The sequence below is a fragment of the Microbacterium trichothecenolyticum genome (genome assembly GCF_030818955.1).
Lineage (GTDB): Bacteria > Actinomycetota > Actinomycetes > Actinomycetales > Microbacteriaceae > Microbacterium > Microbacterium trichothecenolyticum_B.
Map to the genome: position 1 here is coordinate 3,197,735 of NZ_JAUTBF010000001.1, position 113,208 is coordinate 3,310,942.

The window sequence follows — 113,208 nt, forward strand, 5'->3', positions numbered from 1 at the left end:
ACCGGGGGAGAGGCGCTGACAACCTAGCTTCTCATCCGGAAACGACGATGTCCCGGGAGGGCGACGATGCAGTCAACAGCGCGAAAGCGGATCACCGGAGCGATCGTGGGTGTCGCCGCCGCCGCCCTGTTCGTGACAGCGAGCCTCAGCGCCGCCGCGACCGGAGGCGTGGCCAACCCCCGCACGAAGCTCACCATCGTGGCGCCCGCCGCCCCCGGCGGCGGATGGGACACCTTCGGCCGCGAGGCCCAGCAGGTCATGCGCGAGGAGGGCATCGCCGGGGCCGTGCAGGTGATGAACATCCCGGGGGCCGCAGGGACCATCGGCCTCGGCGCCGTCGCCGAGATGGGTGACCGTCACGACATCATGCTCGTCACCGGCGGCGTGATGGTGGGTGGGGTCATCGTCAACCGGTCGCCCGTGAGCCTCGAGGACGTGCGGCCCATCGTGCGTCTCGCCGACGACTTCAACGTGCTGGTCGTACCGGGCGACTCGCCCTTCCAGACGCTCGACGACTTCATGCAGGCATTCCTCGCCGACCCCGAGGGCACCGCGATCGCGGGCGGCTCGCTCGGCGGCATCGACCATCTGCTCGCCGGCATGCTCGCCCAGCAGGGCGGCATCGACCCGCAGCGCGTGAACTACCTCGCCTACCCGGGTGGCGGCGAGGTCGTCACCTCGCTCCTGTCCCACACCACGCAGGCCGGGCTCTCGGGCTACAACGACTTCCGCGACCAGATCGAGTCGGGCAACCTCCGCGCCCTCGCGCTCTCGGCCGAGGAACCCCTCGACGACGTCGACGTGCCGGCCTTCCGCGAGCAGGGCGTCGACGTCGCGATGTCGAACTGGCGCGGGCTGGTGGCGCCCCCGGGCATCGACGACGAGGTGCGCGCGGAGCTGGTGGCCATGGCATCCGAGATGCGGGAGACCGACGCCTGGCAGGAGGTGCTCGCCCGCAACAGCTGGGTCGACAGCTTCCTCGCCGGCGACGAGTTCGCCGCATACCTGTCGGAAGAGACCGAACGCACCACCGCGATCATGAAGGAGCTGGGTCTGTGACCGAACCGTCCACCCTCACCACGGGATCCCTGCGCGTGCAGCGCACCCCGCGCTGGTACACCGGCCGCAGCGAGCTGGTGGTCGTCGCGGGCGTCTTCGTGCTCGCCGCGTTCCTGACGTACGGCACCGCGACCATGCGGGTGCCCACCGACGTGGCCTTCCCCGGTCCGCAGTTCTTCCCGATGCTGGTGAGCGGCTTCCTCTGGCTCGCCGGGGTCGGTCTGCTCGTCGAGGTGCTGCGCACGTCGCGGCGCGCGCACGTGGCCGACGATCCCGTCGAGATCTCGAACGAGATGCTCGAGGACCTCGGCGCGATCGACGAGACGGGGGAGATCCGCATCGTCTCGCCCGAAGACGTCACGTCGAGCGCGAAGCCGGCCGCCGTCGACTGGCGCACGCTCGGCATCACCGTGGCGGGTCTCGCCGGCTTCATCGTGGTGCTGCCCGTGCTCGGCTGGATCCTCTCGGCCGCCGCGCTCTTCTGGGTCATCTCGTGGGCGTTCGGCAGCCGCCGACCCCTGCTCGACATCGGTGTCTCGGTGATCGTGTCGTCTCTCGTCCAGCTCGCGTTCGGCGCAGGGCTCGGCCTGTCGCTTCCCGCCGGCATCCTGGAAGGACTCTCGCCGTGGATCAGCTGATCAACCTCGCCGACGGGTTCGCGGTCGCGTTCACGCCGCAGAACCTCCTGTTCCTCGTCATCGGGGCGATCCTCGGCACTGCCGTGGGCGTGCTCCCGGGCCTCGGCTCGGCCATGGCGGTGGCGCTGCTGCTGCCCGTCACCTTCAGCCTCGACCCCACCGGCGCGTTCATCATGTTCGCGTCCATCTACTTCGGCGGTCTGTTCGGAGATTCCACCGCCGGCATCTTGCTGAACACCCCCGGCAATTCCTCGGCGATCGCCACGACGTTCGAGGGCCATCGCATGGCCAAGAGCGGCAGAGCGGCGAAGGCCCTCGGCACCTCGGCGATCGGGGCGTTCATCGGCGGCACCATCGCGTGCGTGCTGGTGGTGTTCTTCGCCCCCTACATCGTCGAACTGGCCAAGGTCTTCGGCCCGGCGGAGTACTTCGCGCTCGCCGTCTTCGCGTTCGTCGCCATCTCGGCCGTCGTCGCCGACTCGATCGTGCGGGGTCTGGTCGCGCTGGGCCTCGGCTTCGCCCTCGCCCTCGTCGGCATCGACGCGATGACGGGAGCCGAGCGCTTCACCGGCGGCAGCCCCGTGTTCTTCGACGGCATCTCGATCATCGTGATCACCGTCGGTCTGCTCGCGATCGGCGAGGTGCTGCACGTCTCGGGTCACATCCGCCGCGCCGGCGCACCGGGCAAGCTCGTCGCCCCCAGTGGCTCGCCGCTGCTGTCGAAGCGCGAGTGGCGTCAGGCCCTGCCCGCATTCCTGCGCGGCACCGCGTTCGGCGTGCCGTTCGGTGCGATCCCGGTGGGCGGCTCCGAGGTGCCGACGTTCCTCGCCTACGGCACCGAGAAGCGCCTCGCGCGCCGCCGCGGTGACACCGACTTCGGCTCACGCGGGGCGATTCAGGGCGTCGCCGCCCCCGAGGCCGCCGGCAACGCGACCGCGGGTTCGGCGATGGGCGCCCTCCTCGGCCTGGGCCTGCCGACCTCGGCGACGGCCGCGATGATGATCGCCGCGTTCCAGCAGTACGGGATGCAGCCCGGCCCCCTGCTCTTCGAGCGCTCGGGCGACCTGGTGTGGCCACTGCTGGCGAGCCTGTTCCTGGGCCTCATCATGCTGCTGATCATCAACCTGCCGTTCGCCGCCGTGTGGGCGAAGCTGCTGCTGATCCCGCGCCACTACCTGTACGCGGGCATCACGGTCGTCGCGATGCTCGGCGTGTACGCCATCGCCTCGCGCGTGGTCGACCTGTGGCTGGCGCTGGCGATCGGCGTCGTCGGGTTCGTCATGCGACGCTTCTCGATCCCGCTCGCTCCGGTGCTCATCGCCGCGATCCTCGGACCGATGGCCGAGACGCAGATGCGCCGCGCGCTCGCCGTGTCGGAGGGCGACCCGACGATCTTCGTCTCGTCGCCGCTGACGATCGTGCTGTACGCCCTGCTCGCGATCATCGTGACGGTCAGCGTCCTGCAGCACGCCCGCCACGCGCGCCGCGAGCCCGCCGCCCGCCGCGACGCCCCTCTCCCCACCGCCCGCCGCTGACGCGCCCCCCGCCCCGCCCCCCGCCCCGCCCCCCGCCCCCACCCCGTTGAGTGTCCGGAACACGCCGCGTCGGTCCTTCCGTTGCGGCGTGTTCTGGACGCTCAACGGGCTCGAACCCCCCGACGCCCCGCCCGTCGCGCGCCGCACCACCCTTGGCCTCCGGTACCGTCGAAGGGTGACCAGCGCCAGCAGCAAAGACGACGAGGTCGATCTCCTCATCGACGCGTGGTCGCAGTTGCTGCCCGACGTCGACCTCACCCCCCTCGACGTCATGTCGCGCCTGCGCCGCGCCGCCTTCCACCTGTCGAAGCTGCGCGCCAAGGCCTTCGCCAGTGCCGACATCGCCGTGTGGGAGTTCGACGTGCTCGCGGTCCTGCGTCGCGCCGGCACCGAGCTCAGCGCCACGCGCCTGATCACGGCCACGATGATCGGCAGCGCCGCGATGACCAACCGCCTCGACAAGCTCGCCGAGCGCGGTCTCGTGCACCGCCGCCCCAATCCCTCCGACGGGCGCGCCATCCTCGTCGCGATCACCCCCGAGGGCATCGAGCGCGTCGACGCCGCGATGACCGAGCTCGTCCGTCTCGAGGCCGACGCCCTGCGCGACGTCCCTCGCAACGATCAGGCCCTTCTCGCCAGCGCCCTGCGCGTGCTCGCGGCAGGCGAGACGCACGAGGCGTGACCGCCCTCTCCGCGGCGATCGCCGAACGGCCCGTCGTGCTCGACGGCGGACTCGGCACCCTGCTCGAGGTCCGCGGCCACGACGTGTCGTCGGCCCTGTGGTCGGCGCAGGTGCTGCGCGACGATCCCGACGAGATCCGCGCGGCGCACGCCGCCTTCGCCGCGGCGGGCGCCGAGGTGCTCATCACCTCGTCGTACCAGGTGGGCTTCGGTGGCCCGATTCCGGATGCCGAGATCGACACCCTGCTGCGCCGATCGGTCGCGCTCGCCCGTGACGCCGCCGACGCGTGGGTCGCGGCATCCGTGGGACCCATCGGGGCGCTCCGCGCCGACGGCAGCGAATACACCGGGGAGTACGGGCTGAGCGTCGCCCAGCTGCGTGCGGCCCACCGTCGCCGCCTGCACGTGCTCGCCGAGGCCGGCGCCGACCTGCTCGCGGTCGAGACGATCCCCTCTCCGGTCGAAGTCGAGGCCCTCGCCCTCGAGCTCGCCGAGCTCGGCCTGCCCGCCTTCGTGAGTCTCTCGGGCGACAGCACCGGTTTCGCGACCCCCGGCTCCCGCTCCGCGGCGCTGGCCGTCGCGGCATCCGTCCCCGGTGTGCTCGCCGTCGGCGTCAACTGCTGCGCGCCCGGCACGGTGCTGCCCGCGCTCGCCGAGGCTCCCGCGGCGCCGCTCGTGGCCTACCCCAATACAGGGGAGCGATGGGATGCCGAGACCCGCACCTGGCACGGCGGCGCCGCCCCGTTGGCCGAGGCCGCCCCCGCCTGGGTCGCCTCCGGCGCGCGCCTGGTCGGCGGCTGCTGCCGCTCGATGCCGGCCGACATCGCCGCCATCGCGGCCGCCCTGCGCTGAGTCGTCGCGGAGCTCCGCGCCGACGGGTAGACGATGCTGAGCCTGTCGGGATCTCCGCTCGCCCCGCACCACGACGAGGGTGGCGCAGCGCTTGCGGATGTCGCACCGGCCATCGATCGGGCGCTGCTGACCCCGTGTCGGAATTCCTCGAGAAATTTTTCCCGAGAGGTGAAAGACGCGGCGGGGTGGTGGCCATGTATGGGGTACAGGCCGCGATGATCGCTCGTTCACCCGGAACGGGCTGCGGCGTCGACTGAAAGGTGCAGCTCATGCGCATTCGTACCCTCTCCGCTGTGGCCGCTTCGATCCTCGCCGTGGGTCTGCTGACCGGGGGCGCCGCAGCGTTCGCTGCCTCGCACGAGACGCCCGCGACCGAACAGGACACGTTCATCGACGGCGTGCCCGCCCCCGACCAGGAGGAAGACGTGACCCCCGACAACGAGGAAGGCGTGTTCATCGACGGCATGCCGGCGCCGCTGTTCGTCACCCCGGCCGACCTCGCCAAGGGGCCGGTGACGCTGGTGGCGGGGCAGTCGCTGATCGTCGTGCTCGACGTCGAGAACGGCGGCATCTTCACCGGAACCGGTGGGACCGACGACGACGCCGTGGTGCACTTCGACGCCGCGACGGTGGGTGCCGACGACGACGAGGCGTCGTTCAACGCCGGTTTCTCGGCCGAGAAGGCCGGGACCACCAAGGGCTGGATCGCCGGTGCCGACGGCCAGCGCGTCACCTTCGACATCACGGTCGTCGCGTCCTGAGCGACGCGGTATCCCGGGGTCGGCGGAGCATTCCGCCGGCCCCGTTCGGCGTTCAGTCGAAGTCCGCCGCCACGGCGTTGCGGTGATACTCGAAGATGATGCTGGTGCGAGTGGATGCCACGCTGTGCCGCGCCGAGAGGTGATCGACGACGAAGCGGCGCACGGCCGAGGAGTCGTCGACCGCGATGTGCACGAGGAAGTCGTCGGCTCCGCCGAGGAAGAACAGCTGGATGACGTCGGGGTGCCGGCGCACCTCGTGCGCGAAGGCGCGGATGCTCTCCTGTCGCTGGCCGGGGCGCAGCGTCACCCCGACGATGGCCTGCAAGCCGCGGCCGAGCCGGCTCTGGTCGACCGCCGCGTGGAAGCCGGTGATGAGTCCGCGTTCGACGAGGGCGCGCAAGCGTGCGTGCGCGGTGGACGGGGCGACGCCCAGGTCTTCGGCGATCGCCGCGTTGGTCATGCGTGCATCGGCCGACAACAGTTCGATGATGCGGGCGTCGTGCGGGTGCAGATCGTCGTCGGCCATCGCAGATCCTTCGGTCATCGGTGTCGGTGAGGGCAGGAGTATCCGAGAATACGCCTCTACCGCGGCATCCGATCGAAGAATCTGCGGCGTAACGCCGTTGAAACACGCGGTTCTGCGATTCTTCCGGCAACGTCGCCCGCCCGAGGAGGAACCCATGCGCGTCTCCGTGCCCACCGAGATCAAGAACAACGAGAATCGTGTCGCCATGACGCCGGCCGGCGTCGACGCGCTGGTGCACCGCGGTCACGAGGTGCTCGTGCAGGCCGGGGCGGGCATCGGCAGCGGGTTCAGCGACGAGCAGTACGTTGCTGCGGGCGCCGAGATCGTCGCGACCGCCGCCGAGACGTGGGCGCGTGCCGAGCTGCTGGTCAAGGTCAAGGAGCCCATCGCCCCCGAGTACGGCTTCCTCCGCCCCGACCTGACCCTGTTCACGTACCTGCACCTGGCCGCCGACCGGCCGTTGACCGACGCGCTCATCGCCGCGGGGACCACCGCCGTCGCCTACGAGACCGTGCAGACCGCCGACCGCGCGCTGCCACTGCTCGCCCCGATGAGCGAGGTCGCCGGGCGTCTGTCGATCATCGAGGGCGCCCACCATCTGCTGCGCGCCTCGGGTGGTCGGGGCCTGCTGCCGGGCGGTGTCCCCGGTACCCCGCGGGCGAAGGTCGTCGTCATCGGTGGCGGTGTCGCGGGGGAGCACGCTGCGGCCAACGCCCTCGGTCTCGGTGCGCGCGTCACCGTCGTCGACATCTCGCTGCCCAAGCTCCGGCAGCTCGAGGAGCGCTTCGGCGGCGCGATCGAGACCCGGGCATCGACCCGTCTCGAGATCGCCGAGCAGCTCGCCGACGCCGACGTGGTGATCGGGTCGGTGCTCATTCCCGGAGCAGCCGCGCCCAAGCTCGTCACCGACGACATGGTCGCGGCGATGAAGCCGGGCTCGGTGCTGGTCGACATCGCCATCGACCAAGGTGGCTGCTTCGAGGGCTCACGCCCGACGACCCACGACGCCCCGACGTTCCGCGTGCACGACTCGCTGTACTACTGCGTCGCGAACATGCCCGGCGCCGTACCGCACACCTCGACCCGGGCGCTCTCGAACGCGACCCTGCCCTACATCACCCGTATCGCCGACGCCGGCTGGGAGGCCGCGGCATCCGCCGATCCCTCCCTCGCGAAGGGCCTGAACGTGCGCGCCGGCGTGGTCGTGAACGAGGCCGTCCGGGCGGCATTCGACCTCTGACCCGCGCCTCAAGCGGTTGAGCGTCCAAGACACGCCGAAGGCACGGCTCCGCGCGCGGCGTGTCTTGGACACTCAACGGGGGTGGGCCGGGCGCACCCAGGCGTAGGTGATCTCGGGGCGGCCCTGGCCGCCATAGCGGGGCTCGCGGCGCACGCGGCCGACGTCGGCGAGGTGCTCGAGGTAGCGCCGAGCCGTCACGCGCGACATGCCCTCGCTCTCGCCGACCTCGGTCGACGACACGGCCTCGGATGCCGTGCGCACCCGCTCCGCCACGGCGTGCAGCGTCTCATCGCTCAGGCCCTTCGGCAGAGCGGGTGCGGCGATGGTCCGCAGCGTCCCCAGCAGTGCGTCCACCTCCGACTGCGTCGCATCGCCGGCCGCGCGGTCGAGCCCGTCGACGTACGCGCGGTATGCCTCGAGGCGCTCGCGGAACGCGGCGAAAGCGAAGGGCTTGATCAGGTATTGCACGACGCCGATCGACACCGCGGCGCGGACGGTCGCGGCATCCCGTACCGCGGTGACGGCGATGATGTCGACGCGAGATCCCATGGCCCGTACCCGCCGGGCGACGTCGAGCCCGGTGCCGTCGGGCATGGTCATGTCGAGCAGCACGAGGTCGACGCGGCGCTCGGGATCGCTCAGGGCGGTCAGCGCCGCCCGGGCACCCGCGGCGTGCCCGGCGACCTCGAATCCCGGCACCCGTGCGACATATGCGGAGTGCAGCTCGAGCGCGAGCGCGTCGTCGTCGACGACCAGCACGCGGATCACGGCGCCACCGCCTCGGCGACGGCGGGCAAGAACACCCGTACCGTGGTGGGATCCGCGCTCAGCTGCAGGGTGCCGCCGCGTGCGGCGACGATGTCGCGGACCAGGGCGAGGCCGACACCGCGGCCGCCGGGCGCGTGCGCAGGCTTCGTGGACACGCCGAAGGCGAAGGGGTCTTCCAGGGCGGGGTCGAACCCGGCTCCGCTGTCGCTGACCTCGAGCACGACATCGCCACCGCTCTCGCGCAGCGTCGCACGCACCCATCGCGGCTCGGCGCCGGCCGCTGCGGCATCCAGGGCGTTGTCGACGAGATTGCCGACCACGGTCACGGCCTCGGCGGGTGCCAGCGGCAGCGCGGGAGTGGGCTCGGCGACGTCGAGGTCGAGGCGTACGCCGCGCTCGGCGGCCTCGTCGAGCTTGCCGAGCAGCAGGGCGACGACCACGGCGCCCTCGTCATCCGAGACGAGCCGGTCGGCGAGCTCCTGCCGTTCGCTCGTGGATGCCAGGATCAACCGCCGCGCGTCGTCGACGCGCCCGAGCTCGAGCAGTGCCAGCAGCGCGTGCAGCCGGTTGCCGTGCTCGTGCGTCTGCGAGCGCAGGGTGTCGCTGAGGGTACGCACGCCCTCGAGCTCGCCCAGCAGCGCCTGCAGCTCGGAGCGGTCGCGCAACGTCATGACGCGTCCACGCTCGGGGGCGCGCCGCCCGGTGAGGTCGCGCGCGTCTTCTTGATTGACCAACAGCACGCGATCGCCGTTGACCACGGTCTCCTCCACCATGCGGCGTCCGGTGGCGATGGCCTCGGCCAGGGCGGCATCCATCTCCACCTCCCGGGGGTCGAGCGATACTTGGCCGGTGGTCGCGGGAGGCAGCGCCAGCAGGTCGGCGGCCTCGTCGTTGTAGAGCACGATGCGACCGGTGCGGTCGGTCACCACGAGTCCCTCACGCAGCGAGTGCAGCACGGTCTCGTAGCTCTCGACGAGACGCGACAGTTCGCCGGGCGTGTACGAGCCGGTCACGCGCCGCGCGCTGCGGCGCACGTAGAGTGCGCCGAGCACGCCGAAGCCGACGATGGCGGCGGATGCCGCGACGATCAACGGCACGCGAGCGGCGAGGTCTTGCTGCACGGCGCCGAGGGTGACACCCACCGCGACGAGGCCGACGATGTCGCCGTCTTCGTCGCCGCCGTCGCGGATGGGCGCGATCGTGCGCACGGAGGGTCCGAGTGTGCCCTCGTAGACCTCGGTGAAGGTCGCACCGTCGAGGGCCTCCTGGCGCGATCCCTGGTACTCCTGCCCGATCTCCGACCTGTTGCGGTGGGTGAGGCGGATGCCGTCGGGCGTCATGATCGTGACGAACGACAGATCGGCGTCGGGGAGGATCTGCTCGACCATCGGTTGCAGCGCGTCGGAATCCCGGCGCGCGACGAGCGCGGCCACGTCTCGTTCGTGCGCGAGGGTCTCGGCCACCGACCGGGTCACCTGTTGTGCTTCGCGCTGACCCGAGTCGCTCAGCTGCACCGACAGCAGCGCCGCCAGCACGCCCGCGACGAGAACGACGACGCCGAGCGAAACGAGCGCGAGGCGCCCTCCCACACTCAGTCTCATGTCGTCGCCCTCCATCGCGCCTGCCGTGAACAATACGACCACAAATCGCCATCGCGGACGCTCTCGACGACAGTCGTGACATCCACCGGCGGCCCCGCCGGGAAAAACAATGACGTTAGGAAGAGGGGATAGGCGCTGATGGCTCTCTCACTCCGCACCACTCGCGACGGTCGGCCCCGCAAGAGGATCGACCGCAACCACTGGCTCTACATCGCCGTCATCGTCGCCGTCGTGGCCGGTGTCGTCGTCGGCCTCGTCGCGCCGGCCCTCGCCACGGCGCTCGAACCGCTCGGCAAGGGCTTCGTCAGCCTGATCAAGATGATGATCGCCCCGGTGATCTTCTGCACGATCGTCGTCGGCATCGGCTCGATCGCCAAGGCCTCGACGGTCGGCAAGATCGGCGGCCTGGCGATGATCTACTTCCTGGTCATGTCGTCGTTCGCCCTGATCATCGGCCTCCTCGTCGGCAACATCATCCACCCGGGTGAGGGCCTGAACATCGCGGGCGCCCAGTACGACGCGCCCTCGACCGAGGCGACGACGACCCAGGACTTCGTCCTGGGCATCATCCCGACCACGTTCTTCTCGGCCTTCACCGGCGGCAGCATCCTGCAGGTGCTGTTCATCGCCCTGCTCGTGGGCTTCGCCCTGCAGGGAATGGGCGAGCGCGGCGCTCGCATGGTCGAGGGCATTCGCAACTTCCAGGTGCTGGTCTTCCGCATCCTCGGCATGATCCTGTGGCTCGCCCCGATCGGTGCCTTCGGGGCGATCGCGGCCGTCGTCGGCAAGACCGGGTTCCAGGCCGTGATCAGCCTCGGCATCCTGATGGGCGCGTTCTACATCACGTGCTTCCTCTTCATCGCCGTGGTGCTCGGAACGCTGCTCTATGTCGTGACCCGCGTCAACATCTTCACGCTGATGAAGTACCTGGGGCGCGAGTACCTGCTCATCGTCGGCACCTCGTCGTCTGAGGCCGCTCTTCCCCGCCTCATCGCCAAGATGGAGCACCTCGGTGTCTCGAAGCCCGTCGTCGGCATCACGGTGCCGACCGGCTACTCGTTCAACCTCGACGGCACCGCGATCTACTTGACCATGGCCTCGCTGTTCATCGCCACCGCGATGGGCTCGCCGATGTCGATCGGTGAGCAGATCGGCCTGATGATCTTCATGATCATCGCCTCCAAGGGCGCCGCCGGCGTCACCGGCGCCGGTCTCGCCACCCTCGCGGGCGGCCTGTCGGCCTACCGCCCCGACCTGGTCGACGGCGTCGGCGTGATCGTCGGCATCGACCGCTTCATGTCCGAGGCTCGCGCCGTCACCAACTTCACCGGCAACGCGGTGGCCACGATGCTCATCGGTGTCTGGACCAAGGAGTACGACGGCCAGCGTGTCCGCGAGGTGCTCGCCGGCGACATCCCGTTCGACGAGTCGATGCTCACCGGCGACGGTCACGGCTCGGCGACCCCCGTGGCGGATGCCAAACAGCAGGCGTCCGCGGAGATCGGCACCGGTCCCGCGGTCGACACGCAGGCCCTCGACGCCTTCCGCGCCAAGGCTGAGGCGGATGCGGCGGCTCGGAGTCGCTCGTGACCATCGCGCACACCCCGGCGGGGGCGGCTTCGGCTGCCCCCGCCGGCACGCGGGTGGACCTCGCCCGCACGTGGATGCTGCGCTCTCCGCTGGCCGGTGATCTCGAGACCGCGGCCGACGTGCTGGTGCTCGACCTGGAGGACGGTCTGCCGGACGGCCGCAAGGCCGAGGGGCGCGACCGTGCGCGCCATGCGGCCGTCGAGGCTCCCGTGTGGCTGCGCATCAGTGCTGCCGGCACTCGCGACGGCGAGGCCGACCTCGCCCTGGGGCGCGAGCTCGACGAGCGTTTGGCCGGCGTGGTGCTGGCGATGTGTGCCGGCGCCGCCGATGTGGCTCATGTGGCGGCATCGCTCCCCGAGGCCACGCCGATCGTCGCGATGGTCGAGTCGGCCGCGGCGCTGCTGGCGGCTCCCGCGATCGCGGCGCACCCAGCCACCCGTCGCCTCGCGTTCGGCGCCGGCGACTTCCGCCGCGACACCGGCATGGCGGCTGACCGCTTGGCCCTGTCGTGGCCTCGCGCGCAATTGGTGGTGGCTTCGGCCGCTGCGGGCATCGCCGGTCCCATCGACGGGCCGTGCGGTGCCGTGGATCACGCTCGGGATGCCGCTCTGCACGCCGCCGCGATGGGTTTCACCGGCACCCTCGTGCTTCGGGATGCCGCGGTGGCCGGCGCCCACGCCGGGTTCACACCGTCATCGGCCGAGGTCGACGCCGCGCGCTCGCTGCTGTCGTCGACCCCCGACGGTCCGGTCGATGGTTCTTACGCTCCGACGCTCGCGCGGGCGCGGGCGCTGGTGGAGCGCGCCGAGGCCCTGGCTGCCCTCTGACGCGGCGACAGACATTTATGCCATGTAAACATGGTTTTACGTTACTCTGAGGGAGCGCCGAAAGTGATTCCCCATGACCGGCGTGCGTGCGCTGCGCCAGGCGTGCGCGACCCCCTGGTCTGTCGCGCCGCCCGACCGGCGCGCCAGACCAGGGGGTCATTTGCGCGTGGCGATCCCCCTCACCGCTTCCGCCCGAACCACCGCCGCCGCTGCGGGCGCTCGAGGGGAATCGCGGCGGTCTCCCGAGCGCGACGGCGCTCGCGCCACGCACGCAGTTCTGCTTCCGCATCGAGCGTCGGGGTCACGACCGGCGGCCCGCCGAGCAGCTGGCGCCGTGCGTCGATCACTCGGCGATTGAAATCTTCGAGTGCTTCGCGCACCTCGGCCTCGCGCACGATGGCATCCAGTCGATCCGCCATCTCGGCGTGTTCCACCCGCAGCGTGAGGGCCGGTGGGCCGAGACCGCTGAGCTTCTCGGTCTCGATCTTTCGGCGGATCCACCAGTCGGGGTCGTGCCCTCCACCCAGGTCGGGCAGGGGCTTTCCCGCCCCGGGCAGGTCGTCGAACTCGCCGCGTCGGATGGCCTGCTGGATCGCCGTCTCGACGTACGCGGCCCGATCGGCAGCGGTCGATCCTCGGGCGGGACCCCGTTCCTCGGCCTCGGGCTCGAGCCCCGCGGCACGCAGCTCTCGATCGAGCCGGTAGCGCTCGGCCGACTGGCGCGGATCGTCGCTCACGCCGCCTCCCGCTCCAGTCGTCGCAGGCGCGCGCGTGCCATGTCCTGCGCGCGCGGCCCCGATCCCAGCGCTCGTTCGGTTACGCGCAGCACGAGGCGCGCCAGCGTCAGCACCGGCAGCGGCCACCGGCGCACGCCCAGCATCTTGCGGTAGCGCCGAGGGATGGTCGCCACCGCCGCTGCGAACAGCACGCGGTAGGCCACGCCCATCGCGCCCGCGAACGGTGGTCGCCGCAGAAAGCGCACGACGTCGTCGACGCGTTCCCCGCCGCGTAGTTCGCCGCGGTCGGCGAACGCGTCGATCTCGGCGCGCAGCGCCGCGCGTGTCAGCGGCGGGTCGACCACCCGCATGAGGCGGCCGGCTGTCGCCCAGTCGGCGACGTAGGCATCTGCCCCGCCCGGGATGGGTTTGCGCGAGGCTTCATGGCCCGCGAGGAAGGCGTCGGTGAAGGCCAGGTGCACCCATCGCACGAGATCGGCCGCCTCGGCGGTGTACCTGCGGTCGGTGCCGTCGCCGGCACGGTATTCGCCTTGCACGCGTTGGTGGAAGCGTCCGACGCGCCGGGTCTCGGCATCCGCCTGCGTTCGGGAGCCGTAGGTCAGGGTGACGACCCAGCGCACCGTCCCGGTGAGACGGCCGATGGGGTCTTCGCGGTACCGTGACCAGTCGTGCACGCCTGCGAGGGCTCCCGGATGCAGCGCCTGCAGCAGCAGGGCGCGGATGCCGGCGACCAGAGTTCCTGTTCCGGCGTGCACCGTCCATGCGGGGCCGTTCTCGGCGAAGTACCCGGTGTCGACGCCCTCGGCGATCGCGCGCACGTAGGGCGCCATGCCGGTCGGGTCTCCGGCGAGGGCGATGAGGATCTTCCCACGCAGCGACCGGACCCAGTCGGGGGTGGGAGATTCTGTCACCGTTCCAGCGTGCCACCGTCTGAGGAGACGGGCGCGGGATTCTGACAGATCAGTGCCCTTCGTGCGTGATGACCGGCACGGTGCCGTCGTCGCGCAGCAGCACGGCGTTCTGTGTGGCGCCCAGGGCCGGGGTGACCACGACCGCGATGACGGCGGCGGCCACCAGCAGACCGACGACGCTCATCGGCTGAGCGCTGCGCTGCGCCGGGCTCAGCCGCTGTCGGCGCAGGTGCACCGCGGCCGTCGCGCCGACGACGACGAGAAGAAGGGATGCCGCGGCCACGGCGAGGATGCTGGTGTGCGCCGGCATGGCGAAGAGAAGAGCGGTGGTGGTGGCAAGCGCGACGAGGGCGCCGGCGAGAGCGGCGCGCGGTGTCACGATACGCCCGGCCGACAGCACGGCGGCGCCCCAGACCAGCGACGCCAATCCGAGGACCACCATCCCGATTCCGAGGCCGCTTGCGACGGCCCCGGAATCGGGGCGAGTGATCGCGCCCGCACCGAGGGCGGCGGTGATCAGCCCGGCCCCCCATGCGGACACGGAGGGCCACGACCGAACGAAGGTCGCGGCAGTCATCGTCAGACCCCCGCGGTACGCGGGACGTTGCGCTCGGTGCCGAGGCCGACACCCAGCAGCACCACGGCGCTGGCGAGGTGCAGGAAGTGGTCGGGCACGTTCAGCGCGAGGATGTTCGCGGAGGTTCCGGCGAGGAAGAAGCCGACGATACCGAGCAGCAGGTAGACGGCGCCGACGGTGGTGTTGACGCCCTTCGCGGCGCGGGCGTTGGCCAGACCGGCGACCAGGAGTGCGGCGCCGATGAGCAGGTGCGCGATGTTGTGCAGCGGGTTCACCTCGAAGATGCCGAGGAGCAGACCGCCCTCGGTCGCGATGAAGCCCACGCCGCCGGTGACGGCGAAGCCGAGCAGACCGACGAGCAGGTAGACGGCACCGAAGACGGTAGCCACGATGCGGTTGGGTGACGAGCTCATGATGAACCTCCCGGTGTATTGGCAGCGGCCGTCCGGCCGCCTCACCACATCTTCGGAGACATTGCTCAATTCGGATTGGGGCTTTCCCTGCCCGACCGCATTCGATAGAACCTGGAAACGACAGAAGGCCCCCGAGTACTCTCCGAGGCCCTCCGTAACGATTCGACCATAGGTCGGGTGTCGCACGTGTGTTCCGGGATTGCTTTTCGCGCGTTGTTCACATAACCGGCATCTGCGACGATCGCGTCATGCGTTTCGAGACGACCTTGCTCCAGACGGGCAACAACACCGGTATCGAGGTTCCGCTCGAGGTCGTGGAGGCCCTCGGCGGGGGCAAGCGCGCGGCTGTGGTCGTCCAGGTGAACGGATACGTGTTTCCGAGCACGCTGGCCGTCATGGGCGGCCGGCACCTCATTCCGTTCTCGGCCGACAAGCGTGCCGCCACCGGGCTGTCGGGCGGCGACTCGATCGTCGTCGAACTGCGGCTCGACACCGCCCCGCGCACCGTCGAGGTGCCCGACGACCTCGCGTCCGCCCTCGACGCGGCGGGGGTGCGGGCGCGCTTCGATGCCCTCGCCCCGAGCGCTCGAAAAGCACACGTCGCGAATGTCGAGGGAGCGAAGACCGCAGAGACCCGCGCGCGACGTATCGCGGTGATCGTCGGCTCCCTGGGCTGACCTCGGCCCCGGCTGTCGACCGATAGCCTGGAGCGGGAGGTCTCGTGGGGCGCACCAAGGATGCCATCGCCGAAGGGCTGTCGATCGCGACGGCCGCGGCGCGCCTTGCCGTGCGAAACCGCATCCTCGTCGAGACGATCGCCCGCGGGGGACTCTTCGATGGCGAGCTCTTCGCCGCGTTCGCCCGCGAGACACTGCGGTCGCTGGCCGACGAGCAGGACCAGGCCGCCGAGCGTGTCACGCATCAGCGCAAGCGCGCGTGGGGTCGCTTCTCGGATTCGTCGGGCACGCACGATTATCGTGACCGCGATACCCGCAACCTGCGTCGTCGTGCCCGCCAGTCGCGCGGCGTCGCGAAAGAGCTGCGGACCCTCGCCGACGACGATGAGAGGGTGAATACGCTCGTCGCCGACGCGCGGATCGCTGCGTGGGGCGACGTCGAGTCCAACCTCCGCAAGCGTCTCGACGTCGAGGGTATGACGGCGGATGCCGACCCCGACTACGCCACGATGCGTCGGGCCCGCATGGACGCCCTGCGGATGGTCGACCTGGCTCGTCTCGCCTCGCAGGCGAAGCGGAGGGCGAAAGAACGGGCCGAGGCGGCCGAGCAGGAACCCTCAGGCGACGAGAAGAGACCCTCGGGCGGCTCGGGCAAGGGCGGCAAGAAGAAGAATAAGTCCGCCGAGTCCTGACCCCGCGGGGTATGGATGCCGCGCCGGAGGCCGCACACGTACAACGAGAAGCCCCCGTCGACCGGAGTCGACGGGGGCTTCTCGTTGGAAGGAAGGCGTCAGGCCTTGGTCTCCTGGCGGTTGCGGCGCACCTTCGAGGCGACGACGACCGTGGCGCCGGCGAGCAGAAGGGCTCCGCCGCCGACCCAGATGCCCAGGAGCGAGTCGGCGTCCACACCGGTCACGGGAAGGGCGTTGCTGCTGCCGGCGTTGCTGCCGCTGCCGCCGCCCGTGCCACCACCGGTGCTGCTGCCGGCGCGAGCGCCGGTCGCAGCGAGGGTGTACGAACCGCTCGGGTTCGCCGGGAGCGTGACGACGGCCGTGGCCGCACCCGACCCGTCAGCGGTCTTGGTGACCGAGGCGGACGTTACCGGCAGGTTGGCCGTTGCGATGTTCGCTCCGGTCACACCGCGGCCGACGAGGGTGAAGGTGACCGACGCGCCGGGCTGGAAGCCCGTGATGGGAACCGGTCCGTTGGCGGTCACGGTCACCGTCACGGTGCTGGGGTCGGTGGGGACGTAGGCCTGGGCCGCGACCGGCGCGGCGACCAACAGCGCCGCGGCGACGGCGGCCGAGGCCGCGACCTTGGAGAACGTGTGCTTCATGATTGCCTGCTTTCGAACCGGATGACGGCTGTTTGTGGTCCGCTCGTTTCGTGCGTCCATTGAGCGTGTGTTGGGAACCAGGTCGATGTGGCTGTGATAGAGCCTGGTGTCTTCCTGAGTATTGCCTAAGGATTGTGATAAAAGCAAACTCATCTGATTTCCTACGCGTGAATATTTCGCTACAAGACACGTTTCGGGTAGCTACCCGCCGGCGTCGGCTGCGATGTCAACTCAGCCCTCCGCCCGGCGATGTGTGGGTGAGGTCGCACGACACTTCGACAACAGGGTCGATTGAACTGTTCGCCGTAGGGGTCACGAGAGCTTCAGCATCGACAGCGCTCGAGGTTCCGCGAACGGTCACGGTCACCTCGGTCGCTGCGGCGGGCTGCAGGTCGGAGCTGAAGGTCATCACGTCCCGTCCTTCCAGCACACTGCTGGTGAACGGACTTTCCGTTGGCGACGTGGAGGAGACGATCTCGAAGCCCTCGGGGAGCAACACGTTCGCGACAACCCGCGCTGTTCCCGGTGCGACCCTGTAGACGCCGCCTCCGGTGATGTACCAAGGCAGGGTCGTTCCGGCATCGATGGGAGCGGTGTTCGTCAACTTCACATGAAGTACGAGTTGACGCACCCCTTTCTGCCCCGTCGCCTGACAGGCCGCCCAGGCCAGAGACACCTCGGGCACCACGTAGTAGCTCATCTTGGAGCCGGTGCCGTCGTTCAGGTAGACGCCGAACCGGGCGTGGCGCTCATCGGTTACAGGGAGTAGGCCGGCAATAGTCGAGCCATCGAGGATGGCCTGTTCGTTGGGCTCTTTACTCCATATGTACAACCGGTGCTCGGCGCCTGCGCGTCCTAGTGCAGCAACTAGCTCCGGGGCGGATGCCTGGCTGTTCAGAAGCGCTTGGAAGACGGCGCCGGTGGCGGCCGTGAAGAACGCGTCCTGCTGCTCTGGCGACTCGTAGCGCAAATACACCTCGTTCAGGAGGAGAGCCGCCGCGTTCTCTGCGGTCAAGGTATCGCCCGACGCGATCGGCACTGGCCCGGTCGCTCGCAGGAGGTAAGAAAGCGCGACCGGATCGACCGCGAGAACTCCGTCTACGTCGACCCCGGTCGCCGACAAGTACATTTCGCGTGCGCTCGCTCCGACGACCGAGAAGTCGGGAACTTGGGTGAGATTGTGGAAGTACCGTGCGGGTTTTGTGCCGTAGAGATCGGTGATCTGCTTCGGAAGGTCGACGACAGGTCCGTCGAAACTCTGCGACAAAGAAGTGGCGGACTCGGTTCGCACGAGCGAGACCGCGCCGTCCACGGTCTTGAGGAGAATCGCCGTGCCCGAGATTCCCCCCAGCGAGCGCCATTCCGCGTTGTTCTGCACGAGCACGAGGTATTCCCGTTCGCCCTTCCCGCCCAGCATGGAGGGGAGCAGATGCGACGTGCGTGCGAGAGTGTCGATAGACCCCGCTGTTTGCTCGAAGACCTCGATGGCTCGATTAACCGCGGAATCAACGATTCCGACGAGAGGAGTGCGATTGATCGCGCGGACGGCGTCCGTCGCGGCGGAGGCACTACGCGAGGCTTCGTCGGCGGGTCCGGCGATGTTCGACAGCGCATTTGGGTCTATGCGTCCATTGACAGGTCTGAGCGAGTCCACTTTCACGCCCTGAGCAGCCGTGGCTAGCGGTAACAGGCTTCGACCGAGGAGTTGATCCATCGATGCGGCGAGCGTGCTGAAGGCTTCAAGCTGTGGCCCAACCCACGGGGTGAGCGAGGCAAGAGTCCACACCGGGTCTGACGTAAGTTCTCGTGCTTCCGCCGCTTCCGATGCGAGTCTGGCAATCGTCGGTGAGGCTGCGGACGGATCGGCTGCCACGTCCATAGCGCTGCGACTGGCCTCGCTTTGAACACGCGCGAGATGCTGGTAGGCGAGCGTACCGCGCACACCGACCCAGAGGGCTATTGAAACGGCAACCAGCATCAAAGTGGCGAGCGTCCACGCGAAAACTCGACCTGCGGTCTTCATCTGCGGGGAAAGAACGCTCATTTCAGCACCTCGCATCTCACCCAGCTCGGACGGTCGCGCGGGGTCCACACATGCCAACAATTCCGCTCTCGATCCGCGGGGCAGACAGAGTATGCAGACCAGTTCGCTGGTTCACTCACGGCGCTTTGAGCGAGTGCTGTCACGGCGACGAGACCGCGCGGAGCGGCTCCGGCCGTTGTCGATCGGAGAGAGGAGACCCTCAATGTGTTCGGCCGCGGTCGCAGTTTCCACCTCGTCGACCGTCTCGCGGTAGCCGTATCCGTAGCCATAGCCCGCGTAGTAGGCATCTGGCCCGCGCGTTGGGACCATCGTCATAACAAAACCGGCCAGCTTGGAACCGACCGTGTTCAGAGCCGCTGTCGCGAGGGTCAGCTGATGCCGAGTCGTTCGACCGGCCGAAACTACCATCAGAGCGCCACTCGTCGCGCGCGAGAGGATGGCGGCGTCGGTGACAGGCAGCAAAGGAGGGGCGTCACACAGAACGACGTCGAACTCTCTCTCAAGGCTTGAAAGAAGGCTGTTCATCTGGTCGGAACCCAGGAGTTCGCTGGGGTTCGGCGGAATCTTCCCAGCGGGCAGCACCCATAGAGTTCTACCGCCCCACGGCAGCATTACGTCGTCAAGGGACGCGCGACCTATGAGCACGTCGGTCAGCCCCGCCCCTCCTTCAATGCTCAGGTACTCCGCTACCTTTGGCTTTCTGAGGTCGGTGTCGATCAGCGCAACGCGCTTCCCGGCATCCGCGAGCGCGACTGCAAGATTGATGGTGGTGGTCGATTTGCCCTCGCTCGGCATCGAGCTGGTGACTACGAAGCTTGATCGGCCACCCATGTCGAGGAACTGCAGGTTTGTACGAAGCGCGCGAAATGACTCTGCCCGAGGGCTGAGAGGATCGGCGTGGACGATGAGAGGTCGGTCTTTCGCCTTCGCGTCGTATGCAATCGAACCCATTCCCGGGGCGCCGGTGATCTGCTCGGCTTCGCGCGGATTGCGAACGCGGTTATCTAGTCGCGTTCGTACAACTGCTGTGACAGCGCCAGCAGCTAAGCCGAAGATTGTGCCGAGCACAAGGTTGACAGTGACATTGGGGCTGGACGGAGTTGTTGACGGCTGAGCATCGCGCACCCGGCTGAGACGCACAGGGCTGACACCATTTGCTGTAGAAGGCTCCAGTTGCGGAACCGTCGCGGACAGGCTTGCCGCAACTGCGTTCGCGATGTTGGCGGCGGTCGACGGATCGGGGTCGGTAGCGGTGATCGTGATGAGAGTCGAGTTCAACGCTGCTGATGCGCTGACCACTTGTGCCAATCTGTCTGCCGTCGTGGCGAGACCCATCTCTGCGATGACGCGGTCGAGAACGGCCGGCGTCGTCGCGAGGCCGACGTACGTGTTGATGCGCGCCTGTGTGAAGCTCGATCCTTGCTGAAGTTCTGCTGCAGTGCTACCGCCCTGCGTCGACACGAAAACTGTGCTCGTTGACTCATAGAGTGGCGTGCGGGTGAGCGTGTACCCCGTGGCTACGCCGAGGCCAATGAGAGTCAACAGGACTATCACGAGCCAGTTTTTGCGAAGAACGCGGATGTAGTCGCTGGGCTCCATGGTGCCTCTCGAAGACGCGATGATGACCTGCTGCGTTAGGTCTCGGAATCGTGCTCAGTCTTACACACAGAATGTTTCGAGCTCGCGTTGAGCGCGTATTCCACCGTCTTCTTCGCCTCGCCCAGCGTGTGCCGATACATTGGCCGAGTGTCCGATTCCCTCAGCGATCCTGCTACCTCTCGCCGTGCAGATGGCGGCTCGGCATCTCCATGGGATTCCGTAAAGTCATCGGATGACCACGGCGCACGCAAGCGACGTAGGCAGCGTCTCGATTGGCGTGAAGGGGGTCGGTCGCTGCGTCCATGGGATGCGACGGTCCTTGCGATCGTGCTCGCGGGTGTAGGCGCTGGGCTCATCGGTGCCTATTTTGCGGCCCGTATCTCGGTGCCCTGGGCACCGTTCGCTTCGACGATTGCATTGTGGTTGGGCCTGCTCGCGGCAATCAGCTTCGCGTTAGCGCGCGCACAGCCCGCTGGACTGTTTCGATTCAGATCTATCGATCTGTTGTGGGGGATCGGTCTCGGGCTGGGCCTGCGACTCGTGCAGGGCTTGTTGAGCGGTTCTCACGCGACTGCCTTTCCCTCGATGACGCCATCGGAAGGGTTTCCAGAGCACGCCTGGTGGATCGCCACGGTGCTCTCCGCCGGTCTGTTCGCCCCCCTCATCGAGGAGACCATGTTCCGTGGCGTGCTTCTTGTCGCAGTGTACGGCCTCCTCTTTCGCGGCCTGGGCGGTTTCGCGGCGAGCGTGACGGCCGTGCTGTGCTCTGCGGGCTCGTTCGTGCTGCTTCACGCAGCGTTCACTGAGTTGGCGCTCGCGAGCGGCGTGCAGCTGTTCATCGTGGGAACTACATGCGCGCTCATCGTGATCTTTACCGGCCGTCTAGCGGGCGCGGTGCTCGCGCACATCGTTTACAACGTGACTTTCCTGGTACTGGCAGTGCTCGGAACGGCACTCGGGAGTGTCTCCTAGGAGCGAGTCGGCCGGCGGCCAATCGACTCTTGAAAGCGGACGAGGTACCCGTCGGGGTCGGTGACGAGGAACTGTTGGACGCCCGCCTCGGTGTCCTCGTCGATGAGGTACCACATCGTCTCGGGTTCCATGAAAAGCGGATGATTCGCTTCTCGCAGGGCGGCGATGATCGGCGCGATTCGCGGCACGTTGATCTGGAAGTTGATTCCCCGACCCAGAGGTGATTCCAGCGGCCCCGTCACCCAGTTCCGGCCAACGGGTCTGCTGTACGGATAGGTGACAGGGGTTAGTCAGGCCGCGAGGGCCAGGGTCTTGGTCATCATTGTCTCGAACTCGACCGGGGTCAAACGGCCGAGACGGTCTTGCCGACGGCGTCGGTGGTAGGTTCGCTCGATCCAGGTGACGATCGCGATGCGCAGCTGTTCGCGGGTGGTCCAGGAGCGTCGGTTGAGGACGTTCTTCTGCAGGAGCGAGAAGAACGACTCCATGGCGGCGTTGTCGCCCGCAGCTCCCACTCTGCCCATCGATCCGACCATGCGGTGACGGGCCAGGGCGCGGATTGCCTTCCGGGAGCGAAATTGACTGCCCCTGTCGGAATGTACGACGCAACCGGCGACGTTCCCGCGCAGAGCGGCGGCGTTGTCGATCGCGTTGACGACGAGACGGGACTTCATCCGGGAGTCGATCGAGTAGCCGACGATCTTGCCCGAGAAGACGTCCTTGATCGCGCAGAGGTAGAGCTTGCCCTCGCCGGTGTGATGCTCGGTGATGTCGGTCAGCCAGAGCCGGTTCGGCGCGTCCGCAATGAACTCGCGTTGGACGAGGTCGTCGTGAACAGGAGGGCCGGCCTTGCGGCCTTTCCCGCGGGCGCGTTTCTTGCCAAACGCCGACCACCAGCCGTTCTCCGACGTAATACGCCATGCGGTCCGGTCGGACATCGCCTCCCCGGCGTCGCGGGCCTCATCGGCGAGGAGGCGGTGTCCGAACTCGGGGTCGTCGCGGTGCGCGTCGAACAGCGCGTTCGCGCGAAATGCCTCCACCAGCTCCGCGTTGGTGATGGGGTTGGCGAGCCAGCGGTAGTAGGGCTGGCGGGCGAGCTTGAGGACCCGGCACGTCACCGTGACGGGGATCCCGTCACCGGCGAGCTCTTTCACGAGCGGGTAGAGCCTTTTCCCGGCAGATGCGCCTGCGACAGATACGCCGTCGCCCGTCGCAGCACCTCGACCTCCTGCTCCAGCAGCCGGTTGCGCGCCCGCAGTTCGCGGACCTCGGCGTCTCGGTTAGTTGGCGACGGAGCACCGGTATCGGCAGCGGTCTTCTCGGCGCGGGAGCGGGCGAGCCACTTCGTGAGGGTCATCGGGTGGACCCCGAAGTCGGCGGCGATTCGCTCGATCGTCACACCGGGCTCACGGTTCTCGGCGACACGCACCACGTCGTCGCGGAACTCCTTCGGATAAGGCTTGGGCACGATGGCATCCTTCCAGGCCCGTCCTGCGGGGCAAGCCAGATCAGATGTCACCTATCCGTGCAGCAGACCCAACACCGCGTTGCTCGAGCATGATGTGTGCGGACCCGAGGGAGATGTAGGCGAAGCCCTCCTCCTGGCGTTGGTAGGTGATCCAGAAACCGCAGAGCCCGCACCAGAACTCGATGCTCTTCGACACGTCGCCGACCAGAAGCTCAGGCACCAGTGCGGGGAGAGTTGGCGAGTCGCTCACTCACTCATCGTCGCAGACCATCAAGGTGACGTAGCCGGGGCGTCTTTGCGCGGAGCACGAGGCCGCCACGATAGGTCAAGGCGGGTGTCGGATCGGTCGGCGGGCTCGGGGATTACCGGAATGAGGCCCTGAGAGCGCAGCTGCTCACGAATCATCGCCCCATTCCGTCGCAGCCCCGAGGGAGGCTTGATGTAGCACCGGGTTCGGCCTGCCTGCGGAGGCTCGCGAGTGTTGATCGTCCTCGCCAACCTTCGGATTATCGCGCCCCAGCGACGTACTGGAGTCAGGGACCCCAAGACCAAAAAGGACGTCCGGGTTCTGAAACACCACTCTCTTGCCTCGAGGGCGGTACGAAACCCTGAGCCGATCTGTTTTCTCGCGGACAAACAGATCATCGTGTCCCCGTCGTACGCCTTACTGACTGCACGGCCGCAGATGCCCGCTATCTTTGGCGGATGCGACATCACCAGAAGCAGGACAGGGCGCAGACTCTAATGAGTCCCCCAGATGCCGTAGGGTGCCTGAACGGGGCGGGGGTAGGCTTCGATCAAGCATTAGGTCGGAGGGGAGCGGTGAGCGTTTACTCGGGTTCTACGGGCAGGACAGCCGCCGCGATGACGACGGTGTTCGTCCTCGGTCTCACCGTTCTTTCAGGTCGCATACGTGGGATCGCACTCGTTCGGGCGAAGCACAAATCGAGCTACGTCCTGCTCGCTGTAGTCGGAATGCGCCTTGGCTGCCCCCTCAGCCGCTCGTACAATTTTTCGGTCGCCACGTTTTGAGTCGATGGCATTCCTGGGCATTTGAGCCTCTTTGGGCCATCTCAACTCTCTTAGATTGCGAAGGTTTTTGATGACCGATTGGGTTGTTCAGTTTGCTGTCGTCTTGTACTTGGTGGGGCCACTCATATTAATATGGGTGTTGCGAGGTGCTTTCCAAATTGTTGCTTTGTCGCCTGTCATTATCGTGGTCTCGATCTTCGCCATAGTTGGCGTTTTGGGATTTTTGATATCCCCATACACGACATATGCTGGCGGTGTCAGCATTATCGTTCAGTTGACGGCGCGGCAGAATTTGGAAACCGGCCTGATTTTCGGCACGACATCGTGGCTAATTTTGATCGGTGCGCTCGCGAGTATATATATCCCAAATGTTCGTACGGTGAGAGTTCAGCCTCGCCCGTTGGATCTCTCCGGGTCGGCGCAGGTTGCTGCCCTTGCTCTAGCGGCGATCCCGATAGTCATGCTGGTTGCACCGATCGGGCTTGGTATCTTCTATCGGAGCAGCTACCTGACAGGAGAGGGTGGGGGCGCGTTTAGCGTGGCGCAGCAATTAGCGCTCGCTTCAGGCGCCGTGTTCGGCTTCGTGTCCATCTCCGGCACCAGGGCACTTCGAGTGACGGCACTGTGTCTAGCGGTCGTGTGCGGGGTGGCTCTATTTTCATTAGGCTCGCGGCGGCTCGCGATGCTGCCCGTGGCAGTTGCTTTCGGCGCAATCTTGGCGAGGCCAAGAAAGGGGGGTAAGTATCTCGCTACTGGTCTCGCTGTTGCCGGCGTCCTTCTCCCGCTGCCTCTGTACTTGAGGTCCTCGTCGTTGCATGGTCTTTTGCCATATGTCGCCCAACTGGGAACTTTCAACATCGCTCAGATTGACTGGTTAGCCACTCTGAATAATGTGATCGTGGCGTTTCCTATAACGGGTGCAACCGTGTTTCAGACTCCGCCTATTCCCATGGAATATTTCTGGATCAGCATCAATCCACTACCCGGGGAGGTTGCGGGATTTTACGGTATTACGCAGAATCTCGGCCTCAATCAAATAACCCCATACTCAACTATTGGTGAAGTCTGGAATCATGGAGCGGGTGTATCTATCCTCTTTTGGTTGGTCATCGGACTAACTCTGGGTATTCTTGAGCGCGCGGTAGGACAGTGGCTGCGAACGCGATACAGCTTTGTGGGGCTGGGGCTTGTGGTCTTGAGTGCCTTGTATGCTGTGACGTCTCTGCAGTACAACTTGCGATCCTCTACGCGGATGCTTGTATATGCAGGCGTCATTGCCTTGATTGTGCATCTAGTAAGTGATCGCGAGTCGCGACGCAGGGATGAAGGTCCTAAAGGGATCGCCGACGCTCGACTGACTTGAGGAACATTCTTCAGTCGTGAAGCTAGCAAACAAGCGCCGACTGTAGCGAGTACGACGCCTACGCAGCACTATCTCGCGCTAGATCATCGATGAAGGATGAGACGCGGACCTCATACGATTGCCAAGTGTACTTACTCGCTGTCCTAGTAGCGTGGTGCCCGACCCTCAGCGCTATTGATCGATCATCATAAATCCTGGATATCACCTGCGCTATCTCTACTGATGAGCCGGCTTGCACTATCCAGCCGTCTCGGTCGTGCGCGACTATGTCACTACCAAATGTTCTATCGGAGAGGATAACTGGGGTGCCCGACTGCATGGCTTCAATCGCAACCAGCCCAAACCCCTCGGCGAGACTTGGTAGGGCTAGAACATCCGCCGATGCCATCAGGCGTGCAAGTTTGTGACGTGGCATGGGGCCAAAGAACTCTGTATTTGAATACTTCTTCTCGATAAAAGTTCTCGTCTCGCTTGATATCGGCCCGGCAATGGTCAGGCCTGCAACCTTCGGGCCCAGTTCTCGAATCGCGTCGAGAAGGTAGAATATTCCTTTACGTTGATTCACCTGCCCTGCAAAGATCACGCGAATTGGGCCGGAGCGATTATTTTTCTTGGAAAAACTATCTCGCATCTCAGCCTCATCTAACAATCCTGGGTCCGCGCCAAGGCTCATCACCTCTACTCGAGCTGCGGAAACTCCACTTTCGATGAAAGTTCTCTTGGCGAATGAGCTAGGGACAATAATCTTGTCGGCCAGGGATATTTCCTCCTCGAGGACATCGCGGCGCTGAGCGGTCAAGTCATGTCCTTGTAAGAAGCGCGCCCATTCAGGGTTGAGAAGGGCTTCCTCGGATAAGAAATTCTTCATCCAATCATGATGAGCAATCGGATACAGGAGAACTCGATACGAGTCGTGTGCGGCACGGAATGCCCCCAAGGCGGACGTGTATTGTCCGACAACGACATCTGGCCGGTGTCGGGTGACCCACTTCTCGGATGCAGAACGAAAGCGCTGCATCCGCATCTCGATCTGATCCTCGGTTGCCCCTTGCGCTCCCAAAGGAAGATGCTCGCGAAGTGCCTGGACCCTGGCTTTCCCGATGACGCGGAATCGAGCGATATCAGTCGGAAGTTGGCGCCTGAGCAGGGTTTCGGAGGTGCTTCTGTGCAGGCTTCCAGCTGCCTTCGCGGCCCTCATGATGAGCGCGTCGGAATGCCAAGTGGTCGATGTGAGGTAGTCGCACCGGCCGCGTAGGCGCTGGATCGCCGACGCCCAATACACAGGTTCCGGGTGCGTACCAGAATTTAGAACGACTGATCTGCCGTTGCCCGCGATCGAGTCGAGCAGAGCTTCATTGTTAGCACTCATCCCAGTAGCCTTTTCTCTCTGCGTAGCGCGATGATGTAACCGAAGCCCCATCCGATAAGCCCAAGTGCGGACGAAGCGATCGCAACGGCTCCGATTGGGTCATCGAGAGGAACGGGCAATCCGATCGCAACGGCCCAGCTCACCGATAGGGAGAAGGCCACCACCGCGATTCGTATGTAAACGCCGATAATTTGATATCCCAAGGCGGATGATGCGGCCGCGATGGGGCTTGTCCACGCCCCGAAAAGCGCGGCAATTGAAAGTATTGCGACGACCCGAGCGGAAGAGGACCAGGGCAGTTCGGCGAGAAACATTATTGCGGCGAATGCGATGCCAACATAGATGACGGTAGCGAGCAGAAGGACACGAACTCCTCGCCTCACCTGCCCACGTAGGTTTTCTATTCCCTCAATCGAGGATAGTCTCCAACTGCCAAGGCTGAAGGAAGCAATAAGCGATGTGTTGACTATGTTGAGGGGGCCCAAGGCCGTCTGTAGAACACGATAGATCGCGGCGAGAGGGGTCGTCAAAGTCAGGGTGGCTATAGCCATTGGCACAAGATTTGCGATGACCGACATGAGATTATCGAGGCCGCTCCATCGGCCCAATTTTATGGTTCCTCTCAGCGGAACTTGCCTTGCGAACGATGGTGTTTTGCGCCTTAGTATCAACGCAGTCCCGGCAGCGGCGATGGATGCGCTTGTGGACCAGCCTATTGCAAACGCTATCCATGAGGGCTGAAATGCGATAAGGATACTTGTGGGCGCGAGGGTGAATATGAAAAATCCATCCATCACGACGGAGAATTGCGGGCTGTCTCGAGAAATATAGAAGTATCTTACGAAGTCCATTCCAAGGCTGGAGATGACGAAGAATGTGGTAATAAGCGCTACCGTCAGCCAGTTTTCGCTTGCCCCCATTACGAAAGGACAGGTAGCGATCACTGGAGCCGCGAAAGCGGGGATGGAGACCCAAGCCCATCTACCCGGCATTGAGGCGGGAACGCCCAGTTCTCGGCGGGCCGCTAAAGCGGGGGCGAGCAATGTCGCTCGTTGCACAAGGATGGCACTCGATGCGAATAGTTGAAGCATCGCGAGCGGCACGAGGCTGCTCGGTCCTAACAAGCGAGACCCGGCGATGAGGAGGGCTGAATTTGTCGCCGCGGTCAGCGAGCTATCAACTGCGATCCAGAAGCTCGGTCTTTTGGGTAATTCGGAGAGGCGGTGCCTCATACTCATGCACGCGACCTTTTCTGTGAAGAATTTCGGGATCGTGAAACCTTTGCTCTGAGGATCACTGGTGCCGATAGCGCTTTGAGGGGTAGCAGATATTACATTCGTTCAGTGCATTGTTTTTCGAAGAGTGTAAAGCTGGGTCTGTCTAACTTGTCTTCGGGGAACCCGAAGAACTTGGGCGTCGAAATGGAGACAATGTCGGTAAGTTGACGCAAACATCTACTCGCGGATCATACCATGGGAATCGCTCGCGCGGCTTGTGTGTGAAACGTGGTGCTCTCTGTCAAGTATTCTCGATGGGGTGTATGAACCGTGCGCCCGTGACATGGATAGGTGCTTTCGTACATACTCCCAAAGCTGCAGTTCGCGGCGATTGGCACCCGGATTACCTGCCATGCGCAGTACCTGTTGTGCGAGCGGGGTATACAGCCGACGGTTTGTGCTGAGGAGGCGCCAATTACGCGATAGCTCGAGCTGCGCGTGCGTGCATCTTTCGGTAGTTCTGTACCTCACGTAAACGCTATCGCAGAGAAGTACAAGGTTTTACGTTCGCGGGCTTCGCCCGCTGGGCGAACGTGGAACTGCTTACCCGTCACTTGATGCAGGTAGGCCTCTGAGGGGGCTGTGCGTGTGAGGGCAGTGGTGGACCGAACGGGCCCGTCGCCGATCACTGGTCGCTTATCAGCGGTTCTCTCATTGCGGATTCGCCTGGAGTGCGACGAGAAACGTTCCAGCAAATTTAGCAGGAGTGTGCTTCAGTATTTGTGGTGAAGAGATCGGTCCTCGCCACGCTTCTTTCGCCAGGGCGAGGCTTGTGGCCAGACTTGGCGCATCCGTTTTCGCTACGAACACGCCGGGCATGTCACGCACGCTGAGGGCGACGCCCGCGCGGTCGCTGACGACCACGTGCCGTCCTGCCGCGAGAGCCTCGTTGATCACGAGGCCCCATACTTCTTCGTGGGAGGGGAGGACGAGGGTGTGGTGGGCTGCCAGGAGCGATGGAAGGTCCTGGTATGCAACGTTGCCCGTGAAGCGGATCGATCCTGTCTGATCCTCTTTTCTGGCGAGTGACTCTAAGTCTGCGCGCCTGTCACCGGCGCCCACGACAGTCAGGCTATCTCCAGGTGCAGCGCATCGCGCGAAGGCACGGATGAGCCCGTCCACGTTCTTTCGTGTGATGAGTTGTCCAATGTAGATGAAGCGGTGGCCGCTGCCGAGGGGGGCGCGGCGGGCAACGGCCGCGAAGCGGTCGACATCTACCGCGTTGAACCCTTCAATGATTCTGTCGGGGCGGACTCCGAGAGTCCGCAGGGCATCTGCCGCCGCGACACCCGGCACGACGACCGCATCCATGCTCCGGAAGAAGCGACTTCGAGCGCGAGCGATTGCTCCGGACTGATGGTGCTGGGACATCCGCGTCGACTCATAGAAGCCGACACGACGGACGCCGTTGCGTTTCGCCGCTAGAGATACTTGCCAGCACGCTGGCGATTCCCACGCGCCGAGGAGTACAGCATCGGTCGATGCCACAAGATCGCGGGCCGACTCACGCAGCGCGTAGTACTGGCGCTCGCCGCGACCGACGGAACAGGTTCGAAGATGCCCGATGTCGAGACCGCTGGAACGAGCGCGCACCGCGGTCCACTCTGCGGAGCGTCGAGCTTCCGCAAGAAGGGTTTCGTCGGGCTGCAACAGCCTGATCTTGAGTTCGGCGCGCTCCGCGAGCGCTTCCCACACGGGAACGCGGTACGGAGCAGCGTTGTTTGTGATCCAGAGAATTCTAGTAGGCCTAGTCGTGGACGACGACATGTGCTCTCCTGCTCAACCCTGACGGGCGCGAGAGGGGCTCGGTCGCTCGAGCGGACATCGGGTGATGTCTCGCCAACGCACTAACCCGGAGTGCTGCTGGATTTTCGAGCCCACTACGTCAAGGACCTGACGAAAGTGTACTGCGATTTTTGTCTATGTCGTGCGCGCCGCGTCCATTAGGCGAACTGATCGATCGGCCGAGCGTCGTTGGTGATGTTTTCGAATGCTCGTGGCGGACGTATCGTCAAATCGCGGAGCACGTGTCTTTAAAGAGCAAGCATGTGTCGGACTCCCGTGCGGAAGTTGGTGACCATGCCATCGATACTCGGCGCGGGAGGCCAGCTGGTGTCGGGGTGCTCGAGAGCCCCCGCGGAGGCGGCGATCATGGCGTCGGCGAAGGCGAGTGGATCGTCGGCCGTGATCTGCACCTGTTCGCCCTCGATGAGGTATTCCAGCTCGGGAGCGTGCCAGGGCCAGTCGGTCGTGATGAGGGGAGTGCGCGCCGCGAGGCAGTCGACAGCGATGAGGCCGACTCGCCCGGGATTCACGACGGCCTCCGCACCGACCAGCACCGCGGCCTTGTCGGCGGCGGCGCCGTATCCGAGCATGCTCACCTGTCCCCGGGACGCAGCTCGATCGAGTACCCCGGCTTGGCCGCCGAGCCCCAGGACGACGACATGGACGTCTGAACCGCGCTCGCGCACGATGTCGAGCGCATGTGCGAGGAACGAGATTCTCTTGCTTTCGTCGAGCCCGCCCACGTACGCCAGGTAGGGGCCGTCAGGAACCCCCCGTTCACGAAGCTTTTGCCGGGCCGTGGTGCCTGTCAGGGCTGCAACCTCGCGTTCGAGTTCGGCGGAGTCGATGCTGTTCATCGTCGTCGTGATGCGATCGGGCGTGACGCCGGCTCTGCGGGCGAAGGCGGCACCGCTCGGCATGTACGCGAAGACGTGGTCGGCTCGGCGCAGTTGCCAGCGTTCGATGGCGCCGTCGAGAGCGTTGAGCGGGGAGGTGTACGACGCGATGTGGCCCCAGACGCCCACCTTGCGGTCGTTGCGTCGGAGGAGGGCCGACAACGCGTCGAGCGAGGTGCCCTGATAGGGCACGATGACGGCGTCGGACCCGCGCCACAGCTTGCGCGAGGAGGTGAGAGACAAGTGACGGCGTCCTACCGCGAGTACTCGGGATTCGACGGTTTCGAGCCACGGGGCGGACGCCGCGTCCTGGCGTTCAGCCTGAGCTCCGGTCGGCGAGCCGGCAATGACACGAAGCCTTACACCGTCGGCATGGAGCGCATCGGCGAGACCGTCGAAGAAGGGCACCCGGTAACGAGGAACGTAGGGCTGAACGATCGAGAGCTCATCCATCTTTCCCTCCTCGGGTGGCGAGGACGTATTCGTTCTCGAGGGTGGCTGCGACCGCTGCGATGTCGAGCTCGCTGCTCACGTAGCGCTCAGCACCCTCGCGAAGTTCCTGTGCGCGCATGGGCGACGAATAGATGAGGTGCACGGCGTCTGCCATCGCCGCCGCGGATCCGTCGGTGACGATCGCTGCGTCGTACCGCTCGCACGTCTCAGCAATCCCGAGTGATGCCGTGGTCACGACGGGGGTGCCCGCGTTGAAGGCTTCGAGGATAGACATCGGGAACACCTCGTTGACGGAGGGGAGGACGTATACCCGAGCTGCCGCCAGGGCCTGGGCCGTCTCGGCGGGCGGGAGTGCCCCTGCCCACGTCAGACGTTCGCCCATCCCCGACGCGGCGATGGCGGCGGTGACCTTCTCGCCCTCTCCCTCGTCGGGACCGAAGATGCGGAATGTCGTGGTGGGAAGCCGTTCCGACAGTGCTCGGGCCATCTCCACGAAGACGAGGGGTCGCTTGCGCTCGTGCAGTCGAGCGAGAAAAACCACCTCGTCGGGCCGTCCGTCATATGCCGGCATCGGTGCCGGTTCGACGCCGTTCGCGATGGCGACGACACGTTCACTGCGAGCGAGGGCGGAAAGATCGGACCGTTCATCGTCGGTGAGAACGAGCCACGCGCGAGCACGACGCAAGACCCGGCGCGTCGCGGCGAGGTCGAGGACCTTGGCCAGCAGGCGGTCGGACGCGTCGACCATGCCGTGCGTCTGGACGACGTAGGGAACGCCGCGTGCTCCCGCGAGAACGGCTGCGGGGAGCGTGGTCATGTCGCGAGCCAGGTGAATGTGGGCGACATCCGTCGAGGCGAGATCACGGGCGAGCACGCGGCGCATGCCATCGGGCCACAGCGTGGCGAAACCGCCGAAGGGGGCGAGGCGCCGCACGGGAAAAGTTCGCAGTCGATATCCGTCTTGCGCGGCGTCGACCACCTCGTCGCGAGGAGAGCCGGCGTAAACGGTGACGTCGTGCCCTTTGTCGGCCAGCGCTTTCGCCTGTGCAAAGGCGACCCGAGTCGGCCCCCCGAAGGCCCCGTCCGACGAGCTGTATGTGACGACGTGTGCGATCTTCACTCGTCCACCGCCTCCTGCGGGAAGCGCGGGCCGAGCGCGACGATGGGATTCCCGCCCCAGACCTCCCCGTCGGGCACGGTGCATCCGTCCACGAGGCTCAGCGGCCGGATGAGCGCACTACGGCCCACTCGGCTTCCGCCTAGCACGACGCATCTCGACGTCACCCACGCCCCCGCCTCGATGTGGATGGGGCGGGTGATGAGCGCCATGTCGCGACGATGCGCATGGCTGCCAGTCGTGAGGAACGTCTCTTGCGAGATCACGACGTCGTCGCCGACGTACACGTGGTCCTGGTTGTGGAACCAAACCCCTTCGCCGACCCAGGAGCGATCACCGATATGCAGTTTCCAGGGGAACTTGACGCGCGTACGCGGCCGAAAGACGACGCCACGGCCGATCTGTGCTCCGAATGCCCGCAAAACGCGCACCCGCAGACTCGAACTGATCTGCCACGGATTCGTCACGACGAGCAGTTCGCAGACAGCCCAGAGGTAGACCTGCCACGTGGGGCGACCCCATGCCGCTCGCTCTCCGGGCGCCCGAGATAAGTCAATAACCGGAATGTCGCTCACGATCTCCTCTTCCTCGTAACGATGGCTTAATGCGCGTTCCTCGTAACGGTGACGTAATCGCGCGGGGGTAGTCTCAGCAGTGTGCAGCAACCCCCACAAACATTAGTTTTCGGGCTGAACTACCCTCCGGAGACTACGGGAATTTCCCCGTACACCGGTGGCATGGCTGAAGGGCTCTCCCGCAGCGGGCATCGGGTGCGTGCGGTGACCGCGCATCCTCATTATCCTGACTGGAAGATCGCGCCGGGTTACGGGCGCTGGTCACACCGCGAACATCTCCGCGGTGTTGACGTCGAGCGCCTCCTGCACTTCGTTCCGGCGGATCCCTCCGCGCTCCCGCGAGCAGCCTCGGAAGCATCCTTCGGGGCTCGTCAGATGCTCACGCGGTGGGGCCGACCCACAGCGATCGTCGCCGTCTCGCCGGCGCTCATCTCGTCTGCTTTCGTGCGGCTTCGATCGCTGATCACGCATCGCAAGACTCCCTTCGTCGTCTGGGTGCAGGATCTCTACGGCGTGGGCATGACCGAGATGGGGCGTGGTGGTGGGGTCTCAGCGCGCGTCATTTGCTCGATCGAGCGGTGGTTGCTGCGCTCCGCGTCGATGGTCGTGGTGATTCACGACCGGTTCGCCGATCGCATCAACGTCGATTTCGAGGTGCCGCTGACGCGGATCGCCGTCATTCGTAACTGGACGCACTTGCCGCCCCTTCCTGCCATCGATGTTGCCGCTGTGCGCGAGTCGTACGGCTGGGCCGCCGACGAGACAGTGATCGTGCACACCGGCAACATGGGCGGAAAGCAGGGCCTTCACCACATCGTCGACGCGGGCCGCCTCGCCCATCGACGCGGTGAGCGCGTTCGTTTCGTGCTCGTCGGCAAAGGCTCACAGCGCGACTCGCTGAAGGAGCGCATCGCACAGGAGCCCACGACCACGGAAATGCTGCCGCCGCTCGACGACGCCGCGTTCGGTGCCATCCTTCAAGCCGCTGACGCACTTCTCGTGAACGAGCTGCCGGGCGTTGCCGAGATGTCCGTGCCCAGCAAGCTGACGTCATATTTCGCCTCGGGTCGCCCCGTGCTCGCGGCGACCGATGCCCTCGGTATCACGGCGCAAGAGGTGCGTAACGCCGACGCGGGGATCGTCGTCGCTGCGGGTGATCCCGAGGCCATTCTCGAAGGCGCCAGAGCTCTCGCTGCCGACCCCGAAGAAGGTGCACGGCTCGGCGAGAACGGCAAACGTTACAGAGAGACCGTGTTGAACGAAACATTCGCGATCGAACGATTCGATAGTCTGCTCGCGGAACTGACCGGTGTGGCCGCCGCCGTGAAGACTCCTGGGTGACCTTTCTTCTCATTTTCTGAACGGTAGAAACTACGTGACTAAACGCGCTCTCATTACGGGCATCACCGGACAAGACGGCTCCTACCTCGCCGAGCTTCTTCTCGCCAAGGGCTACGAGGTGCACGGCATCATCCGCCGCGCCTCGACCTTCAACACCCACCGCATCGACCACCTCTACGTCGACCCGCACGACCCCGAGGCGAAGCTCTTCCTGCACTACGCCGATCTCTCCGACGGCACGCGTCTGACCACCTTGGTGGCGGAGATCAACCCCGACGAGGTCTACAACCTCGCAGCGCAATCCCACGTGCGCGTGTCGTTCGACGAGCCCGAGCACACCGCCGACACCACCGGCACGGGCACCATCCGACTCCTCGAGGCGGTGCGCCTGTCGGGGATCGACACGAAGTACTACCAAGCCTCCACGTCGGAGCTCTACGGAGCGACGCCGCCGCCCCAGAACGAAGAGACGCCGTTCTACCCGCGCTCCCCGTACGCCGCGGCCAAGCTCTACAGCTACTGGATCACCAAGAACTACCGCGAGGCATACGACATGTTCGCGGTCAACGGCATCCTGTTCAACCACGAGTCCCCGCGCCGCGGTGAGACCTTCGTGACCCGCAAGATCACGCGCTCGGTGGCCCGCATCAAGGCCGGCCTCGAGAAGAACCTCTACCTCGGCAATCTCGACTCGATCCGCGACTGGGGCTACGCCGCCGAGTACGTCGAGGGCATGTGGCGCATGCTGCAGGCCGACACCCCCGAGGACTTCGTGCTGGCGACCGGTGTCGGCTACACGATCCGTGAGTTCCTCGAGACGTCGTTCGGTCACGCCGGACTCGACTGGCAGGAGTTCGTGAAATTCGACGAGCGCTACCTGCGCCCCACCGAGGTCGACGCCCTCATCGGAGACCCGAGCAAGGCCGCCGACAAGCTCGGATGGGTGCCCTCGGTCAACGGAGAGCAGCTCGCGAAGCTCATGGTCGACGCCGACATCACCGCCCTCGAGAAGGGCGCCGACTGGATCGATACGGTGCAGCTGCCGACGTGGACCAACGCCGACCTCGTTGGAGCCCGCGCGTGACGACCGCCGTCGACGGCGTCGAATACACGCCGCACGAGCTCGACCGCGACGCGACGTTCTACGTCGCCGGGCACCGCGGGCTCGTCGGCTCGGCCATCGTGCGCAAGCTCCAAGCGTCGGGCTTCGACAACATCGTCGGCAAGACGTCTGCCGAGCTCGACCTGAAAGATCGCGACGCCGTGTTCGCCTACGTGGGCGAGACCAAGCCCAAGTACGTGGTGCTGGCTGCGGCGAAGGTCGGTGGCATCCTGGCGAACTCGACCTACCCGGTCGACTTCCTCAGCGACAACATGCGCATCCAAGTCAACGTTCTGGATGCCGCTCTCGCCAACGACGTGGAACGCGTGCTGTTCCTCGGCTCGTCGTGCATCTACCCGAAGTTCGCCGAACAGCCCATCCGCGAGGACTCGCTGCTCACCGGTCACCTCGAGCCGACGAACGACGCATACGCGATCGCCAAGATCGCCGGCATCCTGCAGACCCAGGCCGTTCGTCGCCAGTACGGACTCCCGTGGATCAGCGCCATGCCGACCAACCTCTACGGCCCGAACGACAACTTCTCGCCGCAGGGCTCGCACGTGTTGCCGGCGTTGATCCGTCGTTACGACGAGGCGGCGGCGTCGGGAGCGCCGAGCGTCACGAACTGGGGCACGGGAACCCCGCGTCGCGAGTTCCTCCACGCCGACGACATGGCCGATGCGTGCCTGCACCTCATGGAGCACTACGACGGACCCGACCAGGTCAACGTCGGCACGGGCTCCGACGTGACCATTCGCGAGATCGCCGAGACCATCGCGCGCGTCACCGGGTTCGAGGGCGAGACCGAATGGGACACCTCGAAGCCCGACGGCACGCCGCAGAAGCTGCTCGACGTGTCGAAGCTGGCGGAGGCGGGCTGGACCGCGAAGATCTCCCTCGAAGAGGGCATGGAACGCACCGTGGCCTGGTACCGCGACCACGTCGGTTCACTGCGGCAGTAGATGTTCCGGCACGTGGTGCTGTTCCGGGTCCGTGACGAGGTCGCGGACCCGGAGATATCGGCGGCGCTGACGGCGCTCCGCGCGCTCGGGGGCCAGCCGGGCGTGCTCTCGTGGGACGTCGCGCTCTCGCTCGATACACGCAAAGGGCGGGTCATCGTCGAGGACGGGACGTTCGTCGACCGCGCGGCGTTCGCGCAGTGGCGCGAGAGCGACGAGCATGCTCGGGTCGCGGGGCGTATGGCGGGAATCAGCGACTGGTGGGTGGCGGACTGGGAACGGAGCTGACGCCGCCGCATCTCGGCATCCGTTCCTGAGCCGTCCCGCCCCGAGGCATCCGACAATCTTCCTCCCGCGTCGACGAGCGATCGCGCGACGCGGACGACGGCTTCCCTGTCGTCGCCGACAGGGCGCGTCTTTCATTCTCAGAGGCTCCGGCCGCATTCGTGCGGTCGGAGCCTCTTCGCGTTGTGCCGTCCCGGATTTCGGTGCCGTAAACAGCGTGTAAATGAGCCGCGAGCCCCTGGATCTCGTCGATGTGCGACCTCTACTCTCATCACAAAGCAAGAATCCTATTGCACATTATGAGAAAGAAGGCGGCAGATGGCATCGTCCGGTATCCGCGCGCAGGGCGTCGAGATGACGTTCCGTGCCCGGGGGCAGTCGACCACCGTGCTGGAGAGCCTCGACATCGACATCGCCCCCGGCAGCTTCGTCTCTCTGCTCGGCCCGTCGGGATGCGGCAAGAGCACGTTGCTGAAGATCCTCGGCGGCATCTTGGCGCCCACCGCCGGAACCGTGCAGATCGGGGGAGTGGATGCCGCTGACGCCGTGCGCCAGCGTGAGATCGGTCTCGTCCTTCAGCGGCCGGCGCTGCTGCCGTGGAAGACCGCGCGTCAGAACGCCGCCCACCTGCGCCAGATCGCTCGCGGAAACAAGAAGGCCAGTCTCGCGGCGGCCGACGAGGCCCTCGAGATGGTCGGACTCTCGGCCGCCGCCGATCGACTCCCGCACGAGCTGTCGGGCGGAATGGCCCAGCGCGTCTCGATCGCCCGCGCGCTCGCGATGGACCCCTCGATCCTTCTGATGGACGAGCCCTTCGGGGCCCTGGATGCCATCACCCGCGACCAGATGAATGAAACCCTGGCACGGATCTGGGCGGCGACGGGCAAGACGATCGTCTTCGTCACGCACTCCATCTCCGAGGCCGTCTTCCTCTCCGACGTCGTCCATGTCATGGCCGCCGGCCCGGGGAGAGTCGTCGAGTCGCTCGACATCGAGGTCGCCCGCCCACGCACGGACGCGTCGTTCGCGCTCCCCGTCTTCGGCGAGCACACCACCCACCTGCGCGAGTTGCTGCACCCGTCCGAGAAGAAGGAGGTCGCCTGAGATGACCGGAGTGATGGAACGCCCGCGGATGCGCTCGGCCGCGTCCGGACGTGCGTGGTCGCTGGCGTGGCCTCCGCTGCTGTTCGTCGCCTTTGCGCTCGTGCTCTGGGAGGCGGCGGTCATCGTCCTGAAGGTGCCGCCGTACGTGCTGGCCACCCCCTCGCAGATCGCCGGCGAGATGATCTCGGCGGCCCCTCTGCTGTTGCAGGCCGCCTGGATCACGACGCAGGAGGTGCTGTGGGGCTTTCTGATCAGCGTCGTCGTCGGCATGCTGATCGCTCTCGTCGTCGTCCGCTTCCGGTGGCTCGACCGGGCGGTCTACCCGCTCATCGTGCTGTTCCAGGTCGTGCCGAAGGTCGCGCTGGCCCCGATCTTCATCCTGTGGTTCGGGTACACCCTGACCCCGAAGCTCGTGCTCATCGTCGTCATGGCGTTCTTCCCCATCACCCTCAACATGGTGCTGGGTCTGCGACGCATCGACGAGGACCAACTGCTGCTCATGCGCTCGGTCGGCTCGACACGCAACCAGATCCTCTTCCAGGTGCAGGTGCCCACGTCGCTGCCCTACCTCTTCGCCGGTGCTCGCATCGCCATCACCCTCGCCGTCATCGGCGCCGTGGTCGCCGAGTTCGCCGGTGCGCAGAACGGCCTGGGGTATCTCATCCAGTTCTCGGCGACGCAGCTGGACACCCCGAGGATGTTCGCCGCGCTGATTCTCGTGTCGCTTCTCGGTCTCGCGTTCTACTACCTCATCGCCCTCGCGGAGTTCGTCGTCGCCCGACGTTTCCCCCACATCTCGCACACCGCGGACTGACACCGCCCGCGTGTCCCACCGTTCCGGCATCCATCCAATTCCACCGCCGTAACAGCAGTACCCGATAGCGCTCCACCACACCTACCCGCCGAGGCCACCTCGGCGTGTGATTCAAGGAGAGACATGCGTATTCAGACCCTGCACCGCACAGCCGTGGTCGCCCTGCTCGCCGGTTCGCTCGGCCTCGCCGGGTGCTCGGCGGGGGCTCCCGCCACCGACGGAGATGCCTCCGCCGCTCCGGCAGACCTCGACCACGTCAAGATCCAGCTCGATTTCCAAGTCCGCGGCCTGCACTCCGTGTTCTTCGTCGGCAAAGAGATGGGCTTCTTCGAAGACGCCGGCATCGCCGTCGACTCGATCACGCCCGGCAAGAGCTCCGGCGAGACGCTTCAGGTGGTGTCGAGCCTGACCGACACCATCGGCGTCGCCGACCTGCCCACCCTCGTGCTCAACCGCTCGAAGGGTGTACCGGTGAAGGCGGTCGCGGCCATCAACCAGTACTCGCCCATGGCGATGTGCTCGCTGAAGGACAAGCTGCAGCTGAAGAGCCCGCAAGACCTGAAGGGCCACTCGATCAGCGTCCAGGCAGCCGGCTCGACGTACCTGTTCACCAAGTCCCTGCTGGCCGTCAACGACATTCCCGAAGACGCGCTGACGTACCTCACGGTCAACCCGCCGTACGAGTCGTACCTGTTGACGGGTCAGGTCGACGTCGTCCCCTGCTACAAGGATGCCGAGCTGACCATCCTCGCCGAACACGCGGGAGGCGAAGACAAGCTCAGCGTGCTCGACGGCGCGAAGTGGGGCTACGAGGCCTACGGCACCGGCATCTTCGCCTCGGACGCCTTCATCTCGGAACACCCCGACACGATCGCGAAGTTCGCCAAGGGATTCGCGAAATCTCTTCAGTACGTGATCGACAACCCCGAGAAGGCGGCCGAGATCACGGCGGCCTCCTCTCCGGAGCTCTCCGGCAACGTCGCTCTCTACCAGGCACAGATCGCCGCCGACATCGCGGACTCGTTCACGAGCCCCACGACCGACGCTCACGGCCTGGGCGCGATGTCGGATGAGCAGTGGAAGGCCACCATCGATCTGCTCGCCGCCCAGGGGCAGATCACCACGACACCGTCGGTCGACGACGTGCGCGACGACACGTTCATCGCCGAGGCACACACCGACTGAGCCGGCCGGGGCGGCGCGCGGTCGTCGCGCCGCCCCGGACCATCGCACTCGCGGAGAAAGAGAGACACCCCATGACCACTCGTCATGCCGAAATCGCCGGCGCAGGCTTCGCCGGCCTGACCGCCGCCACCGCGCTCGCGCAGCGGGGATGGTCCGTGCGCGTTCACGAGAAGGCGCCCGAACTTCGGACCGAGGGCGCGGGAATCGTGCTCTGGAACAACAGCCTCCAGGTGCTCGACGCCATCGGGGCGACGCACGATCTCATGTCGAAGTCGATGACGCCGCCGGCGTACGAGACCCGCATGAACAACGTCATCCGCTCGCAAGAGACCCTCGACGGCATCAGTTGGCGCACCCTCACCCGACCGCACCTGTTCGCGACGCTGCTGTACGCCGCCCGGGAGGCGGGCGTCGAGATCGTCGCGGGCTCCACCGTGCGCTCGGCCACTGCCGACGGCGAGGTCACCCTCGCCAGCGGTGAGAAAGCGACGGCAGACGTCGTGATCGGCGCCGACGGCGTCGGGTCGGCTGTGCGCGACTCGCTCGCCATCCCGCTGGAACGGCAGCGATCGCGCGACGGGATCACCCGCTTTCTCGTGCCGCGCCGCAAGGAGCAGCTGCAGGCGCTCGAGCCCGACACCGAGTGGGACAACGTCATCGACTTCTGGAACCTCGAGCCGCGGGTTCTGCGTGTGCTCTACACGCCCGCGAACGACGACGAGCTCTACATCGCGCTGATGGCGCCGGCCGACGACGCCGCCGGATCGCGCGTGCCGATCGACCTCGAGCTTTGGACCTCGGTCTTCCCGCAACTCGCGCCCGTGCTCGAAGCGGCGGCCACCGTCCCCGGCAAGTACTACGGCTACCAGACCACGCGCGTCGAGTCGTGGACCCGCGGCAGGGTCGCGCTCATCGGCGACGCGGCGCATGCGATGTGCCCGGCACTGGCGCAGGGAGCCGGATGCGCGATGCAGAACGCGTGGACGCTCGCCGTCGCCGCCGACGAGACCTCGGACGCCGCCGCGCTTCCTGCCGCCCTCGAGCGCTGGGAGCAGCACGAGCGCCCCTTCACCGATCGCTGTCAGGACCGTTCCCAGCACTACGCCGACACGCGCGAGATGGCCAACGGCAATCAGTTCTCGGGCGACGTCGTCGAGACGGCGCTCTACAACCCCACCGACCCCCGACGCCACGAGGTGCAGCACGCATGACCGCCTTCTCCGCCTACGACGTCCGCGCCTGGCACTCCTTCGTACAGGAGAGCACCGCTCGCCGTGGACCCGACCCCGACCTTCCCCTCGTGAAAGCGGCCGTCGCCGTCGTCATCGCCAACCCGTTCGTCGGCCGGTGGGTGGAGGATCTCTCGCCCCTCACCGCACCCAGCGCCGACCTCGGCACCGAGCTCGGCCGCCGGGCCGTGGCCCTGCTGGGCGGACGACCCGTCGAGAGCTACGGCAAGGGCGGCCTCGCGGGCCTCGACGGTGAGCAGGAGCACGTGGTCGCGTGCGTGACCACGGTGTTCGGAAACGCCTTCCGCGACGCCGTCGGGGGAGGGCGCGCCTGGATCTCGTCGGTGACGAAGACGGCTTCGGCCGGAAGCCCGATCGACATCCCCCTGGCTTTCAAAGACGAGGTGTACGTGCGCTCGCACTACGACGCGATCACGATCGCCCTCCCCGACGCCCCGCGCCCCGACGAACTGGTCGTCATCGCCGCCGTCGCCACCGGGGGGCGGGTCAACGCCCGGGTCGGGGGCATGACCGTCCAGGAAGCGCTCGCCGCGGGCGACTGAGACCCCTACCCGAACAGGAGCACGACTCGTGACATACACCCATACCGCCTATCTGGAAGACGGCTCGATCGCGGCCACCCTGGCCGATCTCGCCCGCGCCCACCGCATCCTCGAGCTCGAGGGGCACGGCGACATGTCGATGGGACACCTGTCCTACCGCGACCCGTTCGGGCGGGGACTCTGGCTCAAGCGGGGCAACCTCGCGCTGAGCGAGGTCGAGCAGGACGATTTCATCCTCATCGACTTCGACGGCGCCGTGCTGGAGGGCACCGGGCTGCGCCATCTCGAGTGGCCGCTACACGCCGAGATCATGAAGGCGCGGCCCGACGTCAACTTCGTCGGGCACTCCCACGCGCACTTCTCCACGGTGCTGGGCGCCAGCGAGGAACCGCTGAAGCCCTACAACAACCACGGCGTGTGGTTCGCGTACGAGGGCGTTCCGCGCTTCACGCAGACCAGCCACATCATCACGACCGTGCCGCTGGGTGTGGCCGCCGCGCAGCACATCGGAGCGGCGCAAGCGCTCCTGCTCGCGAACCACGGCATCGCGTTCGTCGGGTCGACGGTCGCGGAGGTCACGCTGACGGGGATCTTCCTCGAGAAGGCCGCGCGTTTCCAGGTCGACCTGCGTGCCTCGGGCTTCGCCCCGATCGAGCCCGACCCGGAGGAGACGAAGGAGAAGTTCGATCGCATCTACCCCGCGAAGGCGCAGCACAACTTCTGGACTTACTTCAACCGTCGACTCGATCGTGTCGAGGCCCTGCAAGGGATCGGCATCTCGCAGATCAGCCTGCCCCCGGGCGTCTGACAACCAGAGAAAAGGAATGACCACATGAGCACTCTCCCCGCCATCGCCTCCGTCATCGGGTCGGGCACCATGGGACCCGGGATCGCCGCCACCCTCGCCCGCGCCGGCGTCGCCGTGCGCGTGTACGACATCTCCGATGAGGCGATCGCTCGCGCGACGGCCATGGTCGACGTCGTCCAGGGCGTTCTGGATGCCGTGGGGACACCGCCCACGGCCGGCGGATCGGTCTCTTTCGGTACCGATCTCGCGGAAGCCGTCGCCGACAGCGAGCTCATCATCGAGGCCATCCCCGAGCGCCTGGAGCTCAAGTACGCGTTGCTGGCCGACCTCGAGAACCTCGTGGGCGATGACGTCATCATCGCGTCCAACACCTCCGGCATCCCGATCTCCACCATGGCGGAGAAGATGCGCGTTCCGGGGCGCTTGATCGGCATGCACTGGTCGAACCCGCCGCACCTCATCCCCATGATCGAGGTGATTCCCGGACGACAGACCGACGAAGCGCTCGTGGGCGTCCTGGTGTCGATGGTGGAGGCCTTCGGGTACGTGCCGGTGGTCGAGAAGGAGATCCCCGGGTTCGTCGAGAACCGCGTGCTCTACGCGGTGCTGCGCGAGTGCCTGGCGCTTCTGGAAGAGGGCATCGTCACCCCCGAGGGCCTCGACGCGTGCGTCAAGTGGGGGATCGGATACAAGCTGTCGGTCGTCGGTCCCACGCGCCTGCTCGATATGGCCGGCCTCGACATCTACAAAGCCGTCTCGAGCTATCTGAACGAGGACCTCGCCACCACCTCGGGTACCCCCGCCCTCATCGAGGACAAGATCGCCGCGGGTCGGCTCGGGTTCAAGTCCGAGGGCGGCATGTACGACTACGGCCCGGGCGAGGTCGACGCCACGCGCAAGGACATCCTCACCGGCCTCATCGCGGCGCGAAAGACGCTGTCGAGCATCCCGGTCGTATGACCGGGGTCTCGCGGCGCACCGGGGGCACCGTCCCGATCGCGTACGACGTCGCGGGGACCGGCCCCGCGGTCGTGCTGCTGCATGGAACGTCGGCGAGCCACGCCGTGTGGGATCCCGTCGTCGATGTGCTCCGCACCAGCGCGACGGCGATCGCGCTGGATCAGCGCGGGCACGGTCGCAGCGCCAAGCCTCCGGTCGGATACGCGGCCGATGACTTCGCGGCCGACGTCGTCCACGTGCTCGACGACCTGAGCCTGGAGCGCGCCGTCGTGGTGGGGCACTCGCTCGGGGCGCGCAACGCGTGGGTCGCGGCGGCGCGGTACCCCGACCGCATCGCGGCCGCGGTGTGCGTCGACTACACGCCCTTCGTCGCCCCGGCGGTGCTGAACGACCTTCGCGACCGCGTCGCCGCGGGCCACCGTGCCTTCGCCGACATTGACGAGGTCGAGGAGTACCTCGCCGCGCGATATGTGCGCCTGCCTCCGGATGCCGTCGCGCGCCGCGCCCGTGCGGGGTACCGCCGTGACGCGGACGGGCGCTGGTGGCCGTTGGCCGACCCCTCTGCGATGTCGCACCTGATCGACGGATTCGGTCGGGAGTGGGCGGAGGAGTTCGAGGCCGCGGCCGTGCCGATGGTGCACGTGCGCGGCGTCGACAGTCGGATCGTGGATCACGACGCCTGGGATCGCGCGCGACGCCTCCGTCCGCGGGATCGATGGATCGTCGTCGACGGTGCAGACCACTACGTGCCCGAGGAATGTCCCGATCTGGTCGCCGCCGAAACGCTCGACCTTCTGAACGCTGTTCTCCCCTCATCCATCTGAAGGAACTCTCATGCCCCTGTTCATCGACAAGCTCGCCGTCTCGAGCCCGGATTTCACACCCCTCTCGCGCATCGACGACCGATTCACCGCCGAGGGCGGCCATGCCGTGCCCCGCCTGCGCTTCGAGGGCGCGCCCGAGGGCACGGTCGAACTGGCCCTCATCTGCCACGACCCCGACGCCCCTCTTCCCCACGGATTCACGCACTGGGTCGTCTACGGCATCCCCGCGGATGCCGAAGAAGTCGACCTCGATGCCGACGGGGTGCGCATGGCCCCCAACGGTGCGGGATACCCCGTCTGGTACGGGCCGGAGCCCCCGGTCGGACACGGTGAGCACCACTACTACTTCTGGCTGTACGCGTTGTCGCGTCCGGTCGAGGGGACACCGACCCGAGAGGAGTTCCTGAATACCGCCGGGGATACGATTATCGAGCAGGCGCGAACGGTTGCCACGTATTCGCGATGAGCGACGCCACCTTTCTCGCGGTGAGCGACGCCAGCTTTGTCGCCGGGGGCGAAGGGTGAAGATGGGAGACGACGTCAACGAGCACAGCGCGACGGCCACAGCCGTGCCCGTGGTCGAGGCTCGCACGAAAGGAGTCGACAGCGCTCGCCGCGCCCTGCAGATCCTTCTTCGATTCACCGAGGACACCCCCGAGCTGACGGTCGACGCCCTGCGCGAGACCTACGACATCTCGCAGGCCAGCGCCTACCGCTACGTCTCGCTCCTGCGCGAGATGAACCTGGTCGAAGAACGGGCGAAGGGCATCTTCGTGTTGACCCCTCGGGTCGCTCGGCTGGGTCGCGTCGCCGAAGGGTCCTTCGACTATCGCGCCGTGGCCCAGCCGGTGGTCGCGTGGATGCGTGACCGCACCGGCGAGACGGCGCAGTTCCAGCGTCGCGTCAACGACGCAGCCGTGTGCGTCGCCGTTGCCGAGTCCGACCATCCGGTGCGGCTGTCGTTTCAGCCCGGGCACCCGATGCCCCTGCACAGCGGTGCCGTGGCCAAAGTACTCCTGGCGTTCCAGCCGGTCTCGGTGCGCACGACCTACCTCGACCGTCTGCGACCGCACCTGGCCAAGGCCGCACGATCGCAGTTGGAGCGCGATCTGGAGACCATTCGAGAGACGGGTTACGCGCAGAGCGCGGGCGAGGTCGACGAGGGCGTCTGGGCGTTCGCCGCGCCGGTGCGTTCCAACGACGTGCTGCTCGGAGCCGTCACCGTGGCCGCACCCGACTACCGGGTCAGCGACGCACGCAAGAGCGACATCGCCGCCGTCGTTCACGAGGGCGCCGCGCGCCTGAGCCGCATTCTCGAGGCCGCCCTCTGACGGAGTGAGCGGGTCGGTATGTGCCGCGTCGCTGAGGCCTTGCCGCCCGTGAGCGCCGAGGTAGCTCGGTGTTCTCTCCCTCGTCGTCGATGAGTCCAACGACCGCGACGTCGCCGACGAGGCGTTGGACTCGCTCATTTGGTGACGGGTGCGGCCGAGAACTCAGGACGAGTTTCTTACGAGACCGCAGACCGGCAACGACGGGCGCTGCTTCCTGTTCAGTGAACATGGTCGACGTCGCGAAAATCATCCGATTGGGCGAGACGAGGCACGGTATTTCCCGCTTCGGACGATGATCTGGCTCGACCGCTCACCAGCATGGGCAGCGTGCAAGCAGGTCGCGCGGGACAAGCATTGGGCCCGCGGACCAGATCACGTTCCGCGGGCCCAATACGTCTGATTTGTTAGGACGTGGTGTAGACGAGGCTGTGAGTGGATTGAGCGGACGCCCACCGCGAGAGGGGGGCGAAGCCCACGTTTGCCGAGCATTTCCGCCCGCCCTCCGCAGTCGAACCGGGGTCGCCCGTGCAGGTTGCACTGCTTCCTCCCGGGATCATGGAGATCGCCCCGACCCCGTAGGCGCCGACCGTGTTGTCGGACTCCCGACGCGCGAGCTGGATCACCGGCCCGCCGCTGTCGCCGTTGCCTGCTGCTGGCGTCCCGGCGCTCTGGGTGCTCCAGCGCACCCAGTAGCACTGAAAGGCGGCCACGCAGTTAAACGTGTCCGCGGACTCAAGCACGTTCGAGCACACGAGGCCGGATCGGGAGCCGCTATAGCAAACATTATTTCCGCCGACGGGGGCGACGTACCCGCGGATCGGGAGAACGCTAGTCGCATCGTTGTAGCTGCCAGCGAAGACCCAGGCGGACAGCGAGCCCGGCTCGATGAACAGCTCGAGATCCGTATCTCCCGGAGCCTGGAAGGTGGAGCGCCCCACAGTGTGGGTTCCGGTGCCCCAGGTCCAGGATGCCCCCTGTAGGTCCGTGCAATGGTCGGCTGTGAGCATGTTGTATTGGTTGTCCTGGTTACGGAGCACGGGGAAGCCTGTCGAACAGGCCATTGTTCCCGCCGATGCGGGGCCCTGCATGTACCCGCCAGCGACCAAGGGGGCGGCGTTGCGGACGCGTGTGGTTGTGGTTGCCCGCTCCTTAGTGATGAAAGTGACCGGAACATCCAGGATCTCCTGCGGCAACAGGGTCGAGTGAAGTCGGGAGCTGGAGGTGCTCTGGACGCCGATGGTGATTGATGCACCGTCGGGCGCTGGAGTCCCCGAGACAAACGTCACGCCGGCGGGGAGCACGCTCGAGTCCGCAGCGATCTTCTCGATGATCGCCTCGACTTCTCCGATCGGGCGAACGGCCGGAACGATGTCCCAGTCCTGATCGGCGGGGATGCTGCTGTCGATCAGCGATCGTAGGTCCTCGTCAGCGCCATACGCGAAGAAGTGCAAGACATCGCGGTTCTGGTCCCAGGTCACCGTGTTGATCGAGCGGCCGGTGTCGGCTGCGAGGATGTCGGTGACAGCGAGGGTCGCTTCGAGATCCAACACACGAGCCTGATCGAGCTTGTCGACGGGCATCACCGCGAGCCCGTCGGGCAGCGGCTGGTCGACGGAGACACTGTTGAGATGCCCCATCAGCTGGCTCTCGGGCGCCTCGTCTGCGTGTGCGGGAGCGGTTGTGACGGATGTCAGGCCGAACACGGCTACGACCGCGATAAGAATAGAACGCCTGTGTTTCACGCTTCACCTCCGACTCGGGCCCGTCGGGGGACGGGCCTCTGGCGCCGAAGGTAGCAGGGCGGCTACACCGTGTGGATCACCGACTACTGTCCACCTCGTGACCGCTCGGTGACCTACCCCGCGGGAACGATGAGCGCCGCGAGCGCCGCGGTGACGCAGAGGGCGACGATGCACACGATGCCGATGACCACCCTGCGTATACGCCGGCGAACGTCGCGACTTGCTGCGGTACCGGCGAGAAGGCCAGTCAAGACCACAGCTCCGCATCCCGTGTACGCGATTGCCGCTTGCAACCCGTAGTCAGGCGTCGGCGGTGCCGGGTCAACCAAGGGAATCGGGAACCGCATCGCCGCGACGGCAACGAGCGCGATGACGGCAGCAAGCGTCGCGATCAAGATCGCAATCCATGCCTTCGGATTCGACATCAGTTCTCCGCTCGGTTTCGACCGCTCCAATATCACGCCAGCACAGGTGTAATCAGCGCAGACGATCCATTGGTGATGTCAGACGGTTTAAGCTCTCGCTGCTGCTCGCCCCGGGCACGACGCCGTCATCTTCCCGATCGCTTGATCTCTCGGCATAACCCCATCCTCGGTTCCAAGGACAGGAGCCTCCAACAAACCCAGGGCGCTTCAGGGTAGCTGACCACGTATTGAGCCGCCGTTACGCCAGGCCTGGGCGGGGTGAGGCGGGCTCCGCATGTAGGGTGGCGAGGTCCGCCCGGGCGAGGGAGCCGGGCATGGCGGCACGTTTGCGTCCTGCCCACTCCTCCAAGCGTCCCTCGAATGCCCAGATCTCGCGGAATGAGACAAGGCCTGGTCCGGATTGCTCCGATGACCAGGCCTTTTACTGTCTCAACACAGTGTGCGCCCGAAGGGACTCGAACCCCTAACCTTCTGATCCGTAGTCAGATGCTCTATCCATTGAGCTACGGGCGCAGGGCCTCCGCGCGAAACGGCGCGCAGGCCGTGGTCCAGCATAGCCGCGACCGGCGGCGACGTCTAATCGGCCCAGAACGGTGTGAATCCCGGGCGTGGCGTGAGGGTGTCCGTGCGGTGTCGGGGGCGAGACGTACGCTGGTCGTATGAGCGCGTACGTCTCGGCGTTCGAGCTGTTCTCCATCGGCATCGGACCCTCGAGCTCCCATACGGTCGGCCCCATGCGTGCCGCCGTCGACTTCGTGTCGCGGCTGCGCGCGCACGGCACGCTCGAGCGCGTGACATCCGTGTCCTGTGCGCTCTACGGCTCGCTCGGCGCGACGGGCATCGGTCACGGGACGCCCGATGCGGTGGTCGCGGGCCTGCAGGGGCTCGAGCCCGAGACCGTCGACCCGGATGCCGTGCGACGGGCGTGGTCGGATTGGCCCGACGCACGCCCGTTGCGCCTGGCGGGTGAGCGCGAGGTGGCGTTCACGAAGGACCACATCGCGCTCGAGCCGCGTACGCGGCTGCCCGGGCACCCCAATGCCATGACTCTCGTCGCGCGCGACGCCGACGGGGAGACCGTGGCAGACGAGACGTTCTACTCGATCGGCGGGGGCTTCATCCGCCGCGAGGGCGAGCCCGAGCGGGTCGCCGCGGCACCCCTGCCGCTCGACTTCGACGACGCCGCCACGCTCATCACGCTGTGCGACGAGCGGGGTATCACGATCGCCGAGGCCGCCCGGCTGAACGAGGCGTCGCTGCGCTCCGACGACGAGATCGCCGCCGGCCTCGACCGCATCTGGGATGCCATGGCGGCCTGTGTCGACGCCGGGCTCCACCACGACGGGGTGCTTCCCGGCATCCTGAAGGTCAAGCGACGGGCCTCTGTGATTCGCGAGCAATTGGATGCCATCGAAGCCGACGGGCATCGCGAGCTCCCGGGGGAGTGGCTCGGGGCGTTCGCGCTCGCCGTCAACGAAGAGAATGCCGCGGGTGGGCGCGTCGTGACGGCGCCGACGAACGGGGCGGCGGGGATCCTTCCGGCGGTGGCGATGTACTGGTGGCGGTTCCTCGCCGACTCCGGGCTCGGCGCGGGAAACGCGGTCACCCCCTACGGCGAGCTGGTCGGCAGCGCGCTGCTCGGCTACGGCGGCCACGCCGTCACCCGCGGCGAGGTCGCGGCATGGAATGACGGTGACGTCGCCGAGGCGAACCGTCGCCGCGGCATCCGCCGTTTCCTTTTGACGGCGACGGCCCTCGGTTCGCTCTTCAAGGCCAACGCCTCGATCTCGGGGGCCGAGGGCGGATGCCAAGCCGAGGTCGGTTCGGCCTGCGCCATGGCCGCGGGAGGTCTCACCGCCGTCATGGGCGGCACGAACCGGCAGATCGAGAATGCCGCCGAGATCGCCATGGAGCACCACCTGGGGCTGACGTGCGACCCGGTGGGCGGTCTCGTGCAGATCCCCTGCATCGAACGCAATGCGATCGCCGCGTCCACCGCGGTCACGGCCGCTCGACTCGCCCTGCGCGGCGACGGGTCGCACTACGTGTCGCTCGACGCCGTGGTCGAAACCATGCGGCAAACGGGTATCGACATGTCGACGAAGTACAAAGAGACCAGCGAAGGCGGCCTCGCGGTCAACGTCATCGAGTGCTGACCCGGGGTACCGTCGAGGCTCAGGAGCGACCGCGCAGCTTCGCGGTCAGGGCGCGCAGCTGAGCGAGTTCGTCGTTGTCGAGGCGCGCCATGCGCTCGGAGATCGAGCGGCCGTGCGTGGCCGCGATACGCCGGAAAATGACGGCTCCGGTCTCGGTCGCCGTGACGAGTGAACCGCGCCCGTCGTCGGGATCGGCGCACTTGGTGAGCAGGCCGCGCGTGACCATGCGCTCGACCAAGCGCGAGACGCTCGGCTGGCTGATGAGCATGTTGCTGGTCACGTCGCGCAGACGCGCGGTCGAGTTCGGCGACCGCGTCACGGTCAGCAGCACGTCGTACTCGGCCTGGGTGAGTTCGGTGCTCTCGAAATCCGACCGGATGTCTTCGAACACCTCATGCTGCGCACGGAAGAGGCTCTCCCAGGCTTGCACGGCGAGGCGACGATCGATCATGCATTCAGCGTAGAGGGGCCATCACCCGTCCGGACGCGTCCGGACGCACAGAGTAAGGGCCGGTCGGAGAGGCTTCCGACCGGCCCTTGTCCCTGCACCAAGAGTGTCCTGCAATCACATGTCGGCAGCTGCCACAGCAAAACAACTACCGCACTCACTATATAACGATGAGGTAACGGAGCGGAAGACTCGTCGGTGAGTTTCGCGTGGCGCGGATGTCGATGGGGGTGTGCGGGTGGTCACGGATGCCGAGTCGCTGCCCTAGCATATTGAGAATGGTTCTCAATAAAGAAGCGCGAGCACAGTCTGAGACGGTTCCGGTCACCGTTCTCTCGGGTTTTCTCGGCAGTGGCAAGACGACGCTGCTCAACCACGTCTTGAGCAACCGCGAAGGACGTCGCGTCGCCGTGATCGTCAACGACATGAGCGAGATCAACATCGATGCTCGCCTCGTCGACGGTCCTCTGCAGCTGGCTCGCGTGCCCGAGAAGCTGGTCGAGATGAGCAATGGCTGCATCTGCTGCACCCTGCGCGACGATCTGCTCGTCAACGTCGCGGAACTCGCCGCGGGCGGACGGTTCGACACGATCCTCATCGAGTCGACGGGCATCTCGGAGCCGATGCCGGTCGCCGCGACCTTCGACCTCGATTTCGAGGCGGGGCAGATGCTCTCGCGCGTCGCACGCCTCGACACGATGGTCAGCGTGGTCGACGTATCGACGTTCCTCGCCACGCTCGACGAGGCCAAGACCCTCGCCTCCGAGGGCATCGGTGTGAACGAGACCGACAATCGCACCATCGCCGACCTGCTGATCGACCAGGTCGAGTTCGCAGACGTGCTCGTTCTGAACAAGACCGATCTGGTGGATGCCGGCGACCTGGCGTCCGTGCGCGCGTTCCTCGGCAGGTTGAATCCGCGTGCTCGCCAGATCACGACCCAGTTCGGCCAGGTCGAGCTCGGCGATGTGCTCGACACGGGTCTGTTCGACCACGAACTGGCGGAAGAGGCGCCGGGGTGGCTCCAGGAGATCAACGGCGAGGCCCACGTGCCCGAGACGCTCGAGTACGGCATCGGCTCGACCGTCTTTCGCGCCGACCGGCCGTTTCATCCCGTGAGGCTTGCGAAGGCGATCTCGACTCCGTGGCCGGGTCTGCACCGCGCGAAGGGGTTCTTCTGGCTCGCGAGCCACCCGCACGTGGTCGGACTGTGGTCACAAGCGGGCGTCAACGTGCGCTTCGAGCCGATCGCCGACTGGGCCCGATTCGATGCCGCCCCCGGGCAGGAGATCGTGCTGATCGGCGTCGGGCTCGACGCGCGTGAGGCGACGGAGCGGTTGACCCGAGCGCTCCTCACCGACCGGGAGATGGCCGCCGGGCGATCGGTCTGGGCGAAGCTTCCCGATCCCTTCGCCGGGTGGGCTCGAACCGGTGTGACGTTCCACGTCAAGCGCCCGGGCGTGCCGCAGGGGGCTCAACGACACGTGCACGCGCCCGGACACGAGCACCACGCCACGCCGTGAGTGCACCGACCGCATCCGGGCGGTTCCGGCGAGACGGGTTCTGGGAAGACCAGCGGGCATGGCTCGACGGGGGCTTCCCGGGGCGGCGCGAACAGATCCGCGCGATGCAGCTGGGGGTGCTGGCGGGTGAGCACGTGTTCCTGCTCGGCCCGCCCGGCACCGGCAAGACCTCCCTCGTGCGTGCTTTCGCCAGCATGCTGTGCGGGCGCCTGTTCGAGCAGACGCTGTCACGCACCCGCCCCGATTCCGCCGTGCTCGGTCCTTTCGACATCCCGCTGCTGCGCGACCACGGTCGCTTTCAACGGGCGATCGAGGGCTATCTGCTCGACTGCGAGTGGGCTTTTCTCGACGAGATCGGCCACATCGCCCCCGACCTCGGTCACGACCTGCTCGCGGCGCTCAGCGACCGGCTTCGTCACGACGTCGACCGGGGGCGGAGCACGCACCCCATTCCCCTGCGCACGGCGTTCACCGCGGGCAACGCGATCCCCGGCGAGGACGGATCCGACGATGCTCGCGCGCTCTGGGATCGGTTGCTCGTGCGTGTGCCGGTCGACTATCTCGATCGCGCTGATGCGGCTCTCTTGCTCGCAGGCCCCGTCGAGCGGGCGTCGTCTCCCGCCTCGCGGAGCCTGGCCGATCTCGACCACGACCGCCGTGCCGTCGAGGCGGTACGGATCGCCCCGACGATCATCGAGGCGGTGCTCGAGCTGCGCGACCGACTGCGCGAGGGCGGTCACGTCTTCTCCGACCGACGGTGGTCGGCGGCGCTCGGACTGTGCCGAGCCGAAGCCTGGCTCGACGGCAGAGTCGAGGTGGAGCGTCGAGATCTCGCGACGCTGAGGTTCGTGCTGTGGGACTCGATCGAGCAACGCCGCAGCGCGATCCGCGAGGTGGCGCTGGCCGCCGACCCGTCTCTGGCTGCAGCGATGACGATCGTGGAACGCGCGCGGCTGCTCGCCGAGGTGTGCTGCAGCCACCGGGGTGACGACGCGCAGACGCGGAGCGCGTGGGTTCGGGAGGCGCGGCGCAAGCACCGCGCGCTTGCCGACGCCGCTCGTGAGCTCCCCGTCGCCGCCGCCTGGGGCGGCTTCGATGCCGATGCGGTGGGTGCGCTCGCCGAGGCGTCGCGGGCTATCGCCCAGCTCGAGCAGCCATCGGGGCAGAATCGCCCCTCGACGCACGGGACCGCGTCGTCCAGAGCATCGGGGAGGCGGGACGCGCCGCAGCGGGCGGGTATCGCATCGTGACCGTGCCTTCTTCCGTGTTGCGCGACGATTGGCTCGTCGACGAGTTGTGGGGCCGAGACGGTGGCGATCTCGTCGGCGCGGCACACGAGTGCGACCCCGCGCTCGTGCACGACGTGTTCGCCTACCTGTTGATCGCCGACCCGCAGGTGTGCCAGACGCGACGGCGTCGCCATCCGGATCGTGCCCGGGTGATCGAGCGTCTCGGGACGGATCCGCGGATCACCGCCGTCCGCTCGATGACCGTCGGCGACGAAGACGCCTGCGCACAGTGGACTCCCCGTGTCGTCCGAACGCTTCTGCAGACCGCCCCTGACGCCGCGGCCTCGGCCCCCTTGTCAGGCGCGCAGGACGCGGGTGATCCGGAGCCGGGAGAACAGGCTCTCGCGCTCGCCGCGGAAGACGGGGAGGGTGACGAACGCGCGGGAGGTGGGACGCGGGGGGAGGCCAGCGAGAGCCCGTTCGCGCAGAGCTCTCCCGACGAGCACCTGCTCGCCCAGTTGCTCGACGTCGACAGCCGTGACGGCCTCCGGCGCCTGGTACGAGCGTGTCGCCAAGGCCTGGTCGCGCACGCGGGGTTCGCCGACGTAATGCGCCCCCGCACTCCTCGACCGAGTCGTACGCGAGACCCCGGGCGCGTGGCATCCGATGTGTGGCTCGGGCTGATCGCACCCGAGAGCGAGACGCCGCTCTGGCGTGATTGGGCGCAGCGCGGCCTGCGTGGTCAGGTCTCGTCGCCCCGAGAGCCGCAGGGTCCCCTGGTGATCCTGGCCGATGAGTCGGGATCGATGCAGCTCCTTCTCGACGGCACGCACACGCGACGGACGTGGGCGTTGGCGACCGTCTTCGCGGCCGTCGACATGGCCATCGCCGGAGGGCGCGACGTGATCTACCTGGGATTCGCGGGGAACGACTGCTGTTGGCGCGAAGACATTCGCGCCCGTGCGCGCGACGGTGTCAGGGCTTCGCTCGGCCGGATATGCCGGCACTTCTACGGCGGGGGCACCGCTTTCGCCGCCCCGATCGACGCGGCACGCACGGTGCTCGGCACGACCGCCGCCCGCGGCGCAGGGATCCTCGTTCTCAGCGACGGTGAAGGAGCCTTCGGCGACCGGGAGCTCGCGGCGAAGTGGCGTGAGGCGCGGGCTGCGGCCGCGGCCCGATGCTGGGGCGTGCGCATCGGCGGCGAGGACGCGACCCCGCTCGACGACCTCTGCGACGCGGTGATGCCGCTCGAGGAGTTCGCCCGTGCAGACCTCGAGGCGCGCTATCCGCTCTCCACGCGAGTGCACTGAGGCGGCGACGGCGCGACCGGTACATCCGGAGGTGACGCGCGCCTGCATGCCGCGTGTGCGGCTCTCGGTCAGCGTCCGCGCACGTGGTTCCACTGCGTGATGACCTCGGAGCCGTGCTCGAACCCGAGCTCGCTGACGGCCGAGGTGCCGAGGACGAAGTAGCGACCGCCGGCCGCGGTCAGCCCCAGCCACACGCCGGCGAGAGCGCGCAGGAAGTGCGCGTGCGAGAACAGCAGCACCTGCTGTCCGGCGCGTACACGAGGGCGAAGCTCGTCGAGGAGGGATGCCGCGCGCGCCGTGACCTGCTCGAGGCTCTCGCCCGGGGTGTCGCCAGCGGGTGCGCCGTTCTGCCAGATGGTCCACGGATGGCCGAGCTCTGCGGTGATCTGCGGGGTGGTCAGTCCCTCGTAGGCGCCGTAGTCCCACTCGACCAGGCGCGGTTCGTGCTGAGCGTCGGGGTAGCCGGCCCGGCGAGCGGTCTCGACCGCGCGCTGAAGGGGACTCGTCAGCACCAGGTCGTATCGCCGGGTGGCGAGGAGCGTCCCGGCCAGCTCGGCTTTGTACGCGCCGGTCTCGGTGAGGGCGATGTCGGTGAGGCCGGTGTGGCGGCCGGTACGGCTCCACTCGGTCTCTCCGTGGCGCACCAGTACGAGGCGTCCGTCGGGTTCGGTCAGGTCGTCATCCTTCACGGCACCATCCTCGCGCGTTCGCGCGCGGGGGACGGGGCGGCTCGGCGGGGTGGACGTGAGAAGGGCCGGTCGGAGATCCCGACCGGCCCTTTCCTGCACCAGAGTGTCCTGCAATCACATGCCGGTAGCTGCCACAGCAAAACAACTACCGTGCGAGCACTCTATAACGGTGAGGTAACGGAAGGGAAGACCTCGTCGTGATCATTTCGTGATTTTTTCTCCGCGTCCGCGCGACGGCTCCGCCACCACGTGATCGACAGGATCGACGCGAGCGCGGCCCCGGCGGCGTTGACGAGCACGTCGTCCACCGAGGTCACCCGCCCGAGGGAGAGAGCGAACTGCAGGGTTTCGAGCAGGGTCGACAGCGCCGCCGCGACGAGCGCCACGATCGGCACGACGGATGCCGGGCGCCCCAGACGTAAACGTACGGGCAGAAAGAAGCCGAGCGCGGCGAAGACCAGTAGGTTTCCCACCATCTGCACCACGACATCGCCGCCCGAGAGAACGCGACCGAGGTCGCGGAAGGGCACGAGCTGCACGCCGCCGGAGCCACCGCTCGGCGTCATGATCATCCACACCCAGGGTGCGGTGCCCACGACCATGCCGACATCGGCCAACGCGGATCTCCGTGCCCAGCCCTTCGGCCAGCCCCGGCGGACGCGATGCCGCTCCATCCGCGAGGCGACGAACGCGCCCAGGGGAACGCCCACCAGGACCGTCACGGCGATGACCGCGCCGAAGCGTTCGGCGATCGATTGCACGACGCCCACGTGTGTCACCGCCACCGGATGATCATCGTCATTCGCTCATCCTGGCGGACGGGGCGTCGGGACAGGGCGAAGACCGAGGCAATGGGCGCGGCTGCGACGTGAACCGGCGAGGATGGAGGCGTGCCCCATGACATCCGCCTGATCGCCGTCGACATGGACGGCACGCTGCTCGACGGCGACGGGAACGTGCCGGAACCCCTGTGGGAGCTGTTGCCCCGTCTCGCGGAACGCGGAGTCGCCTTCGTGCCCGCGTCGGGCCGACAGCTCGCCACGCTGCGGGCCACGTTCGGCGACGACGCGCACACGATGAGCTTCATCGCCGAGAACGGGGCGTACGTCGTGCGCGACGGTGTCGAAGTGGCATCCGATCCGATCGACCCCGCCTTCGTCGAACGGGCCGTCCGGCGCCTTCGGACCCTGTCGCGCGAGGGGTACGACCTGGGCGTCGTCGTGTGCGGCAAGCGCTCGGCATACATCGAACGCACCGACCGGGCCTTCCGCGACCAGGCATCGGCCTACTACGCCGCACTCGAGCAGGTCGACGACGTGCTCGCCGTCGACGACGCCGTGCTCAAGCTCGCGATCTACGACTTCGCCCCCGCCGAAGAGAGTGTCGGCCGCGCTCTCGACGACCTCGCCGAGACCCACCGCGTGGTCGTGTCGGGAGAGCACTGGGTCGACATCATGAACATCGGTGTCGACAAGGGCGTCGCGCTGCGTCGCCTGCAGGCGACGGCGGGCGTCACACCGGGCCAGACCGTCGCCTTCGGCGACTACCTGAACGATCTCGAGATGCTGGATGCCGCCGACTGGTCGTTCGCCATGCAGAACGCCCATCCCGAGGTCGTCGCGCGTGCCCGCCACCGAGCCCCGTCCAATGTCGACCACGGGGTCATCTCGACGATCGAGCGCCTGCTCGCGGCCGAGTGACCGATTCGCGCCCGCCGGTGTCGTCGGCATCCACTACTGTGGCTGCGGTCACACGAGCGCGGTCCTCGCTCGGCTCGAGCACGAAGGCGAGAACGTCCATGGTCAGTCCCTCGGGCCCGTCTGCCGATCAGTCGTCCATGCCCGCGCCGGAGCGTCGGCTGCGCCGCGCGATGAGCGCCCGCCACCTGGTGATGATCGCCCTCGGCGGTGTCATCGGGTCGGGTCTGTTCCTCAGCTCGGGTTACACGATCCACCAGGCGGGGCCGCTCGGTGCGGTGCTGGCGTACCTGCTCGGGGCGTTCGTCGTCTGGCTCGTCATGCTGTGCTTGGGGGAACTGGCCGTGGTGTGGCCCGTCTCGGGGTCGATCCACATCTACGCGGCACGCACCATGGGGCCGGCGACCGGTTTCGCCACCGCGTGGCTGTACTGGCTGTGCTGGGTCGTGGCGCTCGGGTCGGAGTTCACGGCATCCGGCATCCTCATGCAGCGGTGGTTCCCGAACGTCGAGGTGTGGGTGTGGTGCGTCGTCTTCGCGGCGGTGCTGTTCACACTCAACGCCATCTCGGCGCGGGTGTTCGGCGAGACGGAGTTCTGGTTCGCCCTCATCAAGGTCGTCGCGATCCTGGGGCTCATCGTGCTCGGCACCATGGCGATCTTCGGGTTCACACCGCTGTCGACCACGCACCACGAGGCGGTCGGGCTGAGCAACTTCGTCACCCCCGACGGTCTTCTTCCCGCGGGTCTCGGCGGTGTGCTGATCACCTCGCTCGCGGTGTTCTACGCCTTCAGCGGCGCCGAGCTCGTCGGGGTCGCCGCCGGCGAGACCAAGGACCCGGCGCGCAACATCCCCCGCGCCCTCCGGTCGACGGTGCTGCGCCTGCTCGTGCTGTTCGTCGGCTCGATCGTCGTCATCGCCGCGCTTCTGCCGTACGAGAAGGCGGGTCTGAGCTCGAGCCCGTTCGTCGACGTGTTCGAGTACGTCGGCGTACCGTACGCGGCCGACATCATGAACTTCGTCGTCATCACGGCGCTGCTCTCGGTGGGCAACAGCGGGTTGTACTCGTGCGCGCGCATGCTGTTCTCGCTGTCGGAAGAGGGCTACGCGCCCCGCGTGTTCACGAAGCTGACGCGGCGCGGCATCCCCATGGTGGCCCTGTTGGTGAGCCTCGCGATCGGTCTGGTGTCGTTGATCTCCAGCGTCATCGCCGCCGAGACGGTGTACCTCGTGCTCGTCTCGATCGCGGGCTTCGCCGCTGTCGCGGTGTGGATGGCGATCGTCGCCGCGCAGTACTTCCACCGGCGGGCGTTCGTGCGCGAGGGCGGCGACGTGTCGACGCTCGCGTTTCGCACCCCGCTGTACCCGCTCGTGCCGATCCTGGCGTTCGTGCTGCTCACGGCCTCCATCGTCGCCATCGCCTTCGACCCGAACCAGGTCGCGGCGTTGTACTACGGCATCCCGTTCGTGGGCCTGTGCTACCTCTTCTTCTGGTGGCGCTACGGTCGCCGGGGCGTCGCGCCTTCTCGCCGTGATGAAGAGGCACCGGTCGGCTGAGCCGCACTGTACGCCGTGTCTAGCGCGACCGAGTGCTCTATCCGCAAGGGAGGATGCCGGCGAGGCCGACCGCCCAGTACCGTCGCGGCAACGCTGACCACTCGGGAGGACACATGGGCGACGCAGACACCATCGTCATCGGAGCAGGCGTCTCGGGCCTCGCCGCCGCGCGCCTGCTCGCCCGTGCGGGTCGGCGGGTGGTCGTGCTCGAAGCGCGTGAGCGCATCGGCGGCCGCGTCTTCAGCGATCGCGTCGACGGGCACGTCACCGACCGCGGCGCCTCGTGGATTCACGGCATCGATGACAGTCCGGTCGCCGCGGCGGCCCGCGCGTTCGACATGCCGATGATCGAGTTCACGGTGGGCGGCTATCAGCCCGACAGTCGCCCGCTGGCCTACTTCGACGCCGACGGAAGCCGTCTCGATGCCGACGCCGTGCGGCAGTACGCCGACGACATCCGTACGCTGAACGCCGCACTGGTCGACATCATCGCCGCGGCCCCCGCCGACGCCACCTACGCTGACGTCGTCGAGCACGCACTGTCGATGCAGGACTGGAACGCCGAACGGGCCGAGCGCGTGCGCGAGTACAACGACCGCCGCAGCCAAGAGCAGTACGGCGTCGGCATGGACGGCCTCGGTGCCCACGGCCTCGACGACGACACGGTCAACGGCGACGAGGTCGTCTTCCCACGCGGCTACGACGAGCTCGCCAAGCGTCTCGCGCAGGGACTCGACGTGCGCCTCGAGCACATCGTCTCGCGCGTACGGTGGTCGAGCGACGGCGTGTACGTCGAGACCGACCGCGGCGTCTTCACGGCCGCGACCGCCGTGATCACGGTGCCGGTGGGTGTGTTGCACGCCGGCGACGTCGTCATCGAACCGGACCTGCCCGAGACCCACCGCCGCGCGCTCTCGCTCGTGCGCATGAACGCGTTCGAGAAGGTCGTGCTGCGTTTCGCCGAGCGGTTCTGGGATGCCGGGGTCTACGGCATCCGTCAGCTCGGCGATGAGGGGGAGTGGTGGCACTCCTGGTACGACCTCGGTCGGATCCACGACGAGAACGCGCTGCTGACGTTCGCGGCCGGCCCCGCCGCCGTCGCGACGAGGCACTGGAGCGATGCCGACATCGTCGCGTCGACCCTGGCGCAGCTGCGTCGCCTGTACGGCGACACGGTGCCGGAGCCGACGAGCACCGTCGTCACGCGCTGGCAGGACGACCCGTTCTCGCACGGGTCGTACGCGTACATGCTGCCCGGATCGGTCGGTGCCGACCACGATGACCTCGCCGAGCCGGTCGGCGGTGTGTTGCACCTCGCCGGCGAGGCCACGTGGGGCGACGATCCCGCGACGGTTCCGGGGGCGATGCTGTCGGGACACCGCGCCGCGCAGAACGTGCTCGGTCGCGGCATCCCCGTGAGCGACCTGTGGGCGTGATCGCGTAGCGACGAGCCCGGAGCACCGGCTTCAGGAGCAGCGCGCAGGGCCGGCGACAGTTCCGCGGATCACTTGCCGTCGAGCGGCAGCAGGATGCCCTTCACCCTGTCGTCGGTCGCCAGGAACTCCTGGACCGCCGGGTCCTGGAAGGCTGCGACGAGGTCTTTGATGTTCTCGGTGTCCTTGTACTTCGATCCGATCGTCAACTGCCCGGCGAAATCGTCGGGCGCCTGCGGGGCGAAGATCTGCTTCTCGATCGGGATGCCGGCGGCGAGGTAGTACTCCGTGTAGCCGACCGCGGCGTCGAGGTCGGGAAGCGCTCGCGACTGGGCGGCGAAGTCGAGCAGGGTGAACTTCAGGTTCTTCGGGTTCGAGGCGATGTCGTCTTGGGTCGCCGTACCGGGCTGGGTGCCCTCCTTCAGCGTGATCAGACCGGCGCTCTGCAGGAGCCACAGGCCCTGCGCCTCGTTCGCCGGGTCGGAGTAGAGCGAGATCGTCCCGCCGTCGGGGATTTGACTGACGTCGCTGTACTTGTCGCTCCAGAGCCCGAAGCCCCAGCGGAAGACCGGGGTCGCGGCTTCCTCCGCGAAGTCGGGATTGGCCTCGAGCACCTGGCCGAGCCAGAGCTTGTGCTGGTAGACGGTCGCGGCGACCTCGCCCTCACTGACGGCACGGTTGATGGTGTTGCTGTCGGAGAGGCCCTTGAAAGCGACGGTGATGCCGTACTTCGGTGCCACGTTGTCCGCGACGAACTGCACGAGTGCCTGCTCGCTCGCGTTCCCCTCGGCGGTCGCGACATACAGCGTCGCCCCCTTCTGCTCGTTGGCCGAGACGGAAGGGGTGAGAAGGGGAACCGCGACGAGGGCCGCGACACCCAGCGCCGCGGCGCCCGCGCCTGCGATCCAGGGCCAGCGGCGCTTCTTCTTCAGTTCGAATCCGAGTTCGTCAGACATGACAGGACCTTTCGGGGTTGTTGCGCCGGGGCGCGAGGGTGTTCGCGCCGCCTGATCGGAGGCGCGATGATGATCGCCGTCGCGCAAGGCGCGATGGCGGGGTCGAGCGGAGTCATCCCGCGGTGACGGGCACGCGCAGCGTGCGGCGACCGGTAGCGCCGGGAGTGGTCGCTCGCGCCAGGGCGTCGCCGCCGAGCTGCACGAGGGCGACCGTGGCCACCAGGATGACGATCGTCACGAGCATCACCGTGTTGTCGAAGCGCTGATACCCGTAGGTCACCGCCACGTAGCCGATCCCGCCCGCGCCGATGGTGCCGGCGATCGCGGAGTACTCGATCATCGCGATGGTGTTGATGGTGAGGCCGCCGATGATCTGTGGCACCGCCTCTCCGAGCTGCGCTGTCCGGATCACCTGCAGACGCGATGCCCCGGACGCTCGTGCGACCCGGGTCAGCGATGGGGGCACGCTTCGTAGCGAGTTCTCGACGATGCGGGTGAAGAACGCGATACCGGCGATCGACATGGGCACGACGGCGGCGGCGATGCCGATGTTCGTCCCGGTCAGGAGCCGGGTGAACGGCATGATCGACGCCATCAGGATGAGGAACGGCAGCGAGCGTCCGACGCTGATGATCCAGCTGAGTGTCTGGTGCGCCGTCGGGTTCTCGAACAGCCCGCCGGGTGCCAGGTTGTGCACCGCGGCACCGAGCGGGACGCCGACGATCACCACGATCGCCATCACGATGCCCACCATGATGAGCGTCTCGCCGAGCGCGGGCAGGACGAGGGCCGGGATGTCGGCGAGCGGCACGTTGGTGGCCAGGCGCAGGCTCACGCGGCGACCTCCTCGACGGCGGCGACGGGCGAGACCGGCCGGACCCAGAGACCGAGGCCGGCGGCGGCGTCGCGCAGTCGCGACTCGTCCACGGCCCCGAGGCCGACAGTGGCGTGACCGACGGCCTGCCCGTCGATCGTCTCGATCGCCGCACCGAGCAGGGAGACGGGGCCGACGAGCTCTGCCAGGCGCGTCACCCAATCGGCGGGCACGTCGCTCGACGCGTACCTGACGATCCACTCGCGCAGGCCGGGCTCCGCCGCGGCGGAGGGGCGCACGGGGTTGAGGGCCAGGCCGAGCGCCGACGAGGGATCGCGAAGCAGATCCACCAGACGGCCCGATTCGACGATGTGACCGTGATCGATTCGTGCGACGGAGTCGGCCACCTGCCGCACGGTCTCCATCTCGTGGGTGATGAACAGGATCGACAGGCCCAGGTCGTCGCGCAGTTCTTTCAGCAGTGTCATGATCGCCGTCGTCGAAGCGGGGTCGAGTCCGGATGTCGCCTCGTCGGACAGGAGACACGCTCGGGCGCAGCGCGAGCGCGCGGGCTATGCCGATGCGCTGGCGCTGACCTCCCGAGAGTTGATGCGGGTAATGGCCGGCGCGTTCGGCCAGGCCCACCCGGTCGAGCAGCTCCGCGACGCGCCTGCGGACCTCGACCTTCGTCACGCCGAGGTACTCGAGGGGGAGCGCCACGTTCTGGGCGGCCGTGCGGCGGCTGAACAGCCCGTCCGACTGGAAGACCGTGCCGATGCGACGTCGCGCGGCTCGTAGCTCGACCTCCGAGAGCTGCGAGAGGGTGTCGCCGTTGACGATCACCGATCCCGACGTCGGGCGCTCCAGCAGGTTGACGCAGGCGGCGAGCGTGCTCTTGCCCGCACCGCTGGGGCCGACGACCGCGAAGATCTCGCCCGCGGCGATGCTGAAGTCGAGTCGATCGAGCACGGTCACCGCGCCCTCCCCGTGCCCGTACACCTTGGTGAGCTGTTCGAGGCGGATCATGACGTGACCCCCGCCGTGGCGTAGCGGAACCCTGCCCCGGGGTGCTCCTGCGGCAGCCGGTCGCCGCGCGCGTGCAGCTTGTGGCGGAGACTCCCCGCGACGTAGCCCTCCGGGTACGCGCCTCGGCGCCGTAGCTCCGGCACGATGAACTCCACGACGTCTTCGAACGTCCCCGGCGTGATCGCGTAGGCGAGGTTGAAGCCGTCGACGTCGGTGTCTTCGACCCACTCCTGCAGGTGGTCGGCCACCTCCGAGGGTGAGCCGACGACGAATGGGCCGAGGCCGCCGATGACGCCGAGTCGTGCGATGTCGCGCACCTTCCATTCGGATCCGTCTTCGTTCGCGGCCTGGAAGTTCGCCACGGCCGACTGGATCGCGTTGCTCTTGACGTTGCCGATCGGCTCGTCGAGGTCGTACTGCGACAGGTCGATGCCCATCCAGCCCGACATGAAGACGAGCGCGCCCTCCTCGCTCGTGTACGAGAGGAAGTCGCGGTGCTTGGCGTGAGCCGCCTCGCTGGTCTCGGCGGTGATGATCGTCAGCAGGGTGTAGATCTTCGCGGAGTATCGGTCGCGACCGGCTTCCTCCAGAGCATCGCGAATGCGCGAGACCGTCGCCTTCAGCCCGGCCTTGGTCGAGGAGGCGACGAAGATCGCCTCGGCGTTGCCGGCCGCGAAGCGGATCCCGCGGGGCGAGGCGCCCGCCTGGTAGATGACCGGTGTGCGTTGCACCGACGGTTCCGAGAGATGGATGCCGGGGACGGTGAAGTTCTTGCCGCGGTGCCCGATCTCGTGCACCTTCGCGGGATCGGTGAAGACGCCCGTCTCGCGGTCACGGACGACCGCGTCGTCTTCCCACGATCCCTCCCAGAGCTTGTAGAGCACCTCGAGGTACTCGTCCGCGACGTCGTAGCGGTCATCGTGCTCGAGCTGGTCCTCGTGGCCCATGTTGCGGGCGGCGCTCGGGAGGTAGCCGGTGACGACGTTCCACCCGATGCGGCCTCGCGTCAGATGATCGAGCGTCGACATCCGGCGTGCGAAGGGGTATGGATGCTCGTACGCGGTGCCGGCGGTGATCCCGAAGCCGAGATGCTCGGTTGCGGCCGCCATCGCCGAGACGAGAAGGATCGGGTCGTTGACGGGGACCTGTGCGCCGTTGCGGATGGCGGCCTCGTTGGAACCGCCGTACACGTCGTACGTGCCCAACACGTCGGCGATGAAGATGCCGTCGAAGGTGCCGCGTTCGAGCAGTTTCGCGAGGTCGGTCCAGTACGAGAGGTCTTTGTAGCGCCAGGACTGGTCGTCAGGGTGCCGCCACATTCCCGAAGACTGGTGGGCGACGCAATTCATGTCGAAGGCGTTGAAGCGGATCTGACGGACCATGCGTCGATTGTGGTGGTCTCGCGGCTCGACACGTTGCTGTCGTGACGCGTGACGTAACACTTGCTGGCCTCGATCCAAAAATGTCCCGGAAGTCGGCCGAAACGGGACCGCAAGGCGGGAGTGCCGCCGACGACGGCTACCGCGGCTGAGGACCGCTCGCCACCGGTAGCTCGGGATGGTTCGACCACTGACTCCACGACCCGGGAAACACGCGCGCCTCGAACCCGGCGAGCGTCAACGCCACCGCCTGATGCGCCGCGGTCACCCCTGATCCGCAGTACACGCCCACCGATACGCCGTCTTCGGCGCCGAGCATGCGGAAGCGCGAGCGCAGTTCGTCGGGCGAGCGGAACCGTCCGTCATCCCCGACGTTCTCGGTCGTCGGTGCGCTCACCGCGCCGGGGACGTGGCCGGCGCGCGGGTCGATGGGCTCGACCTCGCCCCGGTACCGTTCTGCCGCCCGCGCATCCAGCAGCAGCGCCGCGTCGGCGAAGGGGCCCACCTCGTCGAGTGCGAGCGTCGGCAGCGCGCCGTACGACAGGTCGATGCTGCCCGGCGCCGGGGGAGTGGCATCCCCCGTCTCGAGGGCGAACCCGGCCTCGATCCACGCGCGCAGCGCTCCATCGAGCAGGCGCACATCGGCGACGCCCGCGAACCGCAGCAGCCACCATGCGCGAGCGCTCGACATGTTCTTCAGGTCGTCGTAGACCACGACCGTGTCGCCCGCGTCGATGCCCCAGCGTCGCGCGGCGGCCTGCAGAGTCTCGACCGGGGGGAGCGGATGCCGGCCATCGGCGGGATCGCCGTGCGCGGCGAGGTCGTGGTCGAGGTCGACGTACTGCGCTCCCGGGATGTGCCCGGCGAGATACTCGGACCGCCCGTCGGGACGGTCGAGCCGCCAGCGCACGTCGAGCACGCGCACACGGCCCCCGTCGGAGAAGGCGCCGGCGTCGAGGGCGGCGTGCAACTCGGCGGCAGTGGTGAGGATCGAGGTCATGGTCTCAGTCTGGCGCGCCGCCGCATGCGCTGTCACCGCGCGTTCGCCCGTCCGCCACGCGAGCCCGCGCCCGATCGTGACGCGAGGCGATCGGCGCGGTCTCCGTCACCCGGGGCAGGCCCATCGGCGGGGTCGCCACGGAGATGGTCTCGGCACGCTCGACCACGCGCGTCTCATGCCAGATGCCCACCGCGCCAGGGGCCTTGCGAGCGCGTTGGTTCAAGCGCGTCCAGGCCGGGCGGTGCTCCTGAGGGGGAGCGGGGCCGCGAACCGCGCCGTCACCCCGGCCGTCTCGAAGGATGGGCGTGGCCTTGGGTTTCGGCCCGAAGCCGCGTTCCTCGGCGAGTGCGATGAACTGGCGCGGGGTCAGCCCCGTCTTGGTTTCGACGTTGTCGAGGTACGACTGTCGGAGCGCCGGGATACGGTCGAGGGATGACCGTCACCCTGCACCGGGCGCCCGTCGCCGAAACCGACTCCCGCACCCTCTACCGCATCCTCTGGCTGCGGGTCGCGGTCTTCGTGGTCGAGCAGCAGGCCGCTTACCCCGAGATCGACGGGCGAGACATCGAGCCCAGTGCCGAGCTGATGTGGGCGAGCGAGGGCGACGACGTGCTCGCGACCCTCCGCATCCTGCGCGGGGCCGGGCAACATGCGAATCGGCCGCGTCGCCACCGCTCCCGCGGCGCGCGGCCGCGGCCTCGCCGCCGACCTGATGCGCGTTGCCGTCGAGGCGTTGGATGCCGAGGCCCCCGGCATCCCGATCCTGCTCGACGCCCAGGCGCACCTGGCGAACTGGTACGGGCGGTTCGGGTTCGTGGTGTCGGGCGCGCCGTTCGCCGAGGACGGCATCCCGCACGTGCCGATGCGGCGCACGCGCCTCGGCACCGAGCGTCTCGTGCTGCGCGAGTGGACGCGCGACGACAGCGACCGCGCGTTCCTCTTCGATATGTACCGCCGCTCGGAGGTGCGCCGCTACATCGGCGACGGACGCGTGATGACGGACGAGGCCGAGGTCGACGACCTGCTCGATCGTTGGTCGGGCCTGGCCGACGGCATCTTGGGTGTGCGCGCCGTCGAGACGGCCGACGGTGCACGCCTCGGTTCGGTGCTGCTCAAGCGCATCCCGTGGTCGACGGGCGCGGGTGAGGGTCGCCCCGAAGACGTCGAGATCGGGTGGCACTTCCATCCCGATGCCTGGGGCTCGGGCTACGCCACCGAGGCCGCGGCGGCCGTGCTCGCGCTCGCCCGGAAGCACGGCATCCATCGCATCGTCGCCGTCACGAACCCGGCGAACACCGCGTCCGGCGCGGTCGCCGAGCGGATCGGTCTGCGGTGCGTCGGCGAGACGCGCGACTACTACGACACCACCTGCGTGCTCTACGCGGGGTAGCCGCCGCACGGCGGTCAGTGCGGTGCGTGGTACTCGGCGGTGCCGCGCTTCCAGTAGCCCTTCACGACGGTCGCCGCGGGATCGCCCGACCACCGGTCGAGCAACAGCGCCCGCCCGGCCCGCACGATCGACTGCTCGGCGGCGACGAAGCCGAACACGCACCCGTCGGGTTGTTCCTCCACGTCGAGCGCGTCGAGCCAGTCCGAGAGCTCGGCTCCGGCGGGGCGATCACCTCGGTGAAGCTGCACCACCTCGACCCCGGCCGGAGCCGCGACGGGCAGGTCGTGCGCGGCATCCGGCACCTCGATCGCGATGCGCCCCACGGCATCGTCGTCCATGGCGGCGGCGAAGCGACGGATGGCGGGCGCTGCGGTCTCATCGCCCGCAAGAAGCCAGGCATCGGGGCGGCCGACCAGTACCATCGAGCCCCGCGGTCCGCCGATGCCGACGGGTGCGCCCAGCGGGGCAAGCTCTGCCCAGCGGCTGCCGATCCCGGCGTTTGCGGGTGGTGTGGTGTCGTCGAGGTGCCCGCGGTCGTGCAGGGCGACGTCGATGTCGAGCCAGCCCGCCTCGGCGTCCCAGCAGACGGGGGTGTACTCGCGGTTCGGGGCATCGCGCATGTCGGTGAGTGGCTCCGTCGGGAAGAAGACGCGGATGTGGTCGTCGGCACCGGGGGAGTCGAAGCCGCGCAGCTCGGTGCCCTCGAAGCGAAGACGGACGTACGACGGGGTGACGAACGTCCGCTTCGCGAGGGTGGCGGAGCGGAAGACCAGCTCGTGGCGGCGGGGTTCGAGGCGGGCGCCGAGGTCCGAGTGCGACATCTTCACATAGCTAAGGCTAACCTAACTTGTCGCCGTCGGTGGGTTCGGGCGCGTCAGAGCTCGATGCCGTTGTCGGGGTCGTTCACGCCCACGTTGCGGCCGCGGCTGGATTCGTAGGCGATGAGCCACCCCACCGATACCGCCGCGGCGATGACGACGCCCAGCCACACGTTCTGCCACACCAGCCCGAACACGATGCCCGCGCCCAGCAGCACGAGCGTGCCGAGGATCCAGTAGGTGCGTCCGCGTGGCCAGCCGGTTCCCGTCTGCGTCATGCGCCCAGCCTAGGGGTGCCGCCAGGGGGACCGAGGAGTTCACTCGCTCTCGGCGATGACGACCATCCACGCGATCCCGAACCGGTCGATCAGCGTGCCGAACCGCCCGCCCCACGGGGGCGTGTCGAGCGGCACGTCGATCGTGCCGCCCTGCGCGAGTGCGTGGAACCAGCCCTCGAGCTTCGGCTCGTCGTCGCCGGTCAGGGTGATCGAGAAACCCGCCGCGGGCGTGTACGGCATCTCCCGAGGGACGTCGGATGCCATGAGCACGAAGCCGTCGTCGGTACGCAGCCGTGCGTGCATGGTCAGGTGCCCGTCCCCCTCGGGCACCGGCATGCCGAAGTCGTCGAACGTGGCGATGTCGAGCTGCCCGCCCAGCACACTGCGATAGAACTCCATCGCGTCGCGGCTCTCGGAGCGGAAGTTCAGGTACGTGATGAGCGCGGTCGTCATGCAGACAGTGTGGACCGCCCCTCCGACGTTGTCACCCGATGGTGCCGGGTCCGTCAGCGGTCGCGATGATCCTCCGGGTGCAGACGCGGGCCGCGGCGCGGCTCGAGTGCGGATCCGGCGTAGATGAGCCGGATCACGCGCTGACGGTGGCCGGCGAACGGTTCGAGCAGCTCGAGCATGCCGTCGTCGTCGGTGCGATGACCGGTCAACGCGAATCCCACCTGATGGGCGAGGTGATAGTCGCCCACGCTCACGGCATCCGGATCCCCGAAGGCGCGGATGCGCGTCTCGGCACTGGTCCAGATACCGACCCCGCGCAAGCCGATGAATACGCGGTCGCGGGCCTCGCCGTCGGTCGCCGCACTCGCCGCTCTCACGATGCTCGCACCGCGCCGCGCCGTGTCGACGATGGTGCGCGACTGCGGCGGTTCGAGGCCCGCCCGATGCCACGCCCACGACGGCACATGACGCCAGCCGTCGATGTCAGGCGGGGCGAACATCGGCCGCGGTGTGGGACCCGGCGCACGCTCGCCGTACCAGGTGACAATGCTGCGCCAGGCCGAGAACGCCTGCATGCTCGTGACCTTCTGCTCCATGATCGCGCTGACCAGCGCGTCGAAGACGAGGTCGGTGCGCCCGATACGCAGATCGGGATGACGGCGGTGCCATTCCGCGACGGAGGGATGCCGTGAGGCGTCGAAGCCGTCGGGATCGTCGAGTTTTCCGCACAGCGCCGGCACCTGGTCGAGCGCCCACGCGGCACCGGGCCCCCATGCCGCCGCCCGGACGGCGCCGCCCACGCTCTGGCGGAGCGCCAGGGTGGCGACACCGAGAGGCGTGCGGCTCGTGCGCCACACCACGCCGCCCTCGCCGAGAGGCGTGGTAGCGAAGAACGTGGGGTCATTGCGACCGTGACGTTGCGCTGCGACCGCACGGCCGATGTCGACGGGGCCCGCCGGCCGGTACTCGCTCTCGAGGGGGCTCTCGGTGACCGTCGGTAGCTCGCGCGACGACTGACGCGCACGTACCCCGGTCGACCTCATGCCGACACCCTACGTCGGCCCTCCGACATCGCGGCATCCGTGTCGTTCCACGGCCGACACGGCGTCCTCGAGCGGGTCCGGACTCGGTGGACACCGGGCGCGGACCCGCTCGAGCGCCGGCCGGGGTCGGAGCGTCAGAAGCGGTCGGGCGAGGGGGGTGCCGTGGCCGTAGCGGATCGAGACGTCGGCGTGCCGGTCGAAGCGGTAGCCGACGCCGCGCACCGTTCGCACGATGTCTTCGTATGCACCGAGCTTGGCGCGCAGGCGACGCACGTGCACGTCGATGGTGCGCTCGCCGGGGGCGTCGTCGTCGGTCGAGCCCTCCCACAGGGATGCCACGAGCTCGGCACGCTCGATCGTGCGGCCTTCACGCAGCACCAGGTACTGCAGCAGCTCGAACTCCTTGAAGGTGAACGCGGCCGACTCGCCGTCGATGAGCACGCGCTTGCGCGAGATGTCGACGACCACGCCACCGGGGGCGCGATCCTCGTCGACGGGCTCCTCCTTGGTGCGCGCCACGGCCGAGGGCTCGTGCAAGGCGAGGCGCACGAGGTCGACGTCGCGTCCGCCGGCGCCCGCGGGAGCCAGGGCGACGGTGGCGTAGGTCTCTGCAGCGGGGGCGAGCTCGCCGAGCGTGCGGCGCAGGGCCTCGACGAGCGTGCCGAGGCTGACGCCCGCGGCGGCGGCCTTCGCCTCGTCGATACCGACGTAGAGGGCGAAGCCGCGCGGGGCGGTGGTGGCCGCGGGGCGAGCCGGGACGGCGGGCTCCGCGGTGGCGGGGCGAGCGGCCTGCGGACGGGCGGCGGGGGTCTGGGGGCGGTCGAGAACAGCGGAGGTCGACATGAGGATGAGTCCTTGGGTGGTGAACCCGGGCGTCGTCACGAGGCGGGGTTCGACGGGAGGTGGGGGCCGAATGGCCGGGGTGCGGTGTCGGGCTACACGTGATCGACGCGGGCGCTCGACGACCGGGGGACGAGGTCGGTGTTCAGAAACCGAGGTCGTCCGGGCGAGGGGTCGCTGTTAGCGGCACATTCGACAGCACATGACAACGCGGCCGGGCATCATCATGCCGGCAGTCCCGTTCGCCTCCCGGGCGGACAGAAGATGCGCATTGACAGTCATGGCTCGAATTATGTCCCATCGCGTCGCATCTCGTCAAGTTTCTGCGCCGGGCATGTATGGAGCGCAATCTGCTCAGCCCTCGTGGGCCTCACCGTGTTCTCGCTGGGCATTGTGCATCATCGGCGCCCGGTGGCTACGAGCGGCGTAGCCTCTCGGCATGGCCGACCTTCATTTCGCCGACGACAAGACCGCGTCGAGGTTCACGCTGCACAGGGGCGACGACCTGGTGTCGGTGCTCGACTACCGCGACGACGGGCGCACGATCGCCCTCACGCGCGCGTTCACCATTCCGACGTTTCGCGGGCACGGCTACGCCGCCGTGGTCACCGAGCGTGCGGTCGACGCGATCGAGGCGGCCGGCGACCGGGAGATCTCGCCGGTCTGCTGGTACGTCGGCGAGTGGTTCGAGGCGCATCCCGAGCGTGCCGGTCTCCTGCAGCAGCGCCCTCGCACCTGATTCCGGCGTCTACGCAGCGTCATCGCGGTCGTCAACCCCTGCCCCCGCGACCCGCGTCCCGACGATGCTGAGAGCGTCGAAAGGGGAAGTCATGAACGACGACCGCGACCTGCCCGAGGGCGTCATCGACGCCGATCCTCCCGGTGGGTGGGAGAGCGGCGCCGTCGCCGACGGCGAGACCGCAGAGCAGGATGAGAACGCCAAGGGATCGTCGCGTCTGAACGACGCCGCGCCCTCGGACCCGATCGAGGGCGATGCCGCGAGCCAGGGCATCGACCCCGATCTGAGCACGGAGGACTGACATGACCGACGACACCCGGGCTCCGCAGCCTTCGGCCGGCCCCGCAGGAGGGGCGTCCCCCGCCGACGCGGTCGGCGGAGCCGTCCACGACGAGAGCAAGCTGCCCGCGCGACCCGACGAACAGTCGGAGCCGAAGATGGACACCCATGAGACCGACGACGAGGCGCGCATCGCCGGGGTCGTCGTTCAGACGCGTGCCGATGTCGGCGACAAGAACGAGGCGCGCATCGCCGACGTCTTGCGCCAACGCTTCGCCGAGGTCGGACTCGACGTCGGCGACGATCGGGTCCGCGCCCTCGCCGCCGAGGTCGCCCAGGGCTGACCGGCGTGCCACGATACCCCGTCCCTTCTCCGGGACAGGGTATCGCCGTGTCCGGCCCGGGCAGCCCGGGCCGGGCGTTTGCTGCGAGCCGATGTCGGAGGGGCGACGTACCGTGTGTGCATGCGGATCCTGCACACCTCCGACTGGCACATCGGGCGCTCCTTCCACGGGCACTCCACGCTCGACGCGTTGAGCGGTGTGCTCGACGTCCTCGTCGTCCACGTTCGCGAGAACGACGTCGACGTCGTCATCGTCGCGGGCGACGTCTTCGACTCGGCCACCCCCTCTGCCGCCTGCTACCCCCTCCTCTCCCGCACGCTGGCGGCGTTGGCCGAAGCGGGCGCTCGCGTGATCGTCACCAGCGGCAACCACGACTCGGCCGCGCGACTGGGCTTCCAGTCCGCGCTGCTGCGCGACGACATCACCGTCGTCACCGACCCGCTGTCGGTGGGCACCCCCCTCACCCTCCACGACGAGCACGGGCCCGTGCACATCTACGGCATCCCATACCTCGAGCCCGCCATCGTCCGCCACCTGTGGGACGGCGTGGAACTGCGCAACCAGGCGCAGACGATGGCTCATGCCCTCGACCTCGTGCGCCTTGACCTCGCGGCTCGCGGAGGCCGGGCCGTCGTCGCCGCCCACTGCTTCGCCGCCGGTGTCGAGGCGACACCCGGTGTCGAGCGCGAGATCCGTCAGGGCGGCCTGGACGTCGTTCCCCTGTCGTGCTTCGACGGTCTCGATTACGTGGCGCTCGGTCACATCCACGGCAGGCAGCAGCTGTCCGACCGTGTGCGGTACGCGGGAGCTCCGCTGCACTACAGCTTCGGTGAGGCCGGCAAACCGCGGGGTTCCTGGCTCGTCGACCTCGACGCCGACGGCCTCGCCGCGGTGCGCTGGCTCGACCTGCCCGTCCCGCGCGCGCTGGTCACGCTGCGCGGTCCGCTCGACGAACACTCCTCTCCGACGTACGCTTCGCCGGCCACGCCGATCACTGGGTCCGTGCCGAATACACCGACGCGACGCCGCAGCCCGATCCGATGCGACGGCTGCAGGAACGCTTCCCGTGGTGCGCCACGGTCGCCCACGCGCCGGCCGCGGCACGCTTCGACGACGGCGTCGCCTACGCCCAGCGCGTCCGCGCCGCCCGAGACGACGGCGAGATCATCGACGCCTTCCTCGCCCACGTGCGCGAGGGCGAGGGGGCCTCCGAGGCGGAACGCTCCCTCATCCGCGAGGTGCTCGACACCCGCGCGCTCTCCGAGGCGCAGGCATGAAGCTGCACCGGTTGGAACTGGAGGGATTCGGGCCATTTCTCGATGCGCAGACGGTCGACTTCGACGCATTCGCGGACGACGGCATCTTCCTCATCACCGGGCGCACGGGCGCGGGTAAGTCCAGTGTGCTCGACGGCGTCTGCTACGCGCTCTACGGCGGGGTGCCCCGCTACGACGGGGCAGAACGGCGGCTGCGCAGCGACCACTGCATGCCCGACGATCCGACGCGCGTCACGCTGGAGTTCACCGCCGACGGCGAGCGATGGCGGGTCACCCGCTCGCCCGAGTTCGAACGACCGAAACGCCGCGGCGGCGGCACGACGAAAGAACCTCACCGGGCGCTTCTCGAGGTGCACGACGCGCAAGGCTGGACGGGGGTCGCGGCGCGCCCCGTCGACGTCGCCACCCGGCTCGGCGAGATCCTCGGCCTGAACCAGCAGCAGTTCCTGCAGGTCATCCTGCTGGCACAGAACCGCTTCGCCCGATTCCTCCTGGCCAAGAACGACGAGCGGCTGACACTGTTGCGCACGCTCTTCGGCACCCGGTCGTTCGAGCAGTACGCGCTCGCCCTCGACGATCGGCGCAAGCGCGCCCAGGAACGCCTTGCGGCCGACGCGGTCGAGGTGTCGACGTTGCTCGACGAAGCCGAGCGCCTGGCCGCCGAGCTCGACGCCGCCCCCGATGACAGGGGCCCCGGCGTTGCCGCAGACGTCGAGTCCGTCCATGACCTCGCCGTCGCTCCCGGCGCCGACGCGACCGCGGGGCCCGCGTCCGGCGGGATCCGCGAACGGCTCGCCGCGATCGTGCGCGCCGTCGAGCGCGCCGAGTACCGCGTCGAGACGCTGGGGCGTGAGCGTGAGAGCGCCGACATCGCGCTCGATGCCGCGCTCGCGCACGAGCGCGAGGCCACGACGCTGCACGAACGCCAGCGTGAGCGCGCGGCCGTGCGCGAGCAGCTCGCCGCGCTCGAGGCCGAGACCGCGCGGATCGCGGCGGCGCGCCGCGAAGCGACGGCAGCGGCCGAGGCCGAGGGCCTTCGGGGTCCGCTCGATGCCGTTGAGCGCGCTGTCGGTGCGACTGCCGCCGCGACCGGGCGCGCAGAAACGACCCTCGAACGCGCGCGGACCGCGGGCGAGATCGACCTGGCCGACGACGAAGCCCTCGCGGCACGAGCCGACGATCTGACCGCCGACCTGGCTCGCGGCGAGGCCGCCGCCGCGGCCGAGATCGCCCTGGTGGCCGCCGATGCCGACGTGGTACGCGTCTCCGCTCGCGTGGCGGCGATCGAGACCGAACGCGACGAGCTCGAAGCCGCACGCGCCGATGTGCCCGAGAAGCTCCGCACGCTCGACGATCGCTTGACGCAGCTCGAGGGTGCAGCCGACCGGCGCCGGGCGGCGGCGTCGACTCTCGATGAGACGCGCCAGCGCCTCGACGCCGCGCGTCAGGCCGCACGACTGCTCGCCCAGCGCGAGCAGGCCGATCTTGCCGCTCTCGTGCGCGCCGACGACCTGCAGAACGCCATCGAGGCGTGGACGACGCTCCTGCGGCGACGCTTGACCGGCGCCGCCGCCGAACTCGCACACGAGCTCGTCGACGGCGAGCCCTGCGCCGTATGCGGCTCCCGCGAGCACCCCGCGCCCGCGACGGGTGGAGAGTCCGCGGTCACCGACGACCAGGTGGCCGAGGCCGAGAACCGCAAGAACGCCGCGATCGACGCCGACCGGCTTGCCTCCGACGCGGCACGGATCGCCCGTGACGATCACGCCCTGGCCGCCGCCCGCGCGGGTGGTGAGACCGTCGAGACGCTCACCGAACGTCTGGCCGCGGCAGAGGCCGCCCTCGAGACGGCGACTGCAGAAGCCGCCGAGCGCGATGACCTGCACGCCGAGCGCTTGCGCGTCGTCGAGACGGACGCCGCCGTCGCGCGCCGCATCGATGCCCTCACCGCCGAGCTGGCGAACGCCCGGCAGGAAGCCGCGCTGGCTCGGCAGCGCGGCGATGCCCTGCGCGCCGACGTCGTCGCCGCGCGCGGCGACTTCGAGACCGTGGCTGCTCGTCAGCACGATCTGCAGACACGTCGGACCCTCATCCGCGATCTCGTCGGCGCGCGCGCCGATCTGCGCGCCGCGCGTGCCGCCCTGCGCGAGGCTGAGCAGGTCCTGCGCAACCTCATCGACGCGACGCCGTTCGACGATGCGGCGGCCGCCGCCGCGGCCCTTCGCCCCGCAGCCGAACGCCGACGCCTCGACACGACGGTGGCCGAGCACGAGGCGGCGGTCGCATCGACTCGGCGACGTCTGCTCGACCTCGAACTGGCGCTCGTCGAGAGGGGCGACGAGCCCGTCGACCTCACTCCGGTTCGCGCCTGCGTCGGGCGCGCCCGCGAGGCCGTCCAGCGAGCAGCTGCCGCGCACGCCGCGGCGCAGACCCTCGCCGATCGCCTGCGAGACCTCGCCCAGCGAGCCGATGCGGGTCACTCCGCCGTTGCCGCGCAGGCCGAGGAGTACGCGGTGGTGGCGCGCCTGGCCGACACCGTCGCCGGACGCGCTCCCAATACCCGTCGTATGACACTCGAGACGTTCGTGCTCGCGGCGGAGCTCGAAGAGATCGTGGTGGCGGCCAACCTTCGTCTCGAACAGATGTCGTCCGGCCGGTATCGGCTGCAGCACACCGACGCGCTCGCGGCGCGCGGTGCAGCGAGCGGTCTCGGGCTCGAGATCATGGATGCCTTCACCGGCCAGTGCCGTCCGCCGCACTCCCTCTCCGGAGGCGAGACGTTCCTCACGTCCCTGGCGCTCGCGTTGGGATTGGCAGAGGTCGTCACGGCGCGGGCGGGCGGCATCCGTCTCGACACGCTGTTCATCGACGAAGGGTTCGGCTCGCTCGACGACGACACGCTCGACCTGGCGATGCGCACCCTCGACGAGCTGCGCCAGGGCGGACGCACGGTGGGCGTGATCAGTCACGTGGCGTCGATGAGAGACCAGCTCCCCGCCCAGCTGCGTGTCACCGCGACACCGCGTGGCCCGAGCGTGATCGCCCAGGACGCCGCGCTGATCCCGAGCTGAGCACCGGGCCGCCACCCCTAGGCTGGAGCCATGCGCAAGAGCACTCTCTGGACGATCCTCGGCGTCATCGTCGCGATCGTGATCGCGTGGGTGATCGTGAACGCCGTCCTGTCGCTCATCGCGTTCGCCTTCCGCGTTGCCGCGGTGGCTGTCGTGGCGCTCATCGTGTTCTTCGTTCTGCGCGCCGTCTTCGCCCGTCGCGACATCGACTGACCCGGCTGTCGCGCCGGGCCGATCGGCGCAAGCCCGGCCGCGGTGTCCGCCCCTCGGAGTAGCGTGACCAGCGATGTCTGATCACTCGCGCTCCGCCCATCCCCCCACGCGCGACATCGTCTTGTCGCCCAAACACCGGTGGCGGGCATACTGGGTCGCGGTGTCCGTCGCCGCCTTGACGATCCTCGACCTCACGAAGGTGAACGTCGCCTTGCCCTCGATCGAGGCGGCGCTGAACGCCGGACCGACCGAGCTGCAGCTGGTCGTGTCCGGATACATCCTCACGTTCGGCCTCGTGCTCGTTCCCGCCGGTCGCCTCGGCGACCTGCGTTCTCGTCGCATGCTCTTCCTCATCGGCCTGTCCCTCTTCCTGGTGACGAGCCTCGTCTGCGCCCTCGCCCCCGACACCAGCGTGCTGCTCGTCGCCCGCCTGCTGCAGGGTGTGGCAGCCGGCATCCAGATGCCCCAGGTGCTCGGACTCGTGCAGCAACTGTTCCAGGGCAAGGAGCGCGGACGCGCCTTCGGACTGTTCGGCGCGACGATCGGCATCGCCACCGCTTTCGGCCCCACGCTGGGCGGGTTGCTCATCGCCCTGGGCGGCGACACCGATGGATGGCGTCTCATCTTCTGGATCAACGTCCCGCTCGTGGCGATCGTCATCGCGCTGGCGGCGTGGCTGCTGCCCGACACGCGCACGAAGTCGCGCCGCACACTCGACCTCGATCCCGTGGGCGTGCTGCTGTTCGCTGTGACGATCCTCGCCCTGATGTGGCCGTTCCTGTTCACCACCGGCGCGCCGGGCGATGATCCGCGACGGTGGTGGTGGCTCGTGGCATCCGTGGTCTTCGCCGCGGCCTTCGTGTTCTGGGAGCGCCGCTACGCCGATCGGGGCGGCATGCCGCTCATGCCGTTCTCGATCTTCGCCTTGTCGTCGTACCGGAACGGCGTGCTCATCTCGACGGCGTACTTCTCGGCCGTGCCCGCGATGTTCCTGCTGGGCACGCTCTTCCTGCAGGGAGGTCTGGGTCTCGAGCCGGTCTTCGCCGGCATGGTCACGATCGGTTTCGCCGTCGCCTCGGCGTGGAGCTCGTGGATCGGCGGCAACCTGGTGACGCGACTGGGCAGGCCCCTCGTGGTGTGGGGGATCATGGGCATGGTCGCCACGGCGGCCGGCCTCGTGCTCGTGGCGCTGTTCACCGCGCCCGAGTGGACGCCATGGGCGATGGCGATGGTCATGGTGTTCGGGGGGTTCGCCGGCGGCCTGGTCATCTCACCGAACCAGACCCTGACCCTCGCCGAGATCCCGGTCACCAGTGGCGGCGTGGCGGGCTCGGTGGGACAGTTGGGTCAGCGCATCGGCACGGCCGTGGGCACCGCGATCGCTCTCGCCCTGTTCTACGCGACCGTTTATCGCGAGCAGGGCAGCGCCGACATGCAGGTGGTGTACCACGACGCCTACGCCTCGGGCATGATCACGGTCGGCGTCTTCCTCGGTCTCGCGCTGATCGTGGGGGTCGCCGATCTCGCCGGTCGCGCTCGAGCGGGGTCGCAGACGCCGTAGTACGCGCCACGCTGAACCTCAGGTCGGGCCCGGACCGCGGGGGACAGACGGTCTCAGACGCCGTACAACGCGCGCACGCGCGCGCGCAGCTCGTGGCTGCACCGTTCGACGACCACATCCCACAGCTCGGTCGCTCCGTCTTGCGCACGGTCGGAGACCGCCCGCAGGATCCGGATGGGCACGTCGAACTGCTGCGCGACCCAGATGAGGGCGTACGACTCCATATCGACCAAGCCCGCGCCGAGCTCGCGGATCAGCCGCACCGCTTCGGCGTCGTCGACGAAGTGATCGCCCGTGGCGATGGCGAGCCCCTCGCGCCCGGTCTCGACGCGCGTCGGGAGCGAGACGTGTTCGCCGAAGGTACCGTCGAGCCCTTTCACATCGTGCTGGATCGCGCCGGCGATGTCGTAGATGCCACCCTCGATGTCGTCGTCGATCGCGCCGGCGGTTCCGACGACGACGATCTCGTCGTAGTCACCCTCGCAGAGCGCGCGCGTCAAGGCGTAGGCCGCGGGGATCTTGCCCACCCCGGTGAGCAGACGTGCGAAGCCGGGGATGTCGTCTTCGAAGGCGACGAGTTCGGACGCGTGGGCGGCGACGAGGAGCTTCACCCCTCCATTGTCGTGGATGGCATGCAGATCCCGTCGCATCGCCCGGCTGTGATGCTGAGGATGCCGAGAGCGCGGCACTCCGAAGGGAGGGGTCCCGCGCGTCGCGCCGGGCCTCTCGGCGGCCTCAGTCCTGCGCGGCCTCCGACGCGTGCGACAGACGCGAGAGTTCGTCGTCGCTGAGATCGAGAGTGGCGCTGGCCAGCAGGTCGGCGACCTGCTCGACGCGCGAGGCGCTGGCGATGGGGGCGGCCACCGTCGGCTGTGCGCGAAGCCACGCGAGCGCCGTGGTGGCGATGGAGGCGCCGTGCGCGTTCCCGACCTCCTCGAGCGCATCGATCAGCGCGAGGCCGGCCGGGGTGGCGAGCTTCGCGGCACCGGCGGCGCGTGGCGAGTCGCTCGTGGCATCCGGGGCGCGGTACTTGCCGGTGAGGAATCCGCTCGCGAGGGCGTAGTAGGGCACGAGAGACATGCTGTACTGCTCCGCCACGGGGACGATCTCGGCCTCGACCTCGTCGCGGTGCACGAGGTTGTAGTGCGGTTGGATCGCCACCGGAAGGTCTGCGCCCGACGCCTCGGCGAGAGAGATCCACGCGCGGATGCGCTCGGCCGTGTAGTTCGACACGGCGACATACCGCACGAGACCGTCGGTCACCAGATCGGCGAAGGCGGCGACGGTCTCTTCGAGGGGTGTGTCGGCGTCGTCGAAATGGGCGTAGTACAGATCGATGGCGTCGACACCGAGGCGCTGCAGCGACGCCTCGGCCGCCGCGCGCACGTTCGAGGCGGACAGGCCGCGGAAATCGGGGTGCGTGCTCACCTTGGTGGCGATCACGAGGTTCGACGGCTTTCGGGAGGCGAGCCATTCGCCGATGAGGGTCTCGCTCTCGCCGCCCGAGTTGCCGGGGGCCCAGGCGCTGTAGCCGTCGGCGGTGTCGATGAAGTTCCCGCCGCCGTCGTGGAAGGCGTCGAGCACGGCGAACGATGTCTCGCGGTCGGCCGTCCAGCCGAAGACGTTCCCGCCGAGCGAGAGGGGGAGGATGTCGAGGTCGCTGCGTCCGATGCGCGTCATGATGCCCTTCCGGTCGAGATGTCGGTGACCTCAGACACAACGAAGGGCGGCATCGAACATTCCCGTGGCGCGCCGGGGCGTCGCGAGCGGGCGGGGGTCAGGAGCCGCCGGACAGGATGCCGATCAGCCCGCTGATCAGCAGCCACAGCCCGATCCCCGCGCCGGCGATCCAGATGACCACCGTTCCCGCGGGGTACTTCTTCTTGCCGTCGGGGTCCTGGCCCTGCGAACCCCCGGGAGTGGTCACGAACGCACCATGGTGACGATCGAGGCGATGAGCACGATGAGACCTCCGACGACGGCGATGGCGGCGATGATCGGTCCGCCACCGGTGAGGAATGCAACGACGCCGAGTGTCAGGAAGAGCGCGGCCACCACGATGCCGAGCACCTGATACACGCGGTACCGCGTCACGCCGTCCCTGATTCTCTCTTCGCTCACGTCGACCCCCTGGCCTCCAGGCTACCGAAAACCTGGGTGTCTGCTGAGATAGGGAGTGCACGATCGCATCTCGATCCCCCCCGCGGTGCACGCGGCGTAGCGTATGCCCATGGTGCGCCCCGTTCCCGATCCCGTTCGTCCCGGCCAGGAATCCGTGTGGGACTACCCGCGCCCGCCCCGCGTCGAACGGGTGCGCGCACGGGCGCAGATCGACTTCGGAGGGAAGCGCATCGTCGACACCGATGATGTCGTGCGAGTGCTCGAGACGAGCCATCCGCCGGTGTACTACCTGCCGATCGCCGCGTTCGTCGACGCACTGACACGGGGCGAAGGGGCGTCGTTCTGCGAGTTCAAAGGCGCAGCCCGCTACTTCGACGTGCACGGCGGCGGGGGAGCGGTGGCCCATCGTGCCGCGTGGAACTACCCCAACCCCATGCCCGGCTATGAGGTACTCGCCGACCGCGTCGCCGTGTACGCCGGCCCGATGGATGCGGTGATCCTCGGCGGCGAGACGGTCAGGCCGCAGCCGGGAGGCTTCTACGGCGGATGGGTCACGGACGACCTGGCCGGGCCGTTCAAGGGCGTGCCGGGGTCGATGGGGTGGTGACGCGTCGCGTACCGGAGTGACACCACACGGGGTCAGTCGCGGAACGCCTGCGGTACTGCCGCATGAAGATCGGCGAGCCACACGCGGGCGTTCCCGTCGGAGGGTGCGCGCCAATCGCCGCGCGGAGACAGCGAGCCCGCGGGGGAGACCTTCGGCCCGTTGGGGATCGCGGTGCGTTTGAACTGCGCGAAGCCGAAGAAGCGCTTCAGGAACACCTCGAGCCATCTCGCAACCGTGACCAGGTCGTATGACGGCCGCTCGGCCTCGGGGTAGCCGGGGGGCCAGGCTCCGGCATCCGGATCGCTCCAGGCATGCGCGGCGAGGAAGGCGATCTTCGACGGGCGGAAGCCGAAGCGCAGCACGTGGTACAGCGTGAAGTCGTGCAGGTTGTAGGGCCCGATGCGGTCTTCGGTGGATTGCATGCGGCCGTCTTGACCGGCCGGCACGAGCTCGGGGCTGATCTCGGTGTCGAGGACCGCCTGGAGTACGTCGACGGTGGCGGCACTGAGTTCGCCGGCCGAGATGACCCAGCGGATGACGTGTTGGATGAGCGTCTTGGGGACGCCGGGGTTCACGGAGTAGTGGCTCATCTGATCGCCCACCCCGTACGTCGACCACCCGAGCGCGATCTCGGACAGGTCGCCGGTGCCGACGACGATGCCGCCGTTCTGGTTGGCGAGGCGGAAGAGGTAGTCGGTGCGAAGGCCCGCCTGCACGTTCTCGAACGTGACGTCGTGCACCGGCTCGCCCGCGGCGAAGGGGTGGCCCATGCGCGACAGCATCTCGGTCGCCGCCGGGCGGATATCGATCTCTTCGATGCAGGCCCCGACGGCCTCGGCGAGAGCGATCGCATTGCGCTTGGTCTTCTCGCTCGTCGCGAAGCCGGGGAGCGTGTAGGTGAGGATGTCGCTGCGCGGACGCCCCATGCGGTCCATGGCCCGCGCGATGACGAGGAGGGCGTGTGTGGAGTCGAGCCCGCCGCTGACACCCAGCACGGGTTTGGGGTTGCCGATGGCTTCGAGACGCTGCACGAGACCCGACACCTGGATGTTGAACGCCTCATAGCAGTCCTGGGCGAGGCGGGCCGGGTCGTCGGGGACGAACGGGAAGCGATCGAGCGTGCGGCGCAGGCCGATGTCGGTCGCGGGCGGGGCGAGCTCGAACGACACCGTGCGGAACACGGGCGCGCTCGTACGGCGGTTGTCGTCGAACGTGCCCTGGCGGAGGCGGTCCTGGCGCAGGCGGTCGAGGTCGACGTCGGCGACGCTGCGGCGGGGGCCGTCGGGGAAGCGCTCGGTCGTGGCGAGCAGCTGCCCGCCCTCGTAGATCATGGTCTGCCCGTCCCACGACACGTCGTTGGTCGACTCGCCCTGCCCGGCGGCGGCGTAGACGTACGCGGCGAGGCAGCGCAGGGACTGCGACTGCGAGAGCAGGTTGCGGTCGTCGGCGCGGCCGATCGTGATGGGGCTGCCCGAGAGGTTTCCCAGCACCGTCGCGCCGGCGAGGGCGGCGCCCGACGACGGGGGGATGGGCACCCAGACGTCTTCGCAGACCTCGGCGTGCAGGGTCAAACCGGGCACGTCGACGGCGTCGAAGAGCAGGTCGGGGCCGAAGGGGACCGTTTCGCCCATCACCCGGATGTGCTGTCCCGCCTGATCGTCACCGCGGGCATACCAGCGGTGCTCGTAGAACTCGCGGTACGTCGGCAGATACGCCTTCGGGGCGACGCCGAGCACGCGGCCGCGGTGGATGACGACCGCGCAGTTGTAGAGGCGGTTGCGGTGCCGCAGTGGCGCACCGACCATCAGAACCGGCAACAGATCGACGGATGCCAGGACGAGACGCTCCACCGCTACCTCGACGGCATCGAGCAGGGCATCCTGCATGACCAGGTCGTCGATCGCGTAGCCGGTGAGGCAGAGCTCGGGGAAGACGGCGACGGCCACGCCCTCGGCGTCGCACGCGCGGGCGGACTCGAGCACGGCGTCGGCGTTGGCGGCCGGATCGGCGATGGCGACGGGGATCGTGCATGCCGCGACGCGCGCGAAGCCGTGCCGGTAGACGCTCTCGAACGGCAGATCGGTGATCACCTCTCCAGTCTGGCAGGCCCCTCCGACACTGTGGCGGCCGTTTCCCGCAGTGGGCCGACCCTGTGGACGCGCGCACGGCGATGTCGGTGGCCCCCGTTAGCGTGGATTCCCATGCGGTACATCGAACACGACGGGCGGATCGTCTGGAGCGCCAGCGACCTCAAGGCTGCGGCCGAGTGCGAGTTCGCCTGGTTGCGGGCCATCGACGCCAAGATCGGTCGTATCGCCGCCGTCGACGACCCCGAAGACGCCACCCTCGAGCGCGCGGCGCGCCTGGGCACCGCCCACGAGCTGCGGGTGCTCGACGAGTACCGCGCGCGCTTCGGTACGGCGGTGCGCGAGATCCCCGCTGCGCGGTCGTCCGACGCTGTAGCGCTCGCCGAGGCCGTGCGTCTCACCGACGACGCTCTGGCCGATCCCGCCGTCGAAGTCGTCTACCAGGCTGCTTTCGCCACCGACGAGTTCGTCGGCTTCGCCGATTTCCTCGTCCGGACCCCCGTCCCGGGGTCTGACGGGGTGCGCCCGTGGATCGTGCAGGACACCAAGCTCGCCCGCCGCGCCCGCGTCACGGCCCTCATGCAACTCGCGGCCTACGTCGACCAGCTCGACCGTCTGGGCGTCCCGCGCTCCGACGAGGTCCAGCTGCTGCTCGGCGACGGCACGACGAGCACACATCGCGTCGACGACCTGCTCCCGGTCTTCGCGCTGCGGCGAGAGCGTCTGCGCGCGCTGATCGCCGACCGCAGCGTCGAGCTCGGCGCGGCGGGCCCCGTGATCGGCTGGGGCGACGCGCGCGGTGACCTCGATGTCGTCGCGTGCGGGCGGTGCGCCACCTGCGAGCTCGAGGTCGTGGCGCACCGCGACCTGCTCCTCGTCGCGGGCATGCGACCCGTGCAGCGCGATCGGCTCCGCGCGAGCGGCATCCTGACCATCGACGATCTCGCTCGGGCCACCGCCGCACCCGCGGCGATGGGCGGCGACACGTTCGCCTCGCTGCGTACCCAGGCGCGACTGCAGCTCGACAGTCCGGCGGGCGTGCCCGCCGACGACGCGCCCGCGCACGCGGTGCCCACGTTCGAGGTCGTGGCGCCGAAGTCGCTGGGGGTGCTCCCGCGCCCCGACCACGGTGACCTCTTCTTCGATTTCGAGGGCGACCCCCTCTATACCGAGGGCGTGGGCGAGCACTGGGGCATCGACTACCTGTTCGGCTGGGTCGACACCCGTGAGACGTACGGCGCGCTGTGGGCGCACACCTTCGACGAGGAGCGCATCGCGCTCGAGCGCTTCCTCGATATGGTCGCCCTGCGCCGCCAGCAGTATCCGAACATGCACATCTATCACTACGCCCCGTACGAGCCGACGCACCTGCTGACGATGGCCGCGCGCTACGGAGTACGCGAGGCCGACGTCGACCGGTTGCTGCGCGACGGGGTCTTCGTCGACCTGTACCCGGTCGTGCGTCGCGCGCTCCGCGTCGGGTCGCGCTCGTACTCGATCAAGAAGCTCGAGCCGCTCTACATGGGCGACAAGGTGCGCACGAGCGACGTGCAGCGCGGCGACGACTCGATCGTGAAGTACGTCGAGGCGCGCGCCCTCGCGGCCGATGGTGCCGCCGATGCCGCGCAGGCGGTGCTCGACGACCTCGCCGACTACAACCGGTACGACTGCGTGTCGACTCGTCGCCTGCGCGACTGGTTGGTCGATCGCGCGCGCGAATCGGGCGCGGTGCCCGCCCGCGGCGCCGAGCCCGACGAACAGGCCTACGAGCCCTCCCCGCGCGCGACGGCCCTCCAACGCTGGGCGGCGCACGCGGCCGAGTCCGTTGGCACCGATTCCCCCGATGCGACGGCCCTGCGTCTGGCGGCAGCCGCGATCGATTACTACCCCCGCGAAGAGAAGACCTACTGGGCGACGCACTTCCTGCGTCTGCGCGAGCCCGTGTCGGTGTGGGAAGAGACCCGCGATGTCGTGGTCGTCGACGCCTCCCGCTCGCGCGTCGTGGCCGATTGGCATATCGCCGAGTCAGGTCGGGGATCCGAGCGTCGCCTGGTCGAGCTGCGCGGCGAGCTCGCGCCGGGAACCCGCCTGAGTGCAGATGCCGAACCCTTCGCCGTCTACGACCTGCCCGTGCCCTTCCCGCTCGACACCCGCCCGCGGTGGATCCACGGCGCTCGTCGGGTCACCGTGCGCGAGGTGCTCGATGACGGTGCGGTCGTCGAAGAGGTCGCCGCCGACGGCGTGACATGGGACGAACTGCCGCTGGCACTCACCCCGCCCGCGCCCCCGCGCGCCGGCAACCAGCAGAAGGCGATCGACGCGTGGGCAGACGCGATCCTGGCCGCGGCGCCGGCGATTCCCGAGGGGCCCGCGGCCGACATCCTGCGCCGTGTCCCCCCGCGCACCCGGTCGGGCGCACTCGTGCCCGTCGCTCATCGACCCGGCGCCCCGGGCGACGCTCGGCCGGCCGACGATGCTCCGGGCATCGGCGGCGACGTATGCACCGGCGACACGATCGCCGGTGAGACGACCGCCGGCGTGACGGGCACCCTCGGCGTGACGGGCGTCCTCGGCGCGACCGCTTCCGGCGCGACCGCTGCCGTGACGGGTATCCCCGCGACGGGCGCCCCCGCGACTGGCGTTGCCGAAACGGGCAACGCCGTCGACGAGGTCACCGCGATCGCCCGCAGCGTCATCGACCTCGACCGCAGCTACCTCGCCGTGCAGGGGCCTCCTGGCACCGGCAAGACGTATGTCGGCTCGCACGTCATCGCCCGGCTCGTGGCCGAGCGCGGCTATCGCATCGGTGTCGTCGCGCAGTCTCACGCGACCATCGAGCACATGCTCGACCAGGTCATCGCGGCGGGGGTTCCGGCATCCCGGGTCGGCAAGGCGCCGAAAGACCCGAGCGTGTCGCACGCGTTCACGGTGCTGCCGAAGAACGGGGTCGCGGCCTTCACCGCCGAGAACGCCGCGCACGGGTTCGTCGTCGGCGGCACCGCGTGGGACTTCAGTCACGAGGCCCGCATCCCACGCGGCAGCCTCGACCTGCTCGTGATCGATGAGGCGGGGCAGTTCTCGCTCGCCTCGACCATCGCCGTCTCGCTCTCGGCGCAGCGACTGCTGCTGCTGGGCGACCCGCAACAGCTGCCCCAGGTCAGCCAGGGCACGCACCCCGAGCCGGTCGACACGTCGGCGCTGGGCTGGATCATCGACGGCGCCGAGGTGGTGCCGGCCGAGCTCGGATACTTCCTCGCGCGCACGCGCCGCATGCATCCGGCCGTCGCGGAGCCGGTGTCGCGCCTGTCGTACGAGGGGCGTCTCGCGGCTCACCCGTCGACGGCGCTCCGCCAGCTCGACGGGGTGGAGCCGGGCGTGCACGCCGTGCCGGTGCGCCACAGCGGGAATGCGACCTGTTCCCCCGAAGAGGCGGCCGAGGTCGTGCGCCTCGTGGCCGACCTCGTCGGACGCGCGTGGACCGGGGCCGAGGGCGGGACCGGCGACTCCGCCGTCGTGCACGACGAACGGCCGCTCCGTGCCGACGACATCATCGTCATCACCCCGTACAACGCGCAGCAGGTCGCGGTCGAAGAGGCGCTGGCCGCAGCGGGTCTCGCCGACGTGCCGGTGGGCACCGTCGATCGGTTTCAGGGCAAGGAAGCGGTCGTGGCGATCCTCACGCTCGCGGCGTCGTCGGGTCGCGAAGCTCCCCGAGGATTGGAGTTCCTGCTGCTACGCAACCGCATCAACGTGGCGATCTCGCGGGCGATGCAGGCGGCGTACGTCGTGTACTCGCCGTCGCTGCTCGACGACCTTCCCCGCACGCCAGAGGGCGTAGCGCGCCTGAGCGGGTTCGCGCGTCTCGTCGCCGGCGCCGAGTGATCGCCGGCTTCGCATCGGGGCGTCCCGGCACCCCGTTCGTGATGTCCTGGGACGAGTTGGAGCGCGCTGTTCCGTTTGCGGGGCGCGCCCGGTCAGGTTTGGGGCGTGTTCTTCCGTTCGGGGCGCGAAATACGACGCCCCAAACGGAAGAACACGCCCCAAAGCGTGCGGTGCCGCGGCGATACGCGAACGTGCCCCGCCCGCGCGCCCGCGGACGGGGCACGAGCCGCGCAGCGGTGGCCCCGGATCCGGGGTCAGGCCGTGCCGTACAGGCGGTCGCCCGCGTCGCCGAGACCGGGCACGATGTAGCCCTTCTCGTTGAGACGCTCGTCGACGGCGCCGAGCACCAGCGTCACGTCGTGGCCCTCGACCTGCTTCTCGATCGCCGCGACGCCCTCGGGGGCGCCCAGCAGGCAGATGGCGGTGACGTCCTGCGCCCCGCGCGCGAACAGGAAGTTGATGGCCGCCCCGAGCGATCCGCCGGTCGCGAGCATCGGGTCGAGCACGAAGCACTGACGATCGCTCAGGTCGTCGGGCAGACGCTCGGCGTAGGTCGTGGGCTCGAAGGTCTCCTCGTCGCGCACCATGCCCAAGAAGCCGACCTCGGCGGTGGGCAGCAGCTTCACCATGCCCTCGAGCATGCCGAGACCGGCGCGCAGGATCGGTACGACGATCGGGCGCGGCTCGCTGATCTTCACGCCCTCGGTGCGCGTCACGGGAGTCTGGATCTCGATGGGCTCGACACGCACGTTGCGCGTGGCCTCGTACGCGAGCAGCGTCACCAGCTCTTCGGTGAGCTGGCGGAACACCGGCGACGACGTCTGCGCGTCGCGCAGCACCGTGAGCTTGTGGGTGATGAGGGGGTGGTCGGCGACGTGGACACGCATAGGCTCAAGGCTAACCGTTCCGTTCGAACCTCCCACCCCCGCTTTTCGGAGCTCCCGTGACGCCGACCGCTGCCGACCGTGCCGCGCTGCGCCGTGCGTTCGCGCTGGCGAGCGAGGCCGAGTCCGACGGAGACGTCCCGGTCGGTGCGGTCGTCATCGACGCGGCGGGAGTCATCGTGGGAGAGGGACGCAACCTACGCGAGGTCACCGGTGACCCGACCGCCCACGCCGAGGTGGTGGCCCTGCGCGCGGCTGCCCACGCCATCGGGTCATGGCATCTCGCCGGGTGCACGCTCGTGGTGACGCTCGAACCGTGCCTGATGTGCGCCGGGGCGATCCTGCAGGCACGGATGCCGCGCGTGGTGTTCGCCGCGTGGGATGCCAAGGCCGGTGCCGCGGGATCGATGTACGACGTTCTGCGCGACCGGCGCCTGCCGCACCGGGTCGAGGTCGTCGGGGGCATCGCCGAAGCCGAGGCGGCGGCGCAATTGCAGGCGTTCTTCGCCGCGCGGCGCGACGACGTCTGAGGTCGGTTCGCTCAGCGCGGGAGCAGCGGAAGCAACTCCGAGCCGATCTGGTGGGCATGGTCGAGATCGCGCAGGTCCATGAGCTGGAAGTACACGCGCTCGGCGCCGAGCGCGTGTAGCCGGTGGACCTTCTCGGCGATCTGAGCGGGCGTGCCGATGAGGTTCGCGCCGTTGTCGAACTGCGCGCGCGATTGGCCGATGGCGGCGGCGCGACGATCGATCTCGGCGTCGTCGGCGCCCACGATCGTCGGCAGCGCGACAGACAGCTTCAGCGTCGCCGGGTCACGATCCGCGGCCTCGCACGCGGCCCGCACGACGGCGAACTTCTCGGCCACGACATCTTCCGCGACGAAACCGATGTTGAACTCGGTGGCGTAGCGCGCGGCGAGCGCCGGGGTGCGTTTCGGGCCACCCCCGCCCACGATGACCGGTACGCGGGGCTGCACGGGCTTGGGCAGGGCCGGCGCCGCATCGAGTCGGTAGTGCTCGCCCTCGAACGTGAAGGTCTCGGCATCCGGGGTCTGCCAGAGCCCCGTCACGACCTGGAGCTGCTCCTCGAGCAGATCGAAGCGCTTAGCCGGGAAGGGGATGCCGTAGGCGGCATGTTCGCGTTCGAACCAGCCCGTGCCGAGCCCCAGCTCCGCGCGTCCGCCCGACATCGCGTCGACTTGCGCCACCTGGACGGCCAGGATGCCCGGGACGCGATAGGTCACCGACGAGACGAGCGTGCCGAGCCGGATGCGGGAGGTCTCGCGGGCGAGCCCGGCGAGCGTCGTCCACGCGTCGGTGGGCCCGGGGCGCGGGTCGCCCTCGCCCACGCGCAGGTAGTGGTCGGAGCGGAAGAAGCCGTCGAGCCCGTGCCGCTCGGCCGACTGCGCGAAGGCGAGCTGATCGTCGTACGAGAAGCCCTGCTGGGGCTCGGTGAACAGGCAATACTCCACGGTGGCCTCCGGGGACGGGGGGACGGACGGGGTCTCAGTCGGCGGAGCGCAGGATGATCGCCTCGGTGGGCGGGGCGGGGTCGGCGGGGCGACCGACGTAGCCGATGTGCGTCAGCAGCGCGCGGCGGAAGGATGCCGGACGCTCCAAGTGCACGCAGTGGCCGGCGCCTTCGACGGCGATCTCGGTCACCTCGCCGCCCGCAGCGGAGTAGGCGGCCAGAACGTCGCGCGTCTGCGAGACCATGGGCTGCGCCGGCGCGGTTTCCGCGCCGGGCCAGCCGGGGACCACGCCGAGCGCACCCAGGTGGTTCACGTCGGAGAACGAGGCGTCGGACACGATCGCGTCGGCGGTGCCGTGGATCCACAGCACCGGGGGCTTGTCGGGCAGGTCGACGATGCCGGAGACGTCGAAGAACTTCGGCGACACCGTGTTCAGCACCCCCGTGCGGCCGGGCGCGTACCCCGGCCAAGTCGGGGTCGTGACCGTCTCGCCGGGGTAGTTGCCGCGCGCGGTCGAGGTCGACAGCATCGCCTCGACCCAGACGTCTTCGTGCTCGCTGGTGTACCCGGCGGCGACGTAGGCGGCACGGAACACCGAGCGGGGCGAGGTCGGAGCCTCGTCGCTCGCGTCGCGCTCGGTGAGCCGCTGGACGAAGTCGGGATTGGCGGTTCCCGCACCGGTTCCCGCGGCCTCGTCGTCGAGCAGCGCGCCGTCACGACGTGTGCCGCCGAAGCCGAAGGGCGAGACCGGCGCCTGCAGGGTGAGCGACAGCGCCGGGTGATCGAGGGCGTATTGCATCACGACCCCGCCACCGAGTGCCCAGCCGACGAGGTGGGCGGTCGGGATGCCGAGAGCCTCGAGGGTGGCGTGCAGATCGTCGCTGAGATCGCGGACGCCGCGGGTGGCGTCGATGGGCATGTGCTCGGTGCGGCCGAAGCCGCGGAGGTCGACGGCGAGCACGCGGAGTTCGCTCGGCAGATCCTGCATGATCTCTTGCCAGAACAGCGACGAGGCGACGTTGCCGTGCACGAAGACGACCGTGTGCTCGGGGGCCGTCGACGAGTCGTCGCCCGCTCGCTCGAGCACGTTGACGCCCAGCCGGTGGGTCTCGACAAGGCGCGCGGTGATGCCGTCGAAGAGAGTCATGAGAGGTCCTCCGTGTCGCTCGCGGGTGCCCCGGTACACCGTCTTCCGACTCTAACGCGCGCCCCTGTCGACCGCACTCAGGGTTGCCCGCCGACGCCGCCGGTGTCACGAGCGCCCGCGCCGGGCGATGTCTGAGGAGGTTCGTAGACTGTCAGGCATGACGGATGCCCTCACCTCGCTGCCCCCGATCGCCATCCTCGGAGCCGGATCCATGGGCGGGGCGATCCTGCACGGACTCCTCTCCGCGGGGCTGACAGGCGGCGGGGTCACCGCGACCAACCGCTCGCTCGCGAAGGCGGCGGAGCTCGCCGACCTCGAGGGGGTCACGAGCGTCGCGCTCGAGGCGAACCCGAATGGCAACGCCGACGCCGTGGCATCCGCCGACATCGTGTTGATCGGCGTCAAGCCGGCCATGGTCCCCGCTCTGCTCGACGAGATCGCCCCGCACCTGCGTCCGGGCGCGATCGTGGTCAGCCTGGCCGCGGGCGTCACACTCGCGACTTTCGCCCGCCACCTCGGCGACGGCGTCGCGACGCTGCGCTCCATGCCCAACACGCCCTCTCTGGTAGGCGCGGGGGTCACCGGCCTCGCGGCGGGTCCGGCGGCGTCGGCCGACGACGTCTCGGTCGTTCGGACCCTGTTCGAGACCGTCGGCGCGGTCGTCGAAGTTCCCGAAGAGCAGATCGACGCCATTTCGACGATCTCGGGTTCGGGTCCCGCTTACGTGTTCCTCTTCGTCGAGGAGTTCACGAAGGCTGCGGTACGCATGGGCTTCGACGATGATCAGGCGCGTCTTCTCGCCGAGCAGACGTTCATCGGCGCCGCGAAACTCATGGCCGCCTCCGACGTCGACCCCGCCGAGCTGCGACGCCGCGTCACGAGCCCCAAGGGCACCACCGAGCGGGCCATCGCCGTGCTGCAGGCCGCGCGCCTCGACGACACCTTCACCGTCGCTGCCGAAGCCGCCCTGGCCCGCGCGAAAGAGCTCGCAGCCGGTAACTGACGCGGGCTGTCGCCCGCGCAGACGCGGCGTCAGCGGTCCAAGGCTGCGAAGCGCTCGATATCGGAGTTCGTGCCCGAGACGATGATGAGGTCGTGGTTGGTCACCACGGTGTTCGCCTCCGCGTAGCGGAAGGGCCGACCCGGGCTCTTCACACCCACCACGGTGACGTTGTACTTCGTGCGGACGCCCGATTCGTTCAGACCGACGCCGCGCACCATCTTGGGCGGGTACATCTTCGCCAGCACGAAGTCGTCGTCGAAGCGGATGAAGTCGAGCATGCGACCGCTCACGAGGTGCGCCACACGCTCACCGGCTTCGGCCTCAGGGTAGATGACATGGTTCGCGCCGACGCGGGCGAGGATCTTGCCGTGCGACTGCGACACCGCCTTCGCCCAGATCTGCGGAACCTTCAGGTCGACGAGGTTGGCGGTGATGAGCACCGAGGCCTCGATCAGCGAGCCGACGGCGACGACGGCGACCTGGAAATCCTGCGCACCGATCTGCCGCAGCGCATCGATGTTGCGGGCGTCGGCCTGCACGGCGTGCGTCACGCGTTCCGACCACTTCTGCACGAGCTCGAGGTTGCCGTCGACCGCGAGCACGTCGCGATCGAGTCGGTCGAGCTCACCGGCGCACGCGGCGCCGAAGCGCCCGAGGCCGATCACCAGAACGGGCGCGTCGCTGCGGATGCGTTCAACCAACGATGGGCCTTTCGACGGGCAGCGCGTAGAGCTGCGATCGAGACGAGGCCGCCACGGCCGCGGCGAGTGTCACTGTACCAATGCGCCCCATGAACATCGTGGCCGCCATGACGTAGACGGCGGGGTCGGGCAGCTCGGCGGTCAGGCCCGTCGATAGGCCCACCGTGGCGAACCCCGAGATGACGTCGAAGAGCACGTTCTCGATGGGCGCGTCGGTGATGCGGCTGATGGTCACGGTCGAGATCGCGACGATGGTGGCGCCCCACGCGACGACGGAGAGGGCAACCCGCTGCACGTCGCTCGGGATGCGTCGACCGAAGGCTTGCACCGAGGGGCGCCCCTTCGCCTCCGAGAACACGGCGAGGGCGAGCACGGCGAGGGTCGTGACCTTGATGCCGCCGGCGGTGGATGCCGAGCCTCCGCCGACGAACATGAGCATCGAGCCGACCACCAGGGTCGCGCCGTTGAGGTCGCCGATATCGATGACGCTGAACCCGCCCGATCGCGTCATCGCGGAGAGGAAGAAGGCCTGGAACGTGGTGTCCCACGCATCCATGCTGCCGAATGTGGCGGGGTTGTCGTATTCCAGCAGCAGAATGACGCCCGCCCCGACGAAGAACAGCACGACGGTGGTGATGATCGTGAGCTTGGCGTGCAGCGACCACAGGCGGAACCGCCAGTAGTGGCGCCACAGCGTGAAGATCACCGGGAACCCGATCGATCCCAGGAACACGCCCATCATGAGCACCGTGAGCAGGAAGTAGTCCTGCGCGAAGGGGGTGAGCCCGTCGGCGTTGGGAACGAAGCCGGTGTTGGTGAACGCCATCGCGGCGTAGTAGGGGGCCTCCCACAGCGCCACGAGCGGGTCGATGCCGCCGATGATGAGCGACGGGTAGATCAGTACCGTCAGTCCCGCCTCGATGACGAGCGTCGACAGCGCCACGGTGCGAAGCAGCTGTCCCACTTCGCCCAGGCGCACGGTCTGCCCCTCGTTCACGGGACCGCCGTGGGCGCGGAGGGGGTTGCTGTCGCCGGCGGCGATGAGCTTGGCGCGGAGCCCCAGCCGCTTGGAGATCACCAGGCCGAGGATCGAAGCGAGGGTCAGCACGCCCAACGCGCCGACGTTGACGCCGACATAGGTGATGACGTGGCCCAACGGCGACCAGTGCGTGTACATGTTCACCGTCGACAGCCCGGTGACACAGATGGTCGACACGGCCGTGAACAGTGCATCGGCCAGTGGCGTCGCGCGACCGTCTGCAGCGGCCGCCGGCAGCGAGAAGAGAGCGGTGAACACCAGGATGAGCGCGGCGAACACCAGAACCGCGAAGCGCGCCGGAGAAGCAGTCGTGAGATTGCGCAGACGATCCCATGCCGTGAACGCGATGCGTCGCATGCGCACAGTCAGCCGCACCTCGTTCGGCGTCGCCGCCATGCGCCGCTCCCTTCGGTGGCCGAACCCGAATCATGGTACTCGGGCCGGGGCGCCGCTAATCTGATGCCATGGCGGACATCTTCGACGTGATCGCTGACGGAACGCGTCGCGACATCCTTCAGCTCCTTCTCGACCGCGCCACCGGCGGCGAACGCGGCACGAGCGTGTCGCAGATCGTCGCGGCCCTCGGTGTGAGCCAGCCGACCGTCTCCAAGCACTTGAAGGTGCTGCGCGAGGCCGAGCTCGTGTCGGTGCGCGAGGAGGGCCAGCACCGCTACTACAGTCTCGCCGTCGCTCCGCTCGATGAGGTGGACGACTGGCTCGTGCCGTTCTTCTCGGTCGACGTCGAGAACGAACCCGCTCTTCCGGAGTCGGCCGTGCACGCCGCCGAGGTGGTCGGTCGCGCTGCGGCATCGGTGAAGCACTCCTTCTCCACGGCGCTGCGCAAGCTGCCCGGGCGGTGACGCGGACGGATGCCGTCCGTATCGGGACGTTATCCGCATCGGTCACAGCGGTTTACAGCCGTCACAGCCAGCCCCTAGAGTGTGCACAGCATTAGAGGGTGAGTTCACCCGGGACGAGGGGTGATCTATGGCGGATCTGCCGGACGTGCGGTTCTTGACGGTCGCCGAGGTCGCCGAGCTCATGCGCGTCTCGAAGATGACGGTCTACCGCCTCGTGCACGCCGGAGAGCTGCCCGCGGTGCGCTTCGGTCGAAGCTATCGCGTGCCAGAATCGGCCGTCGCAGAGGTCGTGCAGCGGCCGGTGTCCGACGTCGGCTAGACTGATCCGAGGCTTTTTCCAACGCCTGCTGTTCCCGGGGGCCGACATCGGCACCCAGACCCCGACTTAGTGAGGTTTTCCGTGGGTTCTGTCATCAAGAAGCGCCGTAAGCGCATGGCGAAGAAGAAGCACCGCAAGCTGCTTCGCAAGACTCGTCACCAGCGCCGCAACAAGAAGTAAGCGGCCACTACACCGAGCGCCTGTCCTGATGTGACGGGCGCTTCGTGTATCCGTCGCACCGACCGCCCTCTCGGAGGCACGCATGCAGTCCATCTCCATCCACGATCTGCACGCCGGACGCCAGCGTCCGCTCATCGACGTGCGTGAGGAGCACGAGTTCGCCGCGGGCCACGTGCCGGGTGCCGTGAATCTGCCCATGTCGACTCTCGGCGATCACCTCGACGAGCTTCCCGCCGAGCCCTTCGACGTGATCTGCCAGGCCGGCGGCCGTTCCGCGCGCGTGGTCGAGGCGCTGTCCGCGCGCGGGCACGACGCGACGAACGTCGAGGGCGGCACGGGTGACTGGATCGCCGCAGGCTACGACGTCATCACCTGATCGGCGCTGCCTCCACGATCCGCGTGTGTACCGGACTCGGGTGGTCCGTGCCTCATAGGATGGATTCGTGACCACCCTCACATTGATCGGGAAACCCGGCTGTCATCTGTGCGATGTGGCCGAGCAGATCGTCGAGAGCGTCGTCGCCGACCTTCCCCCCGCCGTCGCCGATCGCGTCGAGATCGAGCAGGCCTCGATCGCCGACGACGTCGCGTTGTACGAGAAGTGGTGGGAGAAGATCCCCGTCGTCCTCATCGACGGCGAGCTGCACGCGCACTGGCGCGTCTCGGCCGACCGTCTCCGCGCCGCGTTGCTGGCGTCCGAGTCCCAAGGAGCCTCCGCGTGAGCATCCGACACATCGTCCTCTGGAAACTCGCCGCGGACGATGCCGACACCCGTGCTCTGCATGCCGAGCAGATCTCCGAGCGACTGCAGGGTCTGGTGGGCGTCGTCACCGAGATCGAGCACCTCGAAGTGGGCCAGAACGTCGCCTTCCCACACAGCAACTGGGATGTCGCCCTGGTGAGCGAGTTCGCCGATGTCGAGGCTCTGCAGCGTTACCAGGTGCACCCCGCTCACCAAGAGGTCGCGGCCTTCGTGCGCTCGGTCGTGGCCGAGCGTTCCTCGGTCGACTACCCGTTCTGAGCCGGTAGCGCGCCACGGCGGCGCGTCGACCACGTCTTCCTGACGTCACCTGCGCGCCCCGTGCGGCGGATGCCGGTGTTGCCGGATGCGCCGATCTCGGGCTCGACGCGTCCGACCGTCAGCCGATGGGGCGCGTGCTCACCGGCACCGGCGCCAGGGCGATGCGCACGCGCACGCGGTCGTCGAGCCGCTGTTCGGGGGTGTGCTCGACGACGACGCGACTCCCGTCGGATGTGCGGACCGTCGAGCGCCGGACGCCCCCGAGGAAGGTGCTGTCTTCCACCACGGCATCGATGCCCGGTGCGTCGTCGCCGACCAGCACGACGTGCTCGGGACGGACCACCACTTCGCAATGACCGTCGCTGACAGCCCGGGCGAGGGGCAGCTCCTGACCCCAGACTTCGACCACCGCTCCCTCGACGATGCCCGGCACCGCGCTGACCGGGCCGAGCACGTCGGCGACGGCGACGTCTCCGACCCTCGCGAAGACCTCGTCGGGCGCGCCGTCCGCGACCACACTCCCGCGATCCATGACGACGAGGCGGTCCGCGACCGCGGCGGCCTCGGCGGTGTCGCGCGTGACCCACAGGGTGGTGACGCCAGCGCTGCGCAGCTCGCGGACGAGGTCGTCACGCGTCCGGGAGCGGGCCGCCGTCGGCAGCGCCGCGAGAGCGTCATCGAGAACGAGAGCTTTCGGCCCCGCGGCGAGGGCGCGGGCCAGAGCCCACCGCTGCCGGTCGCCGTGCGACAGGCGGTGGGCGAGTTCGTCGCCGATGGTCAGGCCGACCACCGCACTCAGCCGCTCCGCCGTCGCCGCCGCATCCGCCGTGCCCGCGCGCCGAGCGGCCGCGACGATCGCGGCATGCGCGCGTGCGAACCTCGCGACCGGCGTGTGATCGCGCACCTCGATCACTCTCGGGGCCGCCGCTCCTGATCGCCCATCGATCGTGACGACACCGGCGTCCGGACGTTCGGTCCCCGCCACGATGCGCAGCAGCGTCGACGCGCCGCACCCCGACGGTCCGACGAAAGCCACGACAGCACCCGCGTCGATGTCGAGATCGATGCCGCGCAACACCGGCGAGCCGGCGCGATCACGGCGGATGCCGCGCAGCGCCATCGCCCAGCCCCGTGCATCACCGGGAGGCGGGTCGGCGAAACGGGAGGCTTTCATGGCCTCACGGTAGGGGGTGTCGATGACGCGACGACGCCCGGGGAATGAACCCCGGGCGTCGGTCGCAGGAACCATTGCGTGGGGACGCCAGCGGGGCGTGAACCCCGGGCGTCGGTCGCAGGAACCTTACGGGGCCAGGCGGGTCGGGCCGCGGAAGAGGTAGGTGACCTCGCGGATCGACGACTCGCCCAGCAGCAGCATGAGCACGCGCGCCAGGCCCATGCCGAAGCCGCCGTGCGGCGGGGCGCCGAAGCGGAAGAAGTCGAGGTAGAAGTCGAGGTGCTCGGGGTCGAGGCCCTTCTCTTTCGCCTGCTCGACCAGAACGTCGACGCGGTGCTCGCGCTGCGCGCCCGTGGTGATCTCGACGCCGTTGAACAGCAGGTCGTACGACTTCGTCAGTCCGGTCTCCTCGTCGCGCATGTGGTAAAACGCGCGGATCTCGGGGTGGTAGTCGGTGATGAAGACGAACTGGTGACCGAACGTCTCGGCGACGTGCGCCGCGATCTGGCGCTCGCCCTCGGGGTCGAGGTCGCCGTCGGTACGGGGGATGTCATAGCCGCGGGCGGCGACGATCTCACGGGCCTCGGCCAGCGGGATACGCGGGAACGGCAGCGACGGAACCTGCACCTCGACGCCGAACAGCTCCTGGATCTCGGCGCCGTGCTTGTCGGCGACCGCCTGGAACGCCGTGTGCAGGAGCTCCTCCTGCATGTGCGCGACGTCCTCGTGGGAGTCGATCCAGCTGATCTCGGCGTCGATCGAGGTGAACTCGGTCGCGTGACGGCTCGTGAACGACGGGTCGGCGCGGAACGCCGGCGCGATCTCGAAGATCTTGCCGAAGCCGGCGACCTGGGCCATCTGCTTGAAGAACTGCGGGCTCTGCGCGAGGTAGGCCGTCTTGTCCTCGAAGTACGGCACCTCGAACAGTTCCGCGTTGGACTCCGACGGGGATGCCATGAGCTTGGGGGAGTGCACCTCGATGTAGTCGCGCTCGACCCAGTACGTGCGCATGGCGTGCTCGAGGGTCGTCTGCACGCGGAAGATGAGGTTGTTGCGGCGCTGACGCAGGTCGATGAAGCGCCAGTCCATGCGCTTGTCGGGGCTGCTGTCGGCCGCGATCGGCGTCTCGGGGTTGGCCGCGGCCGCGATCACGAGCTCGCCGACCCTGATCTCGACGCCGCCGAGCTTCACGCGCTCGTCGTGCTTGAGCTCGCCGCGCACGGTCAGGAACGTGCCGGTCGCGAGCGCGCCGATCGTCTCGGTCAGGGCGAGGGCAGCGGCATCCTGCTCGGAACCGTCTTCGGTGGGGCGCGTCGCCGGGTTCACCAGCTGCACCGCGCCGGTCTCGTCGCGCAGCACGACGAACTGCACCTTCTTCTGATCGCGCACGGTTTCGACCCATCCCGACACCTCGACGGGGCCGGCGGGAAGGGATTTCAGCTGGTTGACCAGGACGCGTTCGCTCACGATCGTCCAGTCTACGTGCGCTGTCCGCGCGCGACCGGGCGCATCCCTACGATGGGGGCGTGACCTACTCGCTGCCGCCGGAGTCGTTCCGGACGCTGCGTCCGGAACCGGCCGCGCGCAAGACGCGGGGGTGGGACGTCGCGCTCACGATCGTCCTGCTCGTGCTGCTCCCGTTGGCCGCGCTCGGCGCCTCGTACGCGGGCGTGCTGCTGGCCTTCGCGGCCGATGCGTGCGGATCCGTCGTCTGCGACGCCGGCTTGATGAACACCGGCTTCTGGCTCGCGGTCATCTCGCCCTGGGTGGTCTTCGTACTCGGTGTCGTCGTCGCGATCGTGCGGCTCGTCCGGCACCGCCTGGCTTTCTGGGTGCCGTTGGCGACCCTCGTGGGCATGGCGGCGGTGTGGTTCGTCGCCGCTGCCTTCGTCGGCGCCGGGGTCTCGGCATCCTGAACCGCTCCGGGGCAACCCCCAGGAACCCGGCCTGAGCGGGGCCTAGCCTGGAACGGGCGTCCGGACGGGCGGCCGATCACCGAGCGCGAAGGCACCCGATGACCGACACCACCCTCACCCTCCGCCCGCTGCGCGCGGGTGCCGCCTCCGATGAGGGCCAGTCGTGGCTCACGTCGCTGGCGGACTGGACCGTCTCGCTGATGGAGGTCATCGGCCCGGTGGGAGCCGGTGTCGCGATCGCCCTCGAGAACCTGTTCCCGCCGCTGCCGAGCGAGGTCGTGCTACCCATGGCGGGGCTCACCGCCAGCCGCGGCTCGTTCACGCTGTTCGAGGCCCTGCTCTGGACGACGCTCGGATCCATCGTCGGCGCGTTCATGCTCTACGGTCTCGGGCGCTGGCTCGGTGCCGCCCGGCTGCGCGCGTTCGCGGCCAAGATGCCGCTGCTGCACCCCGAGGACGTGGACCGCACGGTGGCGTGGTTCGAACGGCACGGCGGCAAGGCGGTGTTCTTCGGGCGCATGATCCCGATCTTCCGCAGTCTCATCTCCATTCCCGCGGGCGTCGCCAAGATGCCGCTGTGGCGCTTCGGTCTGCTGACCGGGGCGGGCAGCCTCATCTGGAACACGATCTTCGTGCTCGCCGGCTACCTGCTGGGCGAGAACTGGCACGTCATCGAGCAGTACGCCGACATCCTGCAGTATGTGGTGATCGCGGGCGTCGCGGTGGGTGTCGCGTGGTTCCTGTACGCGCGCGTCCGCTCGCTGCTGGCATCCCGCCGCTCCGAAGCCTGAGCCCGGTTATCTCCACGTCGAGGCAACCGGCATCCGGACTCAGTCAGACCACAGAACCCGCCCGTAGACTGGCGTCGTGCCTGCCGATCGCCTTCATCTCGTGCGCCACGGAGAGGTCCACAACCCCCGTCGCGTGCTGTACGGTCGGCTCCCCGGGTTCGGTCTGAGCGTCGACGGGCGCCGGATGGCGCGGCAGGCCGCGGAGTACGTGCACGCACTCGAGCGGCCCGTGACGGCACTCGTCGTCTCGCCCCTGCAGCGCACCCGCGAGTCGGCCGAGCCGTTCGTGCGCCTCTTCGGCATCGAGCCCTACATCGACGACCGGGTGATCGAGCCGACCAACGTCTTCGAGGGTCGCCGCATGAAGCAGGCGCTCGCGAACCCGCTGAACTGGCGGCATCTCAGCCGACCCGAGATCCCCAGCTGGGGCGAGCCGTACGAGCGCATCGTCGCCCGGGTGACGGATGCCATGACCGACGCCTGGGAACGCGTGCCCTCGGGCGATGTCGTCGTCGTCTCGCACCAGTTGCCGATCTGGGTGACCCACCTCGCCCTCTCCCACCAACCCACCCGCCACGACCCCCGCAAGCGCCGGTGCGCGCTGTCGAGCGTGACGAGCTTCGAACGGCGAGACGGCGCCGACGGCTCGACGCGCTTCGTCGAGGTGGCGTATGCCGAGCCGGCGACGACAGCCGGAGCCGTCGACGTAGGAGCCGTGTGATGCGCCGAGTCCTCACCTCCGCCGGAGCCCTCGCCGCCGCGACGGTCCTCATCGCGGGTCTGTGCGCCTGTACGCCCGACCCCCTGGCCGAGCAGTATCGCGCGGGAGACAACAAGGGCTACATCGCTGCCAACGGTCTGCAGTGGCAGGAGATCCCCGAGGCCGACCGCGGCGACCCGGTGTCGTTCTCGGGCACCCTCGACAACGGCTCGCCCGTGTCGAGCGCCGACTACGCCGGCAAGGTGCTGGTGGTGAACTTCTGGTACGCCACGTGCGGCCCGTGCATCATCGAGGCGCCCCGACTCGAGCAGGCGTATCAGACGTTCCAGGGTCAGGACGTGGCCTTCCTCGGCATCAACACCTATGACCAGCCGGCGACCGCGCTGTCGTTCGCCCGCGACCACGGGGTGTCGTACTCGAGCGCGATGGCCGTCGACGACGGCGAGCTCAAGCTCGCGTTCGCGGCCAAGACGACGATCAACGCCACCCCCACGACCCTCGTGCTCGACAAGCAGGGCCGCGTGGCAGCCCGGGTCATCGGTGAGCTGCCCGAAGCCTCGATCCTCGAGTCGATGGTGCGCACCCTGGTCGCGGAGCCCGCGTGAACCCGGGCGCTCTCGTCTTCGACGGGGCGCTGTGGGTCGCCCTCCCCATCGCCCTGGCCGCCGGCCTCATCTCGTTCCTCTCGCCCTGCGTGCTGCCGCTGGTCCCCGGCTACCTCGGGTACATCGGCGGTGCCGTCGCGCCGCGCGGAGGCTCGGCATCCGGAGCCGGTCGCGGTCGCCTCCTCGGCGGCACGCTGCTCTTCATCGCCGGGTTCACCGTGGTGTTCATGGCCGTCAACGCCCTCGGCGGCACGGCGGGAGCGTTCTTCGTCCGGTACGGCGACGTGATCACGCGCGTGCTCGGCGTGGTCATCGTTCTCATGGGCCTGGTCTTCATCGGGCTGTTCGGTATCGCGCAACGTTCGGTACGGGTGCAGGCCAAGGGCAACCTCGGCCTGGTGGGCGCACCCCTGCTGGGGATCGCCCTCGGCATCGGCTGGACGCCCTGCATCGGCCCCACCCTCGCGGCGATCATCTCGGTGTCGTACAACCTCGGTGACCCCGGCCGGGCGGCGCTGCTCGGACTGGCGTACTCGCTGGGTCTCGGCATCCCGTTCCTGCTCCTTGCGCTCGGTTTCGGCTGGGCGACGCGCTCGGTCGCGTTCATCCGCCGCCACATCCGCGTCGTCAACGTCATCGGCGGTGTGCTTCTGGTGGTTCTGGGCCTGGCGATGGTCACGGGCGTCTGGGGCGCGTGGATGTCGTCGCTGCAGGGGGTGATCGGCGGTGTCGAACTCCCGCTCTGACGATCGCGAGCCCGACGGCATCGAGCGCAAGAGCGCCGAGACCGCGCGCTCGCAGCCCGATCCGTCCCGGCACGAGCACCCCCGGTCCGACCGAGGGAAGAACGTGAACGATCCGCTGCGTCCGTCCGACCACGCCGATTCGGCGCCGAGCGACGCGGCGGCATCCGACGACGACATCACGCAGCCGCGCCTGGGCGTCGTCGGCTGGGCGCGCTGGGGCTGGCGCCAGTTGACCAGCATGCGCACGGCCCTCGTGCTGCTGCTGCTGCTGGCGATCGCCGCCGTGCCGGGCTCGCTGGTGCCCCAGCGCACGGCCGACCCCAACGGCGTCACGCAGTACTTCACCGACAACCCCGATCTCGCGCCGGTGCTCGACAAGCTGAGCCTGTTCGACGTGTACACCTCGCCGTGGTTCTCGGCGATCTACCTGCTGCTGTTCGTCTCGCTCATCGGCTGCGTGCTGCCGCGCACCAAGCACCACTGGAAGGCCCTGCGCTCGCAGCCGCCGCGCACCCCCGCGCGCCTGTCCCGCCTGGACGACCACCGCACCCGCGTGCTCGCCGTCGACGGTGATCCGGATGCCGTGGCCTCGGGCGCGATCGACGCTGCGGCCGCGCAGCTGCGCAAGAGCGGGTACCGCGTGGCCCGCTACGACGGGCGCGGGTCGTTCTCGGTCTCGGCCGAGCGCGGGTATCTGCGCGAGACGGGCAACCTCGTCTTCCACGCCGCCCTCGTGGGGGTGCTCATCGCGGTCGGCGTGGGCGGCGGATTCACCTACACGGGCCAGCGTGTCCTGGTGGAGGGTCAGGCATTCACCAACAGCCTGCTCGACTACTCGTCGTTCAACCCGGGTCGCTTCGTCAGCGGCGACACCCTGACGCCCTACGCGATGACGCTCGACCGGTTCGACGTCACCTACGTCCCCCCGGGGCAGCCCGGATCGGGCCAGGCGGGTGACTTCGTCGCGCACATGACCACCCAATCGCCGGGCGGTGAGCCGCAGGACGGCGAGGTGCGCGTCAATCACCCGCTCGACGTGCAGGGCGACCGTGTCTACCTGCTCGGCAACGGCTACGCCCCGACGGTGACCATCCGCGACGCGGACGGGCGGGAGGTGTTCCACGACTCCGTGGCCTTCCTGCCCCAGGATGCCAACATGACCTCGCTCGGCGTGATCAAGGTCGCCGACGGTCTGCCCCAGCAGCTCGGGTTGCTCGGCTTCTTCTACCCCACGATGGACGTGCTGTCCTCGGGCGCGCTCACCTCGACGTACGGTGCGCTCGAGTACCCCGTGCTGACGCTGCGCGTCTACGAAGGCGACCTGGGCATCGACGACGGCACGCCGCGCTCGGTCTACACGCTCGATCCGTCGGGCATGACGCAGATCGCGGGCGGCGACAGTGGCAACCCGGCGATCCAGCTCATGCCCGGCGAGACCGAGGACCTTCCCAACGGCCTCGGCACCATCACGTTCGAGAACGAGGCGCCCGCGGGGGCTGTCGGCTACGACGGCTCGGTGAAGCGCTTCGCCTCGCTGTCGATCCACCGCGACCTCGCCGGACCGTGGGTGCTCTCGTTCGCTTTGCTGGCCCTGCTCGGTCTGTTGGCGGCGCTGTTCGTCCCGCGCCGACGCATGTGGGTCAAGGCGACGCCCGGGCCGGAGGGGGTGCGGATCGAGTACGCCGGCCTCGCCCGCGGGGAGGACCCCACCCTCGCCGCCGCCGTCGACCAGCTCGCTGAGAAGCACGGTGCCACCCTTCCCCGCCCGAGCCAGCCCGACACCGGAAAAGTAGACTGACACCATGCCCGGAACCGATCCGCTTCTCCTCGATGAGATCTCGCTCCTCCTGGTGTGGACGGCGGTCGCCATCTACGTGTTGGCGTTCATCGCCTACGCCATCGACCTCGCGCGTCGGTCCGACCTCGCGCTGAAGGCGAAAGACGAGGTCGTCGCCCGCGAGCTCGTGACCGCGGGCGGCGGGGGAGTGATCTCGTCGGGCGCCGGGTCGTCGGCATCCGGGACCACCGCCAAGCCCCGCTACCTGTGGGCCCGTCTCGGCGCCGTGCTCACGGCGCTCGGGTTCGTGTTCCACCTGGCCGCGACCGTCCTGCGCGGCGTGGCGGCCGAGCGCGTGCCGTGGTCGAACATGTACGAGTTCGCCATGACCGGGCTGCTGCTGATCGTCGCGGTGTACCTCGCGGTGCTCACCCGCTACGACCTGCGCTTCCTCGGCTCGCTCATCACGGGCCTCGCGGTGCTGCTGCTCGGCGGGGCGACGCTGGCGTTCCACGTCGAGGTCGTGCCGCTGGCCGACCCGCTGAAGTCGGTGTGGCTCGTCGTGCACGTGTTCGTCGCGAGCCTGGCGACGGCGCTGTTCGCCCTGGCGTTCGGCCTGTCGGTGGTGCAGCTGATCCAGACGCGACGCGAGCGCAAGCTCGCCGAGGCGCCCGCGGATGCCGAACCGAAGCGCAGCTTCCTGCGCACCGTGCCGAACGCCGACGCGCTGGAGTCGCTGGCGTACCGCTTCGCGATCGTCGGCTTCATCTTCTGGACCTTCACCCTCATCGCCGGCTCCATCTGGGCCAACGACGCGTGGGGCCGGTTCTGGGGCTTCGACACGAAGGAAGTGTGGACCTTCGTCATCTGGGTGCTCTACGCCGGATACATCCACGCCCGCGCCACCCGCGGCTGGCGCGGCACCCGTTCGGCGTGGCTGTCGATCATCGGCTTCGCCGCGGTGCTGTTCAACTTCACGATCGTCAACGTCTTCTTCAAGGGCCTGCACGCTTACAGCGGCCTGACGACGTAGGGCGCCCGTGCGCGCCTGCCCGGTTCGTTGAGTGTCTAAAACACGCAGCACCGGGCCTGGCCCCAACGGCGTGTCGTGGACACTCACGTGTCGCTGCGGCGCGGGCCGGGGCGGGGCTTTCGCGACGCGCACTCCTGACGCGCACTCCTGTTGAGTGTCCAGGACACGCCGTGAAGCGTCGGGCCGCAACGGCGTGTCGTGGACACTCAACGAGCGAGGGCTCGGCGCACCGGGCCGACGATGTCGTGCTGCGGTGCGGTGAGGTGGTGGGCGACGACGCGGATCAACGTCCACCCCTCCTCCGCGATCGCACGCCAGCGGTCGGCGTCACGTCGGAACTGCTCGGGATCCGCGTGCTGACGCCCGTCGTATTCCACGGCGACACGGTGCTGCGGATACGCCATGTCGAGTCGCGCGACGAACGTGCCGGTGTGCGTGCGGAGCGTCCAGTTGAGCTCGGGCTCGGGAAGGCCTGCTCGAACCAGGATGCTGCGGACAATGCTCTCGCGTGGTGACTCCGATCCGGGTCGCACGAGCGCCGCTGCCTCGCGGAGAGCGATCGCACCGCGACGGCGTGCGGTGAGGGCGACGGAGTCGAGCTCTGCGCGGGAACCTCCGTGCGAGAGGATCCAGTCGCCGGCCGCCACGAGATCCTCGACGCCGAGTGACTCGCCGAGCTGCGCCCAGGTTGCGACGCGCGACGCAACGGGAAGGTCGCCCAGCAGGGTGATCTCGTCGCCGCAGAGGGCGAGTCGGTGACCGATGACATCGCGTGTGCGGGGCTCACGGGCGGGCGGTACCGCGCTGATGTGGAGCGCGGTGCCGGGCGTGGGGGGAATCGGCATCCCCCACAGTGCCGCCGAGGTGGCATGGCTGAAGAACTGACCGCCGTTCATCCTCGGGAGGTATGCACGGCATCGGTCGGCGACGGTCTCGAGCGGGTCGGCCCCGGTGTGGCGTACGCCGTGAAAGGGAGCGCGCACGTCTGTCGCCGAGAACCTTCGGCGGGGGATGCCGAAGCGGTCGGCGTCGCGGATATGGAACGGTCGATCGAACTCAGCGGGGAGCGGGCGGGGCTGCATGACGATATGAGACAGCCCGCCACGACCCGGCCGTCGCAGACCCCTGCCCGCCCTGTGGAGCCACGCTCTGTGGAGGAGCGGTCCCCGTCCGCAGCCCCCCGTTGAGTGTCCACGACACGCCGCACGATGCGGGGTGCCTACGGCGTGTCTTGGACAGTCAACGGGGAGGGGGCGGCAATCAGGCCACGGGGAGGCGGGCGGGGCGGGCCGACGTCGTGCGGCGGCGCACCACGATCAGCGTCGTGACCACGAGCGACAGCACGGCCCAGATCACGAATCCGGCGATGCCCGCGACCACGCCGCCCGATGACGACAGGGCGCCGAGCATCGCGGAATACACCGGCGCGGTCGGCAGCAGCGAGGCCGCCGCGGCCAGGGCGGGCGGTACCGTCGAGACGATCGTCGCCGCCAGGGCGAGGGCGCCGACGATCGCGGCGATCCATCGACCGGCGCCGCCGAACACGGCGACGAGCGCCTGGTGCACCGCCGCGAACGCGATGCCGGCCGCGACGCAGATGAGCGCGAACAGCGCCCAATCGCCCCAGTCGTACTTCGACGCGATCTGAACGACCCCGGCGACCAGCAGGCCCTGCACGGCGCCGACGGCGGCCGCCGGCAGGAAACCGCGCAGCGCGACCAGCGCCGACGGACGACGGCTGGTCAAGGCCCGCGCCGAGACGGCCTGGAAGGCCACGAACGACGCGAGACCGCCGAACCACAGCACGGCCATCGCCAGCAGAGGGACCGCGGCGAGACCGAACAGCGAGTTGCTCGCTCCGGTCGTCGACACCGGGTCGGCGACGACGGCGGCGAGGCTGGCAGCCTGGGCGTCGGTGTAGGTCGGCAGGGCCTTGACGGCGCTGTCGAGGCCGTCCGCGAGAGACGACGTGCCGGATGCCACCTGCCCGACGCCGTCGGCGAGCTGGCCGGCGCCGGTCTCGGCGTCGGAGGCCCCGGATGCCAGCTGCGACGCTCCTCCCGCAGCGGTCTGTGCTCCGGCGGCCAACTCCGACGCTCCGCCGGCAGCGGTCTGTGCTCCGGTCGCCAGCTGCGATGCTCCGCCGGCGGCGGTCTGTGCTCCGGTCGCCAGCTGCGCGGCGCCGTCGCGCGTCTGCGCGAGTCCGCCGGCCAGCTGCGATGCGCCGGAGCTCAGGGTGTCAGCACCCGTTCCCAGTTGCCGCGCCCCGTCTCCGATGCGGGTCGCGCCCGTGGCCAAGCCGTCGACGCCTCCCGCGATGGTGTTCAGGCCGGATTCCGCATCGCGGGCGCCGCTCGCCAAGCCCGCGGCGCCGTCGGCCAGTTTCGCGTTGGCGTCTGCGATCGCACGCACACCGGCGGGCAGCTGCGCCGCCTGCCCTGCGACGCGCCCGATGTCAGCGACGGTCTGCTGCGCTGCCGGGAGCTCGGCGTTGGCGCGGTCGGACGCTGCACGCAGCTGCGCGCACAGTTGCGGATTCGCGGTGGTGTCGCAGGAATCGGCGAGGCGTTGCAGGTCTGCCGCGGCCGTGCCGAGAGCGTCGCTGACCCGTGGGGCGGCGGCGGCCACGTCGTTCGCCGTCTGCTCGAACCCCGGAGGGATGGCATCGGCGATCTGGCCGACCTGATCGGCGAGCTGGCGATTGCCCGAAGCGATGTCGTCGGCGCCGCTCGCGAGCGTGCCCACGCCGGCTGCGGCATCTCGGGTGCCCTTCGCGAGCTCGGTGGCGCCATCGGCGAGCTGCGTGGCGCCGTCGGCGATGCCGGCGGCCCCTCCCGAGAGTCGACCCACCCCGTCGGCGAGCTGGTCTGCGCCGGTGGCGAGTCGTCCCACGCCTCCCGAGAGCTGGTCCGCGCCCGTTGCGAGGCCACCCACGCCGCCGGCGAGCTGGTCTGCGCCGGTGGCGAGTTGCCCCACGCCTCCCGAGAGTTGGTCCGCACCCGTCGCGAGCTGTCCTACGCCGCTCGAGAGCGCACCCGCGCCGCTCGAGAGCTGGCCCAAACCGTCGCGCAGCCCGCTCGCTCCCGTCGCGGCCTGCCCCGCGCCGTCGGCGAGCTGGTGGGCGCCGCTCGCGGCGGTACCGAGCTGGTCGCTGAGCGAGGTGAAGCCCAGGAAGACGTTCTGCAGGTACTGCGATGACAGCTCGCTGCCGAACACGCTCGAGGCGGTGGATGCCAGTTGTGCGGTGATCGCGCCGTCGACGACGCGGGCGTCGGGGGCCGTCACGACGCCGATGGTCGCCTTCTCGGGCGTCTCGCCCGGGCGGGTCGACAGCGACGCGGTCGTGAAGTTCTCGGGGATCGTCACGACCGCGGTGTAGGTGCCGTCGGCGAGGCCCGCCGCGGCGTCTTCGTCGTTCGAGATGATCCAGTCGATGTTGCTCGGCTGGTCGTCGGCGCCCTTGACGAGACCGCCGGTGAGCTGGCGGCCGAGGGGGACGAGCTGACCGTCGAGCTCGACGGCCTTGTCGTCGTTGACGATCGCGGCGGTGATGTTGTCGAGCCGCTCTGTCGGGTTGTACAGCGCCGCCACCAGGATGCCGCCGATGACGGCGGGCAGCAGCAGCACGCCGAGCAGCGTCAGCCAGGTGATGGGACGGCGCGAGCGGGAGCGCTCGACGGGGAGAGTCATGCGAACACCTCGGAGAGATCGGCGAAGGTCTCGGGCTGGTCGGGTTCCGATGCGCGGTGGCGGCGCCGCGTCGGGAGGGAAAGGGATGTCACGTCGGGGCGATGGGCCTCGGCCAGCAGGGCGAGAGCACGGCGTTCGTCGCGGGCCGACACGATGAGCGTGAAGGGCGAGGCCGCATCGCCCGATCGCTCGCGCACGGCGTCGGCGGCGCGACGCAGCACGTGGGCGACCTCGTCGCGCGCATCGTCGTCGAGACGGTCCACATCGCACGCGACGACGATGCGCGATCCGCCCGCGACGGCTTCGCACACCGCGCGCGCGGCATCGTCGGGATCGTCGAGCAGGGCGACCCCGACACGGGAGCGCACCGCACCCGCCCGCTCGGGCACGAGCAGACCGTCGACGCGCAGGCGCCCGTCGATGCCGGCGAGGCGGCCCGACAGCGCCAGGAGCAGCGCGCGGGTGGCGCGGCTCTCGCCGGTGACGAGCAGGGTGCCGCCGTAGCCGAGGCGCAGCGAGACGTCGCGGAACACCGGCTCGTCGGCATCCGAGGATCCGACCGTGCGCAGGTCGTCGGCGGCGATCGCGATCGCGGGCTCGCTGGGCCAGTCGGCCAGGCGTACCTCCCGTTCGACGGCCTCACCCTCGACGTCGAGCTTGGGCAGCAGGCGGTCGAGCCAGCGTGGCATCCACCAGGCCTTGGCGCCCAGGAGGGCGAGGACCGCGGGAACGAGCGTCATGCGCACGAGGAACGCGTCGACGGCGACGCCGACGGCGAGGCCCAGCGCGATGGGCTTGAGGCTGGAGTCGCCCTCGGGGACGAAGGCCACGAACACCGCGAACATGATGACGGCGGCGGCGACGACGACGCGGGCCGAGCCCACGAATCCGCTGCGAACCGCGCCCAGCGCCACCTCGCGGGGCGTGCGGCCCTCGCGGTCGGCGTGCACGTAGTCCTCGCGCATGCGCGAGACGAGGAACACCTGATAGTCCATGGCGAGGCCGAACAGCACGCCCATCACGACGATCGGCATGAAGCTGATGATGGGGCCGACCTTGGCCACGTGCAGGGCGTCGGCGAACCAGCCCCACTCGAACACCGCGGCCACGACACCGAACGATGCGGCAACCGACAGCAGGTAGCCGCCGGCGGCGGTGAGCGGCACCCAGATCGAGCGGAACACGATCATCAGCAGCACCAGCGACAGACCCACGACGAAGAGGCCGAAGGGAAGGAGCGCGGCGCCCAGCTGATCGGAGATGTCGATGGTGACGGCGGTGTAGCCGGTGACGAGCAGGCGCACGCCGAACTGCTCGAACAGGCGGTCCTCCTGCGCGCGGAGCTCGCGGACGAGGTCGGCCGTGCGCGGGTCGTCGGGCGCCGTCTCGGGAACGATCTGCACGATGCCCGTGTCGGCGGTCTCGTTCGGGGTCGCCAGCGCCACCTCGGCGACGCCGGGGATCTTCGCGATCTCGTCGCCGATGTCCGTCATGAGCGTGAGCGGGTCGTTCGAAGTGACGATCGTGCCGGTCATGATGAGCGGACCGTTGGCGCCCGGTCCGAAGTACTGGTCGGTGAGCTCGTACGCGGTCCGCGCCTCGTCGCCCTCGGGCAGCTGCCCCGCGTTGGGCAGGGTGAGGGCGAGCGACGCGGCGGGGATCGCCGTGACCCCGAGCAGGCCGATGACGGCGACGGTGGTGACCACCGGATGCCGCGTGACCAGGCCCACCCAGCGTCCGGCGGGTCCGTTGCGCTCGGTGCGGGCGGGGGCGGCCGAGGCCCTGCGCTCGCGCTCGGCGGCGGCGTCGGCGACCGCCGCCGCGTCTTCGGCGGCGGAGGTCCCGCGACGGCGGCGCGACGGCTTCTTCGTGCGCGTGAAGCCCCAGCCGACCACGCGGTCGCCCGCGAAGCCGAGGAACGCCGGGGTCAACGTCAGCCCCACGCACACCGCGATGGCCACGGCGACCGAGGCGGCGATGCCCATCGTGGTGAGAAACGGGATGCCGGCGAACCCCAGGCCGATGAGGGCGATGAGCACCGTGATGCCGGCGAAGACGACGGCCGAGCCCGCGGTGCCGACGGCGCGGGCCGTGGACTCCTCGGGGTCCATCCCCGCGCGGGTCTGATCCTGATGTCGTGACACGATGAAGAGCGCGTAGTCGATGCCGACCGCCAGGCCGAGCATCACCGCGAGCAGGGGAGTGGTCGATGACACCGTGGCGAAGCCGGTGGCGATGAAGATGAGGCCGATCGAGAGAGCGACGCCGAGGATGGCTGTCGCCAGCGGCATCCCGGCCACCAGGAACGAACGGAACGTCACCATCAGCACGAGGGCGGCGATGAGCACGCCGAGGGCCTCGGTGAGCGAGGCGCCGGGGATCTCGGTGGCGAACAGCTGACCGCCCAGCACCGCCTGCGAGCCGCTCGGCAGCGCCGCGCCCAGCGTGCTCGCGGCTTCGCGCAGGCCCTCTTCGGTGGCCGTCGGCACCTCGGTCGCTTCGCCCGAGAACTGGATGCGGACGATGGCGGCGCGGTCGTCATCGGCGATGCCGCCCGCGATGCGGGTGTCGTAGGGGTCGGTGACGGCCGCGACGAAGTCGAGCTTCGAGATGTCGTCGGTCGCCGTCTCGACGGCGTCCTGATAGGCCTGATCGCGCACGCTCGCCCCGTCTGCGGCGACGACGATGATCTCGGCGCTGGCTCCGCTCACCTGCGGGAACGTGCGCTCGAGCATCTCGAGGCCGGCCTGCGACTCGGTCCCCGGGATCGTGAAGGTGTTGTCGGTGCCCTTGGCGAGCAGGGCGACGCCGCCGCCGGCCAGCACGAGGATGAGCAGCCAGGCGCTCAGGACGCGCCACGGGTGGCGGAACGACCAGCGCCCCAGGGTGTACAGGAATGTCGACACGGCGGCTCCCCCGATCGGTGAACGAGTCGATACATCACCGTATCGGATACATCAATGTATCGTAGTCGTGAAGGGGGCGATTGAACCTGGATCTCCCCCGTGAACAGGAGGACGCGGATGACCGACACCGCCCCCGCACCGTCGCGGCGGCGCGAGAACACGCGCACGCGATTGATGGACGCCGCAGCCGAGATGTTCGCGGAGGTCGGCATCGAAGCGGCGTCCGTCGAGGCCGTCTGCGAGCGCGCAGGTTTCACGCGCGGCGCCTTCTACTCCAACTTCGCCTCGAAGGAGGAGCTGTTCCTCGCGCTCTGCGCACGATCGGCCGAGACGACGATCGCGGCCGTGCGTGAGCGCGTGACCTCGATCGAGGACCGCGGTCTCGACGCCGCGAGCGACGTGATGCAGCTCGTGCAAGAAGTGCTCGAGGTCACCGGAGAGGACCGTCTCGACGTCCTGCTCGGCGCCGAGACGCGCCTGCAGGCGCTGCGCAACCCCGACTTCGCCGCGGCCTACCTCGCCCTCGGGCAGGGGCTCGGCCAGAGCGTCACGCACCTGGTCAGCGACATCGCCGCGGCCCGCGGCCTGACCCTGCGCATCCCCGCCGAGGCAGCGACCGACCTGCTGCTGTCGGTGTGGGGGTCGGCGTCGGAGACCGCGCTCATGACGCGTCTGGATCAGACCCGCGCGCGGAGGTACCTGGCCGAGCGGCTGTCGCAGGTCGTCGGGCTCATCCTCGAGTGAGCTCGAGCAGCGTGTAGCACCGGCGCAGTCGCGCGAGCCACCAGTCGCGCCGCTCCGCGCTGGCCGCGACCCGGTCGAGATCGGTGCCGGTGGGACGGGGCCGTTCGAGGGGCAGAACGCCCCCGCGGGGGACGAGGGGGGATGCCACCACGTCGGCGGTGAAGAGAGCGGCGGTGGCCAGCCCGCAGTCGTGATCGAGCTTCGGCAGGGCGGCCGCGAGGGCCGCTCCCATCGCGAGTCCGATCGAGGTGTCCAGGGCGCTGGAGACGACGGCCGGCAGCCCCGCTTCCGCCACGATCCGGCGGGCGGCGTGCACACCCCCGAGCGGTGCGGCTTTGACCACGAGCAGGTCGGCGGCGCCCGCGCGGGCGACCCGCAGGGGGTCGGCGGCCTTGCGGACGCTCTCATCGGCGGCGACGGGAATGTCGAGATACGCGATGCGCTCACGTAGCTGCGCGAGTTCGTCGACCTCGGCGCACGGCTGTTCGACGTATTCGAGGTCGAACTCCGCCAGCGCGTGAATCGCCCGCTCGGCCTCGTCGACGTTCCATGCCCCGTTGGCGTCGACGCGCACCCGCCCCTCGGGCCCCATCTCCTCGCGCACGGCACGCACCCGCGCGACGTCGTCGGCGAGCACCTGCCCCGCCTCGGCGACCTTGACCTTGACCGTTCGGCATCCGTCGTACCGCGCCAGGATCCGCCGCACCTCGGATGCCGCGACGGCGGGCATCGTGGCATTGACGGGGATCGCGTCGCGCACCGCCGCTGGTGCGTCGCGCCAGCCGAAGTCGAGGGCGCCCGCGAGCCAGACCGATGCCTCGGCGTCGGGGTACTCGACGAAGGGCGAGAACTCCGTCCACCCTCGCGGGCCCTCGAACACCACGGCCTCGCGCGTCTCGACGCCGCGAAAGCGCGTCGCCAGCGGCAGAGCGACGACCTGCGCCGTCGCGAGGACGTCGGCGAGCGGGGGGAGGGGCACGGTGCTCATCCCCCCATCCTGGCCTCGGTGTCGGCGGCCGGGAATAGGCTGACGGCATGCTCTTCGACACCCCGGTGCGTCTCGGCGTCCAGATCCAGCCGCAGCACGTGCAGTACTCCGACATCCGCGACGCCGTCTTCCGCCTGGAAGAGATGGGCGTCGACATCCTCTTCAACTGGGACCACTTCTTCCCGCTCTACGGCGACCCCGACGGCGAGCACTTCGAGTCGTGGACCATGCTGTCGGCGTGGGCCGAACAGACCGAGCGCGTCGAGTTCGGTGCCCTGGTCAACTGCAACAGCTACCGGAACGCCGACCTGCAGGCCGACATGGCCCGCACGATCGACCACATCAGCAAGAAGGGCGGTGACACGGGTCGCTTCATCTTCGGAACGGGTTCGGGCTGGTTCCAGCGCGATTACGACGAGTACGGCTACGAGTTCGGCACCGCCGGCTCGCGTCTGAACGCCCTGGCCTCCGACCTCGACCGCATCGTCGAGCGGTGGGGAAAGCTCAATCCCGCGCCCACCCGCAAGATCCCCGTGATGATCGGTGGCAAGGGCGAGCAGAAGACGTTGCGCATCGTCGCGCGTCACGCCGACGTCTGGCACAGCTTCGTCACGCCCGACGAACTGCCGCACAAGCTCGGCGTCATCGAGAAATGGGCCGAGACCGAAGGGCGCGACCTGTCGGGCCTCGTCGTGTCGAACGAGCTGAAAGACCGGGACGAGTCCGATGCCGACGCGTTGTTCGCCGCGGGTACGCGCCTGTTCACTCTCGGCTTCTCGGGGCCCGACTGGGACTACTCGATCATCGAGCGGTGGCTGGCCTGGCGCGACGCCAAGAACGCCTGACACCGTACGCCGTGATGGCGCAGGACTCCTCACGTCGTCCGCTCGCTCGAGGGCGGAGATGTACGGCATGAATTGCACCCACCGTACGCTGGAACGTGCGCACGTCGTATCCCCGATGTGCCCAGGGAGGTTCTCATGACCGTCTCCGATCTGTTCGATCCCGCCGAGTGGACGCTCGCACCCGGGGCCGAGCGATACACCGACATCACCGCGCACGTCAGCCACGACGGCCGGATCGCGCGGATCGCCTTCGACCGTCCCGAGGTGCGCAACGCCTTCCGGCCGCACACCGTCGACGAGTTGTACGTCGCGCTCGACATCGCGCGTCAGGATCACCGCATCGGCGTCGTGCTGCTCACCGGCAACGGTCCCAGCCCCAAGGACGGCGGGTGGGCGTTCTGCTCCGGCGGCGACCAGCGCATCCGCGGACGAGACGGGTACAAGTACTCGCACGAGGAGCACGTCGTGCACGATCCCGGCCGCGCCGGGCGCTTGCACATCCTCGAGGTGCAGCGGCTCATCCGCTTCATGCCGAAGGTCGTCATCGCCGTCGTGCCCGGTTGGGCTGCGGGCGGCGGGCACTCGTTGAACGTCGTCTGCGATCTCTCCATCGCCAGCGCCGAGCACGGGCGGTTCAAGCAGACCGATGCCGATGTCGGCTCGTTCGACGCCGGTTACGGCTCGGCGTACTTCGCGCGGCAGATCGGACAGAAGTTCGCCCGCGAGATCTTCTTCCTCGCCGAGGAGTACTCGGCTCAGCGCGCCTACGAGCTGGGGGCCGTGAACCGCGTCGTGGCGCACGCCGAGCTCGAGCGCGAGGCGATCGCGATGGCCCGTACGATCCTCGGCAAGTCGCCCACCGCGATCCGCATGCTGAAGTTCGCCTTCAACGCGGTCGACGACGGACTCGTCGGTCAGCAGGTGTTCGCGGGCGAGGCGACGCGCCTGGCGTACGGTACCGACGAGGCCGCCGAAGGACGCGACTCGTTCCTCGAGAAGCGCGACCCCGACTGGTCCGACGTGCCGTGGCACTACTGAGTCGCCCCCGCAGGCGCTCGTGAAGCTCGAGGCTCC

113 protein-coding genes, 1 tRNA gene and 2 pseudogenes (1 of these 116 running past the window's edge) are annotated in these 113,208 nt (G+C 68.6%); 63 read left to right on the forward strand and 53 right to left on the reverse strand.

What is annotated here, in order from left to right:
* Positions 1-66 precede the first annotated feature (66 nt).
* The 6 genes from QE412_RS15045 to QE412_RS15070 all read left to right on the forward strand — a co-directional run bounded on the left by QE412_RS15045 (position 67) and on the right by QE412_RS15070 (position 5,526).
* Positions 67-1,059: a Bug family tripartite tricarboxylate transporter substrate binding protein gene (locus QE412_RS15045; RefSeq protein WP_307485646.1), complete on the forward strand. Its 993-nt coding sequence runs from the start codon at positions 67-69 to the stop codon at positions 1,057-1,059.
* On the forward strand, positions 1,056-1,697 hold the full coding sequence (locus QE412_RS15050; RefSeq protein ID WP_307485650.1) for a tripartite tricarboxylate transporter TctB family protein: 642 nt from the start codon (positions 1,056-1,058) through the stop codon (positions 1,695-1,697). Before QE412_RS15045 ends, QE412_RS15050 begins: the two co-directional genes overlap by 4 nt.
* Entirely contained in the window at positions 1,685-3,232 is a 1,548-nt protein-coding gene (locus QE412_RS15055) for a tripartite tricarboxylate transporter permease (RefSeq protein WP_307485653.1), read from the forward strand. The genes QE412_RS15050 and QE412_RS15055 overlap by 13 nt, the downstream gene beginning before the upstream one ends.
* 175 nt (positions 3,233-3,407) lie before the next feature.
* On the forward strand, positions 3,408-3,914 hold the full coding sequence (locus QE412_RS15060) for a MarR family winged helix-turn-helix transcriptional regulator (RefSeq protein WP_307485659.1): 507 nt from the start codon (positions 3,408-3,410) through the stop codon (positions 3,912-3,914).
* Positions 3,911-4,765 carry a homocysteine S-methyltransferase gene (gene mmuM, locus QE412_RS15065; protein ID WP_307485663.1) on the forward strand — a complete coding sequence of 285 codons (855 nt, stop codon included), beginning with the start codon at positions 3,911-3,913 and terminating at the stop codon, positions 4,763-4,765. Before QE412_RS15060 ends, mmuM begins: the two co-directional genes overlap by 4 nt.
* Before the next feature lie 269 nt (positions 4,766-5,034).
* On the forward strand, positions 5,035-5,526 hold the full coding sequence (locus QE412_RS15070) for a hypothetical protein (RefSeq protein ID WP_307485665.1): 492 nt from the start codon (positions 5,035-5,037) through the stop codon (positions 5,524-5,526).
* A 52-nt stretch (positions 5,527-5,578) separates the two neighbouring features.
* Here the strand turns inward: QE412_RS15070 and QE412_RS15075 are convergent, their stop codons facing one another.
* A complete protein-coding gene (locus QE412_RS15075) occupies positions 5,579-6,052 on the reverse strand; it encodes an Lrp/AsnC family transcriptional regulator (RefSeq protein WP_307485667.1) in 474 nt (157 codons plus the stop codon).
* Positions 6,053-6,206: 154 nt separating this feature from the next.
* Between QE412_RS15075 and ald the strand changes: the two genes are divergently transcribed.
* On the forward strand, positions 6,207-7,292 hold the full coding sequence (gene ald, locus QE412_RS15080; RefSeq protein ID WP_307485670.1) for an alanine dehydrogenase: 1,086 nt from the start codon (positions 6,207-6,209) through the stop codon (positions 7,290-7,292).
* A 72-nt stretch (positions 7,293-7,364) separates the two neighbouring features.
* On the opposite strand, the gene QE412_RS15085 is transcribed toward ald, so the two are convergent.
* Entirely contained in the window at positions 7,365-8,060 is a 696-nt protein-coding gene (locus QE412_RS15085; RefSeq protein WP_307485673.1) for a response regulator, read from the reverse strand.
* Positions 8,057-9,661, reverse strand: a complete 1,605-nt coding sequence (locus QE412_RS15090) for a sensor histidine kinase (RefSeq protein WP_307485676.1) — start codon at positions 9,659-9,661, stop codon at positions 8,057-8,059. The genes QE412_RS15085 and QE412_RS15090 overlap by 4 nt, the downstream gene beginning before the upstream one ends.
* 138 nt (positions 9,662-9,799) lie before the next feature.
* On the opposite strand from QE412_RS15090, the gene QE412_RS15095 reads away from it, so the two are divergent.
* Together QE412_RS15095 and QE412_RS15100 are read left to right on the forward strand one after the other, a co-directional pair.
* Positions 9,800-11,251, forward strand: a complete 1,452-nt coding sequence (locus QE412_RS15095; RefSeq protein ID WP_307485680.1) for a cation:dicarboxylate symporter family transporter — start codon at positions 9,800-9,802, stop codon at positions 11,249-11,251.
* Entirely contained in the window at positions 11,248-12,078 is an 831-nt protein-coding gene (locus QE412_RS15100) for an aldolase/citrate lyase family protein (protein ID WP_307485682.1), read from the forward strand. Before QE412_RS15095 ends, QE412_RS15100 begins: the two co-directional genes overlap by 4 nt.
* Positions 12,079-12,257: 179 nt before the next feature.
* On the opposite strand, the gene QE412_RS15105 is transcribed toward QE412_RS15100, so the two are convergent.
* The 4 genes from QE412_RS15105 to QE412_RS15120 all read right to left on the reverse strand — a co-directional run bounded on the left by QE412_RS15105 (position 12,258) and on the right by QE412_RS15120 (position 14,716).
* Positions 12,258-12,815, reverse strand: coding sequence for a DnaJ family domain-containing protein (locus QE412_RS15105; RefSeq protein ID WP_307485686.1), 558 nt, complete (start codon positions 12,813-12,815; stop codon positions 12,258-12,260).
* Complete coding sequence (locus QE412_RS15110; RefSeq protein WP_373426579.1) at positions 12,812-13,645, reverse strand: oxygenase MpaB family protein; 834 nt, start codon at positions 13,643-13,645, stop codon at positions 12,812-12,814. The genes QE412_RS15105 and QE412_RS15110 overlap by 4 nt, the downstream gene beginning before the upstream one ends.
* Positions 13,646-13,775: 130 nt before the next feature.
* Positions 13,776-14,303 carry a hypothetical protein gene (locus tag QE412_RS15115; RefSeq protein ID WP_307485692.1) on the reverse strand — a complete coding sequence of 176 codons (528 nt, stop codon included), beginning with the start codon at positions 14,301-14,303 and terminating at the stop codon, positions 13,776-13,778.
* Between the two features lie 2 nt (positions 14,304-14,305).
* Positions 14,306-14,716: a DUF4383 domain-containing protein gene (locus tag QE412_RS15120; protein ID WP_307485694.1), complete on the reverse strand. Its 411-nt coding sequence runs from the start codon at positions 14,714-14,716 to the stop codon at positions 14,306-14,308.
* Between the two features lie 248 nt (positions 14,717-14,964).
* On the opposite strand from QE412_RS15120, the gene QE412_RS15125 reads away from it, so the two are divergent.
* The gene (locus QE412_RS15125; RefSeq protein WP_307485696.1) at positions 14,965-15,393 is read left to right on the forward strand and encodes a YdeI/OmpD-associated family protein; all 429 of its coding nucleotides are present in this window, start codon (positions 14,965-14,967) and stop codon (positions 15,391-15,393) included.
* 44 nt (positions 15,394-15,437) lie between these two features.
* Positions 15,438-16,085: an asparagine synthase gene (locus tag QE412_RS15130; protein WP_307485699.1), complete on the forward strand. Its 648-nt coding sequence runs from the start codon at positions 15,438-15,440 to the stop codon at positions 16,083-16,085.
* Between the two features lie 98 nt (positions 16,086-16,183).
* Here the strand turns inward: QE412_RS15130 and QE412_RS15135 are convergent, their stop codons facing one another.
* From QE412_RS15135 to QE412_RS15145, 3 genes are all read right to left on the reverse strand, one after another.
* Positions 16,184-16,729 carry an LPXTG cell wall anchor domain-containing protein gene (locus QE412_RS15135; protein ID WP_307485703.1) on the reverse strand — a complete coding sequence of 182 codons (546 nt, stop codon included), beginning with the start codon at positions 16,727-16,729 and terminating at the stop codon, positions 16,184-16,186.
* Between the two features lie 226 nt (positions 16,730-16,955).
* Complete coding sequence (locus QE412_RS15140; protein ID WP_307485706.1) at positions 16,956-18,773, reverse strand: DUF4012 domain-containing protein; 1,818 nt, start codon at positions 18,771-18,773, stop codon at positions 16,956-16,958.
* Between the two features lie 111 nt (positions 18,774-18,884).
* Positions 18,885-20,372 (reverse strand): polysaccharide biosynthesis tyrosine autokinase, encoded by a 1,488-nt coding sequence (locus QE412_RS15145; protein WP_307485710.1) that lies wholly within the window; start codon positions 20,370-20,372, stop codon positions 18,885-18,887.
* A 147-nt stretch (positions 20,373-20,519) separates the two neighbouring features.
* Between QE412_RS15145 and QE412_RS15150 the strand changes: the two genes are divergently transcribed.
* Complete coding sequence (locus QE412_RS15150) at positions 20,520-21,344, forward strand: CPBP family intramembrane glutamic endopeptidase (RefSeq protein ID WP_307485712.1); 825 nt, start codon at positions 20,520-20,522, stop codon at positions 21,342-21,344.
* Here the strand turns inward: QE412_RS15150 and QE412_RS15155 are convergent.
* From QE412_RS15155 to QE412_RS15165, 3 genes are all read right to left on the reverse strand, one after another.
* Complete coding sequence (locus tag QE412_RS15155; protein ID WP_307485716.1) at positions 21,341-21,586, reverse strand: hypothetical protein; 246 nt, start codon at positions 21,584-21,586, stop codon at positions 21,341-21,343. The genes QE412_RS15150 and QE412_RS15155 overlap by 4 nt on opposite strands.
* Positions 21,587-21,634: 48 nt before the next feature.
* Positions 21,635-22,812 (reverse strand): IS3 family transposase gene (locus tag QE412_RS15160; RefSeq protein WP_307480082.1). Its coding sequence is split into 2 segments (ribosomal slippage): positions 21,635-22,516 and positions 22,519-22,812, totalling 1,176 coding nucleotides; the frame shifts between segments, so codons are not numbered across the junction.
* A gap of 40 nt (positions 22,813-22,852) precedes the next feature.
* A complete protein-coding gene (locus QE412_RS15165; protein ID WP_307485719.1) occupies positions 22,853-23,062 on the reverse strand; it encodes a hypothetical protein in 210 nt (69 codons plus the stop codon).
* Between the two features lie 852 nt (positions 23,063-23,914).
* On the opposite strand from QE412_RS15165, the gene QE412_RS15170 reads away from it, so the two are divergent.
* Positions 23,915-25,207, forward strand: a complete 1,293-nt coding sequence (locus QE412_RS15170) for a hypothetical protein (protein WP_307485722.1) — start codon at positions 23,915-23,917, stop codon at positions 25,205-25,207.
* Between the two features lie 58 nt (positions 25,208-25,265).
* On the opposite strand, the gene QE412_RS15175 is transcribed toward QE412_RS15170, so the two are convergent.
* From QE412_RS15175 to QE412_RS15200, 6 genes are all read right to left on the reverse strand, one after another.
* Positions 25,266-26,627 (reverse strand): glycosyltransferase family 4 protein, encoded by a 1,362-nt coding sequence (locus QE412_RS15175; protein WP_307485725.1) that lies wholly within the window; start codon positions 26,625-26,627, stop codon positions 25,266-25,268.
* On the reverse strand, positions 26,573-27,496 hold the full coding sequence (locus QE412_RS15180; protein WP_307485728.1) for a hypothetical protein: 924 nt from the start codon (positions 27,494-27,496) through the stop codon (positions 26,573-26,575). The genes QE412_RS15175 and QE412_RS15180 overlap by 55 nt, the downstream gene beginning before the upstream one ends.
* A 1,008-nt stretch (positions 27,497-28,504) precedes the next feature.
* Positions 28,505-29,548 (reverse strand): glycosyltransferase, encoded by a 1,044-nt coding sequence (locus QE412_RS15185; RefSeq protein ID WP_307485731.1) that lies wholly within the window; start codon positions 29,546-29,548, stop codon positions 28,505-28,507.
* A gap of 338 nt (positions 29,549-29,886) precedes the next feature.
* Positions 29,887-30,987, reverse strand: coding sequence for a glycosyltransferase family 4 protein (locus tag QE412_RS15190; RefSeq protein WP_307485734.1), 1,101 nt, complete (start codon positions 30,985-30,987; stop codon positions 29,887-29,889).
* On the reverse strand, positions 30,980-32,107 hold the full coding sequence (locus QE412_RS15195; protein ID WP_307485736.1) for a glycosyltransferase: 1,128 nt from the start codon (positions 32,105-32,107) through the stop codon (positions 30,980-30,982). Before QE412_RS15195 ends, QE412_RS15190 begins: the two co-directional genes overlap by 8 nt.
* Positions 32,104-32,679, reverse strand: a complete 576-nt coding sequence (locus QE412_RS15200) for an acetyltransferase (protein ID WP_307485739.1) — start codon at positions 32,677-32,679, stop codon at positions 32,104-32,106. Before QE412_RS15200 ends, QE412_RS15195 begins: the two co-directional genes overlap by 4 nt.
* An 81-nt stretch (positions 32,680-32,760) precedes the next feature.
* Here QE412_RS15200 and QE412_RS15205 point away from each other — a divergent pair, with 81 nt between their 5' ends.
* The 14 genes from QE412_RS15205 (at position 32,761) to QE412_RS15270 (ending at position 45,184) form a co-directional block, all read left to right on the forward strand.
* Positions 32,761-34,020 (forward strand): glycosyltransferase, encoded by a 1,260-nt coding sequence (locus QE412_RS15205; RefSeq protein WP_307485741.1) that lies wholly within the window; start codon positions 32,761-32,763, stop codon positions 34,018-34,020.
* A 34-nt stretch (positions 34,021-34,054) separates the two neighbouring features.
* Positions 34,055-35,104, forward strand: coding sequence for a GDP-mannose 4,6-dehydratase (gene gmd / locus QE412_RS15210; protein ID WP_307485744.1), 1,050 nt, complete (start codon positions 34,055-34,057; stop codon positions 35,102-35,104).
* Positions 35,101-36,084 carry a GDP-L-fucose synthase family protein gene (locus QE412_RS15215; RefSeq protein ID WP_307485746.1) on the forward strand — a complete coding sequence of 328 codons (984 nt, stop codon included), beginning with the start codon at positions 35,101-35,103 and terminating at the stop codon, positions 36,082-36,084. Before gmd ends, QE412_RS15215 begins: the two co-directional genes overlap by 4 nt.
* A complete protein-coding gene (locus QE412_RS15220; RefSeq protein ID WP_307485748.1) occupies positions 36,085-36,369 on the forward strand; it encodes a Dabb family protein in 285 nt (94 codons plus the stop codon). It abuts the gene before it with no gap.
* Between the two features lie 315 nt (positions 36,370-36,684).
* Positions 36,685-37,470 carry an ABC transporter ATP-binding protein gene (locus QE412_RS15225; protein WP_307485751.1) on the forward strand — a complete coding sequence of 262 codons (786 nt, stop codon included), beginning with the start codon at positions 36,685-36,687 and terminating at the stop codon, positions 37,468-37,470.
* Position 37,471: 1 nt separating this feature from the next.
* Complete coding sequence (locus QE412_RS15230) at positions 37,472-38,284, forward strand: ABC transporter permease (protein ID WP_307485752.1); 813 nt, start codon at positions 37,472-37,474, stop codon at positions 38,282-38,284.
* A 123-nt stretch (positions 38,285-38,407) separates the two neighbouring features.
* The gene (locus QE412_RS15235; protein ID WP_307485754.1) at positions 38,408-39,469 is read left to right on the forward strand and encodes an ABC transporter substrate-binding protein; all 1,062 of its coding nucleotides are present in this window, start codon (positions 38,408-38,410) and stop codon (positions 39,467-39,469) included.
* Between the two features lie 71 nt (positions 39,470-39,540).
* Positions 39,541-40,680: an FAD-dependent oxidoreductase gene (locus tag QE412_RS15240; RefSeq protein ID WP_307485755.1), complete on the forward strand. Its 1,140-nt coding sequence runs from the start codon at positions 39,541-39,543 to the stop codon at positions 40,678-40,680.
* The gene (locus QE412_RS15245) at positions 40,677-41,261 is read left to right on the forward strand and encodes an amino acid synthesis family protein (RefSeq protein ID WP_307485756.1); all 585 of its coding nucleotides are present in this window, start codon (positions 40,677-40,679) and stop codon (positions 41,259-41,261) included. The genes QE412_RS15240 and QE412_RS15245 overlap by 4 nt, the downstream gene beginning before the upstream one ends.
* 28 nt (positions 41,262-41,289) lie before the next feature.
* Positions 41,290-42,069, forward strand: a complete 780-nt coding sequence (locus tag QE412_RS15250) for a class II aldolase/adducin family protein (protein ID WP_307485757.1) — start codon at positions 41,290-41,292, stop codon at positions 42,067-42,069.
* Positions 42,070-42,093: 24 nt separating this feature from the next.
* Positions 42,094-43,029, forward strand: a complete 936-nt coding sequence (locus tag QE412_RS15255) for a 3-hydroxyacyl-CoA dehydrogenase NAD-binding domain-containing protein (RefSeq protein ID WP_307485759.1) — start codon at positions 42,094-42,096, stop codon at positions 43,027-43,029.
* Positions 43,026-43,853 (forward strand): alpha/beta fold hydrolase, encoded by an 828-nt coding sequence (locus tag QE412_RS15260; protein WP_307485760.1) that lies wholly within the window; start codon positions 43,026-43,028, stop codon positions 43,851-43,853. The genes QE412_RS15255 and QE412_RS15260 overlap by 4 nt, the downstream gene beginning before the upstream one ends.
* Before the next feature lie 10 nt (positions 43,854-43,863).
* On the forward strand, positions 43,864-44,319 hold the full coding sequence (locus QE412_RS15265; protein WP_307485761.1) for a YbhB/YbcL family Raf kinase inhibitor-like protein: 456 nt from the start codon (positions 43,864-43,866) through the stop codon (positions 44,317-44,319).
* Positions 44,320-44,380: 61 nt separating this feature from the next.
* Complete coding sequence (locus tag QE412_RS15270; protein WP_307485764.1) at positions 44,381-45,184, forward strand: IclR family transcriptional regulator; 804 nt, start codon at positions 44,381-44,383, stop codon at positions 45,182-45,184.
* Between the two features lie 404 nt (positions 45,185-45,588).
* Here QE412_RS15270 and QE412_RS15275 read toward each other — a convergent pair whose 3' ends face one another.
* The 3 genes from QE412_RS15275 to QE412_RS15285 form a co-directional block, all read right to left on the reverse strand.
* Positions 45,589-46,821: a hypothetical protein gene (locus QE412_RS15275; RefSeq protein ID WP_307485766.1), complete on the reverse strand. Its 1,233-nt coding sequence runs from the start codon at positions 46,819-46,821 to the stop codon at positions 45,589-45,591.
* Between the two features lie 218 nt (positions 46,822-47,039).
* Positions 47,040-47,351, reverse strand: coding sequence for a hypothetical protein (locus tag QE412_RS15280; RefSeq protein WP_307485769.1), 312 nt, complete (start codon positions 47,349-47,351; stop codon positions 47,040-47,042).
* A 440-nt stretch (positions 47,352-47,791) separates the two neighbouring features.
* Positions 47,792-47,864, reverse strand: a tRNA-Arg gene (locus QE412_RS15285).
* A gap of 146 nt (positions 47,865-48,010) precedes the next feature.
* Here QE412_RS15285 and QE412_RS15290 point away from each other — a divergent pair.
* Positions 48,011-49,507, forward strand: a complete 1,497-nt coding sequence (locus QE412_RS15290) for an L-serine ammonia-lyase, iron-sulfur-dependent, subunit alpha (RefSeq protein WP_307485771.1) — start codon at positions 48,011-48,013, stop codon at positions 49,505-49,507.
* 19 nt (positions 49,508-49,526) lie between these two features.
* On the opposite strand, the gene QE412_RS15295 is transcribed toward QE412_RS15290, so the two are convergent.
* Positions 49,527-49,958: a MarR family winged helix-turn-helix transcriptional regulator gene (locus QE412_RS15295; protein ID WP_307485773.1), complete on the reverse strand. Its 432-nt coding sequence runs from the start codon at positions 49,956-49,958 to the stop codon at positions 49,527-49,529.
* Positions 49,959-50,233: 275 nt separating this feature from the next.
* On the opposite strand from QE412_RS15295, the gene QE412_RS15300 reads away from it, so the two are divergent.
* From QE412_RS15300 to QE412_RS15310, 3 genes are read left to right on the forward strand one after another with little or no spacing between them, the layout of a single operon-like run.
* Complete coding sequence (locus QE412_RS15300; RefSeq protein ID WP_307485776.1) at positions 50,234-51,478, forward strand: GTP-binding protein; 1,245 nt, start codon at positions 50,234-50,236, stop codon at positions 51,476-51,478.
* Entirely contained in the window at positions 51,475-52,728 is a 1,254-nt protein-coding gene (locus tag QE412_RS15305) for an AAA family ATPase (protein WP_307485778.1), read from the forward strand. The genes QE412_RS15300 and QE412_RS15305 overlap by 4 nt, the downstream gene beginning before the upstream one ends.
* A 2-nt stretch (positions 52,729-52,730) precedes the next feature.
* On the forward strand, positions 52,731-54,020 hold the full coding sequence (locus tag QE412_RS15310; protein WP_307485780.1) for a vWA domain-containing protein: 1,290 nt from the start codon (positions 52,731-52,733) through the stop codon (positions 54,018-54,020).
* 68 nt (positions 54,021-54,088) lie between these two features.
* On the opposite strand, the gene QE412_RS15315 is transcribed toward QE412_RS15310, so the two are convergent.
* Both QE412_RS15315 and QE412_RS15320 read right to left on the reverse strand, forming a co-directional pair.
* Positions 54,089-54,709 (reverse strand): histidine phosphatase family protein, encoded by a 621-nt coding sequence (locus QE412_RS15315; RefSeq protein ID WP_307485782.1) that lies wholly within the window; start codon positions 54,707-54,709, stop codon positions 54,089-54,091.
* Positions 54,710-54,870: 161 nt separating this feature from the next.
* Positions 54,871-55,494: a VanZ family protein gene (locus tag QE412_RS15320; protein ID WP_307485783.1), complete on the reverse strand. Its 624-nt coding sequence runs from the start codon at positions 55,492-55,494 to the stop codon at positions 54,871-54,873.
* A 105-nt stretch (positions 55,495-55,599) separates the two neighbouring features.
* On the opposite strand from QE412_RS15320, the gene QE412_RS15325 reads away from it, so the two are divergent.
* The 3 genes from QE412_RS15325 (at position 55,600) to QE412_RS15335 (ending at position 59,398) form a co-directional block, all read left to right on the forward strand.
* Positions 55,600-56,409 (forward strand): Cof-type HAD-IIB family hydrolase, encoded by an 810-nt coding sequence (locus QE412_RS15325; protein ID WP_307485785.1) that lies wholly within the window; start codon positions 55,600-55,602, stop codon positions 56,407-56,409.
* 137 nt (positions 56,410-56,546) lie between these two features.
* A complete protein-coding gene (locus QE412_RS15330; RefSeq protein ID WP_307485786.1) occupies positions 56,547-57,962 on the forward strand; it encodes an amino acid permease in 1,416 nt (471 codons plus the stop codon).
* Between the two features lie 113 nt (positions 57,963-58,075).
* Positions 58,076-59,398, forward strand: a complete 1,323-nt coding sequence (locus QE412_RS15335; RefSeq protein WP_307485789.1) for a flavin monoamine oxidase family protein — start codon at positions 58,076-58,078, stop codon at positions 59,396-59,398.
* Between the two features lie 68 nt (positions 59,399-59,466).
* On the opposite strand, the gene QE412_RS15340 is transcribed toward QE412_RS15335, so the two are convergent.
* From QE412_RS15340 to QE412_RS15370, 7 genes and pseudogenes are all read right to left on the reverse strand, one after another.
* Positions 59,467-60,351, reverse strand: coding sequence for a MetQ/NlpA family ABC transporter substrate-binding protein (locus QE412_RS15340; protein ID WP_307485791.1), 885 nt, complete (start codon positions 60,349-60,351; stop codon positions 59,467-59,469).
* A 112-nt stretch (positions 60,352-60,463) separates the two neighbouring features.
* A complete protein-coding gene (locus QE412_RS15345; RefSeq protein ID WP_307485792.1) occupies positions 60,464-61,186 on the reverse strand; it encodes a methionine ABC transporter permease in 723 nt (240 codons plus the stop codon).
* Positions 61,183-61,653 (reverse strand): hypothetical protein, encoded by a 471-nt coding sequence (locus QE412_RS15350; RefSeq protein ID WP_307485795.1) that lies wholly within the window; start codon positions 61,651-61,653, stop codon positions 61,183-61,185. The genes QE412_RS15345 and QE412_RS15350 overlap by 4 nt, the downstream gene beginning before the upstream one ends.
* 115 nt (positions 61,654-61,768) lie before the next feature.
* Positions 61,769-62,191: pseudogene (locus QE412_RS17790) on the reverse strand (ATP-binding cassette domain-containing protein); the annotation flags it as partial.
* Positions 62,188-63,573, reverse strand: a complete 1,386-nt coding sequence (locus QE412_RS15360) for an LLM class flavin-dependent oxidoreductase (RefSeq protein ID WP_307485802.1) — start codon at positions 63,571-63,573, stop codon at positions 62,188-62,190. The gene QE412_RS15360 and the pseudogene QE412_RS17790, both read right to left, overlap by 4 nt.
* 136 nt (positions 63,574-63,709) lie before the next feature.
* Positions 63,710-64,570, reverse strand: a complete 861-nt coding sequence (locus QE412_RS15365; protein ID WP_307485805.1) for a sulfurtransferase — start codon at positions 64,568-64,570, stop codon at positions 63,710-63,712.
* Positions 64,571-64,574: 4 nt separating this feature from the next.
* On the reverse strand, positions 64,575-64,991 hold the full coding sequence (locus tag QE412_RS15370; protein ID WP_373426580.1) for a monooxygenase family protein: 417 nt from the start codon (positions 64,989-64,991) through the stop codon (positions 64,575-64,577).
* Between the two features lie 228 nt (positions 64,992-65,219).
* Here QE412_RS15370 and QE412_RS15380 point away from each other — a divergent pair, with 228 nt between their 5' ends.
* A complete protein-coding gene (locus QE412_RS15380) occupies positions 65,220-65,960 on the forward strand; it encodes a GNAT family N-acetyltransferase (protein WP_307485809.1) in 741 nt (246 codons plus the stop codon).
* 14 nt (positions 65,961-65,974) lie between these two features.
* On the opposite strand, the gene QE412_RS15385 is transcribed toward QE412_RS15380, so the two are convergent.
* From QE412_RS15385 to QE412_RS15405, 5 genes and pseudogenes are all read right to left on the reverse strand, one after another.
* Entirely contained in the window at positions 65,975-66,781 is an 807-nt protein-coding gene (locus tag QE412_RS15385; protein WP_307487246.1) for a siderophore-interacting protein, read from the reverse strand.
* Positions 66,782-66,834: 53 nt separating this feature from the next.
* Positions 66,835-67,056, reverse strand: a complete 222-nt coding sequence (locus QE412_RS15390) for a hypothetical protein (protein WP_307485814.1) — start codon at positions 67,054-67,056, stop codon at positions 66,835-66,837.
* 39 nt (positions 67,057-67,095) lie between these two features.
* On the reverse strand, positions 67,096-67,509 hold the full coding sequence (locus QE412_RS15395) for a VOC family protein (RefSeq protein ID WP_307485819.1): 414 nt from the start codon (positions 67,507-67,509) through the stop codon (positions 67,096-67,098).
* A 53-nt stretch (positions 67,510-67,562) separates the two neighbouring features.
* On the reverse strand, positions 67,563-68,552 hold the full coding sequence (locus tag QE412_RS15400) for a DNA-3-methyladenine glycosylase family protein (RefSeq protein WP_307485822.1): 990 nt from the start codon (positions 68,550-68,552) through the stop codon (positions 67,563-67,565).
* Between the two features lie 134 nt (positions 68,553-68,686).
* A pseudogene (locus QE412_RS15405) lies at positions 68,687-69,395 on the reverse strand (winged helix-turn-helix domain-containing protein).
* 436 nt (positions 69,396-69,831) lie between these two features.
* On the opposite strand from QE412_RS15405, the gene QE412_RS15410 reads away from it, so the two are divergent.
* The 7 genes from QE412_RS15410 to QE412_RS15440 all read left to right on the forward strand — a co-directional run bounded on the left by QE412_RS15410 (position 69,832) and on the right by QE412_RS15440 (position 76,876).
* Positions 69,832-70,131, forward strand: a complete 300-nt coding sequence (locus QE412_RS15410) for a GNAT family N-acetyltransferase (protein ID WP_307485825.1) — start codon at positions 69,832-69,834, stop codon at positions 70,129-70,131.
* A 91-nt stretch (positions 70,132-70,222) separates the two neighbouring features.
* Entirely contained in the window at positions 70,223-70,432 is a 210-nt protein-coding gene (locus QE412_RS15415) for a hypothetical protein (RefSeq protein WP_307485828.1), read from the forward strand.
* Between the two features lies 1 nt (position 70,433).
* Positions 70,434-70,754: a hypothetical protein gene (locus QE412_RS15420; RefSeq protein ID WP_307485831.1), complete on the forward strand. Its 321-nt coding sequence runs from the start codon at positions 70,434-70,436 to the stop codon at positions 70,752-70,754.
* 120 nt (positions 70,755-70,874) lie between these two features.
* Positions 70,875-72,149 carry a metallophosphoesterase family protein gene (sbcD, locus tag QE412_RS15425; protein WP_307485833.1) on the forward strand — a complete coding sequence of 425 codons (1,275 nt, stop codon included), beginning with the start codon at positions 70,875-70,877 and terminating at the stop codon, positions 72,147-72,149.
* On the forward strand, positions 72,034-75,102 hold the full coding sequence (locus QE412_RS15430) for an AAA family ATPase (RefSeq protein WP_307487249.1): 3,069 nt from the start codon (positions 72,034-72,036) through the stop codon (positions 75,100-75,102). The genes sbcD and QE412_RS15430 overlap by 116 nt, the downstream gene beginning before the upstream one ends.
* 30 nt (positions 75,103-75,132) lie before the next feature.
* Positions 75,133-75,315 (forward strand): hypothetical protein, encoded by a 183-nt coding sequence (locus QE412_RS15435; RefSeq protein ID WP_307485835.1) that lies wholly within the window; start codon positions 75,133-75,135, stop codon positions 75,313-75,315.
* Positions 75,316-75,388: 73 nt separating this feature from the next.
* The gene (locus QE412_RS15440; protein ID WP_307485839.1) at positions 75,389-76,876 is read left to right on the forward strand and encodes an MFS transporter; all 1,488 of its coding nucleotides are present in this window, start codon (positions 75,389-75,391) and stop codon (positions 76,874-76,876) included.
* Between the two features lie 53 nt (positions 76,877-76,929).
* Here QE412_RS15440 and QE412_RS15445 read toward each other — a convergent pair whose 3' ends face one another.
* The 4 genes from QE412_RS15445 to QE412_RS15460 form a co-directional block, all read right to left on the reverse strand.
* Entirely contained in the window at positions 76,930-77,487 is a 558-nt protein-coding gene (locus QE412_RS15445; RefSeq protein ID WP_307485842.1) for a phosphorylase family protein, read from the reverse strand.
* A gap of 124 nt (positions 77,488-77,611) precedes the next feature.
* Positions 77,612-78,556, reverse strand: a complete 945-nt coding sequence (locus tag QE412_RS15450; RefSeq protein ID WP_307485845.1) for an aldo/keto reductase — start codon at positions 78,554-78,556, stop codon at positions 77,612-77,614.
* Positions 78,557-78,653: 97 nt separating this feature from the next.
* Positions 78,654-78,803, reverse strand: a complete 150-nt coding sequence (locus tag QE412_RS15455; protein ID WP_307485848.1) for a hypothetical protein — start codon at positions 78,801-78,803, stop codon at positions 78,654-78,656.
* Positions 78,800-78,970: a hypothetical protein gene (locus QE412_RS15460; protein WP_307485851.1), complete on the reverse strand. Its 171-nt coding sequence runs from the start codon at positions 78,968-78,970 to the stop codon at positions 78,800-78,802. Before QE412_RS15460 ends, QE412_RS15455 begins: the two co-directional genes overlap by 4 nt.
* A 136-nt stretch (positions 78,971-79,106) precedes the next feature.
* On the opposite strand from QE412_RS15460, the gene QE412_RS15465 reads away from it, so the two are divergent.
* Positions 79,107-79,604 (forward strand): DUF427 domain-containing protein, encoded by a 498-nt coding sequence (locus tag QE412_RS15465; protein WP_307485853.1) that lies wholly within the window; start codon positions 79,107-79,109, stop codon positions 79,602-79,604.
* Between the two features lie 32 nt (positions 79,605-79,636).
* Here QE412_RS15465 and QE412_RS15470 read toward each other — a convergent pair whose 3' ends face one another.
* On the reverse strand, positions 79,637-81,694 hold the full coding sequence (locus tag QE412_RS15470) for an NAD(+) synthase (protein WP_307485856.1): 2,058 nt from the start codon (positions 81,692-81,694) through the stop codon (positions 79,637-79,639).
* Positions 81,695-81,805: 111 nt separating this feature from the next.
* On the opposite strand from QE412_RS15470, the gene QE412_RS15475 reads away from it, so the two are divergent.
* Positions 81,806-85,573 carry a TM0106 family RecB-like putative nuclease gene (locus tag QE412_RS15475; protein WP_307485859.1) on the forward strand — a complete coding sequence of 1,256 codons (3,768 nt, stop codon included), beginning with the start codon at positions 81,806-81,808 and terminating at the stop codon, positions 85,571-85,573.
* A gap of 254 nt (positions 85,574-85,827) precedes the next feature.
* Here QE412_RS15475 and upp read toward each other — a convergent pair whose 3' ends face one another.
* The gene (upp, locus tag QE412_RS15480; protein WP_307485862.1) at positions 85,828-86,460 is read right to left on the reverse strand and encodes a uracil phosphoribosyltransferase; all 633 of its coding nucleotides are present in this window, start codon (positions 86,458-86,460) and stop codon (positions 85,828-85,830) included.
* 86 nt (positions 86,461-86,546) lie between these two features.
* On the opposite strand from upp, the gene tadA reads away from it, so the two are divergent.
* Complete coding sequence (gene tadA, locus QE412_RS15485) at positions 86,547-86,987, forward strand: tRNA adenosine(34) deaminase TadA (protein WP_307487251.1); 441 nt, start codon at positions 86,547-86,549, stop codon at positions 86,985-86,987.
* Positions 86,988-86,998: 11 nt separating this feature from the next.
* Here tadA and QE412_RS15490 read toward each other — a convergent pair whose 3' ends face one another.
* Together QE412_RS15490 and QE412_RS15495 are read right to left on the reverse strand one after the other, a co-directional pair.
* Complete coding sequence (locus QE412_RS15490; protein ID WP_307485865.1) at positions 86,999-87,928, reverse strand: LLM class F420-dependent oxidoreductase; 930 nt, start codon at positions 87,926-87,928, stop codon at positions 86,999-87,001.
* 34 nt (positions 87,929-87,962) lie between these two features.
* The gene (locus QE412_RS15495; RefSeq protein WP_307485868.1) at positions 87,963-89,075 is read right to left on the reverse strand and encodes an alpha/beta hydrolase; all 1,113 of its coding nucleotides are present in this window, start codon (positions 89,073-89,075) and stop codon (positions 87,963-87,965) included.
* Between the two features lie 157 nt (positions 89,076-89,232).
* Here QE412_RS15495 and proC point away from each other — a divergent pair, with 157 nt between their 5' ends.
* Positions 89,233-90,078, forward strand: coding sequence for a pyrroline-5-carboxylate reductase (gene proC / locus QE412_RS15500; RefSeq protein WP_307485871.1), 846 nt, complete (start codon positions 89,233-89,235; stop codon positions 90,076-90,078).
* Between the two features lie 29 nt (positions 90,079-90,107).
* Here the strand turns inward: proC and QE412_RS15505 are convergent, their stop codons facing one another.
* Both QE412_RS15505 and QE412_RS15510 read right to left on the reverse strand, forming a co-directional pair.
* Positions 90,108-90,779, reverse strand: coding sequence for a potassium channel family protein (locus QE412_RS15505; RefSeq protein ID WP_307485874.1), 672 nt, complete (start codon positions 90,777-90,779; stop codon positions 90,108-90,110).
* The gene (locus QE412_RS15510; RefSeq protein ID WP_307487254.1) at positions 90,772-92,175 is read right to left on the reverse strand and encodes a TrkH family potassium uptake protein; all 1,404 of its coding nucleotides are present in this window, start codon (positions 92,173-92,175) and stop codon (positions 90,772-90,774) included. The genes QE412_RS15505 and QE412_RS15510 overlap by 8 nt, the downstream gene beginning before the upstream one ends.
* Before the next feature lie 107 nt (positions 92,176-92,282).
* On the opposite strand from QE412_RS15510, the gene QE412_RS15515 reads away from it, so the two are divergent.
* From QE412_RS15515 to QE412_RS15540, 6 genes are all read left to right on the forward strand, one after another.
* Positions 92,283-92,678 (forward strand): ArsR/SmtB family transcription factor, encoded by a 396-nt coding sequence (locus QE412_RS15515; RefSeq protein ID WP_307485879.1) that lies wholly within the window; start codon positions 92,283-92,285, stop codon positions 92,676-92,678.
* Positions 92,679-92,805: 127 nt separating this feature from the next.
* A complete protein-coding gene (locus QE412_RS15520) occupies positions 92,806-92,997 on the forward strand; it encodes a helix-turn-helix domain-containing protein (protein ID WP_307485882.1) in 192 nt (63 codons plus the stop codon).
* Between the two features lie 81 nt (positions 92,998-93,078).
* Positions 93,079-93,177: a 30S ribosomal protein bS22 gene (locus QE412_RS15525; RefSeq protein ID WP_003792170.1), complete on the forward strand. Its 99-nt coding sequence runs from the start codon at positions 93,079-93,081 to the stop codon at positions 93,175-93,177.
* A gap of 82 nt (positions 93,178-93,259) precedes the next feature.
* Entirely contained in the window at positions 93,260-93,553 is a 294-nt protein-coding gene (locus QE412_RS15530) for a rhodanese-like domain-containing protein (RefSeq protein WP_307485886.1), read from the forward strand.
* A 67-nt stretch (positions 93,554-93,620) separates the two neighbouring features.
* Positions 93,621-93,899 carry a glutaredoxin family protein gene (locus QE412_RS15535; protein ID WP_307485891.1) on the forward strand — a complete coding sequence of 93 codons (279 nt, stop codon included), beginning with the start codon at positions 93,621-93,623 and terminating at the stop codon, positions 93,897-93,899.
* Positions 93,896-94,198, forward strand: coding sequence for a Dabb family protein (locus QE412_RS15540; RefSeq protein ID WP_307485895.1), 303 nt, complete (start codon positions 93,896-93,898; stop codon positions 94,196-94,198). The genes QE412_RS15535 and QE412_RS15540 overlap by 4 nt, the downstream gene beginning before the upstream one ends.
* A gap of 118 nt (positions 94,199-94,316) precedes the next feature.
* Here QE412_RS15540 and QE412_RS15545 read toward each other — a convergent pair whose 3' ends face one another.
* Complete coding sequence (locus tag QE412_RS15545; RefSeq protein ID WP_307485899.1) at positions 94,317-95,372, reverse strand: ATP-binding cassette domain-containing protein; 1,056 nt, start codon at positions 95,370-95,372, stop codon at positions 94,317-94,319.
* 126 nt (positions 95,373-95,498) lie between these two features.
* Positions 95,499-96,839: an aspartate--tRNA(Asn) ligase gene (aspS, locus tag QE412_RS15550; protein WP_307485902.1), complete on the reverse strand. Its 1,341-nt coding sequence runs from the start codon at positions 96,837-96,839 to the stop codon at positions 95,499-95,501.
* 59 nt (positions 96,840-96,898) lie between these two features.
* On the opposite strand from aspS, the gene QE412_RS15555 reads away from it, so the two are divergent.
* From QE412_RS15555 to ccsB, 7 genes are all read left to right on the forward strand, one after another.
* Complete coding sequence (locus QE412_RS15555; RefSeq protein ID WP_307485908.1) at positions 96,899-97,288, forward strand: DUF6264 family protein; 390 nt, start codon at positions 96,899-96,901, stop codon at positions 97,286-97,288.
* Between the two features lie 98 nt (positions 97,289-97,386).
* Positions 97,387-98,079, forward strand: a complete 693-nt coding sequence (locus tag QE412_RS15560) for a DedA family protein (protein ID WP_307485911.1) — start codon at positions 97,387-97,389, stop codon at positions 98,077-98,079.
* Between the two features lie 76 nt (positions 98,080-98,155).
* Positions 98,156-98,800 carry a histidine phosphatase family protein gene (locus QE412_RS15565; RefSeq protein WP_307485914.1) on the forward strand — a complete coding sequence of 215 codons (645 nt, stop codon included), beginning with the start codon at positions 98,156-98,158 and terminating at the stop codon, positions 98,798-98,800.
* The gene (locus QE412_RS15570) at positions 98,800-99,405 is read left to right on the forward strand and encodes a TlpA family protein disulfide reductase (RefSeq protein ID WP_307485917.1); all 606 of its coding nucleotides are present in this window, start codon (positions 98,800-98,802) and stop codon (positions 99,403-99,405) included. Before QE412_RS15565 ends, QE412_RS15570 begins: the two co-directional genes overlap by 1 nt.
* On the forward strand, positions 99,402-100,151 hold the full coding sequence (locus QE412_RS15575) for a cytochrome c biogenesis CcdA family protein (RefSeq protein ID WP_307485920.1): 750 nt from the start codon (positions 99,402-99,404) through the stop codon (positions 100,149-100,151). The genes QE412_RS15570 and QE412_RS15575 overlap by 4 nt, the downstream gene beginning before the upstream one ends.
* A gap of 103 nt (positions 100,152-100,254) precedes the next feature.
* A complete protein-coding gene (gene resB, locus QE412_RS15580) occupies positions 100,255-101,949 on the forward strand; it encodes a cytochrome c biogenesis protein ResB (protein WP_307487258.1) in 1,695 nt (564 codons plus the stop codon).
* 4 nt (positions 101,950-101,953) lie between these two features.
* The gene (ccsB, locus tag QE412_RS15585; protein ID WP_307485924.1) at positions 101,954-102,961 is read left to right on the forward strand and encodes a c-type cytochrome biogenesis protein CcsB; all 1,008 of its coding nucleotides are present in this window, start codon (positions 101,954-101,956) and stop codon (positions 102,959-102,961) included.
* Between the two features lie 206 nt (positions 102,962-103,167).
* Here ccsB and QE412_RS15590 read toward each other — a convergent pair whose 3' ends face one another.
* From QE412_RS15590 to QE412_RS15600, 3 genes are all read right to left on the reverse strand, one after another.
* Entirely contained in the window at positions 103,168-104,043 is an 876-nt protein-coding gene (locus QE412_RS15590; protein ID WP_307485926.1) for an endonuclease domain-containing protein, read from the reverse strand.
* 178 nt (positions 104,044-104,221) lie between these two features.
* The gene (locus QE412_RS15595; protein WP_307485928.1) at positions 104,222-106,651 is read right to left on the reverse strand and encodes a YhgE/Pip domain-containing protein; all 2,430 of its coding nucleotides are present in this window, start codon (positions 106,649-106,651) and stop codon (positions 104,222-104,224) included.
* Positions 106,648-109,557 carry an MMPL family transporter gene (locus tag QE412_RS15600; protein WP_307485931.1) on the reverse strand — a complete coding sequence of 970 codons (2,910 nt, stop codon included), beginning with the start codon at positions 109,555-109,557 and terminating at the stop codon, positions 106,648-106,650. Before QE412_RS15600 ends, QE412_RS15595 begins: the two co-directional genes overlap by 4 nt.
* 117 nt (positions 109,558-109,674) lie before the next feature.
* Here QE412_RS15600 and QE412_RS15605 point away from each other — a divergent pair, with 117 nt between their 5' ends.
* Positions 109,675-110,301 (forward strand): TetR/AcrR family transcriptional regulator, encoded by a 627-nt coding sequence (locus tag QE412_RS15605; protein ID WP_307485935.1) that lies wholly within the window; start codon positions 109,675-109,677, stop codon positions 110,299-110,301.
* Here QE412_RS15605 and QE412_RS15610 read toward each other — a convergent pair.
* Positions 110,288-111,289: an o-succinylbenzoate synthase gene (locus tag QE412_RS15610; protein WP_307485938.1), complete on the reverse strand. Its 1,002-nt coding sequence runs from the start codon at positions 111,287-111,289 to the stop codon at positions 110,288-110,290. The two genes, QE412_RS15605 and QE412_RS15610, sit on opposite strands and share 14 nt — an antisense overlap.
* A 47-nt stretch (positions 111,290-111,336) precedes the next feature.
* On the opposite strand from QE412_RS15610, the gene QE412_RS15615 reads away from it, so the two are divergent.
* From QE412_RS15615 to QE412_RS15625, 3 genes are all read left to right on the forward strand, one after another.
* Positions 111,337-112,134 carry an LLM class F420-dependent oxidoreductase gene (locus tag QE412_RS15615; protein WP_307485942.1) on the forward strand — a complete coding sequence of 266 codons (798 nt, stop codon included), beginning with the start codon at positions 111,337-111,339 and terminating at the stop codon, positions 112,132-112,134.
* 135 nt (positions 112,135-112,269) lie between these two features.
* Positions 112,270-113,172, forward strand: a complete 903-nt coding sequence (locus tag QE412_RS15620; protein WP_307485945.1) for a 1,4-dihydroxy-2-naphthoyl-CoA synthase — start codon at positions 112,270-112,272, stop codon at positions 113,170-113,172.
* Positions 113,173-113,191: 19 nt separating this feature from the next.
* Positions 113,192-113,208: the 5' end (the start) of an AMP-binding protein gene (locus QE412_RS15625; protein ID WP_307485947.1), read on the forward strand. 1,138 nt of this gene lie beyond the right edge of the window; 17 of the gene's 1,155 nt are visible here — the first part of the coding sequence; its start codon is at positions 113,192-113,194; the stop codon falls past the right edge of the window.

What these genes read in the sequence shown, in the direction of transcription:
- QE412_RS15045 (WP_307485646.1), top strand. Translation starts at nt 67, where the DNA reads ATGCAGTCAACAGCGCGAAAGCGGATCACCGGAGCGATCGTGGGTGTC.
- QE412_RS15070 (WP_307485665.1), top strand. Translation starts at nt 5,035, where the DNA reads ATGCGCATTCGTACCCTCTCCGCTGTGGCCGCTTCGATCCTCGCCGTG.
- QE412_RS15075 (WP_307485667.1), bottom strand. Translation starts at nt 6,052, where the DNA reads ATGGCCGACGACGATCTGCACCCGCACGACGCCCGCATCATCGAACTG.
- ald (WP_307485670.1), top strand. Translation starts at nt 6,207, where the DNA reads ATGCGCGTCTCCGTGCCCACCGAGATCAAGAACAACGAGAATCGTGTC.
- QE412_RS15090 (WP_307485676.1), bottom strand. Translation starts at nt 9,661, where the DNA reads ATGAGACTGAGTGTGGGAGGGCGCCTCGCGCTCGTTTCGCTCGGCGTC.
- QE412_RS15095 (WP_307485680.1), top strand. Translation starts at nt 9,800, where the DNA reads ATGGCTCTCTCACTCCGCACCACTCGCGACGGTCGGCCCCGCAAGAGG.
- QE412_RS15110 (WP_373426579.1), bottom strand. Translation starts at nt 13,645, where the DNA reads ATGGCGCCCTACGTGCGCGCGATCGCCGAGGGCGTCGACACCGGGTAC.
- QE412_RS15115 (WP_307485692.1), bottom strand. Translation starts at nt 14,303, where the DNA reads ATGACTGCCGCGACCTTCGTTCGGTCGTGGCCCTCCGTGTCCGCATGG.
- QE412_RS15120 (WP_307485694.1), bottom strand. Translation starts at nt 14,716, where the DNA reads ATGAGCTCGTCACCCAACCGCATCGTGGCTACCGTCTTCGGTGCCGTC.
- QE412_RS15125 (WP_307485696.1), top strand. Translation starts at nt 14,965, where the DNA reads ATGCGTTTCGAGACGACCTTGCTCCAGACGGGCAACAACACCGGTATC.
- QE412_RS15135 (WP_307485703.1), bottom strand. Translation starts at nt 16,729, where the DNA reads ATGAAGCACACGTTCTCCAAGGTCGCGGCCTCGGCCGCCGTCGCCGCG.
- QE412_RS15140 (WP_307485706.1), bottom strand. Translation starts at nt 18,773, where the DNA reads ATGAGCGTTCTTTCCCCGCAGATGAAGACCGCAGGTCGAGTTTTCGCG.
- QE412_RS15145 (WP_307485710.1), bottom strand. Translation starts at nt 20,372, where the DNA reads ATGGAGCCCAGCGACTACATCCGCGTTCTTCGCAAAAACTGGCTCGTG.
- QE412_RS15170 (WP_307485722.1), top strand. Translation starts at nt 23,915, where the DNA reads ATGACCGATTGGGTTGTTCAGTTTGCTGTCGTCTTGTACTTGGTGGGG.
- QE412_RS15175 (WP_307485725.1), bottom strand. Translation starts at nt 26,627, where the DNA reads ATGGGGCTTCGGTTACATCATCGCGCTACGCAGAGAGAAAAGGCTACT.
- QE412_RS15180 (WP_307485728.1), bottom strand. Translation starts at nt 27,496, where the DNA reads ATGGGGGCAAGCGAAAACTGGCTGACGGTAGCGCTTATTACCACATTC.
- QE412_RS15190 (WP_307485734.1), bottom strand. Translation starts at nt 30,987, where the DNA reads ATGGATGAGCTCTCGATCGTTCAGCCCTACGTTCCTCGTTACCGGGTG.
- QE412_RS15220 (WP_307485748.1), top strand. Translation starts at nt 36,085, where the DNA reads ATGTTCCGGCACGTGGTGCTGTTCCGGGTCCGTGACGAGGTCGCGGAC.
- QE412_RS15225 (WP_307485751.1), top strand. Translation starts at nt 36,685, where the DNA reads ATGGCATCGTCCGGTATCCGCGCGCAGGGCGTCGAGATGACGTTCCGT.
- QE412_RS15230 (WP_307485752.1), top strand. Translation starts at nt 37,472, where the DNA reads ATGACCGGAGTGATGGAACGCCCGCGGATGCGCTCGGCCGCGTCCGGA.
- QE412_RS15235 (WP_307485754.1), top strand. Translation starts at nt 38,408, where the DNA reads ATGCGTATTCAGACCCTGCACCGCACAGCCGTGGTCGCCCTGCTCGCC.
- QE412_RS15240 (WP_307485755.1), top strand. Translation starts at nt 39,541, where the DNA reads ATGACCACTCGTCATGCCGAAATCGCCGGCGCAGGCTTCGCCGGCCTG.
- QE412_RS15245 (WP_307485756.1), top strand. Translation starts at nt 40,677, where the DNA reads ATGACCGCCTTCTCCGCCTACGACGTCCGCGCCTGGCACTCCTTCGTA.
- QE412_RS15255 (WP_307485759.1), top strand. Translation starts at nt 42,094, where the DNA reads ATGAGCACTCTCCCCGCCATCGCCTCCGTCATCGGGTCGGGCACCATG.
- QE412_RS15260 (WP_307485760.1), top strand. Translation starts at nt 43,026, where the DNA reads ATGACCGGGGTCTCGCGGCGCACCGGGGGCACCGTCCCGATCGCGTAC.
- QE412_RS15265 (WP_307485761.1), top strand. Translation starts at nt 43,864, where the DNA reads ATGCCCCTGTTCATCGACAAGCTCGCCGTCTCGAGCCCGGATTTCACA.
- QE412_RS15270 (WP_307485764.1), top strand. Translation starts at nt 44,381, where the DNA reads ATGGGAGACGACGTCAACGAGCACAGCGCGACGGCCACAGCCGTGCCC.
- QE412_RS15275 (WP_307485766.1), bottom strand. Translation starts at nt 46,821, where the DNA reads ATGGGGCATCTCAACAGTGTCTCCGTCGACCAGCCGCTGCCCGACGGG.
- QE412_RS15280 (WP_307485769.1), bottom strand. Translation starts at nt 47,351, where the DNA reads ATGTCGAATCCGAAGGCATGGATTGCGATCTTGATCGCGACGCTTGCT.
- QE412_RS15290 (WP_307485771.1), top strand. Translation starts at nt 48,011, where the DNA reads ATGAGCGCGTACGTCTCGGCGTTCGAGCTGTTCTCCATCGGCATCGGA.
- QE412_RS15295 (WP_307485773.1), bottom strand. Translation starts at nt 49,958, where the DNA reads ATGATCGATCGTCGCCTCGCCGTGCAAGCCTGGGAGAGCCTCTTCCGT.
- QE412_RS15300 (WP_307485776.1), top strand. Translation starts at nt 50,234, where the DNA reads ATGGTTCTCAATAAAGAAGCGCGAGCACAGTCTGAGACGGTTCCGGTC.
- QE412_RS15330 (WP_307485786.1), top strand. Translation starts at nt 56,547, where the DNA reads ATGCCCGCGCCGGAGCGTCGGCTGCGCCGCGCGATGAGCGCCCGCCAC.
- QE412_RS15335 (WP_307485789.1), top strand. Translation starts at nt 58,076, where the DNA reads ATGGGCGACGCAGACACCATCGTCATCGGAGCAGGCGTCTCGGGCCTC.
- QE412_RS15340 (WP_307485791.1), bottom strand. Translation starts at nt 60,351, where the DNA reads ATGTCTGACGAACTCGGATTCGAACTGAAGAAGAAGCGCCGCTGGCCC.
- QE412_RS15350 (WP_307485795.1), bottom strand. Translation starts at nt 61,653, where the DNA reads ATGACACTGCTGAAAGAACTGCGCGACGACCTGGGCCTGTCGATCCTG.
- QE412_RS15360 (WP_307485802.1), bottom strand. Translation starts at nt 63,573, where the DNA reads ATGGTCCGTCAGATCCGCTTCAACGCCTTCGACATGAATTGCGTCGCC.
- QE412_RS15365 (WP_307485805.1), bottom strand. Translation starts at nt 64,570, where the DNA reads ATGACCTCGATCCTCACCACTGCCGCCGAGTTGCACGCCGCCCTCGAC.
- QE412_RS15380 (WP_307485809.1), top strand. Translation starts at nt 65,220, where the DNA reads ATGCGAATCGGCCGCGTCGCCACCGCTCCCGCGGCGCGCGGCCGCGGC.
- QE412_RS15385 (WP_307487246.1), bottom strand. Translation starts at nt 66,781, where the DNA reads ATGTCGCACTCGGACCTCGGCGCCCGCCTCGAACCCCGCCGCCACGAG.
- QE412_RS15390 (WP_307485814.1), bottom strand. Translation starts at nt 67,056, where the DNA reads ATGACGCAGACGGGAACCGGCTGGCCACGCGGACGCACCTACTGGATC.
- QE412_RS15395 (WP_307485819.1), bottom strand. Translation starts at nt 67,509, where the DNA reads ATGACGACCGCGCTCATCACGTACCTGAACTTCCGCTCCGAGAGCCGC.
- QE412_RS15400 (WP_307485822.1), bottom strand. Translation starts at nt 68,552, where the DNA reads ATGAGGTCGACCGGGGTACGTGCGCGTCAGTCGTCGCGCGAGCTACCG.
- QE412_RS15410 (WP_307485825.1), top strand. Translation starts at nt 69,832, where the DNA reads ATGGCCGACCTTCATTTCGCCGACGACAAGACCGCGTCGAGGTTCACG.
- QE412_RS15415 (WP_307485828.1), top strand. Translation starts at nt 70,223, where the DNA reads ATGAACGACGACCGCGACCTGCCCGAGGGCGTCATCGACGCCGATCCT.
- QE412_RS15420 (WP_307485831.1), top strand. Translation starts at nt 70,434, where the DNA reads ATGACCGACGACACCCGGGCTCCGCAGCCTTCGGCCGGCCCCGCAGGA.
- sbcD (WP_307485833.1), top strand. Translation starts at nt 70,875, where the DNA reads ATGCGGATCCTGCACACCTCCGACTGGCACATCGGGCGCTCCTTCCAC.
- QE412_RS15435 (WP_307485835.1), top strand. Translation starts at nt 75,133, where the DNA reads ATGCGCAAGAGCACTCTCTGGACGATCCTCGGCGTCATCGTCGCGATC.
- QE412_RS15440 (WP_307485839.1), top strand. Translation starts at nt 75,389, where the DNA reads ATGTCTGATCACTCGCGCTCCGCCCATCCCCCCACGCGCGACATCGTC.
- QE412_RS15450 (WP_307485845.1), bottom strand. Translation starts at nt 78,556, where the DNA reads ATGACGCGCATCGGACGCAGCGACCTCGACATCCTCCCCCTCTCGCTC.
- QE412_RS15465 (WP_307485853.1), top strand. Translation starts at nt 79,107, where the DNA reads ATGGTGCGCCCCGTTCCCGATCCCGTTCGTCCCGGCCAGGAATCCGTG.
- QE412_RS15475 (WP_307485859.1), top strand. Translation starts at nt 81,806, where the DNA reads ATGCGGTACATCGAACACGACGGGCGGATCGTCTGGAGCGCCAGCGAC.
- upp (WP_307485862.1), bottom strand. Translation starts at nt 86,460, where the DNA reads ATGCGTGTCCACGTCGCCGACCACCCCCTCATCACCCACAAGCTCACG.
- QE412_RS15495 (WP_307485868.1), bottom strand. Translation starts at nt 89,075, where the DNA reads ATGACTCTCTTCGACGGCATCACCGCGCGCCTTGTCGAGACCCACCGG.
- proC (WP_307485871.1), top strand. Translation starts at nt 89,233, where the DNA reads ATGACGGATGCCCTCACCTCGCTGCCCCCGATCGCCATCCTCGGAGCC.
- QE412_RS15510 (WP_307487254.1), bottom strand. Translation starts at nt 92,175, where the DNA reads ATGCGACGCATCGCGTTCACGGCATGGGATCGTCTGCGCAATCTCACG.
- QE412_RS15515 (WP_307485879.1), top strand. Translation starts at nt 92,283, where the DNA reads ATGGCGGACATCTTCGACGTGATCGCTGACGGAACGCGTCGCGACATC.
- QE412_RS15520 (WP_307485882.1), top strand. Translation starts at nt 92,806, where the DNA reads ATGGCGGATCTGCCGGACGTGCGGTTCTTGACGGTCGCCGAGGTCGCC.
- QE412_RS15530 (WP_307485886.1), top strand. Translation starts at nt 93,260, where the DNA reads ATGCAGTCCATCTCCATCCACGATCTGCACGCCGGACGCCAGCGTCCG.
- QE412_RS15545 (WP_307485899.1), bottom strand. Translation starts at nt 95,372, where the DNA reads ATGAAAGCCTCCCGTTTCGCCGACCCGCCTCCCGGTGATGCACGGGGC.
- QE412_RS15560 (WP_307485911.1), top strand. Translation starts at nt 97,387, where the DNA reads ATGACCGACACCACCCTCACCCTCCGCCCGCTGCGCGCGGGTGCCGCC.
- QE412_RS15570 (WP_307485917.1), top strand. Translation starts at nt 98,800, where the DNA reads ATGCGCCGAGTCCTCACCTCCGCCGGAGCCCTCGCCGCCGCGACGGTC.
- ccsB (WP_307485924.1), top strand. Translation starts at nt 101,954, where the DNA reads ATGCCCGGAACCGATCCGCTTCTCCTCGATGAGATCTCGCTCCTCCTG.
- QE412_RS15590 (WP_307485926.1), bottom strand. Translation starts at nt 104,043, where the DNA reads ATGCAGCCCCGCCCGCTCCCCGCTGAGTTCGATCGACCGTTCCATATC.
- QE412_RS15595 (WP_307485928.1), bottom strand. Translation starts at nt 106,651, where the DNA reads ATGACTCTCCCCGTCGAGCGCTCCCGCTCGCGCCGTCCCATCACCTGG.
- QE412_RS15605 (WP_307485935.1), top strand. Translation starts at nt 109,675, where the DNA reads ATGACCGACACCGCCCCCGCACCGTCGCGGCGGCGCGAGAACACGCGC.
- QE412_RS15610 (WP_307485938.1), bottom strand. Translation starts at nt 111,289, where the DNA reads ATGAGCACCGTGCCCCTCCCCCCGCTCGCCGACGTCCTCGCGACGGCG.
- QE412_RS15615 (WP_307485942.1), top strand. Translation starts at nt 111,337, where the DNA reads ATGCTCTTCGACACCCCGGTGCGTCTCGGCGTCCAGATCCAGCCGCAG.
- QE412_RS15620 (WP_307485945.1), top strand. Translation starts at nt 112,270, where the DNA reads ATGACCGTCTCCGATCTGTTCGATCCCGCCGAGTGGACGCTCGCACCC.